At 67.5% G+C, this 111,827-nt stretch carries 109 protein-coding genes (2 of these 109 running past the window's edge); 43 read left to right on the forward strand and 66 right to left on the reverse strand.

Annotation, left to right across the window (positions count from 1 at the left end; genetic code table 11):
• Positions 1-344, forward strand: the end of a protein-coding gene (locus tag K6V06_RS06635) for an acyl-CoA dehydrogenase family protein (RefSeq protein WP_222241249.1). The gene continues 1,321 nt to the left of window position 1, outside the view; only the last 344 of its 1,665 coding nucleotides appear in the window; the start codon falls outside the window, past its left edge; it ends in the stop codon at positions 342-344.
• Positions 345-418: 74 nt separating this feature from the next.
• Here the strand turns inward: K6V06_RS06635 and K6V06_RS06640 are convergent, their stop codons facing one another.
• The gene (locus K6V06_RS06640) at positions 419-1,372 is read right to left on the reverse strand and encodes a Kdo hydroxylase family protein (RefSeq protein WP_222241251.1); all 954 of its coding nucleotides are present in this window, start codon (positions 1,370-1,372) and stop codon (positions 419-421) included.
• Between the two features lie 284 nt (positions 1,373-1,656).
• Between K6V06_RS06640 and K6V06_RS06645 the strand changes: the two genes are divergently transcribed.
• Both K6V06_RS06645 and K6V06_RS06650 read left to right on the forward strand, forming a co-directional pair.
• Positions 1,657-2,193, forward strand: coding sequence for an Hsp20/alpha crystallin family protein (locus K6V06_RS06645; protein WP_222241253.1), 537 nt, complete (start codon positions 1,657-1,659; stop codon positions 2,191-2,193).
• Positions 2,194-2,267: 74 nt separating this feature from the next.
• The gene (locus tag K6V06_RS06650) at positions 2,268-2,645 is read left to right on the forward strand and encodes an Hsp20/alpha crystallin family protein (protein WP_222241254.1); all 378 of its coding nucleotides are present in this window, start codon (positions 2,268-2,270) and stop codon (positions 2,643-2,645) included.
• A 110-nt stretch (positions 2,646-2,755) separates the two neighbouring features.
• On the opposite strand, the gene metK is transcribed toward K6V06_RS06650, so the two are convergent.
• Positions 2,756-3,919 (reverse strand): methionine adenosyltransferase, encoded by a 1,164-nt coding sequence (gene metK / locus K6V06_RS06655; RefSeq protein WP_222241257.1) that lies wholly within the window; start codon positions 3,917-3,919, stop codon positions 2,756-2,758.
• Positions 3,920-4,223: 304 nt separating this feature from the next.
• Between metK and K6V06_RS06660 the strand changes: the two genes are divergently transcribed.
• From K6V06_RS06660 to dapF, 3 genes are read left to right on the forward strand one after another with little or no spacing between them, the layout of a single operon-like run.
• On the forward strand, positions 4,224-5,120 hold the full coding sequence (locus K6V06_RS06660) for a lysophospholipid acyltransferase family protein (RefSeq protein ID WP_222241538.1): 897 nt from the start codon (positions 4,224-4,226) through the stop codon (positions 5,118-5,120).
• Positions 5,117-6,010, forward strand: coding sequence for a lipid A biosynthesis lauroyl acyltransferase (locus tag K6V06_RS06665; protein ID WP_222241259.1), 894 nt, complete (start codon positions 5,117-5,119; stop codon positions 6,008-6,010). Before K6V06_RS06660 ends, K6V06_RS06665 begins: the two co-directional genes overlap by 4 nt.
• 45 nt (positions 6,011-6,055) lie before the next feature.
• Entirely contained in the window at positions 6,056-6,925 is an 870-nt protein-coding gene (gene dapF / locus K6V06_RS06670; RefSeq protein WP_222241261.1) for a diaminopimelate epimerase, read from the forward strand.
• A 19-nt stretch (positions 6,926-6,944) separates the two neighbouring features.
• On the opposite strand, the gene pyrE is transcribed toward dapF, so the two are convergent.
• Positions 6,945-7,625 (reverse strand): orotate phosphoribosyltransferase, encoded by a 681-nt coding sequence (gene pyrE, locus K6V06_RS06675; protein ID WP_222241263.1) that lies wholly within the window; start codon positions 7,623-7,625, stop codon positions 6,945-6,947.
• A gap of 30 nt (positions 7,626-7,655) precedes the next feature.
• Here pyrE and K6V06_RS06680 point away from each other — a divergent pair, with 30 nt between their 5' ends.
• Positions 7,656-8,432, forward strand: coding sequence for an exodeoxyribonuclease III (locus tag K6V06_RS06680; protein WP_222241264.1), 777 nt, complete (start codon positions 7,656-7,658; stop codon positions 8,430-8,432).
• A 256-nt stretch (positions 8,433-8,688) separates the two neighbouring features.
• On the forward strand, positions 8,689-9,636 hold the full coding sequence (gene argC, locus K6V06_RS06685; protein WP_222241266.1) for an N-acetyl-gamma-glutamyl-phosphate reductase: 948 nt from the start codon (positions 8,689-8,691) through the stop codon (positions 9,634-9,636).
• Positions 9,637-9,868: 232 nt separating this feature from the next.
• On the opposite strand, the gene K6V06_RS06690 is transcribed toward argC, so the two are convergent.
• Entirely contained in the window at positions 9,869-10,879 is a 1,011-nt protein-coding gene (locus tag K6V06_RS06690; protein ID WP_222241268.1) for a M48 family metallopeptidase, read from the reverse strand.
• A gap of 167 nt (positions 10,880-11,046) precedes the next feature.
• Here K6V06_RS06690 and K6V06_RS06695 point away from each other — a divergent pair, with 167 nt between their 5' ends.
• Positions 11,047-12,303 (forward strand): muropeptide transporter, encoded by a 1,257-nt coding sequence (locus K6V06_RS06695; protein ID WP_222241270.1) that lies wholly within the window; start codon positions 11,047-11,049, stop codon positions 12,301-12,303.
• Between the two features lie 5 nt (positions 12,304-12,308).
• Here K6V06_RS06695 and K6V06_RS06700 read toward each other — a convergent pair whose 3' ends face one another.
• The 6 genes from K6V06_RS06700 to argB form a co-directional block, all read right to left on the reverse strand.
• On the reverse strand, positions 12,309-13,139 hold the full coding sequence (locus K6V06_RS06700; protein WP_222241272.1) for an acyl-CoA thioesterase II: 831 nt from the start codon (positions 13,137-13,139) through the stop codon (positions 12,309-12,311).
• A gap of 152 nt (positions 13,140-13,291) precedes the next feature.
• Positions 13,292-13,915: a methionine biosynthesis protein MetW gene (gene metW, locus K6V06_RS06705; RefSeq protein WP_222241274.1), complete on the reverse strand. Its 624-nt coding sequence runs from the start codon at positions 13,913-13,915 to the stop codon at positions 13,292-13,294.
• Positions 13,912-15,084: a homoserine O-acetyltransferase gene (locus K6V06_RS06710; RefSeq protein ID WP_222241276.1), complete on the reverse strand. Its 1,173-nt coding sequence runs from the start codon at positions 15,082-15,084 to the stop codon at positions 13,912-13,914. The genes metW and K6V06_RS06710 overlap by 4 nt, the downstream gene beginning before the upstream one ends.
• Positions 15,085-15,408: 324 nt before the next feature.
• Positions 15,409-16,149, reverse strand: a complete 741-nt coding sequence (gene slmA, locus K6V06_RS06715; protein WP_222241285.1) for a nucleoid occlusion factor SlmA — start codon at positions 16,147-16,149, stop codon at positions 15,409-15,411.
• On the reverse strand, positions 16,146-17,066 hold the full coding sequence (locus K6V06_RS06720; RefSeq protein WP_370637412.1) for a pyrimidine 5'-nucleotidase: 921 nt from the start codon (positions 17,064-17,066) through the stop codon (positions 16,146-16,148). The genes slmA and K6V06_RS06720 overlap by 4 nt, the downstream gene beginning before the upstream one ends.
• Positions 17,067-17,174: 108 nt before the next feature.
• Positions 17,175-18,092 (reverse strand): acetylglutamate kinase, encoded by a 918-nt coding sequence (argB, locus tag K6V06_RS06725; RefSeq protein WP_222241289.1) that lies wholly within the window; start codon positions 18,090-18,092, stop codon positions 17,175-17,177.
• A gap of 257 nt (positions 18,093-18,349) precedes the next feature.
• On the opposite strand from argB, the gene K6V06_RS20860 reads away from it, so the two are divergent.
• A complete protein-coding gene (locus tag K6V06_RS20860; protein ID WP_222241540.1) occupies positions 18,350-18,649 on the forward strand; it encodes a cysteine-rich CWC family protein in 300 nt (99 codons plus the stop codon).
• Between the two features lie 34 nt (positions 18,650-18,683).
• Entirely contained in the window at positions 18,684-19,643 is a 960-nt protein-coding gene (locus K6V06_RS06735; RefSeq protein WP_222241291.1) for a LysR family transcriptional regulator, read from the forward strand.
• Positions 19,644-19,661: 18 nt separating this feature from the next.
• Here the strand turns inward: K6V06_RS06735 and K6V06_RS06740 are convergent, their stop codons facing one another.
• The gene (locus K6V06_RS06740) at positions 19,662-20,126 is read right to left on the reverse strand and encodes a copper chaperone PCu(A)C (RefSeq protein ID WP_222241293.1); all 465 of its coding nucleotides are present in this window, start codon (positions 20,124-20,126) and stop codon (positions 19,662-19,664) included.
• A 166-nt stretch (positions 20,127-20,292) separates the two neighbouring features.
• On the opposite strand from K6V06_RS06740, the gene K6V06_RS06745 reads away from it, so the two are divergent.
• Both K6V06_RS06745 and K6V06_RS06750 read left to right on the forward strand, forming a co-directional pair.
• Entirely contained in the window at positions 20,293-21,636 is a 1,344-nt protein-coding gene (locus K6V06_RS06745; RefSeq protein ID WP_222241295.1) for a sensor histidine kinase KdpD, read from the forward strand.
• Positions 21,637-21,675: 39 nt separating this feature from the next.
• Positions 21,676-22,284, forward strand: coding sequence for a response regulator transcription factor (locus K6V06_RS06750; protein WP_222241297.1), 609 nt, complete (start codon positions 21,676-21,678; stop codon positions 22,282-22,284).
• A gap of 153 nt (positions 22,285-22,437) precedes the next feature.
• On the opposite strand, the gene K6V06_RS06755 is transcribed toward K6V06_RS06750, so the two are convergent.
• From K6V06_RS06755 to K6V06_RS06765, 3 genes are all read right to left on the reverse strand, one after another.
• A complete protein-coding gene (locus K6V06_RS06755) occupies positions 22,438-22,734 on the reverse strand; it encodes a hypothetical protein (RefSeq protein WP_222241299.1) in 297 nt (98 codons plus the stop codon).
• A gap of 164 nt (positions 22,735-22,898) precedes the next feature.
• Entirely contained in the window at positions 22,899-23,102 is a 204-nt protein-coding gene (locus K6V06_RS06760) for a CsbD family protein (protein WP_222241301.1), read from the reverse strand.
• Positions 23,103-23,180: 78 nt separating this feature from the next.
• The gene (locus K6V06_RS06765) at positions 23,181-23,765 is read right to left on the reverse strand and encodes a hypothetical protein (protein WP_222241303.1); all 585 of its coding nucleotides are present in this window, start codon (positions 23,763-23,765) and stop codon (positions 23,181-23,183) included.
• Between the two features lie 970 nt (positions 23,766-24,735).
• Here K6V06_RS06765 and K6V06_RS06770 point away from each other — a divergent pair.
• Together K6V06_RS06770 and K6V06_RS06775 are read left to right on the forward strand one after the other, a co-directional pair.
• Positions 24,736-26,448: a hypothetical protein gene (locus tag K6V06_RS06770; protein ID WP_222241305.1), complete on the forward strand. Its 1,713-nt coding sequence runs from the start codon at positions 24,736-24,738 to the stop codon at positions 26,446-26,448.
• Entirely contained in the window at positions 26,445-28,490 is a 2,046-nt protein-coding gene (locus K6V06_RS06775) for a hypothetical protein (protein ID WP_222241307.1), read from the forward strand. Before K6V06_RS06770 ends, K6V06_RS06775 begins: the two co-directional genes overlap by 4 nt.
• Before the next feature lie 437 nt (positions 28,491-28,927).
• On the opposite strand, the gene hslU is transcribed toward K6V06_RS06775, so the two are convergent.
• From hslU to K6V06_RS06790, 3 genes are all read right to left on the reverse strand, one after another.
• On the reverse strand, positions 28,928-30,259 hold the full coding sequence (gene hslU / locus K6V06_RS06780; protein WP_222241542.1) for an ATP-dependent protease ATPase subunit HslU: 1,332 nt from the start codon (positions 30,257-30,259) through the stop codon (positions 28,928-28,930).
• A 79-nt stretch (positions 30,260-30,338) separates the two neighbouring features.
• Complete coding sequence (hslV, locus tag K6V06_RS06785; RefSeq protein WP_222241309.1) at positions 30,339-30,875, reverse strand: ATP-dependent protease subunit HslV; 537 nt, start codon at positions 30,873-30,875, stop codon at positions 30,339-30,341.
• Positions 30,876-31,127: 252 nt separating this feature from the next.
• Positions 31,128-32,114, reverse strand: coding sequence for a tripartite tricarboxylate transporter substrate-binding protein (locus tag K6V06_RS06790; protein ID WP_222241311.1), 987 nt, complete (start codon positions 32,112-32,114; stop codon positions 31,128-31,130).
• Between the two features lie 272 nt (positions 32,115-32,386).
• Between K6V06_RS06790 and K6V06_RS06795 the strand changes: the two genes are divergently transcribed.
• The 7 genes from K6V06_RS06795 (at position 32,387) to K6V06_RS06825 (ending at position 41,177) form a co-directional block, all read left to right on the forward strand.
• Positions 32,387-32,902: a Fur family transcriptional regulator gene (locus K6V06_RS06795; protein WP_222241313.1), complete on the forward strand. Its 516-nt coding sequence runs from the start codon at positions 32,387-32,389 to the stop codon at positions 32,900-32,902.
• Positions 32,890-33,957 carry a GTP-binding protein gene (locus tag K6V06_RS06800; RefSeq protein ID WP_222241316.1) on the forward strand — a complete coding sequence of 356 codons (1,068 nt, stop codon included), beginning with the start codon at positions 32,890-32,892 and terminating at the stop codon, positions 33,955-33,957. The genes K6V06_RS06795 and K6V06_RS06800 overlap by 13 nt, the downstream gene beginning before the upstream one ends.
• Positions 33,958-34,373: 416 nt before the next feature.
• Positions 34,374-35,057 carry an RNA polymerase-binding protein DksA gene (dksA, locus tag K6V06_RS20660; RefSeq protein WP_255581645.1) on the forward strand — a complete coding sequence of 228 codons (684 nt, stop codon included), beginning with the start codon at positions 34,374-34,376 and terminating at the stop codon, positions 35,055-35,057.
• A 223-nt stretch (positions 35,058-35,280) separates the two neighbouring features.
• Complete coding sequence (gene zigA, locus K6V06_RS06810) at positions 35,281-36,609, forward strand: zinc metallochaperone GTPase ZigA (RefSeq protein ID WP_222241318.1); 1,329 nt, start codon at positions 35,281-35,283, stop codon at positions 36,607-36,609.
• 1 nt (position 36,610) lies between these two features.
• Entirely contained in the window at positions 36,611-37,039 is a 429-nt protein-coding gene (locus K6V06_RS06815) for a hypothetical protein (protein WP_255581646.1), read from the forward strand.
• Between the two features lie 248 nt (positions 37,040-37,287).
• On the forward strand, positions 37,288-39,402 hold the full coding sequence (locus K6V06_RS06820; RefSeq protein WP_255581647.1) for a TonB-dependent receptor: 2,115 nt from the start codon (positions 37,288-37,290) through the stop codon (positions 39,400-39,402).
• Positions 39,403-39,590: 188 nt separating this feature from the next.
• Entirely contained in the window at positions 39,591-41,177 is a 1,587-nt protein-coding gene (locus tag K6V06_RS06825) for an ABC transporter substrate-binding protein (protein WP_222241324.1), read from the forward strand.
• Here the strand turns inward: K6V06_RS06825 and K6V06_RS06830 are convergent.
• The 25 genes from K6V06_RS06830 to K6V06_RS06950 form a co-directional block, all read right to left on the reverse strand.
• On the reverse strand, positions 41,174-42,517 hold the full coding sequence (locus K6V06_RS06830; protein ID WP_222241326.1) for a hypothetical protein: 1,344 nt from the start codon (positions 42,515-42,517) through the stop codon (positions 41,174-41,176). The genes K6V06_RS06825 and K6V06_RS06830 overlap by 4 nt on opposite strands.
• A 102-nt stretch (positions 42,518-42,619) precedes the next feature.
• Entirely contained in the window at positions 42,620-43,189 is a 570-nt protein-coding gene (locus K6V06_RS06835; RefSeq protein WP_222241547.1) for a GNAT family N-acetyltransferase, read from the reverse strand.
• A 22-nt stretch (positions 43,190-43,211) separates the two neighbouring features.
• Entirely contained in the window at positions 43,212-44,177 is a 966-nt protein-coding gene (locus K6V06_RS06840) for an MBL fold metallo-hydrolase (RefSeq protein ID WP_370637405.1), read from the reverse strand.
• Between the two features lie 2 nt (positions 44,178-44,179).
• A complete protein-coding gene (locus K6V06_RS20865) occupies positions 44,180-44,305 on the reverse strand; it encodes a DUF1289 domain-containing protein (protein WP_370637406.1) in 126 nt (41 codons plus the stop codon).
• A gap of 265 nt (positions 44,306-44,570) precedes the next feature.
• On the reverse strand, positions 44,571-45,077 hold the full coding sequence (locus tag K6V06_RS06850; protein ID WP_222241328.1) for a YbaK/EbsC family protein: 507 nt from the start codon (positions 45,075-45,077) through the stop codon (positions 44,571-44,573).
• Positions 45,078-45,107: 30 nt separating this feature from the next.
• Positions 45,108-46,037: a hydroxymethylglutaryl-CoA lyase gene (locus K6V06_RS06855; protein ID WP_222241330.1), complete on the reverse strand. Its 930-nt coding sequence runs from the start codon at positions 46,035-46,037 to the stop codon at positions 45,108-45,110.
• Positions 46,038-46,108: 71 nt separating this feature from the next.
• Positions 46,109-47,050, reverse strand: coding sequence for a glyoxylate/hydroxypyruvate reductase A (locus tag K6V06_RS06860; protein ID WP_222241332.1), 942 nt, complete (start codon positions 47,048-47,050; stop codon positions 46,109-46,111).
• A 116-nt stretch (positions 47,051-47,166) separates the two neighbouring features.
• Positions 47,167-49,191 (reverse strand): acetyl/propionyl/methylcrotonyl-CoA carboxylase subunit alpha, encoded by a 2,025-nt coding sequence (locus tag K6V06_RS06865; RefSeq protein ID WP_222241334.1) that lies wholly within the window; start codon positions 49,189-49,191, stop codon positions 47,167-47,169.
• Positions 49,192-49,270: 79 nt separating this feature from the next.
• Positions 49,271-50,356: a biotin synthase BioB gene (gene bioB / locus K6V06_RS06870; RefSeq protein ID WP_222241336.1), complete on the reverse strand. Its 1,086-nt coding sequence runs from the start codon at positions 50,354-50,356 to the stop codon at positions 49,271-49,273.
• Entirely contained in the window at positions 50,353-51,156 is an 804-nt protein-coding gene (gene bioD, locus K6V06_RS06875) for a dethiobiotin synthase (RefSeq protein ID WP_222241338.1), read from the reverse strand. Before bioD ends, bioB begins: the two co-directional genes overlap by 4 nt.
• Entirely contained in the window at positions 51,153-52,409 is a 1,257-nt protein-coding gene (gene bioF, locus K6V06_RS06880) for an 8-amino-7-oxononanoate synthase (protein WP_222241340.1), read from the reverse strand. Before bioF ends, bioD begins: the two co-directional genes overlap by 4 nt.
• On the reverse strand, positions 52,399-53,835 hold the full coding sequence (gene bioA / locus K6V06_RS06885) for an adenosylmethionine--8-amino-7-oxononanoate transaminase (protein WP_255581648.1): 1,437 nt from the start codon (positions 53,833-53,835) through the stop codon (positions 52,399-52,401). Before bioA ends, bioF begins: the two co-directional genes overlap by 11 nt.
• Before the next feature lie 237 nt (positions 53,836-54,072).
• Complete coding sequence (locus K6V06_RS06890; RefSeq protein WP_222241345.1) at positions 54,073-54,861, reverse strand: enoyl-CoA hydratase/isomerase family protein; 789 nt, start codon at positions 54,859-54,861, stop codon at positions 54,073-54,075.
• A gap of 53 nt (positions 54,862-54,914) precedes the next feature.
• The gene (locus tag K6V06_RS06895; protein WP_222241347.1) at positions 54,915-55,904 is read right to left on the reverse strand and encodes a S9 family peptidase; all 990 of its coding nucleotides are present in this window, start codon (positions 55,902-55,904) and stop codon (positions 54,915-54,917) included.
• A 3-nt stretch (positions 55,905-55,907) separates the two neighbouring features.
• Entirely contained in the window at positions 55,908-57,515 is a 1,608-nt protein-coding gene (locus tag K6V06_RS06900) for a carboxyl transferase domain-containing protein (RefSeq protein ID WP_222241349.1), read from the reverse strand.
• A gap of 54 nt (positions 57,516-57,569) precedes the next feature.
• A complete protein-coding gene (locus K6V06_RS06905) occupies positions 57,570-58,262 on the reverse strand; it encodes a glutathione S-transferase family protein (RefSeq protein WP_222241351.1) in 693 nt (230 codons plus the stop codon).
• Positions 58,259-58,717, reverse strand: coding sequence for a YchJ family protein (locus K6V06_RS06910; protein WP_222241353.1), 459 nt, complete (start codon positions 58,715-58,717; stop codon positions 58,259-58,261). The genes K6V06_RS06905 and K6V06_RS06910 overlap by 4 nt, the downstream gene beginning before the upstream one ends.
• On the reverse strand, positions 58,714-59,436 hold the full coding sequence (locus K6V06_RS06915; RefSeq protein WP_222241355.1) for an HAD family phosphatase: 723 nt from the start codon (positions 59,434-59,436) through the stop codon (positions 58,714-58,716). The genes K6V06_RS06910 and K6V06_RS06915 overlap by 4 nt, the downstream gene beginning before the upstream one ends.
• Positions 59,437-59,479: 43 nt before the next feature.
• Positions 59,480-60,607, reverse strand: a complete 1,128-nt coding sequence (locus K6V06_RS06920; protein WP_222241357.1) for an acyl-CoA dehydrogenase family protein — start codon at positions 60,605-60,607, stop codon at positions 59,480-59,482.
• Positions 60,608-60,614: 7 nt separating this feature from the next.
• Positions 60,615-61,295, reverse strand: coding sequence for an SDR family oxidoreductase (locus K6V06_RS06925; protein WP_222241359.1), 681 nt, complete (start codon positions 61,293-61,295; stop codon positions 60,615-60,617).
• A 28-nt stretch (positions 61,296-61,323) separates the two neighbouring features.
• Complete coding sequence (locus K6V06_RS06930) at positions 61,324-62,505, reverse strand: acetyl-CoA C-acetyltransferase (RefSeq protein WP_222241361.1); 1,182 nt, start codon at positions 62,503-62,505, stop codon at positions 61,324-61,326.
• Between the two features lie 93 nt (positions 62,506-62,598).
• Positions 62,599-63,273, reverse strand: a complete 675-nt coding sequence (gene can / locus K6V06_RS06935) for a carbonate dehydratase (protein WP_222241363.1) — start codon at positions 63,271-63,273, stop codon at positions 62,599-62,601.
• The gene (gene aceK, locus K6V06_RS06940) at positions 63,270-65,084 is read right to left on the reverse strand and encodes a bifunctional isocitrate dehydrogenase kinase/phosphatase (RefSeq protein ID WP_222241365.1); all 1,815 of its coding nucleotides are present in this window, start codon (positions 65,082-65,084) and stop codon (positions 63,270-63,272) included. Before aceK ends, can begins: the two co-directional genes overlap by 4 nt.
• A gap of 151 nt (positions 65,085-65,235) precedes the next feature.
• Complete coding sequence (locus K6V06_RS06945) at positions 65,236-66,417, reverse strand: isovaleryl-CoA dehydrogenase (RefSeq protein WP_222241367.1); 1,182 nt, start codon at positions 66,415-66,417, stop codon at positions 65,236-65,238.
• Positions 66,418-66,597: 180 nt separating this feature from the next.
• A complete protein-coding gene (locus K6V06_RS06950) occupies positions 66,598-67,125 on the reverse strand; it encodes a MerR family DNA-binding transcriptional regulator (RefSeq protein WP_222241370.1) in 528 nt (175 codons plus the stop codon).
• Between the two features lie 230 nt (positions 67,126-67,355).
• Between K6V06_RS06950 and K6V06_RS06955 the strand changes: the two genes are divergently transcribed.
• Positions 67,356-68,432: an MBL fold metallo-hydrolase gene (locus K6V06_RS06955; protein ID WP_222241372.1), complete on the forward strand. Its 1,077-nt coding sequence runs from the start codon at positions 67,356-67,358 to the stop codon at positions 68,430-68,432.
• Positions 68,433-68,488: 56 nt separating this feature from the next.
• Positions 68,489-68,845: an antibiotic biosynthesis monooxygenase gene (locus K6V06_RS06960; RefSeq protein WP_222241374.1), complete on the forward strand. Its 357-nt coding sequence runs from the start codon at positions 68,489-68,491 to the stop codon at positions 68,843-68,845.
• Here K6V06_RS06960 and K6V06_RS06965 read toward each other — a convergent pair.
• The gene (locus tag K6V06_RS06965) at positions 68,824-69,735 is read right to left on the reverse strand and encodes a LysR family transcriptional regulator (RefSeq protein ID WP_222241376.1); all 912 of its coding nucleotides are present in this window, start codon (positions 69,733-69,735) and stop codon (positions 68,824-68,826) included. The two genes, K6V06_RS06960 and K6V06_RS06965, sit on opposite strands and share 22 nt — an antisense overlap.
• 102 nt (positions 69,736-69,837) lie before the next feature.
• Between K6V06_RS06965 and K6V06_RS06970 the strand changes: the two genes are divergently transcribed.
• The 3 genes from K6V06_RS06970 (at position 69,838) to K6V06_RS06980 (ending at position 73,395) form a co-directional block, all read left to right on the forward strand.
• The gene (locus K6V06_RS06970) at positions 69,838-70,755 is read left to right on the forward strand and encodes a dihydrodipicolinate synthase family protein (RefSeq protein WP_222241378.1); all 918 of its coding nucleotides are present in this window, start codon (positions 69,838-69,840) and stop codon (positions 70,753-70,755) included.
• Between the two features lie 98 nt (positions 70,756-70,853).
• Positions 70,854-71,813, forward strand: a complete 960-nt coding sequence (locus tag K6V06_RS06975; RefSeq protein ID WP_222241380.1) for a tripartite tricarboxylate transporter substrate binding protein — start codon at positions 70,854-70,856, stop codon at positions 71,811-71,813.
• Between the two features lie 151 nt (positions 71,814-71,964).
• Positions 71,965-73,395: an aldehyde dehydrogenase family protein gene (locus K6V06_RS06980; protein ID WP_222241553.1), complete on the forward strand. Its 1,431-nt coding sequence runs from the start codon at positions 71,965-71,967 to the stop codon at positions 73,393-73,395.
• 3 nt (positions 73,396-73,398) lie between these two features.
• Here the strand turns inward: K6V06_RS06980 and K6V06_RS06985 are convergent, their stop codons facing one another.
• The 4 genes from K6V06_RS06985 to argS all read right to left on the reverse strand — a co-directional run bounded on the left by K6V06_RS06985 (position 73,399) and on the right by argS (position 77,705).
• Positions 73,399-74,211, reverse strand: a complete 813-nt coding sequence (locus K6V06_RS06985; RefSeq protein WP_222241382.1) for an SDR family oxidoreductase — start codon at positions 74,209-74,211, stop codon at positions 73,399-73,401.
• An 81-nt stretch (positions 74,212-74,292) separates the two neighbouring features.
• Positions 74,293-74,928, reverse strand: a complete 636-nt coding sequence (locus K6V06_RS06990) for a thiol:disulfide interchange protein DsbA/DsbL (protein WP_222241383.1) — start codon at positions 74,926-74,928, stop codon at positions 74,293-74,295.
• 147 nt (positions 74,929-75,075) lie between these two features.
• A complete protein-coding gene (locus K6V06_RS06995; RefSeq protein WP_222241385.1) occupies positions 75,076-75,798 on the reverse strand; it encodes an SPOR domain-containing protein in 723 nt (240 codons plus the stop codon).
• 119 nt (positions 75,799-75,917) lie between these two features.
• Positions 75,918-77,705 (reverse strand): arginine--tRNA ligase, encoded by a 1,788-nt coding sequence (gene argS, locus K6V06_RS07000; protein ID WP_222241387.1) that lies wholly within the window; start codon positions 77,703-77,705, stop codon positions 75,918-75,920.
• 350 nt (positions 77,706-78,055) lie between these two features.
• On the opposite strand from argS, the gene K6V06_RS07005 reads away from it, so the two are divergent.
• Entirely contained in the window at positions 78,056-78,382 is a 327-nt protein-coding gene (locus tag K6V06_RS07005) for a DUF1840 domain-containing protein (RefSeq protein ID WP_222241389.1), read from the forward strand.
• A gap of 258 nt (positions 78,383-78,640) precedes the next feature.
• Here the strand turns inward: K6V06_RS07005 and K6V06_RS07010 are convergent, their stop codons facing one another.
• The 4 genes from K6V06_RS07010 to K6V06_RS07025 all read right to left on the reverse strand — a co-directional run bounded on the left by K6V06_RS07010 (position 78,641) and on the right by K6V06_RS07025 (position 80,270).
• Positions 78,641-79,201: a bacterioferritin gene (locus tag K6V06_RS07010; RefSeq protein WP_222241555.1), complete on the reverse strand. Its 561-nt coding sequence runs from the start codon at positions 79,199-79,201 to the stop codon at positions 78,641-78,643.
• Positions 79,202-79,307: 106 nt separating this feature from the next.
• The gene (locus K6V06_RS07015) at positions 79,308-79,754 is read right to left on the reverse strand and encodes a hypothetical protein (RefSeq protein ID WP_222241391.1); all 447 of its coding nucleotides are present in this window, start codon (positions 79,752-79,754) and stop codon (positions 79,308-79,310) included.
• 100 nt (positions 79,755-79,854) lie between these two features.
• Entirely contained in the window at positions 79,855-80,022 is a 168-nt protein-coding gene (locus K6V06_RS07020; RefSeq protein WP_006579618.1) for a DUF1328 domain-containing protein, read from the reverse strand.
• Between the two features lie 71 nt (positions 80,023-80,093).
• Positions 80,094-80,270 (reverse strand): DUF1328 family protein, encoded by a 177-nt coding sequence (locus tag K6V06_RS07025; RefSeq protein WP_222241393.1) that lies wholly within the window; start codon positions 80,268-80,270, stop codon positions 80,094-80,096.
• Positions 80,271-80,543: 273 nt separating this feature from the next.
• Here K6V06_RS07025 and K6V06_RS07030 point away from each other — a divergent pair, with 273 nt between their 5' ends.
• Complete coding sequence (locus tag K6V06_RS07030) at positions 80,544-82,040, forward strand: CHASE3 domain-containing protein (protein WP_222241395.1); 1,497 nt, start codon at positions 80,544-80,546, stop codon at positions 82,038-82,040.
• A gap of 110 nt (positions 82,041-82,150) precedes the next feature.
• Here the strand turns inward: K6V06_RS07030 and K6V06_RS07035 are convergent, their stop codons facing one another.
• The 4 genes from K6V06_RS07035 to K6V06_RS07050 all read right to left on the reverse strand — a co-directional run bounded on the left by K6V06_RS07035 (position 82,151) and on the right by K6V06_RS07050 (position 84,392).
• Positions 82,151-82,294, reverse strand: a complete 144-nt coding sequence (locus tag K6V06_RS07035; RefSeq protein ID WP_222241396.1) for an entericidin A/B family lipoprotein — start codon at positions 82,292-82,294, stop codon at positions 82,151-82,153.
• Between the two features lie 97 nt (positions 82,295-82,391).
• Positions 82,392-82,805 (reverse strand): response regulator, encoded by a 414-nt coding sequence (locus K6V06_RS07040; protein ID WP_222241398.1) that lies wholly within the window; start codon positions 82,803-82,805, stop codon positions 82,392-82,394.
• A gap of 109 nt (positions 82,806-82,914) precedes the next feature.
• Complete coding sequence (locus K6V06_RS07045) at positions 82,915-83,547, reverse strand: response regulator transcription factor (RefSeq protein ID WP_222241408.1); 633 nt, start codon at positions 83,545-83,547, stop codon at positions 82,915-82,917.
• Between the two features lie 20 nt (positions 83,548-83,567).
• Positions 83,568-84,392 (reverse strand): hypothetical protein, encoded by an 825-nt coding sequence (locus K6V06_RS07050; protein WP_222241410.1) that lies wholly within the window; start codon positions 84,390-84,392, stop codon positions 83,568-83,570.
• On the opposite strand from K6V06_RS07050, the gene K6V06_RS07055 reads away from it, so the two are divergent.
• Positions 84,354-86,351 carry a pentapeptide repeat-containing protein gene (locus K6V06_RS07055; protein WP_222241412.1) on the forward strand — a complete coding sequence of 666 codons (1,998 nt, stop codon included), beginning with the start codon at positions 84,354-84,356 and terminating at the stop codon, positions 86,349-86,351. The two genes, K6V06_RS07050 and K6V06_RS07055, sit on opposite strands and share 39 nt — an antisense overlap.
• A 37-nt stretch (positions 86,352-86,388) precedes the next feature.
• Here the strand turns inward: K6V06_RS07055 and metH are convergent, their stop codons facing one another.
• Positions 86,389-89,136 carry a methionine synthase gene (gene metH / locus K6V06_RS07060; protein ID WP_222241414.1) on the reverse strand — a complete coding sequence of 916 codons (2,748 nt, stop codon included), beginning with the start codon at positions 89,134-89,136 and terminating at the stop codon, positions 86,389-86,391.
• 90 nt (positions 89,137-89,226) lie between these two features.
• Positions 89,227-90,285 (reverse strand): homocysteine S-methyltransferase family protein, encoded by a 1,059-nt coding sequence (locus tag K6V06_RS07065; RefSeq protein WP_222241557.1) that lies wholly within the window; start codon positions 90,283-90,285, stop codon positions 89,227-89,229.
• 255 nt (positions 90,286-90,540) lie between these two features.
• Between K6V06_RS07065 and K6V06_RS07070 the strand changes: the two genes are divergently transcribed.
• Positions 90,541-90,933, forward strand: a complete 393-nt coding sequence (locus K6V06_RS07070) for a rhodanese-like domain-containing protein (protein WP_222241416.1) — start codon at positions 90,541-90,543, stop codon at positions 90,931-90,933.
• Between the two features lie 233 nt (positions 90,934-91,166).
• Here K6V06_RS07070 and K6V06_RS07075 read toward each other — a convergent pair whose 3' ends face one another.
• The 4 genes from K6V06_RS07075 to K6V06_RS07090 form a co-directional block, all read right to left on the reverse strand.
• Positions 91,167-91,424 carry a DUF3567 domain-containing protein gene (locus tag K6V06_RS07075; protein WP_222241418.1) on the reverse strand — a complete coding sequence of 86 codons (258 nt, stop codon included), beginning with the start codon at positions 91,422-91,424 and terminating at the stop codon, positions 91,167-91,169.
• Between the two features lie 220 nt (positions 91,425-91,644).
• Positions 91,645-92,460, reverse strand: coding sequence for a 3-oxoadipate enol-lactonase (gene pcaD, locus K6V06_RS07080; RefSeq protein WP_222241559.1), 816 nt, complete (start codon positions 92,458-92,460; stop codon positions 91,645-91,647).
• A gap of 188 nt (positions 92,461-92,648) precedes the next feature.
• Entirely contained in the window at positions 92,649-93,785 is a 1,137-nt protein-coding gene (locus tag K6V06_RS07085) for a DUF3108 domain-containing protein (RefSeq protein ID WP_255581653.1), read from the reverse strand.
• The gene (locus K6V06_RS07090) at positions 93,745-94,578 is read right to left on the reverse strand and encodes an IclR family transcriptional regulator (RefSeq protein WP_222241422.1); all 834 of its coding nucleotides are present in this window, start codon (positions 94,576-94,578) and stop codon (positions 93,745-93,747) included. The genes K6V06_RS07085 and K6V06_RS07090 overlap by 41 nt, the downstream gene beginning before the upstream one ends.
• A gap of 171 nt (positions 94,579-94,749) precedes the next feature.
• On the opposite strand from K6V06_RS07090, the gene K6V06_RS07095 reads away from it, so the two are divergent.
• From K6V06_RS07095 to rfaE2, 5 genes are all read left to right on the forward strand, one after another.
• Positions 94,750-95,733 (forward strand): fumarylacetoacetate hydrolase family protein, encoded by a 984-nt coding sequence (locus K6V06_RS07095; protein ID WP_222241424.1) that lies wholly within the window; start codon positions 94,750-94,752, stop codon positions 95,731-95,733.
• A 195-nt stretch (positions 95,734-95,928) separates the two neighbouring features.
• Complete coding sequence (locus tag K6V06_RS07100; protein ID WP_255581654.1) at positions 95,929-96,825, forward strand: enoyl-CoA hydratase/isomerase family protein; 897 nt, start codon at positions 95,929-95,931, stop codon at positions 96,823-96,825.
• A 48-nt stretch (positions 96,826-96,873) separates the two neighbouring features.
• Positions 96,874-98,001, forward strand: coding sequence for a PhaM family polyhydroxyalkanoate granule multifunctional regulatory protein (locus K6V06_RS20665; protein ID WP_255581655.1), 1,128 nt, complete (start codon positions 96,874-96,876; stop codon positions 97,999-98,001).
• Positions 98,002-98,321: 320 nt separating this feature from the next.
• Positions 98,322-99,185: a ferritin-like domain-containing protein gene (locus tag K6V06_RS07110; RefSeq protein ID WP_222241433.1), complete on the forward strand. Its 864-nt coding sequence runs from the start codon at positions 98,322-98,324 to the stop codon at positions 99,183-99,185.
• Positions 99,186-99,237: 52 nt separating this feature from the next.
• Positions 99,238-99,738 (forward strand): D-glycero-beta-D-manno-heptose 1-phosphate adenylyltransferase, encoded by a 501-nt coding sequence (gene rfaE2, locus K6V06_RS07115; RefSeq protein WP_222241435.1) that lies wholly within the window; start codon positions 99,238-99,240, stop codon positions 99,736-99,738.
• Positions 99,739-99,755: 17 nt separating this feature from the next.
• Here rfaE2 and K6V06_RS07120 read toward each other — a convergent pair whose 3' ends face one another.
• The gene (locus K6V06_RS07120; protein WP_222241437.1) at positions 99,756-100,649 is read right to left on the reverse strand and encodes a type III pantothenate kinase; all 894 of its coding nucleotides are present in this window, start codon (positions 100,647-100,649) and stop codon (positions 99,756-99,758) included.
• Positions 100,646-101,608 (reverse strand): biotin--[acetyl-CoA-carboxylase] ligase, encoded by a 963-nt coding sequence (locus tag K6V06_RS07125; RefSeq protein ID WP_222241439.1) that lies wholly within the window; start codon positions 101,606-101,608, stop codon positions 100,646-100,648. Before K6V06_RS07125 ends, K6V06_RS07120 begins: the two co-directional genes overlap by 4 nt.
• A gap of 197 nt (positions 101,609-101,805) precedes the next feature.
• On the opposite strand from K6V06_RS07125, the gene K6V06_RS07130 reads away from it, so the two are divergent.
• The 7 genes from K6V06_RS07130 (at position 101,806) to K6V06_RS07160 (ending at position 109,696) form a co-directional block, all read left to right on the forward strand.
• Positions 101,806-102,936: an ABC transporter permease gene (locus tag K6V06_RS07130; RefSeq protein WP_222241447.1), complete on the forward strand. Its 1,131-nt coding sequence runs from the start codon at positions 101,806-101,808 to the stop codon at positions 102,934-102,936.
• Positions 102,933-103,787, forward strand: a complete 855-nt coding sequence (locus K6V06_RS07135) for an ABC transporter ATP-binding protein (protein ID WP_222241449.1) — start codon at positions 102,933-102,935, stop codon at positions 103,785-103,787. Before K6V06_RS07130 ends, K6V06_RS07135 begins: the two co-directional genes overlap by 4 nt.
• Positions 103,784-104,740 carry an MlaD family protein gene (locus K6V06_RS07140; protein WP_255581657.1) on the forward strand — a complete coding sequence of 319 codons (957 nt, stop codon included), beginning with the start codon at positions 103,784-103,786 and terminating at the stop codon, positions 104,738-104,740. The genes K6V06_RS07135 and K6V06_RS07140 overlap by 4 nt, the downstream gene beginning before the upstream one ends.
• A gap of 90 nt (positions 104,741-104,830) precedes the next feature.
• Positions 104,831-105,574 carry an ABC-type transport auxiliary lipoprotein family protein gene (locus K6V06_RS07145; protein WP_222241451.1) on the forward strand — a complete coding sequence of 248 codons (744 nt, stop codon included), beginning with the start codon at positions 104,831-104,833 and terminating at the stop codon, positions 105,572-105,574.
• Positions 105,575-105,612: 38 nt separating this feature from the next.
• A complete protein-coding gene (locus tag K6V06_RS07150) occupies positions 105,613-106,869 on the forward strand; it encodes a VanZ family protein (RefSeq protein WP_222241566.1) in 1,257 nt (418 codons plus the stop codon).
• Positions 106,870-106,984: 115 nt separating this feature from the next.
• Positions 106,985-108,040: a tripartite tricarboxylate transporter substrate-binding protein gene (locus K6V06_RS07155; protein ID WP_222241453.1), complete on the forward strand. Its 1,056-nt coding sequence runs from the start codon at positions 106,985-106,987 to the stop codon at positions 108,038-108,040.
• A 9-nt stretch (positions 108,041-108,049) separates the two neighbouring features.
• A complete protein-coding gene (locus K6V06_RS07160) occupies positions 108,050-109,696 on the forward strand; it encodes an alkaline phosphatase family protein (RefSeq protein WP_222241455.1) in 1,647 nt (548 codons plus the stop codon).
• A 58-nt stretch (positions 109,697-109,754) separates the two neighbouring features.
• Here K6V06_RS07160 and K6V06_RS07165 read toward each other — a convergent pair whose 3' ends face one another.
• The 3 genes in view from K6V06_RS07165 to lipB are tightly spaced (at most 35 nt apart) and all read right to left on the reverse strand, a layout consistent with a single transcriptional unit that may run on beyond the window.
• Positions 109,755-110,345 (reverse strand): MarR family winged helix-turn-helix transcriptional regulator, encoded by a 591-nt coding sequence (locus K6V06_RS07165; RefSeq protein WP_222241457.1) that lies wholly within the window; start codon positions 110,343-110,345, stop codon positions 109,755-109,757.
• Entirely contained in the window at positions 110,308-111,315 is a 1,008-nt protein-coding gene (lipA, locus tag K6V06_RS07170; protein WP_222241459.1) for a lipoyl synthase, read from the reverse strand. Before lipA ends, K6V06_RS07165 begins: the two co-directional genes overlap by 38 nt.
• A gap of 35 nt (positions 111,316-111,350) precedes the next feature.
• Positions 111,351-111,827: the 3' portion of a lipoyl(octanoyl) transferase LipB gene (gene lipB, locus K6V06_RS07175; protein ID WP_222241460.1), read on the reverse strand. Its footprint extends 258 nt past the window's final position; the window shows 477 of its 735 coding nt (coding positions 259-735); its start codon lies beyond the right edge, outside the window; the stop codon is at positions 111,351-111,353.

The following is a 111,827-nucleotide window of genomic DNA, read 5'->3' on the forward strand; positions in this document are numbered from 1 at the left end:
TGGACGTGTTGCGGGCGATCCAGCGCCAGCCCGATGACGCCATGCGGCTGCTGGAGGATATCGACCGCCGCTCGGGCGGCCTTGCCCCGGTGCGGGCGCGGCTGGCCGCGCTGCGGCAGATGCTGGCCGGGACGCCCGACAGGCTCGAAGCGTCGGCACGCCGCTTCTCGCAGGAACTGGTGCTGTGCGCGCAGGCGGCGCTGATGCTCGCCCACGCCGACGAGGAAGCGGCGCAGCTCTTCGTCGCCAGCCGGCTCGCGAGCGACCACGGCCGGGTGTTCGGCACGCTGGACGCCGATCCGGTCCGGCTCGGCCGGCTGATCGAGCGGGCCTGGCCAACCTGATCGCCGTTTGCTCCCCTCGCCCGCCCCGCGGGAGAGGGGCCGGGGGAGAGGGCCAGCGAGCGCCGACCGCCGGCTCAGTTCTCCAGCATCGGCCGCCCGAGCATCCGCGCCAGCACCGCCTCCGGCGAATGCGTCTTGTCGGCAATCGCGCGCGGATCGAGGTAGTAGGTCTGCTCCATCATTGCGCGGCCGCGCATCGCCGCGTGCAGCACCTGGTCGCTGAAGACGATCCAGGTCGACCCCGGCGGGAAATGGAATTCCTGCTGCGGCACCTTCGTCTGGTAGTCCAGATCGGCCTTGGCCAGGTCGTGCAGCTGCAGCATGCGGTGGTCGTATTCCGAGCGCTTGCGCTTGGTGATGCGCAGCTGCTTCATCAGCCACGCCTGCCCCGGCCACATGCCGCGCGTCTGCGGCACGAAGCGGTTGGCGAAGTCGGCAAACGGTTCGCCGACCCGCCACACGCGCGGCGCCTGGGGGTCGATGTTGTGGAACACGCGCAGCAGCCGCTTGCCGAGCATCGGGTTGGACGGGAAGGAATCCACATGCAGCCGCGTATCGTCCTTGCGCCAGCTTACCGGGCGGCCGGCGATCTCGCTGGGCCGCAGCGAGGTGCCGGCGCGCTCCAGCCACGGGCCGTAGTCAGGGAACAACGACAACACGAGCTGCTCGCTGAGCTGCGCGTAGCGCCGCACCAGCGCGGTCAGGTCCGCCAGATCCTTGTCGCTGCCAACCGCGCCGCGCACCGTCGATTCGGTGGAACGCAGGTTGATGTTCTTGGACTTGCCGTCGGACCAGCGGCTGTCGAGAAAGCGCTCCTCGCCCGGTTCGAAGCGGAAATGCAGGTCCGGGAAGTACAGCACCGCGCCCTGCTCCAGGTCGCGGCGCAGGCCGGCCGCGGTTTCCGCACGCAACTGCGGTGCCCACACCGTGTAGGGCTGCGGCCGGATCAGATCCAGCCCGCCAGTTGCCGGGAACGGCTGCGCAGCGGCAGCCTGGCTTTCGGGACGCAGAGCGGTTTGAGCGGACATCGTCTTCCTCGGAATGCTGGGGCGTGGAACGCCGGCGGAGCCAGGGTCCGGCCATCGATGATGGGGACCGGCGACAGCCGCGATTCTACCGCTGTCCCACGGTGCATGCTCCCGGCACGCCCCGGCCCCGCATCCGGTGCGAATGCCCTCTTGAAGCCGCGCAAGACGGCACTACATTCGATGCCAGAGACGGCCGCATCGACGCCCCCCGCGGCGCTACGGCGGTCGCCGCGTCCCTTACGCAAGACAGTTTTGCAGTAGCCCCCTTTGCAAGGAGGAAAACCATGTACGGATCATTGCTCAGTGCTCCGGGCACGCTGTTCGCCGAATTTGACCGGCTGCAACGCGAACTGCAGCAGGCCTTCACCACCCCCAGCAGCATCCGCGCAGTGGCGCGCGGCAGCTTCCCCGCGGTCAACATCGGCACCACGCCCGCCAGCGTCGAAATCTACGCCTTCGCGCCCGGCATCGATCCGGCCTCGCTCGAAGTCAGCGTCGACCGCGGCCTGCTGACCATCGCCGGCCAGCGCCTGGCACAGGGCGCGGCCTCGGGCGGCGCCGACCCGGAAGCGAATGCCGCCGCCGACTACGGCGCGGGCAAGGAGGCCGAGGGCGCTGCCGCCCAATCGGCCCCGGCGAGCCAGGGCCGCGACGTCAACGTCTATGTGCGCGAGCGCTTCAACGGCAGCTTCCGCCGCGTCATCACGCTGCCCGAAGACGTCGATACCGCCCGCATCGAAGCGGTCTACCGCGATGGCGTGCTGCGCATCTCGGTCGCCCGTCGCGAAGCCGCGCAACCGCGCCGGATCACGGTCAGCTGATGGCCTGAGGGCGAGGAAACGAGATCGTCATGCCGCCGGCCCCGGCCGGCGCAATTCGTGACAGGAGAATCACCATGAATCAGCGTGCCATTGCCAACCACGAGGACAGCCAGCGCGAAGCGACGCCGCTGGTGCCCCGCGTCGATGTGTCCGAGGACGCCACCGGCATCACCGTGCTGGCCGACCTGCCCGGCGTCAGCCGCGACGGCCTGCATGTGCGCGTCGACAACGACAGCCTGACCATCGAGGGCGAGATCCAGCCGGATCTGCCCGAAGGGCTGGAGCCGGTCTACGCCGAAGTGCAGGTGGCGCGCTACAAGCGCGTCTTCACGCTGAGCCGCGAGCTCGACAGCGGCGCCATCTCGGCATCGCTGAAGGACGGCGTGCTGAACCTGCGCATTCCGAAGCAAGCCCATGCCCAGCCGCGCCGGATCGAGGTGAAGGTCGGCTGATGGGGCCGGCATCGTCCGGCCAATCGACGTAAAAAGGCCCCCGCCACATTGCCGTGGCGGGGGCCTTTCTTGTTTGCAGCAGGAAGGACCGGCCCTCCCGGCAGCCGGGCTTACAGGCCGGCGGCGGCGCGCAGCGCGGCGGCCTTGTCGGTCGCCTCCCACGAGAATTCCGGCTCCTCGCGGCCGAAGTGGCCGTAGGCAGCGGTCTTCTGATAGATCGGGCGCAGCAGATCCAGCATCTGCACGATGCCCTTCGGGCGCAGATCGAAGTGCTCCAGCACCAGGCGGGCGATCGCGTCGTCCGGAATGCGGCCGGTGCCTTCGGTGTAGACCGTCACGTTGATCGGCCGCGCCACGCCGATGGCATAGCTGACCTGCACCTGGCACTGTCGCGCGAGGCCGGCCGCGACAATGTTCTTGGCGACATAGCGCGCTGCGTACGCCGCCGAGCGGTCCACCTTGGACGGATCCTTGCCCGAGAAGGCGCCACCGCCGTGGGGCGCCGCGCCACCGTAGGTGTCGACGATGATCTTGCGGCCAGTCAGGCCGCAGTCGCCCTGCGGGCCACCGATCACGAAGCGCCCGGTCGGGTTGACCAGGTACTTGGTGTCCTTGAGCATCTCCGCCGGCAGCACCGGCTTGATGATCTCCTCGACCACCGCCTCCTGGATCTGCGTCTGGGTGATGTCCGGCGCGTGCTGGGTCGACAGCACCACCGTATCGACGCTATGCGGACGACCGTCCACATAGCGCACGGTCACCTGCGACTTCGCGTCGGGACGCAGCCAGGGCAGGCGGCCGTCGCGGCGCAGTTGCGACTGACGCTCTACCAGGCGATGCGAGTAGTAGATCGGGAACGGCATCAGCTCCGGCGTCTCGTCGCAGGCATAGCCGAACATCAGGCCCTGGTCACCGGCGCCCTGGTTCAGATAATCGTCCGAGGCGCGGTCGACGCCCTGGGCAATATCCGGCGATTGCTTGTCGTACGCGACCAACACCGCGCAGCCCTTGTAATCGATGCCGTACTCGGTGTTGTCGTAGCCGATGCGCTTGATGGTGTCGCGGGCGACCTGAATGTAATCGACGTTGGCCGACGTGGTAATTTCCCCGGCCAGCACCACCAGCCCGGTGTTGCACAGCGTCTCGGCGGCGACACGGGCGTATTTGTCCTGCGCCAGGATGGCATCGAGGACGGCGTCGGAAATCTGGTCGGCGACCTTGTCGGGATGGCCTTCGGAGACGGATTCCGAAGTAAACAGGAAGTCGTTTGCCACGAACTTTTCTCCAGGTTGGCTAATCAGCGGCTGCTAGCTTTTGTGCTTTTAGGGCTATTGCGCGCCAACCATGCTGAGCTCGGGCGGCGACGCTTTAGCGGTATTTGGGCGAACCTGTGCGGTCCGCATCGCCCCGCAAGTTGTCAGTTAACTCGGCGATGCGCGGTATTATACGCGCCTGCAAGCTGCGGCGCAGCCGCTCGCGCGAAGCGGACCCTTGAACAAAAACAACACTGAAGCGGCGACGTTCCGGCGCAACCGGACGCCCCGAACGCCCGCGCCGCCACGCAGTCGTATTGATTCGATGACTTTTCTGTTCTGGCTGATCTCCCGTCTGCCACTGCGCTGGCTTCAGGCAGCCGGCGGCGCCCTGGGCCTGTTCGCCGCCCGGCTTCCCGGCCGGTATCACGACCGTCTGCGCGCCAACTTCCTGCACGCCTTTCCCGACGCCACCCCGGCCATGATCGACGAGGCCGCACGCTCCGCTGGCCGGATGATCCTCGAGATGCCGTATTTCTGGAGCCGGCCGGTCATCAAAGCCCAGCTGTACGACTTCGACGAGATCGTCTGGCCCAGGGTGGAGCAACTGCTGGAAGAGGGCCGCGGACTGATTGTCCTTACGCCGCATCTAGGCTGTTTCGAAGTGCTGCCGCAGTCTTATGCCGTGCGCGGGCCGGTCACGGCCATGTTCAAGCCGCCGAGCCAGCCCTGGCTGCGCGAGTGGATCGCAAAGATGCGCAGCCGTCACAACATGGCGATGGCGCCCGCCAATCCTCGCGGGGTCCGCATGCTGGTCAAGGCGCTCAAGCGCGGCGAAGCCATTGGCATCCTGCCCGATCAGGTGCCGACCGGTGGCGAAGGCGCCTGGGCCCCGTTCTTCGGCCGCCCCGCCTACACCATGACGCTGGTACAGCGTCTGCAACAATGGAGCGGCGCCCCGCTGGCGATCGTTGCCGCCGTGCGCCTGCCACAGGGCGCCGGCTATCGGGCCCACATCCGCGTCATCGATGACATGCTGCCCGACGATCCCGCCGAGGCGGCCGCCGTGATCAACCGCACGGTCGAGGAGCTGATCGCCCTGGCCCCGACCCAGTACTTGTGGGGCTACAACCGCTACAAGCATCCCGCCGGGGCGGAGTTGCCCCCCGCGGTCGATGCCCGGGCGGCAATGCCGGCCCCGGAAACCACAGAAAACAGATGAGCCGTTTCATGACCACGCTGGGCATCGGTCTGCTGACCGTGCTCGGCAAGCTGCCCTACCCCCTGGTGGCCCGTTTCGGCGAGGCGCTGGGCAGCCTGCTGTACCGCATTCCGAGCAGCCGCCGGCGCGTGGTGCAGGCCAACCTGCGGCTGGCCTTCCCCGACAAGAGCGACGCCCAGATCGAAGAGCTGTCGCGGCAGTCGTTTCGTTCGGTCTTTCGCAGCTTCGCAGAGCGCGGCATTTTCTGGACCGGCAGCGAGGCGCAGATGCGCCGCTGGGTGCAGATCGACGACCAGGCAGACCTGGTGGCGCTGGACGGCACGCCTCACATCCTCGTCACGCTGCACCTGGCGGGGGTCGAAGCGGGCGCGATCCGGCTGACCATCCACCTGCGCGACCATGTCGGCCGCTCGGGTGCCTCGCTGTACACCAAACAGAAGAACGACCTGTTCGACGCCTTCCTGAAGAAGGCGCGCGGCCGCTTCGGGGCGCAGATGATCGCGCGCAACGACAGCGCCCGCAACGTGCTGCGCTGCCTGAAGCAGGGCCAGGCCATGCAGCTGATCGCCGACATGGACTTCGGCGAGCGCGATTCGGAATTCGTGCCGTTCTTCGGCGTACAGGCCCTGACCCTGACCTCGGTGTCGCGGCTGGCGCGAGTCACCGGCGCCAAGGTGGTGCCGATCTATACCGAACAGTTGCCGGACTACCAGGGCTATGTGCTGCACATCCTGCCGGCCTGGGACAACTATCCTGGCGAGAGCGTGACCGAAGATACCCGCCGGATGAACGCCTTCTTCGAGGACTGCATCCGGCCCCGGATCGCCGAGTACTACTGGGTCCACAAGCGCTTCAAGCACCGCCCGCCCGGCGAACCCGATATATATTGACGTTTCGGACCAGCCCCACCCCCGACCTGCATTCCCTGAACCGCCATGAAGCTGCAATTCACCAAGATGCACGGCGCCGGCAACGACTTCGTCGTGCTGGACGGCATTCACCAGACCCTGAACCTGACGCCCGAGCAGTGGCGGGCGCTCGCCAGCCGCCATTTCGGCGTCGGTGCGGACCAGATTCTGGTGGTGGAAAAGCCCAGCCGTGACGACGTCGATTTCCGCTATCGCATCTTCAACGCGGACGGCGGCGAGGTCGAACACTGCGGCAATGGCGCGCGCTGCTTCGTGCGCTTCGTCTCGGACCATGGCCTGACCGACAAGCGCTCGATCCGGGTCGAGGTGATGAACGGCGTCATCACGCTGACGCTGCAGGACGACGGCCAGGTGACGGTGGACATGGGCGCGCCCGAGTTCGAGCCGTCCCGCATCCCCTTCGATCCGGCGCAGTCGCCGCAGCGCACCGAAGGCGACGACACGCTGTACGGGCTGGAAGTGAACGGTCGCACCGCGTGGATCTCGGCGGTGTCGATGGGCAACCCGCACGCGGTGCAGGTGGTGGACGACACCGAGCTGTTCCCGGTGCGCGAGGACGGGCCCGTGATCGAGCAGCACGCGACCTTTCCGCGCCGCGTCAACGCCGGCTTCATGCAGGTCGTCGATCGCCACTCGATCCGGCTGCGCGTCTACGAGCGCGGGGCCGGGGAGACGCTGGCCTGCGGCACTGGCGCCTGCGCGGCGGTGGTCGCGGGCATCCGGCGTGGCCTGCTGGACTCGCCGGTGCGGGTGCAGACCCATGGCGGCGAGCTGACCATCGCCTGGGAGGGAGCGGGAACCCCGGTGCGGATGACCGGGCCCGCCACCACGGTGTTCGAGGGCACCGTGGATATCGACGCGCTGATGGCCCGTTGACTCGGGCCGGCCCTCGGCGTCAGACGCCGTAGCGCTGTCGGTACGCGGCCACCGCATCGCGGTGCGCCGCCAGCGACGAATCCTGGCCGGCGTCGAGATAGGCCAGCAGATCGGCCAGCGACGCGATCGCGATCACCGGCACGCCAAACTCGCGCTGCACGTCCTGCACCGCCGAATGCGTGCCGATCTGCTCGGCCGTGCCACTCTTTTCCATCCGGTCCAGCGCGATCAGCACCGCCGCCGGCTCCGCCCCCGCGGCGCGGATCATCTGCATCGACTCGCGCACCGAGGTGCCGGCCGAAATCACGTCGTCGACGATCACCACCTTGCCGCGCAGCTTGGCACCGACCAGCGTGCCGCCTTCGCCGTGGTCCTTGGCTTCCTTGCGGTTGTAGGCGAAGCCGACGTTGCGCCCCATCCCCGCCAGCGCCACTGCGGTGGCCGATGCCAGCGTGATTCCCTTGTAGGCCGGGCCGAACAGCATGTCGAACTCGACGCCCGAGCCGAGCAGGGTTTTCGCATAGAATTGCGCCACCTGGCCGAGGGTCGCGCCCTCGTTGAACAGGCCCGCGTTGAAGAAATACGGCGACTTGCGGCCCGCCTTGGTGATGAATTCGCCAAACGACAGCACGCCCGCATCCAGCGCGAAGCGAATGAAGGTCTGGCTGAGCGCGTCGGTCTGCGTGGTCTGCTGCGTCATCTTTTCTCTCTGAATCAAAAATTTCCCGCGATGTTACGGATTATCAGTGCCAACCTCAACGGCATTCGCTCCGCCGCCAAGAAGGGCTTCTTCGAGTGGATGGCGAAGCAGGACGCCGACATGGTCTGCGTGCAGGAACTCAAGGCGCAGGAAGCGGACATGACCGAGGCCTTCCTCAGGCCGCACGGATATCACGGCTACTTCCACTATGCGCAGAAGAAGGGCTACAGCGGCGTCGGCCTGTACACCCGCCATCAGCCCGAGCGGGTCGTCTGCGGCTTCGGCAACGAGGAATTCGATAGCGAGGGGCGCTATGTCGAGGTCCAGTACCCGCATCTGGCGGTGATCTCCGTCTATGTGCCGTCCGGCTCCAGCGGCGAAGAGCGGCAGCTGGCCAAGTACCGCTTCATGGAGGCCTTCCTGCCGCACCTGCTGCAACTGAAGGCGAGCGGGCGCGAAATCGTGCTGTGCGGAGATGTCAACATCGCGCACAAGGAAATCGACATCAAGAACTGGAAGGGCAACCTGAAGAACTCGGGCTTCCTGCCCGAGGAGCGCGCCTGGATCGGCGAACTGTTCGACGTGCACGGCTATGTCGACGTGTTCCGCAAGCTCGACCCGCGCCCCGACCAGTACACGTGGTGGAGCAACCGCGGCCAGGCCTACGCCAAGAACGTCGGCTGGCGCATTGACTACCACCTCGCCACCCCGAAGATCGCCGACACGGCAAAGCTGTGCTCGATCTACAAGGACGAGAAGTTCAGCGACCACGCGCCGTTGTCGATCGATTACGACTTCGCGCTGTAGGCGGCTCAAGGTTTGCTCCCCTCGCCCGCTTGCGGGAGAAGGGCCGGGGGAGAGGGCCATCCGAGCCGCGCCGCTTGCCGCCGCAGTTCTTCTCCCCTCGCCCGCTTGCGGGAGAGGGGCCGGGGGAGAGGGTAACAGCCCGCAATCCCGACACCCGCCCCACATCCCGCTACAATGACTCTTCGCCCGGCCGTCTACCAATTCACGGCCGACTCTTCACCATTCGCTATCCAGCGTTACACCTAGCGAGTCCCCCATGGCATTCAAAGTGTTCGTCGACGGTCAGGAAGGCACCACCGGCCTGCGCCTGCTCGATTATCTGTCCGGTCGTCCCGATGTCGAACTGCTGCGTATCGCGGAAGACAAGCGCAAGGACTCGGCCGAGCGAGCACGCTTCCTGAACGCCGCGGACGTGGCCTTCCTGTGCCTGCCGGACGTTGCCTCGCGCGAGGCCGTGTCGCTGGTGACCAATCCGGATACCTGCGTCATCGACGCCAGCACGGCCTTCCGCACCGCCGACAACTGGGCCTACGGCCTGCCCGAGCTGGTGCGCGGCCAGCGCGAGAAGATCCGCGCCAGCAAGCGCATCGCCGTGCCCGGCTGCCACGCCAGCGCCTTCGTGCTGGCCGTGCGTCCGCTGGTCGACGCCGGCGTGATGCAGCCCGACTACCCGGTCACCGCGTTCTCGCTGACCGGCTACAGCGGCGGCGGCAAGAAGATGATTGCGGACTTCGAGGCCGGCGGCAATCCGAAGCTGGACAGCCCGCGCGCCTACGCCCTCGGCCTGGAGCACAAGCACCTGCCGGAAATGCGCGTGCAGACGGGCCTGGCCCAGGCGCCGATCTTCAGCCCGATCGTCGGCAAGTTCTACAAGGGTCTGGCCGTCACCGTGCCGGTGTTCCCCGACCGCCTGGCGCGCAAGGTCTCGCCCGAGCAGATCGTCGACATCTATCGCCGCCACTACGAGGGCGAGCAGTTCGTGCGCGTGATGAATGCCGCCAGTGACGAGAACCTGGACAACGGCTTCTTCGATGTGCAGGCCAACAACGACACCAACCGGGTCGACTTGTTCGTGTTCGGCTCGGCCGAGCGCATCGTGCTGATGGCCCGCCTGGACAACCTGGGCAAGGGCGCGGCCGGCGCGGCCGTGCAATGCATGAACGTGCATATCGGCGCGGACGAGGCGACCGGGTTGGCCGCCTGAGGCTTCGCGCACGGCGCCGAGAGCCCTCTCCCCCGGCCCCTCTCCCGCAGTGCGGGAGAGGGGAGAACACCGAAGGGCAGCTTGCGGCTGAGGGTTCGCTCCCCTCGCCCGCAGTGCGGGAGAGGGGAGAACACCGAAGGGCGCTTGCGGCTGAGGGTTCGCTCCCCTCGCCCGCTTGCGGGAGAGGGGCCGGGGGAGAGGGTAGCCGAGGCATCCGCCCCCTCCAGCCTCCCTACTTCGTCAGCGGCTTCTGCCGATCCTCATCCCCGCGATCCACCGGCGCGCTGCCCAGCCCAGCCATATTGGCCCGGTACGGCGGCAGCCTGTCCACGGTCGTATTGATCGCCTTCGCGTATAGCGGCAGCACCTCGGGCAGATGCCGCTCCAGGTCCGCGATGCGCGTCCGCCCGGATGGGTGCGTCGACAGGAAGTCCACGCTCGCGCCGGCCGCGGAGGACTGCGACACCTTGCCCATCTTCTGCCACAGCGTCACCGCCGCACGCGGGTCGTAACCGGCCCGGGCCGCGATATCCATGCCAACCAGGTCGGCCTCGGTCTCGTCCGAGCGCGAAAACTTCAGCGCCAGCAGCTGCGCGCCCGTGCCCAGCGCCAGATTGCCCAGATTGCCGAAGCCGAACAGCTGGGAAATCACGTTGGCGCCGAGATTGGTGATCTCCGCCTTGGCCGCGCGCTCGCGGGCATGTTCCTGCAAGGCATGGGCGATCTCGTGCCCGATCACCATCGCCAGCTCGTCGTCCGTGGCCTTCAGCTGATCGATCAGGCCCGAATAGACCGCGATCTTGCCGCCCGGCATGCAGAACGCATTGACCTGCTTCGAGGCGATCAGATTCACTTCCCACTTCCAGCTCTGCGCCCGGTCGTTCCAGCGCGCCGCATACGGCAGGATGCGCTGCGCGATCGCGCGGGCCCGCTTCAGCTGCGGGTCGCTCGCGGGCGCCAGCGCGCCCTTCTCGCGCGCCTCGCGCTTGATCTGCTCGTACTCCTGCAAGGCCTGCTGCTCGATCGCTTCGGCCGGCACCAGTTGCCGCACCGCCGCGCCGCCAGGCTGCACGCGCACCCCTTCGTTCTGGGCCTGCACTGGCGCGCCCGCCAGAAGCAGGGCACCGGCCGCCAGCGCCGTCAGGCCACGGCGTGCGCAGAAGCGGGCCGGGACGCAAGCGGCAGCAGCGCCGCGCACAAGGCGGGAAGGAGTGGAAAGCAAGCGCGTGTGGATAGGACGCATCGATCGAACGGAATTCGACAGGAGTCATCGGGGCTGGTGCAATAATACACGGCGCTTGTGGGTCCCCTGCGGCACTCCGGGCACCTCCGGCACAACCACCGCTTCCAATCCGTCCACGCGCATCCGGGCCAAGCCAGCCCGCCTCCTTGCAACCCGGCTCCGTCTTCATGACCTTCCAGGACTATCTCGATATTTTCCGCAACCGCCGCATTGGCGCGATGCTGACGCTGGGCTTCGCCTCGGGGCTGCCGCTGGCGCTGACCTCCGGCACCCTGCAGGCCTGGATGACGGTCGAAGGGCTCGACATCCGCACCATCGGCTTCTTCTCGCTGGTCGGCCAGGCCTATATCTTCAAGTTCCTGTGGGCGCCGCTGATGGACCGCTACACAACGCCGCTGCTGGACCGGCGGCGCGGCTGGCTGCTGTTGACCCAGCTCGGACTGGTACTGGGCATCGCCGGCATGGCCTTCTGCCCGCCACGAGAGGCGCTGTGGCTGCTGGCCGGGCTGGCGGCGCTGGTCGCCTTCCTGTCGGCCTCGCAGGACATCGTGTTCGATGCCTACAGCACCGACGTGCTGCGCCCCGCCGAGCGCGGTGCCGGCGCGGCGGTCAAGGTGCTGGGCTACCGGCTGGCCATGCTGGTTTCCGGCGGGCTGGCGCTGTGGCTGGCCGACCGGGTGCTGGGCTGGCAGCAGATGTACCTGCTGATGGCCGGCCTGATGCTGGTGGGCCTGCTGACGCTGCCATGGGCACCCTCGGCGGAAGCCCCCGCCAAGGCGCCGCGTTCCCTCGAGGAAGCCGTGCTCGGACCGCTGCGCGACTTCTTCTCGCGCAGCGGCGCATGGTGGGTGCTGGCGCTGATCGTGCTGTACAAGCTGGGCGACGCCTTCGCCGGCAGCCTGTCCACCACCTTCCTGATCCGCGGGGTCGGTTTCTCCGCGGGCGAGGTCGGGCTGGTCAACAAGACGCTGGGCCTGGCCGCCACCATCGTCGGTGCGCTGTTCGGCGGCACGCTGATGGTCCGGCTCGGGCTGTACCGTTCGCTGATGGTGTTCGGCATCCTGCAGGCGGTGTCCAACTTCGGCTACTGGCTGCTGGCCGTCACCCCGCCGCACCTGTGGTCGATGGGCGCCACCATCGCGGTCGAGAACCTGTGCGGGGGCATGGGCACGGCCGCCTTCGTCGCGCTGCTGATGGCGCTGTGCAACCGCTCGTTCTCGGCCACCCAGTACGCACTGCTCTCGGCGCTCGCCTCGGTCGGCCGGGTCTATGTCGGCCCGAGCTCCGGCTATCTGGTCGAATCGTTCGGCTGGGCGCCGTTCTACCTGGGCACCGTGCTGGTGGCCCTGCCCGGCCTGCTGCTGCTGCACGCCATGCGCGGCACCGTGCTGCGCTACGAGGAGCAGGCCAGGAACGGCAACTGACGGCCCTACTGCTTGTAGTAGACGATCTGGTGCGAGCTGGCGACCAGCTCGCCGCCGGGGCTCCACAGTTGCGCCGTCTGGTCGAAAAAGCCCTGCCGGAACACCTGCGCGCGCGCGCTGCCCAGCACGAAGCCGTCGCCAAGCGTGGCCAGCGTGGCGGCGTCGGCGTGGTAGTAGACGGTCATCGACACCGTGCCTGCCGGCACGAAGCCCGGCCGCTTCAGGAAGATGCGGGGGTAGAAGCTGTCGCACCAGGCCGTCACCGAACAGTAGTCGGGCGCCCTGGGCGGCTGATCGCGCAGCCAGAATTGCGTCAGGCTGTCCGGATTCTCGCCCTGCGCATCGGCGGGCGGCTTGGCCCCGCGCACCGGGCGCATCTCGTACGACTTGAACCAGTTGACCGGTGCAAAGCCGGCGGGCAGCGGATCGGACGCCTCGGGCGGCGGGGCGTCCGGCATCGTCGCTTCGCCACTGCCCCAGGTGTCGCGCCGGGTCGCGAACACGGCCGTTGCGGTCGTCGTGATGTCCCCGTTCTGCAACAGCGCCAGCGTCCAGTGCTGGGTGGACCGGTTGGTCCGTGCCGGCCGCGCTTCGACCTCGAACGGACCCTCCGCGATCGGACCGGCGAAATTGACGGTCAGCGAGACAGGGTCGCCGAGCCGGTCGGGATGGTCGAGCACGGCGCGCAGCATCGCCGCGGCGGTGATCCCGCCGAACGGGCCGATCATGTTCCAGTAGGCGGCGCTGGTGCGGCCGCCGAAGCGATCGTCGCCGATGCGCTCCAGCTTCAGGGCATCGTCAAAGGGATGGACGGACTGCGAGGGCGCTGCGGACATGACGGGTCTCCTGGCGAACGCGAGCCGGCACGGTGGGATGCGTCGGACTGGACGGCAGCCGAACGACCGTTCGCTTTTTTACGCTACGGTAGCGGTCGCCATCGTTGCCGTCAACCGGATGCAGCCGCCCCCGCGCCTCCATTCGGCCGGACTCAGGCCCCGCAAACCCGGTAGACCGCCAGACTGCCGCGCCAGTTGACGCCCCAGTTGACCGTCACGCCCTCGTGCATCACCACCCGGTCGATCACCCGCAGCCCGACCTTGGGTGCCAGCTCCTCGAAGTCGCCGATGGTCAGCACGCGCACGTTCGGAGTGTCGTACCACTGGTACGGCAGCGATTCCGACACCGGCATGCGCCCGCGGAAGATCGACAGCCGGTGCGGCCAGTAGCCGAAATTGGGGAACGAGACGATGCACTCGCGCCCGACCCGCAGCGTCTCGCGCAGGACCTGGGCCGTGTTGTGGATGGTCTGCAGCGTCTGCGACAGGATCACCGTGTCGAAGCTCTTGTCCTCGAACAGCGCCAGCCCGCCCTCCAGGTCCTGCTGGATGACATGCACGCCGTTGCCCACGCAGGCCAGCACCCCCTCGTCGCGGATCTCGATGCCATACGCCTGCACATCGAGCTCGTCCTGCAGCACGCGCAACAGGCTGCCATCGCCACAACCCAGGTCGAGCACCGTCGCGTTCGGTTCGATCCAGCGGGCAATCGCGCGAAAGTCCGGCCGGCGCGCCAGCACCCCGCTGGCCGCCGCGGAAATGGCCTTGGCGTTCATGCTCCGACCTCCGTGGCAATGCGTTCGTAATAGGCGCGCATCACGTTGTGATAGCGCGGATCGTCGAGCAGGAAGGCATCGTGGCCATGCGGGGCGTCGATCTCCGCGTAGGTGACGGGGCGCTTGTTGTCCAGCAGCGCCTTGACCAGTTCCCGGCTGCGGCTGGGGGCGAAGCGCCAATCGGTGGTAAAGCTGGCCACCAGGAAGCTCGCCTGCGTCTGCGATACCGCGCGCGTCAGATCGCCGCCGAAGGACAGGGCGGGGTCGAAGTAATCCAGCGCGCGGGTAATCAGCAGGTAGGTATTGGCGTCGAAATACTCGGCGAACTTGTCGCCCTGATAGCGCAGATAGCTCTCGACCTGGAACTCGACATCGAACGAGTAGCGGATATCCTCGGCCTTCAGCTCGCGGCCAAACTTCTCCGCCATGTCCTCGTCGGACAGATAGGTGATATGGCCGATCATCCGCGCCACGCGCAGCCCGCGCTTTGGCTTCACGCCGTGCGCGTAGTAGTTGCCGCCGTGGAAATCCGGGTCCGACAGGATCGCGCTGCGCGCGACCTCGTTGAAGGCGATGTTCTGCGCGGACAGCTTCGGTGTCGAAGCCACCACGATGCAGTGGCGCAGCCGGTCCGGATACAGCAGGCTCCAGGCCAGCGCCTGCATGCCGCCAAGGCTGCCGCCCATCACCGCGGCAAACTGGCGGATGCCGAAGGCGTCGGCCACGCGGGCCTGCGCGTTGACCCAGTCTTCCACCGTCACCACCGGAAACGTGGCGCCGAAGGGCGCGCCGGTCGCCGGGTTGATACTCATCGGCCCCGTCGAGCCGAAGCAGGACCCCAGGTTGTTGACGCCAATGACGAAAAAGCGGTTGGTATCCAGCGGCTTGCCTGGTCCCACCATGTTGTCCCACCAGCCCACATCGCGTGGGTCGTCGGCATAGAGGCCGGCGACATGGTGGGAGGCGTTCAGCGCGTGGCAGACCAGCACCGCGTTGGTCCGCTCGGGATTGAGCGTACCGTAGGTCTCCACCATCAGATCGTAGCCGGCCAGGGAGGAGCCGTTGCGCAGCGGCAGCGGCTCGGCGAAGTGCATCCGCTGCGGAGTCACGAAGCCGACCGAATCGGCCGGCGGGGCCAGCGAGGCTGGCGGCGAGGCAAGGTCAGTCATGGATAGCGCCCGTCAAGGCGGGCGTCGGCAAAGCGCGCATAAAAAAACCCGACCGGTCTTGCGTGATGTCACGCAGCCAAATCGGGTTTCTCGCGCCGCATCCGTTGCCGTCCGCTGCGCCGGCCGCCTGCAAGGGCAGGACGCCGACCAACCTCTTTAGCCGCATTTATAGTGGCAGACCGTGCCGATCCAATTCCTGGGATCCCGGTTGCCTCGCGCCCGCAAGCCAGTCATCAAATCGGCGCGATTCGGCGATTATAGAGCAAAAGCCGCGTTCATGGCCGCGAACCGGCCCGGCATGCGCGGTCCGGCAAGCCTCGGCCTTCAGGCCAGCAGGATGCGCAGTTGCCCGTCGATCTGGGCGACCGGCAGCTTGCGAAAGCCGCTCTTCACATAGCGGTGCCAGTGTCCCTGCACCGTGGCGACGATCAGCCCCGCCCGCAGCGCCACGTCGGCATCCGCGGGGAAGGCGCCCTGCGTCGCGGCGATCTTCAGGCACTGCCGCACCGACGCCTCGATCCGGTCCACCAGCTGGTTGATCCGCTCCTGCAGGCGCTCATGCTCGCCGACCAGCGCCTCTCCCGTCAGCACGCGCGTCATGCCCGGGTTCTTCTCGGCAAACGTCAGCAGCATCCGCACGATCGCGTGCAACTGCCGCAGCCCGTGCTCTTCCTGCGCGGTGATCTGGTTGATCAGCCCGAACACCGTGTGTTCGATGAAGGCGATCAGTCCTTCGTACATCTGGGCCTTGCTGGCGAAGTGCCGGTACAGCGCGGCCTCCGACACGCCCAGCCGGGCCGCCAGCGCCGCGGTCGTAATGCGCTCGGAACGGGGATGCTCGAGCATCGACGCGAGCGCCTGCAGGATCTGGACGCGGCGCTCGCCAGGCGGCGGGCGCTTCCGTGCCGTGGGTTCGGTGCTTTGTGCCGCCGCGGCAGCAGGGACCGAGGCCGCAACCGGAGCCGCCACCGGAGCCGCCACCCGCGCCGCCGCGTTAACCGTGCTCGCTACCGTCCGGCCCAATGCCTCATCTGGCTCGTTCTGACCCACATTGCTCTGCGTCATGACCCGATTCCCCGCATTCGTCGATGGAGTTGATTCGATGATTGTACTTTTATGTGCACATAGCGGGGGCGATGGGCCGGATTTGCCCGCTTCAGGCGGCGTGGCTGCGGCGCCTGGGTTTCCGCGGCGACGAGCGCAACGGCGTGTTCCTGCGCCGCGTGCGCGGCCTCGCCTGCGGCGTGGCGATGCCGCTCGCGCTCGGCATCCAGCACCGCCTGCGTGGCGGCATCGCGCGTCTCGCCGGCCGGCGCGGCATGGGGACGAGAGGGGGTCAGCGTGCGCAGATAGCCGGTGATCCAGGCCGTGCGAATGCCCAGGCCCTGGTAGCGCTTCAGATGCGAGACGGTGTCCTCGACCAGCACCGCACGCGACGGATCGACCCCGATCCGCGCCAGCCAGTGCCGCAGCATGCGCCGGTCCGGCTTGGGCCGCAGCTCGCCGTGCACCCACATCTGCTCGATCGCCACCACCCGCTCGAACATCCGCTCGATCCCGGCCACGCGCAGTACCGCGCGCGCGTACTCCTGCGGCGCGTTGGTCAGCAGCACCTTGCGGCCCGGCAGGCGCCGCAGCATGCGGGCAAGCCCCCGCTGCACGCGCACCATCGACGCCAGCTCGGGAAAATCATGGGCAGCGTGCAGGAACTCGGCGGGGTCCACGCCGTGATGCCGGATCATGCCCAGCAGTGTCGCCCCGTAGCGCTGCCAATAGTCGACGCGCACGCGGCTTGCCGTCGCCTCGTCGCAGCCCAGCACGCGCGCCACATAAGCGGTCATCTGCGCGTTGATGGCCGGAAAGATCGCATAGGAAGCGTCATGCAGCGTGTTGTCCAGGTCGAACAGCCACACCACGGGTCCGGCCTGGTTGCCGGCGGGCCGGCGCAGCAGGCGGTTCGGGGATCGGCGCGGACGCCGCAGCGGAAGAGGAGTCGGGGAGGAACGTTGTGGCACGGGAGGCGGCGACCCGCGCTCCAGGCGCGGTCGCCATCCGGCGCTTCCCGCGTGAAGCGCGGCCGCCCGTTGGTATCAGTGCGACCGGATCATGGTGCCGAACGCCTGTTCGGTCAGGATTTCCAGCAGCAGCGAATGTTCGATACGACCGTCGATGATGTGGACCGAATTCACGCCGCTCTTGGCCGCATCCAGCGCCGAAGAAATCTTCGGCAGCATGCCGCCGGAGATGGTGCCGTCCGCGAACAGCTCCTCGATTTCGCGTGCGGACAGGTCGGTCAGCAGGTTACCCTTCTTGTCCATCACACCGGGGATATTGGTCATCATCACCAGCTTCTCGGCCTTCAGGATCTCGGCCATCTTGCCGGCGACCACGTCGGCGTTGATGTTGTACGCCTGCCCGTCATCGGAGAAACCGATTGGCGAAATCACCGGAATGAAGGCGTCGTCCTGCAGCGCCTTGACCACCGCCGGATTGATCGCCTCGATGTCGCCCACGAAACCGATATCGATGAACGCGCCCGGATTCTCGCGATCCGGCATCTTCAGCCGCTTCGCGCGGATCAGGCCGCCGTCCTTGCCGGTCAGGCCAACCGCCTGGCCACCGTACTGGTTGATCAGCATCACGATGTCCTGCTGGACCTCGCCGCCCAGCACCCACTCGACCACTTCCATGGTCTCTTCATCGGTGACGCGCATGCCCTGGATGAAGGTGCCGACCTTGCCCACCTTCTTCAGCGCCTCATCGATCTGCGGGCCGCCGCCGTGCACCACGACGGGGTTCATGCCGACCAGCTTCAGCAGGATCACGTCGCGCGCGAAGCCGTGCTTGAGCTTCTCCTCGGTCATCGCGTTGCCGCCGTACTTGACCACGATCGTCTTGCCATGGAACTTGCGGATATAGGGCAGCGCCTCGGCGAGAATTTCGGCCTTGAGGGCGGGGGCGATGGCAGCCACTGCAGTTGCGGTGGGCCCGGAGGATTCGGAGTTCATGGCAATCCGTTAGGAATCAACGAGTATCATGGCGACGCCGCGACAGCGTCGTGCGGTCGATCGCCGCGGCCCTGCATTGCGCGCTTTTCATCACGCAGGAGCCGGGGGGCCCCGCGGCAGGCGCCGATTTTACAAGAAACGGAACCTGGCGCGCGGCGCCTGTCACACTGGGCCCCGCACAGGCTTTCCCAACCGCAAAAGATACCGTTCCCTGGGGCGCGAGCGTCCGTTTCGCACAACAGCCCTTGCTTTTCGTCATGGCTTCGCAACATCCGCGCCAGTCGCCAACCACCTTGCCGCCAGCTGCTGGCGATACCGCTGTCCGCGCAAAAGCCAAGGAGGCGAGCCCCGCTTTCGCCACCGTGCTGACCGGACAATTGCGCCCGGTCGAGCGCTGCGCGAATTGCTGGGGCGGCTTCGTCTGCGGTTATGCGGCCGGACTTGGGCATTGCTGGTGTACCGCGCAGCCCTTGCCAGCGGCTCGGCTGATCGTGCCGACCCGACATTGCCTCTGCCCAGCCTGCCTGGCCCGACGCCAGGGGGCGGCGGACAAATAGTTCGCACAACCACCAAGCGGTTATCATTCTTCCCATGAATAGCCTGCGCAACGTCGACCTGAACCTGCTGGTCGTGCTCGAAGCCCTGCTGGCCGAGCGCCATATCTCCCGTGCCGCACTGCGCCTGCAACTGAGCCAGCCTGCCGTGAGCCACGCGCTGGCCCGGCTGCGCCAGCTGCTTGACGACCCGCTGCTGGTGCGCGGCCAGGGTGGGCTCGTGCTGACGCCCCGCGCCCACGCGCTCGCCGAACCGCTTGCGCAAGCGCTGGCGCAGGTGCGCATCCTGCTGGGCCCGGCCGGCTTCCAGCCCGCCACTGCCCGGCGTACCTTCAGCGTGGCGATGACCGACCATGCCGCGCTGGCGGTATTGCCCGCGCTGCTGCGCACCGTGCGCAAGGCCGCACCGGGGATCGAACTGGTCGTCATGCAGGCCAGCACGGAAGCGATGACCGCCGAGGTTGCCGAAGGACGTGCCGAGCTGGCCATCGGCGATTTCGCCTTCATTCCGGACGATATCCGTTCGGTGCGGTTGTTCGAGGAAGACTATGCCTGCGCGGTGGATGCGACCACCGTCCGGGGACAAGGGCGTCTTGACGCCGTGGCCTATCTGGCGCGCTCTCACGTGCTGGTCAGCAGCCGGCCCGCGGCCCATGCCGATCCGCTGTCGAGCCATGCCGATCCGATCGACGCCGCCATAGCCCGGCACAACGGCCGGCGCAAGATCGCCTGCGTGGTGCCCCATGCCGGCCTCGCGCCGGCCCTGATCGCTGGGACCAACCTGGTGCTGACGGCACCGCGCCGCGCGCTCGCCGCACTGGCGGACGATCCGGCTTTCGCCGTCTTCGATCCGCCCCTGCCGCTGCCCGCGTTCACCGTCAGCGCCATCTGGCCCGCTCGCCTCGACGCGGACCCCGCCCACCTGTGGTTGCGCGAGCGCGTCGCCGCCGCCTGCGAAAGCGCGCCGCGCGAACAGACCATCAGCCTGCGCGGCTGACGCTCCGGCGCGTCCCGCTCAGTGCTGGTGCCCCTTGGCGCCGTGCGCCGCGGCGGGCGCGGTGAGCGCGCGCACCTCCGCGTTGACGGTCTTCTCGGTTACCTTGCCGCCCTGCTCGATCTTCAGCGTCAACGGTACCGACTCCCCGGCCTGCAGCGGCTTCTTCAGCCCCAGCAGCATCACGTGATAGCCATTCGGCTTCAGCTCGACATCGGTCATCGCAGGCAGCGGCAGCGCGTCGACCGCCCGCATCCGCATCACGTTGTCTTCCATCTTCATCTCGTGGACTTCCGCCGTGGTCGCCGCAGGCGTACTGACGCCCAGCAGGCGAGCCGGCGTGTGCGCGTGCAGGGTCATGAAGACGCCGGTTGCCGTCTGCGCCGGCACCGTTCCGCGCGCCCAGGCATTGCTGACATCGACCTGCGCGAACGTCGCAGTGGAAAACAGGGCCGCGCAAAGAGCGGTACACAGCTTGGCTTGCATGGAATGACCTCGGTGACAAAGCGGTAATTAGAACACGGACACCGCCCATGCCTTGCCGGACACGCGCGTGACGTCACCCGCAGTCTCGCACCCGGCGCGGCTACGCCCAATGCGGCACGGTGTCGCATTCCCACGCCGGCGCACCCGGCATTGCTACACTGCCGCCATGCTCCGCCTCGCCTCCTACGCACCCGACCCCGGACGACACGGCCTGCTGCGCCTGCGGCGCCTGTACCGGCTGCGCTGGGGCGTATTGGCGGGACAGATCGCCCTGCTGCTGATGGCCAACGGGCTGGCCGGGCTCTCGCTGCCGCTGCGGCCCCTGCTGCTGATCTTCCTGCTGCAGGCGCTGTTCAACGCGTTGACCGCGTTCCGGCTACGCCAGCACGGCCAGCGCGACACGGTCCCGACCGACACCGAACTGATGGGCCAGCTGCTGGTCGACCTGACCGCGCTGTCGGCCATCCTGTTCTTCACTGGCGGCGCAACCAATCCCTTCGTCTCGTTCTACCTGCCGGCCCTCGCGCTCGCCGGCGCCATCCTGCCGTGGAAGCAGGCCGCGGCGCTGGCGATCTACGCATTGGCCGGCTACACGCTGATGTTGTTCGAGTACGTGCCGCTGCATCTGCACAACCCGAACGACGCGATTCACTACCACCTTGCCGGCATGTGGCTGAACTTCGTGGCCGGCGCCATCATGATCGCCGTCTTCGTCGCAAGGCTCGCCGGCGGCCTGCGCGAGCGCGACGACGAGCTCAACCGGGCCCGCGAACGGCTGCTGAACGAGGCCCGCGTCGAAGCCCTCAATGCGCAGGCGGCCACCGTCGCCCACGAGATCGGCACCCCGCTCGCCACCCTGGCCGTCATCGCCGGCGAACTGCGTGCCGATGCCGCCGATCCGCGCCGGGGCAACACGCCTGTGCGCGACTACCTGCCCGATCTGCGCGTCATCGAGCAGCAGCTCGCGCTGTGCCGGACCATTCTTGCGCGGCTGCGCGAAGACGAGCAAAGCACCGCGCAACTGCCAGCCGGCGACTGGCTGCCGCGCTTCACCGCAGGCTGGCGGCTGCGCCACCCGCAGGCTGCGCTGGACGAACGGATCGCGCCGGACGCCGCGGCGCTCCCGGTAGACCCTGCGCGGACCGCACAGATGCTCACCATCCTTCTGGACAACGCCGCGCGCAGTCACCATGCCGCGGGGCAGGAGGACACGCCGATCGCACTGACCATCAACGTCCAGCGCGACAATGGGCGAGTCCACCTGATTTTCCGCGTCAGCGACCGCGGCACCGGCATCCCCGCCGCGTTGCGGGCAAGGCTGGGCGAAGCGCCGGTCGCAAGCTCGCATGGCGGCCATGGCATCGGCGCCTACCTCGCGCAAAGCGCTGCCCAGCAAATGGGCGGTCGCGTCCAGTGGCAGGACCGGGAAGGCGGCGGCACCGTCGCCGAACTGCGTCTGCCGCCCCAGGGCACCCATGCCCCTGCAGGGCGGCCACGGCGGGCGGCATGACCGCCGACCGCCCGCGCCGCCGTTGGTCGTAAACGAACCATGAACAGTCCCGCAAGCCCCTTCACCCGAGACATGTCCGGCCACGGCAGCTTCCTGGTCGTCGACGACGACCCTATCTTCGCCGGCACACTCGCGCGTGCGCTGACGCGCCGCGGCTTCTCGGTACAGGTCGCGCACAGCCGTCAGCAGGCGCTCGCCTTCGCCACCCAGTACCGCTTCGATTTCATCACGCTGGACCTGCACCTTGCCGCGGCCCCGGATGCCGGTTCGACCGCCGCAGCCGATTCCGGTCTGCACCTGGTCGCCCCTCTGCGCACGATGATGCCCAACGCCAGGATCCTCGTGCTCACCGGCTACGCCAGCATCGCCACCGCCGTTGCAGCGGTCAAGCAAGGGGCGGACGAATACCTGGCCAAGCCGGCCAACGTCGACTCCATCCTCGCCGCGCTCACCAGTGGCGTTTCGCAGCAGGTCGCGGAAGCCGCGCTGGAGGACCCGCTACCGCTGTCCGTGCCGCGCCTCGAGTGGGAACACATCCAGCGCGTACTCGCCGAGCACAACGGCAACATCTCCGCCACCGCCCGTGCGCTGAACATGCATCGGCGCACCCTGCAGCGCAAACTGTCCAAGCGGCCGGTATCGCGCTGAACGCGGCCCGCTTCACCGGGTCCGTTCCAAAAGCAAACGGGCCTGCCGAAAAGGCAGGCCCGTCTTTCATTCTTTCCCGGGGCAGCGCCAGAGGTGACCGCGCTTGCCCAACGTCCTGGACGAAGACTCGACGCCATTGCGCTCCTTGCCGGCTCAAAGCCGCAACTGCACGTATTGCCAACCCATATCCTCGCCGCCCAGTTCTTCGGCGACTTGCAGCGCATCGAAAGCGTGCCGCTGCGAGCGGGGGCCAAATGGAACGGACTCACCCGCGAACACGGCATGGCTCAATACCACGCCCTCGTCCCGACTCTGCGCTACTGCTGCCTGCATCGGCACGACCGGTGCGGCTTCCTCCGCGACGCCCGTTCCCGTGCCCACACAGAGAAACGCGGTAGCGGCGGTGATCACGCTCAGGACTCCCGCCGCCGTCAAACCGATATGTTTCATTTTTTACCCCTCCCTGTTTGCCGCCGTGTCCGCTGGCAAAGCCTGCCGTGCCGCGCGGCCGTATCGTTCTCCAGTGCAGCTGCCCCTGGGGCAATCCCCGAAGGAGCGGTACTTTGGCACCCGAGAACAGGCCGCGCCAGCACGCTTACGGACGCTTACGCGGCTTACCAGCGCGTGTCACGTTCCCATGCGCTCAGTTCATCTTCCACGCGCTCCTTGCTATAGCCGTAGCGCTCCTGGATGCGACCCGCAAGCTGATCGCGCTTGCCATTGATCATCGTCAGGTCGTCGTCGGTCAGGTCGCCCCACTTCTCCTTGATGCGGCCCTTCACTTGTTCCCATTTCCCTTCCATCTGGTCCCAGTTCATGATCCACTCCTCTGATGATTGCGGCTTGCAAACCCGCGGCGCCGCAGCGCCGCGGAACCCTTCCGGCCTGGCTCTGCTTTAGCGGCCGTACTTCGCCTTGACGTCGGCCTCGCACTTGTCCTGCGCATCGCCCGACATCGCGTCGCACTTCTCCTTGTCAGCCTTGTAGGCAGCGTCCATCGTGTCCTTGCGCGCATCGCGGCGCGTTTCCGCCACGTCGCCCGCAGTGCCGCCAGTCGCCGCTTCGCGGCGCACCTTGGCGTCGCCCAGCGCCTTCTCGTGCGCGGCCTTCGCCTCCTTCATGCAGACGTCCTTCTGATTGCCCTTGCGGTCGTCGCAGCGCTCCTTCGCGACCTCATAGTCCGCGTCCGCCTTCGTCTTCGCGGCCTTGGCGCGGGCAGCATCGGTGCCATCGCGGCGGGCCTCGGCCTGCGCGCGGGCCACATCGCGATCCCGCTTCGCTTCGGCTTCGCAGATGTCCTCCGCGTTGTCCTTCAACGAATCGCATCGAGCGATCGCTGCCTTGTAATCGGAGTCCGCACGGGAAACCGCTGCGTCATAGTCGGCGCGATTGCCTTGCGTCGCGCCTTGCGCAAACGCATAGCCCGCCGGAGCGGCAACCATCATCGAGCACACAGCGGCAGAGAGCCATTTCTTCATCATCTCGTTCTCCTTTTTGTCATCGTTCCGGCGGCACGTCCCGGCCCGGCGGAGGGCCTGAAAGCGGGCGCGCCGCCCTTGATACGAATGGTATGAAACACCCTGGCAGGGCCGCAGACGGGGGGTTCCGAAAGGGGAGTAAGACGATTCCCACATGTGCGCTGAAATGCACGCACCAGGGAAACCGCCACGGCCGTGCCCGAGTTGCTTGCCGTGAGCGGCAAGTCCTGCCGGCGTACAAAAGCGCAAGTCTTCGCCGCTCGTGGCGGGACTGGCCCGGGGCGCGGCATTAGATTGGGCAGCCGTCATCGCCACCGGTCGTTGCGCTTTCCCGACGACGGCAATCCCTTCGGGAATCCTCCTTCTTCTCACGAACCTCACACCGCCATGCCCACGACATCGCACGTGCCCTCGACACGCGATCGCATTCCGCCCCCTCGTCCCCGACTGCGCCCGGATGCGCACCCCGTCATGATTGGCCAGGCCGCTCGTCTAGAACTCCCCGCCCGGCATATCGACGTGGCGACAGCGCCGATCGACGTGTTGCTCGACATCGAAGAGACACTTTCCCGGGAGCAACCATGCTGAGAACCATTGCGAACCTGATCCGGAAATCCGCCATGCGGGCACGCGCCAGCAAACGGGCGCGCGAAAGAAAGCGATGCCAGGAACAAGTGTGCGTCGCTCGCCCCGGTCATGGCCATCGGCCGGGCGCCGCCCCCCAACTCGGCAAGACGCCATCCACATCTGACAAGTAGCTGCCCGGCAAGGAAACGTGGCCGCCTGCTCGCCAGCCATCGGCAGGCGGCGCTGCACTGCAAGAAGGAAGGCCAAAAACATAAATCGGTGAAGTTTCGGCACAGGAGTGCCAAATGTCCGCGCAGTAGATTGGCAGTCAGCACTGACATACACGCTCGTCGGCAACACAGCGACGAAGCAGATCAGTGTCAACACAGCCGCGGAGGGACAACAAGTGAGCAGAGTCGGAGCCGGTGCCATCGCACAGCAGGCCGGGGGGCCTGCCGAAGCCAGTTCGACAGCCCCATCCGGCCGCTTTCGACACTTCAAGGTCCAGCTTCCCATCGATGCCAATACGTGGGCCCGTGTCATCTTCTACGGCACCTGGTGTATCGACGCGGCCACCCGTGCTGCCGGTCTGCTCGGCCCCAGCCTCGCGGTTGCCGTCCCCGCGCTCTCCGTCGCGCTGCATGCCGCCAAGCTATTGGGTTACGCCCTCTCCTCTGCGGAGGGCCCCGTCGCCTTGTTCGACATGATCACGGCGAAGGTGAGACTCGTGAATGCCGGGAAAGAGATGTCGCGGCACTTCGCCGCACACCAACGCGTGCTGGACAACCTGAAATTGCGGAGTGCCAGACTGCAGCAGAAAAAGGACCGCAAGGCAGAAGCAAGAGCGCTGCGCGAGCAGGCGAACCTGCTTGGGGGATCTGCGGCAGAAGCATCGGCTGCCGCCTGTGGGGCCGAAGAACAGGGTGCAGCCGAGCAGTACGAACGGGAAGCAGCGGACCTGGCTGCCATGGCACTCGAAACCACGCTCGAGAAAGTGCCCTTCCCCGAGAAGCAAGATTGCGATGGGCACCTTGCCTATCAAATCGCAGAAGCGTGCTCGCAGCGAACCCGCTCCTACACGTCGTCAAAGATCGCTTGCTTGCGGGACCTTGTGATTCAAGGGATCAAGGTGGCGTTCGAGCTAACCATCGCAACCGCACTGGAACTCGGCAAGTTCACGGCGGGCGCCATTGCTTCCGGTCTCGGTGTCGTCATGGGCATCGCCCACACCGTTCAGGGCTACTTCGACTACAGGACCGCGATCGGTGAGAAGACCTCGATCCAGGCCGCAAGGGCGCATATCCAGGAATGCAAGGCGAAGGTGATCGCCGCCGGAAAACAGGAACGCCTCAAGCGCGAGAACGTCGAGGGCATCAGGAAGATGATGAAGGCGAGCCTGGGCCGCAAGCTCAATGAGGCCAACGTGAACTCGTGGTGGGCGCGCATTCGGATGGCCTATGGAGGGCTGTCCATCGCGAACGGCGCCATAGCGGCAGGGCTGGCAATCGCGCTAGCGGTTGGCGTGACCACAGGCTGGGTGGTTGCAGCGCTTGCTGTCGTAACGGCGGTCATCGCCGTTGCTGGCGCCTTATGGCTGCTGTTTGCGGTTTGCAAGCTTCTGGCACGCTGGTGGATGAACGCGCCCGACCGCAGGGAGATCAGGGAACTGGAGAAGCACGTTACTGAACGACCGGATTTGCCCAGCGGCGAGCTCGACCATATGGGACTGGAAGACTTGCGGAAGCTGAAGCCAAAGCTCTTCTCATCCGATGACAGGAATCTCCGGTTCGGCGCAGCGCTCCTTGTTGCGCATCTGCAAGACAACGGAGCGAAAGGATCCAAGGCGAGAGAGGACCGGCTTGCTGCATCGTCCATGCTGGAAGCTTGTGGCGTCCCCAAGGAGACAAGGTCACTGCTCAAGCGGGCCTCCTTCGCGACTGCCCGGAAGTTCGTGTACGAGCACCTCGCCGGAAACCTCACCCAAGCGATCACGCCTGAAGCTGACACAGCTTCCCGGGATATGAATTCTCCCGCTTCCGGCTCCCAGATCTACGCTACCGGCGAAGCTGCACCCGCGCCGACTACCGACGCCGGCGCTTATGCCGGCGCCTCCTCTTGAACACTGAAGCGGAAATCACCATGCCCATACACGCATTGAGTGCTGCCATCGATACGAGATACATCGAGCAACCGATATCGCGCGACAATCGTCGTCCTTTCTTTGGCGCAGGCGAGGGCGACAGTGGCTCGTTGCCTGCGCCTCGTCGCATGGCTGGCGCCCCGCCGCAATGCACCCTCACTCTGGGAAAGCTGCCCTGCTCGGTGCTTGTCCGCTTCGCTGACAGATACCTGACTGCAAGAGAACGGGAAGCGCTAAGCCTCACGAGCCACGGCTTTCGCCGAGCATTGAACGGGCTGGTGGCCCGCGACCACATAGGAGCCAGATTGCCCTTTGCGGTTACGTTCTCCGGCTTCAAGCGTCTTTTGCACACGGTGGCAGCTGTCACGCCAGCCGAGCGGCTCAAGCTCCTTCTGGTTCTCGCGCACACCCTCAAGCAACTGCCTGGACCGCATATGAAGCGTGCTGCCCAGGCACTGCTTGCCACCGAAGACGGAAGAGAGACCTCCAAACGGGCAGCATTGATATGCGAGATGGCTTCGTCCCTCGAGAGAATCTACGGAATCCCGTCGCTCTCGCGTCATGAAACACTGCGTCTCGAGAAGTTTCTATGGGACGAGGCCCAGGATCTTTCTCCGAGGGAGCGAGGGCGCGTTCTCGGTTGCTTACTGCAGCAAGGCGCGGACAATCTGCTCAAGCCTGCGGATCTATCCGCGTGGCTGGACGCGCTCTATGAGTCGCCACCGTTAGGGCGGTCGTCCTTGCTTAGCGGTCTGGCGGGGTCATGTCAGGCGATCAGAGGTTATCGGGCCTTTTTTCGCTCGGACGAAAGCGGAACGAAAGTATGGAAGGACTTGCTCGAGCTTGCTCTGAAGCTCCCTCCCGGTCTCAGCGAGGCTCCTCTGGAGGCGCTGGCGAACGCAGCTCAGGCGATCACCCGATGGGATCCCGGCTTATGGGATCTGCTACTGCGTGTTGCCGCTCGCCGCCCGGAAGCGGACCGTGCCGCCATCTACGGCGGAATGACGTCGATCCTTGCGCCAGACCCTGACGCCCCCAAACGCTGCCACTTCGATCTGCTGTTGGACCGCATGATGGCGCTCCCAAGCAAGTACTGGCCTCGGATGTTTGACAAGATGGCTTATGCGCTCGCGGCACAAAGGTCGCAATCGCACCGGGCCAAGGACCTTGTCGATGTTTGCCTCGAGCAGCTTCCTCCCGACACGAGGATCGAGCCGATTCTCAGGTACTTCAGGGCCGGCAAAGAATGGCACGACTACGACAACTATCTGGTCGGGCACGTGTTGAACAGACTGGACGGTCTTGGTGCACTGGAGCAGGCGAAGATCTTGCACGAGTGCGGAAGGCACATAACCACCCACGACACCCTGTCCCTGGCCCTCAAGAGAACAGCATCCCTGTCGCCGGAGCTTCGCCATTGGTTCGCGGCCGGGCTGCTGCGCAACAGGATGATGCTGACGAGCGCGAGCGGCCGCCAGGCTATCGACGCTGCAATCATGCCCATATTGGAGCAGACGCCGCCGGAGGATCGTGCCGCCTCGCTGCTCCATCTCCTGCTCTTCACCATAGATGTCGATGATGAAGAGGAGGATGCAACTGTCATGAATCTCGAACTATCCGAGCGCACGTGGAGGTCGGTCAACGAGTACATCGATGCCCTGTCCATACCGAGCCAGGCATCCCTGCTCTACCAGTTCATCACCCAGCTATCCTACGCTGAGACTCCGGCCTGGAACTGGGCGCTCGCGAGAGCGACGGCACTTCCCAGGGCCTACCAGCCCAAGCTGATCCATGCGCTGGCTTCCGTATCCGAGATGAAGGAGCGGGTCAAGGCCTCGACGGTACAAACCCTGACCAAATCGATCATGGCTCTCCCCGCTGGCTACCGGGCCTTGCCGGTTCACGCGATAGACAAGGCTGTCGGCGGCATCAACGGCTGGTTCAGCGTCAGCGGCTACTTGAGTGCGATCTATAACTTGTGCAGACTGCGGTTCTCGCTGCCCCCGGAAGATGGCCTTTGATTGCGGGAGAGCCCTTGGCGGGTGTATCCGTCAAGCGAGAAGAACATTTCGGCGTGGAAAGTAAAGCGCAGAGGCAGCGCGGTTTCCTATAAGAGCGCCCGGAAAGCAATAGCGAAGGTCGATGCGTGGCCTAACATCAGCAGGACGACGACGCGGGTTTCAATCTGTGCCGATCGAACGCCGTTCTTCCTACACAGAATCGCATGCATTGAGCGTCGGCATAAAGCACAACGGGGATCGAGTAAGGGAGTGAGCCTGGGTAGGCGCCGAGGGGTCAGCGGAGGATTGCTGGTCCCGACGGCGCCTTTTTTTGTAGTGCGCCCAGCCATCATCCGGCCCTTGCAGTGCCTGCGAAGGTGCCATGAAAAAAGGCGACGGACACGGGCGGAGCCGTGGTCCGTCGCCCTTGCTGACATCAAGGCACGACAGGGTAACGATCAGAGAACGTAGCGCGACAGATCTTCGTTCGCGGACAGGTCGCCGAGACGTTCATCGACGTATGCGGCGTTGACCGTTACGGTCTCGCCGCTCACGCGGCTCGCGTTGAAGGACAGGTCCTCCAGAAGCCGTTCCATGACGGTGTACAGGCGGCGGGCGCCGATATTCTCGACCTTCTCGTTGACCGCGTGGGCGATCTCGGCGAGGCGCCGGATGCCATCGTCGGCGAATACGAGGTTGACGTCTTCGGTCTCAAGCAGGGCCTGGTATTGCTTGGTCAGGCTGGCGTCCGTCTGCGTCAGGATCGCTTCGAAATCGGCAACCGACAGGGATTCCAGTTCGACGCGGATCGGGAAGCGCCCCTGCAGCTCGGGGATCAGGTCGCTCGGCTTGGACAGGTGGAAGGCGCCGGATGCGATGAACAGGATATGGTCGGTCTTGACCATCCCATACTTGGTATTCACCGTAGTCCCTTCAACCAGCGGAAGCAGGTCGCGCTGGACGCCCTGACGCGACACTTCCGCGCCGCCGACATCGCTGCGGCTGGCGATCTTGTCGATCTCGTCGAGGAAGACGATGCCGTTCTGCTCGACGTTGGTCAGCGCCTTGTGCTTGAGATCCTCGTCGTTGACGAGCTTGGCCGCTTCTTCGTCGATCAGCAGCTTGAACGCTTCCTTGACCTTCATCTTGCGGCGCAGCTTCTTGCCCTGGCCCAGGCCAGCGAACATGCCGCGCAACTGCTCGGTCATGTCTTCCATTCCCGGCGGCCCCATGATGTCGAGGCTGGGGATGGCGGCAGCGACCTCCAGCTCGATTTCCTTGTCATCAAGCTGGCCTTCGCGCAGCTTCTTGCGGAAGACCTGGCGCGTGTTGTTGTCCTTCTCTTCCGGCTGGGCAAAGCCAATGTCGCGCGGCGGAGGCAGCAGCACATCGAGCAACCGGTCCTCGGCGGCATCTTCGGCGCGAGCACGGACCTTCTTCATTTCGGATTCGCGCGTTTGCTTGATGGCCATCTCGACGAGGTCGCGCACGATGGTATCGACGTCGCGACCGACATAGCCGACTTCAGTGAACTTGGTTGCCTCGATCTTGATAAAGGGGGCATCGGCCAGCTTGGCCAGGCGACGGGCAATCTCGGTCTTGCCGACGCCGGTAGGCCCGATCATCAGGATGTTCTTGGGGGTGATTTCTTGGCGCAGGGGCTCGGCCACCTGCTGACGGCGCCAGCGATTGCGCAGTGCGACGGCGACGGCCTTCTTCGCCTTGTTCTGGCCGATGATGTGTTTGTCGAGTTCGGAAACGATTTCCGAAGGCGTCATGGTATGTGGCATGGATGTTCTTTCGGTGATGGCTGTAGCCCGGAGGCCCTGCGCCACCCAGGCGGGTCGCAGGGCAGGACGCCGATGTCGCTTACTCGAGCGACTCGATCACGAAGTTGGTATTGGTGTAGATGCAGAGTTCGCCGGCGATGCCCAGCGATTTTTCGACCACATCCCGCGGGGACAGGTCGGTGTTCTCCACCAGGGCCTTTGCGGCCGATTGCGCGTAGGCGCCGCCGGACCCGATTGCGGCAATGCCGCCCTCCGGATCGAGCACGTCGCCGTTGCCAGTGATCACCAGGGTGGTGTCGCGATCAGCCGTGATCAGCATGGCCTCGAGGCGTCGCAGCGCGCGGTCCGAGCGCCAGTCCTTGGCGAGGTCCACGGCGGCCCGGGTGAGATTGCCCTGGTACTTCTCCAGCTTGGCTTCGAAACGGTCAAGCAGCGAGAACGCGTCTGCGGTACTGCCGGCAAACCCGACCAGGACCTTGCCGTTGTAGATGCGACGGACCTTGCGGGCGGTGCCCTTCATCACGATATTGCCCAAGGTGACTTGTCCGTCACCGCCAAGCGCCACCTGGTTTCCGCGCCGGACGCTGACAATCGTTGTGCCGTGATACTGTTCCATGGTCGTTCAGTGATTGGTTCAGTCAGCTACTTGGCGACGCCCGGACCGAATTCAAGTGTGAGGACGGGGGAGGATGCGCGCAGGCATTCCTGCCACTATATAGCGGGTGCGGGGCCGGCTTTGTCGTCCTGTGCCGCGACCAATAAAAAAGGCCATGCTTGCGCATGGCCTTTTTGCCGCCTGGCGGGGCGACTGTAACGCTTCTGCCACCTTGCCCCTGCAACGTCACACTGCAGGGGCCAGCGACAGCGATCAGTCCGCGTAGACGCCCGCCTTCTGGATCACCGGGGTCCACTTGTTGATTTCGCTGGCGAGGAAGGTACGCAGCGAATCCGGAGTGGCGCGCTGCGCGGGCACGGCCTCGGCGCCGAGTTCGGCCATCTTGGCGCGGAAGCCCGGGTCGGTCACGGCTTTCTGCAGGGCGGCGGACAGCTTGTCGATGACCGGCTTGGGTGTGCCCTTCGGTGCATACATCGCGTGCCAGATCTTGACTTCGATATTCGGCAGGCCTTGCTCCGCAGCGGTCGGGATGTCCTTGAAGGCCTCGACGCGGCGCGACTGCATGGTGGCGTACGGCTTCAGGGAGCCCGCCTTCAGCTGGCCCGCCAGGTTGGTGGTCTGGTCGCACATCAGGTTGACTTGGCCGCCCATCAGGTCGGTCAGTGCCGGGGCGGTCCCCTTGTACGGCACCGTGGTCATTTCAGTCTGGATCCCGCTCATGAAAAGCAGGCCGCACAGGTGCGAGGCCGAGCCGATACCGGCGTTGGCCAGCGACATCTTGCTGGCATTGGCCTTGATGTACGGAAGCAGGTCGCGGAAGGTGTTCGGCGGCAGGTTCTTGTTGCCGACCAGCACCATGGGCACGTCGGCGATTTCGCCAATGTATTCGAAGTCCTTGAGCGGATCGAAGCCAAGGTTGCGGTACAGGGCCGGAGCGGTGGACATGCCGATATGGTGGATCAGCACCGTGTGGCCGTCGTTCTTCGACTGGAAGACCTTCTTGGCGCCGATGGTGCCGCCGGCTCCGCCCAGGTTTTCGATGACCATGGTGGCGCCCAGATGCTTGGACATGACCATGGCCAGCTCGCGGGCGACCTTGTCGGTCGGGCCGCCGGCAGCGAAGGGGACTACCGCCGATACCGGGCGGCTGCCCGGGAATTCCTGCGCCTGCGCAACACCTTGTGCGCCCAGTGCTACAAAGGCGAGAGCCGCCGCTACCGATTTCGCTACTTGTTTCATTATTTCTCCTGATTACCCTGCCCCGTCCGGTTGCAACGTCCGCCCGGCATTGAATCGCCCTGGCGAACCCGAATTCCGGCGTCTCCGCCCCCCATTCCGGGGGGATCCCGGGCGTATTTCCCGAGTCTCGGATAGGAGCGCATGCTAGCAACCGGATATGGCACCAAATATCAGGAAATACCCGCCCTGTTCCATCGGGCCTGCACCGCCGGGCTGAACCGCCCTGTCGCAACTGAATTGCAACACGGGGGCTGCTATGGTTAAATCGCCCCATGCCAATGACCGATACGAGCCAGTCGCCTGCGTTCCAGGCCGCCGAGGAGCGTTTGCGTGCCCTCGGTGCCCGGGTGACGCAGCCGCGACTCTCCATCCTGGCGTGTCTGATCGATACGGGAGTCCCCTTGACGCACCAGGCCGTCATCGACCGGCTGCCCGCCGATGGCGCCATCGATCGGGTGACGGTGTATCGGGTACTCGACTGGCTGGTGGAACAGGGGATGGCGCAAAAGCGGGCCGGCAACGACCGGGTCTTCCGCTTCTCCCTGATCGAGCACGAGGCCGCGCGCGCCGAAGTCCATCGGCAGCACAACCACTTCCACTGCAGCCGCTGCGACAGGACCTTCTGCCTGGAAGGCCAGAGCGCGCCTGCGCCTCAGGCCGCTCCGGACCTGCCGAGCGGCTTCGCCATCGAGCATATTGAACTGACCGTCAACGGCGTTTGCGCCGAGTGCGGGACGCGTACTGCGTCCGCGCCCCCCTCCTCCGGAGAAACAACATGTCAAAACTGATCCCGGTCACGATCCTGACGGGCTTCCTGGGCAGTGGCAAGACGACCTTGCTCAAGCGGATTCTCAATGAACAGCACGGCATGAAGATCGCCGTGATCGAGAACGAATTCGGCGAAGAGAACATCGACAACGAAATCCTCGTCCAGGACGGCCGGGAGCAGATCGTGCAGATGAGCAACGGCTGCATCTGCTGCACCATCCGTGGCGATCTGGTGCAGGCGCTGTCGGATCTGATCAGCCGCCAGGACGCCGGGGAGATCCAGTTCGACCGGGTAGTGATCGAGACCACTGGCGTGGCGAACCCCGGTCCGGTGGCGCAGACCTTTTTCATGGATGACGAGATTGCGTCCCGCTATCTGCTGGATGCGGTGGTGACCCTCGTCGATGCCAAGCATGCGGACCAGCAGCTGGACAAGCAGGAGGAAGCGCAGCGCCAGGTCGGTTTTGCCGACGCCATTTTCATTACCAAGGCGGATCTGGTGTCGGACGCAGAGATTGATGCGCTGCGTCATCGCCTGTTGCATATGAATCCGCGCGCGCCGATCGGCACGGCGCATTTTGGCGAAGCGCCGATCGAGTCGATTTTCGACCTGCGCGGTTTCAACCTGAACGCCAAGCTGGAGATCGATCCGGATTTCCTGAAGGCGGAGGAACACGACCACGAGCATGAGCATGACGAGCACTGCGGCGACGACTGCGGTCACGATCACGGTCATGCCCACGGCAGCGCCCACGATCACCACCACCATCACCACCATACCGACCGCATCGGCTCCTTCGTATTTCGCAGTGACAAGCCCTTCCATTACGAGCGGCTGGAGCAGTTCCTGTCCGGCATCCTCAGTGTGTATGGCGAGCGCCTGCTGCGGTACAAGGGCGTTCTCTATATGGAGAACGTGGATCGCAAGGTCGTTTTCCAGGGGGTGCACCAGCTGATGGGCAGCGACATCGGTGGCAAATGGGAAGACGAAACGCCGGGCACCAAAATGGTGTTCATCGGCGTGGATCTGCCCAAGGATGCCATCCTGAAGGGGCTGGCGAACTGCCTGGCCTAGGGTCGCACCGGAACCTCGGCGTACCAACAGGGCAGCCGCCGGCCACGGGTCGGCGGCTGTGTCGCTTTTGTGAAAACTGTCGGAGATGGTCTGCGGAAGCGCTGCCCATTCTTGCAAAAGGCGGTTTCGGCACCGCGGGTGGGTGAAATACCTAACCATCTGTCCGGTTTTCTCTGGTATCTCCCGGAAATTTGTTCAAGTACAATAGGCCGGCTCGATTGGGGGCGGTCGCCAGATCCGGCCCGGATCGCAGTCGGACGGCAGTACGTCGTCGGCATGAGACGGGCCGTCCCTGGTGCGGCTGCTGGTCCATGCGGGGGGCAATCTGTACGCGCGCGGACCTCCGAGGCCGCATCGACGGAGCGTTGCCGAAGTGCGCAACGGTAGCGATGTCGATTGATGCCGGAGAAGGTCCCATGGTAGCCGCAGCAAAAACGAAAGATGGCCGCAGCACGACCGCTCGGGTTGCGGCCGATACGTCCGAGGCGCAGGCGGAGAAATCTGCGCCCACTTCCCGCAGCGGTTCGGTGCAGACCACGGCCGGGGAGAAAAAGGGGGGCACGCGTAGCAGCAAGACTGCAGCCAGCCAGAGTGAAACTGTCGCGACGCAACAGCGGACCGACACTGCATCCGAGCGGAAATCGCCGCCGGTCGCATCAACAAGAGAATCAGCAGCAACCATGAGCAGCAATAAACTTCTGACTGAAGCTGAAATCCTGAAGATGGGCGACAAGGATTATATGAACGAGGCTCAACTGGCCTTTTTCAAGAATCGCCTTGAACAGCTGCGCGATGAAATTCTGAAGAACGCTGACCAGACGACCGAGCACCTGCGCGAAACGGTGATCGTGCCGGATCCGGCGGACCGCGCCACCATCGAGGAAGAGCACGCGCTGGAGCTGCGTACGCGGGATCGCGAGCGCAAGCTGCTGAAGAAGGTTGAGCAATCGCTGGCGCGCATCGAGTCCGGCGACTACGGCTGGTGCGAGGAAACCGGTGAACCGATCGGCGTACCGCGCCTGCTGGCTCGCCCGACCGCGACGCTGTCGCTGGAAGCGCAGCAGCGGCGCGAACTGCGTCAGAAGCTGTTCGGCGACTGATTCTCGCTAGGCGCGCCCCTGTTGCAAAACGGCCCGGTCATCCGGGCCGTTTTTCTTGTAGGGCCAGAAAAACCGCTGGGTATCGGCCGGACACGTTTTCCGAGGTGCAGGCAAGCTATGCTGTCTTTGCCGCCTGCAGCGGCTTTCTGCTACAGTTGCAACCTTGTTGCAAAAACAGCTGCCAGATCTCCGCCTGCGCGGAGGTCACAACACTTGATTCGTCATGGCCGATCGCCTCCCCGTCACCGTCCTGTCCGGCTTTCTTGGCGCCGGCAAGACGACGCTTCTGCAGCACGTCCTGGCAAACCGCGCGGGCAAGCGCGTGGCAGTGATCGTCAACGACCTGGCGGAGATCAATATCGATGCCCGGCTGCTTGACGATGCCGCGCTCAGCCAGACCGGAGAACGGCCGGTGCAGCTGTCCAACGGCTGCATCTGCTGCACGCTGCGGGAGGACCTGCTGCAACAGGTCGCGGCCCTGGCGGCGGCGGGCCATTTCGAGTATCTGCTGATCGAATCGACTGGCGTAGCCGAGCCGCTGCCGATCGCCGAGACCTTTACCTTCGAGGACGAGAGCGGCAAGACGCTGGCCGAGGTGGCGCGGCTGGACACCATGGTGACGGTCGTGGACGCGGCACATTTCCTCGCCGATTTCGAACAGGCGGACTTCCTCGAAGAGCGCGGCCAGGCGCGCGATGAGGACGACGACCGCACGGTGGTGGACCTGCTGATCGAACAGGTCGAATTCTGTGACGTCATCGTGCTCAACAAGCTCGATCTGGTGGACGAGGCGACGCGGCAACGGCTCGCTGCGCTGCTTCATGCGCTGAACCCGCGCGCCGAGATCGTACCGGCGCGGTTCGGCGAGGTGCCTCTCGACAAGATCCTGAATACCGGCCGCTTCGATTTCGAGGCCGCGGCGGCGGCGCCCGGCTGGCTTGCCGAGCTGCGCGGCGAGCACGTACCGGAGAGCGAGGCGTACGGCATCGGCAGTTTCGTCTATCGGCGCCATCGCCCCTTTCATCCCCAGCGCTTTGCCGACCTGATCGAGACGGACTGGATGCGCGAGCACGGCAAGGTACTGCGCTCCAAGGGCTTCTTCTGGCTGGCCACCCGCATGGATACGGCAGGAAGCTGGAGCCAGGCCGGCGGCGTCTGCCGCCATGGCGGCGCCGGTTTCTGGTGGGCCGCTCTGGACCCCGAGGAATGGCCACAGGACGAAGAGGGCCGGGCGGCAATTCAGGCCGACTCGGAAGTCGATGGCGTGCCCTCCCCCTTCGGAGACCGGCGTCAGGAACTGGTACTGATCGGCCAGGCGCTGGATCGCACGGCGCTCGAAGCGAAACTGGACGCCTGCCTGCTGTCGGATGCGGAGATGGCGGCCGGGCCGGATCAATGGGCAAGCCTTGCCGATCCGTTCCCGTCATGGCAGGACGAGGATCCGCATGCCGATCAAGGGGCGGGTAGCGCCGATCATGATCATGCGCACACGCACGAGCACGGTGCCTGCGACTGCCACGAGCCTCACCGCCACGGCGGTCATGCGCACTGAAATGCCGTCCCGGTTGAGGCGGCGACTGCACGCACTGGCGATCTGGCTGGTGCTGTCGCTGCTGGCCGCGCAATGCGCAGGCCTGATTCACCGGGTACGGCATGCCGGCGGGGAAGCGGCCGCGCAGCAGCCCTTGGTCCTCAAGGCCGGGGCAGGGGCTGCCGTTGGCACAAGCCATGCCGTTGCGGGCCGGCCCCTCATCCGCGCCGATGACGGGACCGGGCACGCGGCCCTGCAGCATGCCGGCCATTCCTGCGTCCTCTTCGATGCCGCTGCGATGGCCGATGCCCATTGCACGCTGCCCTCGCCGCTCGCGTTGTCGCACGAGCGGCCCCGGCTGCCGCTGGCCCTGGACTGGCGCTGGCCGCATCTCCCTCCTGCCCGCCCCTTCCTGACGCGGGCGCCTCCTGCCGCTGGGCTCGCTGCCTGAGCTTGCAATCGAGTCCCCACTTGCGCCGTCATCGGCCGCCGCCAGCCTGATGCTCGCGCATGGTGGCAATGGCTGACGACCCGGCTCGCAAGCAAGGCTCGTCCTTCCCATCCCCGCTGCCCGCCGCCGGCGCCCCTGCCAATCCCCTGGGGGCCGGACGACGGCCGATATCGGCCTGGCCGCGGGGCGAGACCGCCCGTTCGCTCCTTGCCAAAATGACTCTCCACGTCCGTTTCCCACGGCTGCGCATGACCCCGCTTGCCGCCGCCGTCTTTCTGCTGTCGATTTGCCCCGCCGCCCTGGCGCAATCCGCCGCCCAGCTCGGCGCTGCCACCTCCCCCGCCTCCGCGCCCGCTTCGGAACAGGTATTGAAGGAAGTGGTGGTGACCGCCAACCCGCTGGGCAGCGAACTGAACGAACTGGTGCCGCCGGTCTCCGTACTCCAGGGTGACGCCCTGACGCTGCGCCAGCAGAGCACCCTTGGCGAAACGCTGAACCAGTTGCCCGGCGTCAGCTCCACCTACTTCGGCCCGAACTCGAGCCGGCCGGTGATCCGCGGCCTGGACGGCGACCGCATCAAGGTGCTGGAAAACGGCGGCTCCAGCCTGGACGCCGCCACACTGTCGTACGACCATGCCGTTCCGCTCGATCCGCTGGTGGCCGAGCAGATCGAAGTGGTGCGGGGGCCGGCCGCGCTGTTGTATGGCGGCAATGCGATTGGCGGGGTCGTGAACGTGATCGACAACCGGATCCCGCAGGCGCCGCTGGAAGGGGTCAGCGGAAGGACCGATATCGGTGCGACGGCGGGAGGCGACGCCGGGCGCAACGCCAGCGGACTGATCGAGGCCGGCAATGGCCGCTTCGCCGTCCATGCCGACGCCTTTGCGCGTCGTACCAGCGACCTGCGCATCCCTGGCTTTGCCCGCAGCGACCGGCTGCGCCGGGAGCAGCCGCTGGAGGACGGCGAGGCGGAGGCACGCCACCGGCTGCCCAATACCAATGCGAGCCAGGAGGGCGGCGCGCTGGGCGGCTCCTATACCTGGGCGGACGGCTTCGTCGGCGCCAGCTACAGCGCCTACCGCAACGAGTACGGCACGCCCGCCGAGGATGCGGTGCGGCTCGACATGAAGCAGGACAAGTTCGCGCTGGAGGGCGAGGCGCGCAACCTGGCCGGCGGCACTGGCGGGCTGCTGGAGTCGATCAAGGCCCGGGTTGGCTACACCGACTACGAACACAAGGAGATCGAAGGCGGCGAGACCGGCACGGTGTTCCGCAATCACGGCTGGGATGCCCGGGTGGAGGCCCGGCACGGCCGTATCGGCATGATGACCGGGGTGATCGGTGCCCAGTTCGGCGCGAGCCGCTTTTCCGCCCTTGGCGAAGAGGCGTTCGTACCCGGCAGCGACACCGACAACGCCGCGCTCTTTGTCTTCGAAGAGCTTCCGCTCGACGCGGCGGGCGACGTGCGCCTCAACCTGGGCGGTCGCATGGACCATACCGCGGTCAAGGCGCGCGCGGGAGACAACGCACGCTTTGCCGACAGCGATCGGCGTTTCAATGCGGGCAGTGCCTCGGCAGGTCTGCTGGTCAAGCTGGCGCCGGCATGGTCCCTGACCTCCAATCTCGCCTATACCGAGCGTGCCCCAACCTTCTACGAGCTTTACGCCAACGGCCCGCACGTCGCCACTGGCGCGTGGGAACAGGGCGATCCCAATGCCAGCAAGGAGAAGGCAACGTCGTTCGATCTCGGCCTGCGCTTCCGTCAGGGGCCGCACAGCGCGTCGGTCAGCGGCTTCTATAGCCGCTTCTCCAACTATCTGGCGCTCTCGGCCACCGGCGCCGCGCGCGACGAGGAAGGGGAACTGGTCGCCCCCGGCAGCGCGGGGGCGCTGCCGGAGTATCGGTACCTGGGCATTCCGGCCACGCTCTACGGCATCGAAGCGCAGGGCAAGACCCGGCTCGGGCAGAAGCTGTTCACCGGCACGGACACGCTGGACCTGGAGACCCGCGCCGATTATGTCCGTGGCGAGAACCGGGATACCGGCGAGCCGCTGCCCCGGCTGGCCCCGCTGCGGCTGGGCGCGGCGCTCGCCTATGGCGCGGGGGCGTTCGGCGCGCGGCTCGAGGTGAACTGGTCCGCGCGGCAGTCACGCGTGCCCACCGCCGACACGCCGACCGACGCGTACACCATGCTTGGCGTGGCGCTGACCTACAAGCTCCGCGCCGGGCGCACGCAGACGCTGGTGTATCTGCGCGGCGACAACCTGACCAACGAAGAGGCGCGCAACGCCACGTCGATCCTGCGGGATGTCGCGCCGTTGCCCGGCCGCAGTGTCAAGGTCGGCTTGCGGACCACCTTCTGACTGCCGCGCGGCTGCACGACGATGGCGCAGGAAGCCAGTTCGCCGGGTTTCCTGCCGCCGCGCTGCACTGACCGCGTGCGACTGGCTTCACCGCGGTGCAGGATCGCGGGGGTGGGTTGGCCCGCCTTGACACTGGGGAGGACAGGTTCGGACAATCGGCCCACCATCGACACCCCGGGGACTCCTGCATGCCTTCGCTCCGTCGTACCCTGCAATCCCTCGTCATCGGCGCCAGCCTGTGCTGCGCCGCCGCAGCGGTGCCCGCCCAGGCCGCGCCACTGGTGATTGGCCTGTCCGGCGACATTACCTCGCTGGACCCGCACTATCACAACGTCACGCCCAACGCGAACGTCGCCGAGCACATGTTCGAGACGCTGATCGCCAAGGACGAAAAGATGCGCTTCAAGCCGGCCCTGGCGGTTAGCTGGAAAGCCATCGACGACAGCAACTGGGAAGTGAAGCTGCGGCCGGGCGTACGCTTTCATGACGGCTCGGAATTCACCGCCGATGACGTGGTGTTCTCGCTGGCCCGGCCTGCCACGGTCAAGAACAGCCCGTCGCCCTACACCATCTACACCAAGGCGTTTCGCAAGGTGGTGGCGGTGGACAAGCTGACGGTGCGCATCACGACGGACGGGCCGTATCCGCTGGTGCCGAACGACCTGTCGACCATCTACATGGTGTCGAAGAAGGCTGCGGGCAACGCCAGTTCCGACGACTTCAACAGCGGCAAGGCGATGGTCGGCACGGGCCCGTACAAGTTCGCGGCCTTTCGCAAGGGAGACCGTGTCGAGCTGGCGCGCAACGACGCGTACTGGGGCAGCAAGCCGGAATGGGAAACGGTGTCGCTGCGCATCCTGACCAACGATGCGCCGCGCGTGGCCGCGCTGCTGGCGGGCGACGTGCAGGTGATCGAGAACGTGCCGACGTCGGATATCCGCAAGCTCAGCGCCGACCCGAACGTATCCGTCTACAAGGTGCCCACGTTCCGGATGATGTACCTGCATATGGATACCCACCGCGACGTCTCGCCCTTCGTCGCGGACAAGGCCGGACGCCCCCTGCAGAAGAACCCCCTCAAGGACGCGCGGGTGCGGCAAGCGATCTCCAGGGCCATCTCGCGCCAGGCGATCGTCGATCGCGTGATGGAGGGCGCCGCGGAACCGACCGGGCAGCTGGTCAACAGCTCGCTGTTCGGTCATGTGCCGGGCCTGAAGCCGGATGCGGCCGACGCGGCCGCGGCGAAGAAACTGCTGGCGGAAGCGGGCTACCCCGATGGCTTTCAGCTGACGCTGCATTCGCCCAACAACCGCTATGTCAACGACGAACAGGTGGCGCAGGTCATCGCCTCGATGCTGACGCGCATCGGCATCCAGACGCGTGTCGAAGCCATGCCGTCCGCGACCTTCTTCACGCGCGCCAACAAGCTGGACTTCTCGTTCCTGCTGGCCGGCTGGGGCGCGGACACAGGCGAAGCGGGCTCGTCGCTGAAGTCGTTGCTGGCGACCTATGATACCGAGAAGGGCTGGGGCGCATCGAACCGCGGCCGCTACAGCAACCCGGCGCTCGATGCCAAGCTGTCGGCGGCGTTGACCACCATCGACGACGGGGCTCGCGAGAAGCTGCTGCAGGAGGCCACCGAGATCGGCATCAAGGATTACGGGGTCATCCCGCTGTACTACCAGATCAACGTCTGGGCAGCAAAGAAGGGCTATGTGGTGACGCCCCGTCAGGACGAACGGACGTACGCCTTCGGGATCGTGCGAGGGCGCTAGCGCGCGCTTGCCACCCTCGGCAGCGGATCGGTCCAGAGCCGCTTCAGCGCTTGCAGCGCCTCGTGCGCATGGTCCTTGCCCTCACGCGGCAGGGACCGCTCCAGCAGATCGAACCCGGCGGGCAGATTCAGGTTGGCAAGCAAGGGCGATTTTGTGGAGGCCATACGGGTCAACCGGTCCGTCAATGCTTGGGCGATCGTGGCGCGCAGGTCGAGCGGCAGATCCGCCTGCCGTGACTCGAGCAGATGCATCAGCATGTGGATCCGGCCCGGCAGTTCCTTCTCGCGCAAGGGATCAAGCAAGCCGCCGGCGAGCCAGGCACGCATCCAGGCAGCACGGGCGTCCGGATGCTGGGCAAGCATCAGTTCGATGCCTTCGGCCACCGTGCCGTTGGTCATCTGCGCTCCCAGCCCCAGCAGCCCCTTTAATTCGCCAGAATTCGCCAGATCGATGGCCGCGCCTCCGAGCAGCTCGCGCGTTGTCGGGTCCTTGCGCAGGTTGTCCGCACCGAGCAGAAGCGCCAGTAGCACAATGAGATCAGCGCGCGACGATGCCGGCTCGTCCCCATCGCTTCGGCAAAAGAGCAGCACCCGGTCCAGCGCTTGCTGCCTGGCCTCTCCCGTGAGCGGGGCGATTCGCTGGGCGGTTTCCACCATGTGCGCGTGCGGGTGGTCGCGCAGCTGCGCCAGTTCCGCGCCGCAAGCAGAAGGCCACTGCTCGCCGCGCTTGGCCGCCCTGCCCAGGGCCAGCACGATCGGAAACCGGTACTTCGCCGGCGTGCGTGCCGCCGCCTGAAACAGCCTGACCCACAGCACATCGGCATGCTGTCGGGTCTCGTCCGACCAGTTCTGGCACCATCGTTGCCCGCAATCGATTGCCGCGACGACCCACGCGGCGGCGGTCTGTGGACGCTCAGCCACACATTCTTCGATCCGGGCGACAAGGCCTCGGAACGCTTCGACGTAGGCTAGCCCGCCCTCGTTGGCTGCCTTCTCCAATTGCGCGCCCAGCGCCGCCGTGTCGAGCCCGATCGTGACGGAGACGCCAGCGGAGCGCTGTCCCTCCAGGGTACGGATTATCTGGCGGTCCTCTGCGTTCAGGCTCCAGCATGCGCTGCCCTCCAGGCGGAACCAGCTGCGGGCATGGAAGATGAGCCAGGCCACGATGGAAGGAAAATCCTTGAGGCCACAGGTATCAAGACGCCGCGCGGTGGCGCAGCGCCTTTCGCTATCCCACGTGATGGAAACCCGGATGCTTTGGCGATACAGGAAGACATTGCAGGCGGCACTGGAGGTACCGTGGTCCGCCAGCGAAAAGCGCGGAGCCGACTCGACGTTCATGAGGGCAGGTAGAGGACGTGGCAGCAACAAGTTCTGAAGCTTGTACGAGCCGCAGCGCCCTGGCTATCCCGTCTGGCCGAATTGTTCGCTTTTGCGCCGCGCCTACCCCTGCACGCCGCGCTCGCTGTCAGGGTGGAACGACTCTGGCACGAGAGAGTAGATCGCGGCAGGTCGAGGAACACCATTGAGCACCAGCCGGTTGCGCGCGATGCACTCGAGCATGGCGCCCGTCTTTTCGGCGACCCGCCGGCTGGCGACATTGTCCCGGTCGGCGACGATCTCGATCCGGGTCAGTCGAAGGCGGTGGAAGCCAAAGCAGGCCATCATCACGGCGGCTCTGGTGGCGAGCCCCTTGCCCTGCCGTCCCTGCCGGATCCAATAGCCCAGGTTCGCCATATTGCATTCGGGCATCAGCTGGTTCAGCGCGACGCCGCCGTACAGTTGCCGTCCGTCCTCGGAGAACACGCCGATATCATAGGCAAGACCGCTGGCCATGTTCTCCGTGCACAGCTCGAACCACAGCTGGGCGTCGCGCACGCTGTAGCGCGGGCTGGCCCATGGCATCCAGCGTCCCAGCGTGGACATCGACTCGCGCACCGCGGTGGCGAACTGCTCGGCGTCGGCCTGCCGGAATGGCCGAAGAGAGAACCCGTCGCCGCGCATGATCGGCATCGAAGCCACCGCCTTGCTCCTTTCAGTCCTGGTTCAGCAACAGATCCTGCTCCAGGCGGGCGGCACCCGCGCGTACCAGTGCCGCCATGACATCGTCCAGCAGCGCCGGGCGCGAAATCCCGCCGAGCGCGCCGGTGCGGACCGTCTCGATCAACGTGGCCGATTCCATCCACGCCAGCATGGCGTCGCGGCGCATCTGCCGCTGTTCCAGCAACTTGAACTTCAGCAGCACCCGCATGGCGTGCAGGGCGTTGCGTTTCGGGTCCGCGCGCAGGTAGGCCAGACGACCGGCAGCCCGCTCCAGCGCCTCGGCCACATCGGTGAAGACGGCGCCGTGCCCTGGGATGACGAGGCGCACGTCGAGCGTAGCGATCCGCTCCAGCACCGCCTGCTGTTCCGCAAACCCGCTCTCGCCCTCCAGCTCCGGAAAGATCACGCCGAACCCGTTCTGCCAGAGGGCATCGCCCGATATCAGGGTGCCGGCTTCGGGGGCGTACAGCATGACCGCATGGGGATCGTGCCCGGGAGCGGCGATGACCTGCCAGTCGAGTCCGCCAAGCCGCAGCGCCTGTCCGTCATGCAGCAGCGCATCGCTGGTGAAGCGCTCGCACTGTTGACCGGTGGGGCCGTAGGTCAGCGCATCGGTATCCCAGCGAACGACGGCGTCCGCGTCGCCCGCGGGTATCCATGTTTGCGGCTGCCAGCGCCGCTGCAGCGCGGCGTTGCCGCCGCAATGGTCGGAGTGCAGGTGGGTATTGATCAGGCGCCGCAGCGGCCGGCCCTGCAGCGCGGACTCGACCAGCGCGACCGTCTGCGCGGCATGCGACAGGTAGCCCGAGTCGATCAGCACGGTATCGTCGCCGTCCACGAGCAGCACGTTGTTGGCCGATAGCCATCCGCGTTCGAATACCCGCATGCCGCGCGGCAGCGCGCCGCTGGCGCCGTTGGCCGGCGCGGCTTGCGGATTGCCGCTCGTCCTTGTCTGCATGATCATGCCGCCGCCCGTTGCGCCACCGCTCGCCAGATGGCCCGCTTGTCGGCCTCGCTGTAGCCGGACCAGCCGGCAATCTCTTCGATGGTCCGCAAGCAGCCCTCGCAGTAGCCATCGTCAGACATGCGGCAGACATTCCGGCAGGGCGAAGCGACGGGGCTGGCATATTGCGCCGCAATCGAGCGGCGGCGCAGATCGGCGGCTAGTCTGGATTCGCTCGGCATGACGGGAAGCAGGGTGAGGACAGTCAAGTGTAGCGCCAATAAAGGCACCTCACTGACCGGGACCGCCAGCAGCAGGGGCTCCGGCGTCAGACGCGGCTGGGGGCCGAGGCTCCCTGTGTTGGCAAGGACGGCATTTGCCAGAACCGCTGCAACTCGATGATTCCGGCTACACGTGCGATGCCTGTGCGACGTCGGCCACTTCCGCCCCGGTCATCTGCTGCAACTGCTGCGGGGTGAGATTGAACACCGCGTGCGGATGCCCGGCAGCCGCCCACAGGCTGTCGAAGCCGAACAGGTCGCGGTCCAGCAGCATGACCGGCGTGACCGCGTGGCCGATCGGGCAGACGCCGCCAATGGCGTAGCCGGTCTTCTCCCGGACAAAACGGGCGTCGGCCTTGCCCAGTGCACCGACCCGCGCCGCCACCTTGGTTTCGTCGACCCGATTGCCGCCGCTGGCGATCACCAGCACCGGCGCATCGTCTTCCAGGCGGCGGAAGATGATCGACTTGGCGATCTGCGCCACCGAGCAGCCGAGCCCGGCCGCGGCCTCGGCCGAGGTCTTGCCCGACGCCGGCAACATCACGATCGGCTTGTCATGGCCGAGTTCGGCCAGCAGCCGTGCCACGCGCTGCGCGGACTCCGGCAAGGTTGCGCGCGTCTGGTCCTGATCCATCCCTCGTGTCTCCCGTCGCTTGAACAACGATCAGGCGCAGGCCGGCATGCCGTCGTTCGCCCAGCGCGTCAGCAGGGCGCGTCCTACGCGCGACTGATTGGGGCGATCGATGGCCTGCGAGATGAACTCGCCGGCGCGCACCACCTTCTCCAGATCGATTCCCGTTCGCACGCCCATGCCGTGCAGCATGTACAGCACGTCCTCGGTCGCCACGTTGCCGGTTGCGCCCTTGGCATAGGGACAGCCGCCCAGGCCCGCAACCGATGCATGGAAGATCTGGATGCCGACGTCGAGGCTGGCGAGGATGTTGGACAGTGCCTGGCCATAGGTATCGTGAAAATGGCCGGAAAGCCGGTCCAGCGGAAACTCCGCTGCGGCGGCGCGCATGACGTCCTGCACCTTGCCCGGCGTGCCCACGCCAATGGTGTCGGCGATATCGATCTCGTCGCAGCCCAGTTCGCGCATGCGCACCACCACGTCGGCCACCGCGGACGCCGGCACGTCGCCCTGGTACGGGCATCCGAGCGAGCAGGAGATGCTGCCGCGCAGCCGGATACCCTTCTCCTTCGCCGCGGCCGCGACCGGCTCGAAGCGCTGGATCGACTCGGCGATGGAACAGTTGATGTTCTTCTGCGAGAAGGCTTCGCTAGCGGCGCCGAAGATCACCACTTCATCGGCGCCGGCCGCCACTGCGCCCTCGAAGCCCTTCATGTTGGGCGTCAGCACGGAGTACAGCGTGCCGGGGCGGCGCTGGATGCGGCCCATCACCTCGGCGCCGTCCGCCATCTGCGGCACCCACTTGGGCGATACGAAGGATGCTGCTTCGATATTGGTGAAGCCGGCATCGGTCAGGCGATCGATCAGCGCGACCTTGACATCGGCCGGCACCATCGACTTCTCGTTCTGCAGGCCGTCGCGAGGGCCGACCTCGACGATCTTCACGTAGTTTGCCTGGTTCATCGCTGCTCCTCGAATGGTGGAGCCGCCGCCATCGTGCGGCGGCGGCGGTCAGGGGCGTCGAACTCTGCGGTTCAATAGCCCCGCTGCAGGTCGACCACGCCCGCGATGGGGCGGCCGGCCTGCAAGGCGCGGATCTTGTCGGCGATCTGCGCAATGCTGTCTTCGCGCAACGTCAGCGCGGCAATATGCGGCGTGATGGTGATGCGCGGTTCCTGCCAGAACGGGTGGTCGGCGGGCAGCGGTTCCTTGCGAAACACGTCCAGCGTCGCGCCCGCGATCTGGCCCTGCTGCACGGCGGCGAGCAGGTCCTCGTCGACCACGTGCGGGCCGCGCGCCACGTTGATCAGGTAGGCACCCTTGGCAAGCCGCGCGAGCAGGCCGCCATCGATGATGTTCTCGGTTTCCGGCGTCAGCGGCAACACATTGACCAGCACCCGCAGCCCATCCAGGAATGCCGCCTGCCCTTGCTCGCCGGCATGGCACTCGACGCCTTCCACGCTGCGTGCCGAGCGGCTCCAGCCGCGCACGGGGAAACCGAAGCTGGCCAGGGCCCGGGCAATCTGCGCGCCCAGCGTGCCGATGCCCATCACACCGATGGTGAAGTCGGCACGGCGATTGGGCTTGAGGAACTTCCAGGTGCCGGCACGCTGCTGTGCCGCGAACTCGTCCATGCGGCGGAAATAGCGCAGCACTGCATGGGTCACGTACTCGACCATCTGGGCGCCCATGCCGGCGTCGTCCAGACGCACGATCGGCACGCTGGCGGGCAGCGCCTCGGGATCGGCATCGCGCAGCTGCAGGATGCCGTCAACGCCGGCACCGAGGTTGAAGACCGCTTTCAGATCGGTCCTTCCGCGCAGCATCTCGACCGGGGGGCGCCAGACCACCGCATAGTCGACCGGCTGGCCCTGGCTCTGCTCCCAGGTCACGCATTCCGCCTCGGGCAGGGCCTCGGCGAATCCCTCGATCCACGGATCATATCGGCCATCGGGGACGTACAGCTGCACCTTCATCGCTTCTCCACGTTATCGCTGTTGTGTCGGGATATTGTCGCAGAGTCGGCGGAACTGCTGTGGCCTGGCCGGGCAGGCCCTGCCTCCGACTCCGCCGGCCAGCCGCCTCGGCAACCTCAACCCGCTGCCGCGTCGAAGCCCAGCAGCTGCTCTCCTTCGCCGACCTGGTCTCCGACCGCGTATAGCACCTCGCCCACCACGCCGTCGGCCGGCGCGCTGATGGTGTGCTCCATCTTCATCGCCTCCATCACCAGCAGCGGCGTGCCCCGGGTGACGCGCGCGCCGGCCTCGACCATCACGGCGATGACCTTGCCCGGCATCGGCGCGGTCAGCTTGCCGCCTTCGCCCTCCGCCTCGCCGGCATGGGCGAGCGGGTCGAGCCACTGCAGCACGGCGTGACGGCCCGCGGCGAAGACATGGAACACCTCGCCGTCATGGTGGACCTTGCCGTGGGTACGCCGGGTGCCAAGGTCGACGTGGATATCGTCGTGGATGCACTGGGCGCGGAAGGGTGCGGCCTGATCGGCATAGACCAGCGTGCTGCCCCTGGCGTCGGCATGCAGCGTCGCCTCCAGGGTCTGTTCGCCAGCGGTGAAGCGCAATACGCGTTGCGCGCCGCCGTTCATCCGCCAGGGGCCGGCGTGAGTCCATGGCGATTGCGGATCGGCTGCGTCGATGCGGCGCTCGCGCGTCTCCATGTCCAGCAGCGACGCGACGGCCAGCGCGACGATCTCGATGCCGATGGGCGCCGGCGCCGGGAACAGCCCCGCCTCATGCCGAGCGATCAGGCCGGTGTCCAGATCGGCCTCGGTGAAGGGGCGCGAGGCGACCAGCCGCTGCAGGAAAGCAATGTTGGTACTCAGACCCGTGACGTGGTAGTTGGCCAGCGCCTGCCGCATGCGCGCAAGCGCTTCATCGCGGTCCTTGCCCCAGACGATCAGCTTGGCGATCATCGGGTCGTAGTACGGACTGATGGCGTCGCCCTCGCGCACGCCGGCATCGATGCGCACGCCGGCCGGCCCGTGGATATCGCCACCGCGCATGAACTGCACCGCGGGCGGCGTGCGCAGGTAGCGCAGCGTGCCGGTCGAAGGCAGGAATCCCTTGTCCGGATTCTCGGCGTAGACGCGCGCCTCGAGCGCATGGCCGTCGATGCGCAGCTGCTGCTGCGACAGCGGCAGCGGCTCGCCGGCCGCCACGCGCAGCTGCCATTCCACCAGGTCCTGGCCGGTGATCATCTCCGTCACCGGATGCTCGACCTGCAGCCGCGTGTTCATCTCCATGAAGTAGAACGAGCCGTCCTGGTTGGCGATGAATTCCACCGTGCCGGCGCCCACGTAGCCCACGGCACGGGCAGCGGCGACGGCGGCCTCGCCCATCGCGCGGCGCCGCTCCTCGGTCATGCCCGGCGCCGGGGCTTCCTCCAGCACCTTCTGGTGGCGTCGCTGCACCGAGCAATCGCGCTCGAACAGGTAGACGCAATTACCCTGCGTGTCCGCGAACACCTGGATTTCGATATGGCGGGGGCGGGTCAGGTATTTCTCGACCAGCACCTTGTCGTCGCCGAAGCTGGCGCTGGCCTCGCGCTTGACCGATGCCAGCGCGGCCTCGAAGCTCTCGCCATCCTCGACCACGCGCATCCCCTTGCCGCCGCCGCCGGCGCTCGCCTTGAGCAGCACCGGATAGCCGATGCGGTCGGCCTCGCGGCGCAGCAGCGCCGGGCTTTGGTCCTCGCCGTGATAGCCGGGCACCAGCGGCACGTTCGCGCGCTCCATCAATTGCTTGGCGGCGCTCTTGCTGCCCATGGCGCGAATGGCCGAGGCGGGCGGGCCGATGAAGACGAGCCCCGCCGCGGCGCAGGCCTCGGCGAAGGCATCGTTCTCGGACAGGAAGCCGTAGCCGGGATGAATCGCCTGCGCGCCGGTGGCCCGGGCCATCTCGATGATGTGGTCGCCGCGCAGATAGCTGTCGCGGGCGGCTGCCCCGCCAATATGCACCGCCTCGTCGCAATACGAGACATGCCGCGCGTTGGCGTCGGCATCCGAATAGACAGCGACGGTACGGATGCCCAGGCGCCGGCAGGTCGCGGCCACACGGCAGGCGATCTCGCCGCGGTTGGCAATCAGGATCTTGGTGAACATGTCTCCTCCTCGTTGGATTGGGGGAACGGCGACCGCTCGCTGTCCGTGTCCGCCGCACGCTGTGCAGCGGACACCGTCGTCATCCGGCGTAGCCTTCTGCGCGGATGCCTAGCCGGCCCAGCAGGGCGCGATCACGCTCGGCCTGCGGGTTGCCGGTGGTCAGCAGCTTGTCACCGTAGAAAATGGAATTGGCGCCGGCCAGGAAGCACAGCGCCTGCAACGCTTCGTCCATGGCCTCGCGCCCCGCGGACAGCCGCACCATCGCGCGCGGCATGGTGATGCGGGCGACGGCAATGGTGCGAACGAACTCGAACGGGTCCAGCTCGGGGGTGCCGGCCAGCGGCGTGCCCTCGACCTGCACCAGGTTGTTGATGGGCACCGACTCGGGGTACGGGTCCAGATTGGCCAGTTGCGCGATCAGCCCGGCGCGGGCGACGCGCGTCTCCCCCATGCCGACGATGCCGCCGCAGCAGACGTTGATGCCGGCCTCGCGCACGTGGCCGATGGTGTCGAGCCGATCCTGGTAGGTGCGGGTGCTGATGATCTTGCCGTAGAACTCGGGCGACGTATCGAGGTTGTGGTTGTAGTAGTCCAGGCCGGCGTCCTTCAGCCGTTGCGCCTGCTCGGCCTCCAGCATGCCGAGCGTGACGCAGGTTTCCAGCCCCATGGCCTTGACCTCGCGGATCATGTCGATCACGGGCTCCAGGTGACGCTCCTTGGGGCTGCGCCACGCCGCGCCCATGCAGAAGCGCGTGGCGCCGTTCTCGCGTGCGGCGCGCGCGGCTTCCAGCACCTCGTCCAGCGCCATCAGCTTCTCGGCCTTGACGCCGGCATCGTGGTGCGCGCTCTGCGGGCAGTAGCCGCAATCCTCCTCGCACCCGCCGGTCTTGATCGACAACAGCGTGGACAGCTGGACCGTGTTGGCGTCGAAGTTCTCGCGATGCACCTGCTGCGCACGGAACAGCAGGTCGTTGAAGGGCAATTCGAACAGGGCCGCCACGTCGGCGACGGTCCAGGCGCCGGGCTTGCCGGCGGGGGCATCGACGTGCGCGGTGGAGCCGTTGGCCACGCGAGCGGCATGGCGCAGCGCGTCGAGGGATACCTTGGCGGTGGCGGCGGCGGTGACGGTGGTGCCTTCGACGGCGGAGACGTTGTGATTGCTCATGATGCGATGTCTTGTTCGGTGACGAGCCGGGACGCGGCCCGGGTCTCGGTAATGTTGCTGTCGGCGGCGCAGGCAGCGGCGATCGGTCCGAAGTCGATGCCCGTGGCCGCCTCGGCGGCGGGCAGCCCCCACGGAAGCACGCCCAGCAGCGGGATCTGCTGCGGCCCGAGGGCCGCCTTCAGCGTGTCGATATTGGCGTCGGCAAGCGCCATGCCGGGGTCGATGCGATTGGCGATCCAGCCGGCCAGCCGCAGTCCACGGGCGCGGATCGCCTCGACGGTCAGCATGGCGTGGTTCAGGCAGCCCAGCCGGATGCCGACCACCAGCACGACGGGAAGCGCCAGCCGCACGGCGAGGTCGGCCGTGTCCCAGCCGTCCGGCCCGCTGGCCAGCGGCACGCGGAAACCGCCCACGCCCTCGACCACCACGGCGTCTGCACGCGAGCGCAATTCCCGCAGCGCCCGCTCGATGGGCGACGGTTCGATGCGCACGCCCTCGGCCTGTGCGGCCAGATGCGGCGAACAGGGGGTGCGCAGCAGCCAGGGACAGGTCAGTTGCCGGGGAACCGGCACCGTGCCGGCCATCCGCAGCTGCTCGACGTCCTCGTTGCGCCATTCGCCCCGGCCGGCCGCCTCTTCGACCCACTCGCAGCCGCTTGCAATGGGTTTCATGCCGGCACAGCGCCATCCGGCCTGGGCGAAGGCGTGCAGCAGCGCCGCGCTGGCGTGCGTCTTGCCGACGCCGGTATCCGTTCCGGCGATGAAGCAGGCGATACGATCGATACGATTGGGCTGGCTCATGGCGCGGCCCTCCCCGCAGCGGCTTTCCGCAGCGCGGCGACCAGCTGCCGCACATCGTCCTGGCCATGCTCGGCCGACAGGGTGATGCGCAGCCGCGCGGTGCCCTCCGGCACGGTTGGCGGACGGATGGCGCCGACACGAATGCCGGCCTGCTCTTCCAGTTGACGCGACAGGGCCAGTGCCACCGCGTTGTCGCCAACGATCAGCGGCTGGATGGCGGTGATGCTGTCGGCCAGCTGCCATGCCTGCCGGCCGTCTGCCACCTGCCGCGCAAGCAATGGCACAAGCCCGGCGCGCAGTTCGCCAACGCGCTGCTGCAGCGCATGCCGCCGTTGCTGGCCTTCGCTGCCTTCGATCAGCTCGAGGCTGGCCAGCAGCGCATTCGCGGCGGCCGGCGGCGACGCGGTGGTGAAAATGTAGGTGCGCGCGGTGTTGATCAGATGCTCGACGATGGTCTCGTGCGCGGCAACGAAGGCGCCGGACACGCCGGCCGCCTTGCCCAGCGTGCCGATATGGATCAGCCGTCGGGAGGCAAGGCCGAGGTGTTCGGGCACGCCGCGTCCCTGCCTGCCGAGCACGCCGAAGCCGTGGGCATCGTCGACGATCAGCCAGGCGTCGTGGCGCTCCGCCAGTTCCAGCAGCTCGCCCAACGGCGCAATCGCGCCATCCATGCTGAACACCGCATCGGTGACGATCAGCTTCAGGGGGCTGTTGCATGCCGCCAGCGCCGCGTCGAGTGCCGCGACATCACGGTGCGGATAGCGCTGCACCGCGGCACGTGCCAGGCGTGCGCCATCGATCAGCGAGGCATGGTTCAGCGTCTCGCAAAACAGCGTCGCATCGGCACTGCCCAGCGCCGTCAGCACGCCCACGTTGGCCATGTAGCCGCTGCAGAACAGCAGCGCGCGTGCCCGCGGGATGTAGGGCCGGTACCAGTCGGCCAGCCGCTGTTCCAGCTGGCGATGCGGCAAGGCGTGGCCGCTGACCAGATGGGAGGCGCCGCTGCCCGCGCCCCAGCGCATCGCCCCTTCGGCAAAGGCGGCGACGATCCCCGGGTGATTGGCCAGGCCAAGGTAGTCGTTGCTGCTGAAGGACAGCAGCGGCTGCGGATGGCAAGCCCCCCCCGGCGTGGCCGACGATACGGGCGCCACCGCCTGCCGCACCGAACAAGGGGAATGCGCCAGCCGTCGGCTGCGCACCAGCGCCTGGCGCTCCCGCTCGGCGGCGGCACGGTCAAGCAGGTCAAGCAACATGGGCTGCCTCCCTGTCCGGTGCGCTGCGCTTGCAGCCATCCACTGGCGCCTGTGCCAGCGTCGCGTCCAGCGCCGCCCGCATCCGCTCGCCCAGCCAGCGCGCCTGCGCCGCGTCGAAGACGTACGGCGGCAGCAGGTAGAGCGTTGGACCGATCGGGCGCACCAGCAACTCGTGCTCCAGCGCGGTACGGTGGAAGGCTTGCGCGAAACCGTCGAAGCGGTATTCCGGCCGCAGGTCCGCCGCCCAGATCAGGCCCCGCTGTCGCACGTGGCACAGCCGCGCATCCGACGCGAGCGGCGCCATGCCGTCGGCGAGCCAGGCGGCGCGCTCGCGATTGCGCGCGATTACCTCGTCCTGCTCGAACAGGTCCAGCGTCGCGAGCGCCGCGCGGCAGGCCAGCGCATTGCCGGTGTAGGAGTGCGAGTGCAGGAAGCCGCGGCGAGGATCGTCGTCGACGAATGCCTGCTGGATGACGTCGCGCGAGAGCACCAGCGAAAGCGGCAGATAGCCGCCGCTGATGCCCTTGGACAGGCACAGGAAGTCGGGCCAACGATGCGCGGCCAGCGGCTCGCCGGAGTGCGACTGCTCCCAGGCGAAGAAGGTGCCGGTGCGCCCGCATCCGACCGCGATCTCGTCGGCGATCAGGTGAACCCGGTAGCGGTCGCACAGTGCGCGCGCGCCGTCGAGGTACAGCGGGTCGTACATCGCCATCCCTGCCGCCCCCTGCACCAGCGGCTCGACGATCAGCGCGGCGATGTGGCCGGCACGGGCCTGCAACAGCGTCTCCAGCTCGGCGAGCGCGCGCCGCGCCACCATCGCGGCGGTCTCCTCCGCGCCAGCCTGGCGGGCATCGGGAGACATCACCACATGCGCGCGGTGCAGCAAGGGGGCGTAGGCATCGCGGAATACCGCAACGTCGGTCACCGCCAGCGCGCCGACGGTTTCGCCGTGATAGCCGTGGCGCAGGCAGACGAACTCGCGCTTGGCCGGCAGCCCGGTATTGCGCCAGTAATGGAAACTCATCTTCAGCGCGATCTCGACCGCCGACGCGCCGTCGGAGGCAAAGAAGGCATTGCCGAGCGCGCCGCCGGTCAGCGCGGACAGCCGCTCGGCCAGTTCGACCGCCGGGGCGTGCGTGCAGCCCGCGAGCATCACGTGGGAAATCGCGTCGAGCTGCTCGCGCAGCGCGGCATTGATGCGAGGATTGGCGTGACCGAACAGGTTGACCCACCAGGAACTGGTGGCGTCGAACAGGCGGCGCCCGCGGTCATCGAACAGCCAGGGGCCGTCGCCGCGCTGGATGGCCAGCGGACCGTCGGATTCTCGGGGGCGCAACGGCGTGCACGGATGCCAGATCGCACGGCGGCTGCGCGCTGACAGCGTGCCGCCATGCCCAGGGTCCGCTTGCAAGGACAGGGAATTCAAGGGTGTCCTCCATGGGTTGTCGTCCACCCGCGCGCGCGCCGGCACGGCGGCCGGGCTGCGCGAGCGGATTGGAACGGGAGAACGCATGGTAGGAAGCCCTGGTGACGGTGGCAAACCAGGCAATGGCAGCGGCAAATCGGCGGGATGCGAGCAAGATACCGACAGAAGCGGTGGGCTTGCGCAACGATCGACGCCGGCCGTGCGGACCATCTGGCTATCTTCCGCCAACTGCCCGTATCAGGCGGGACGCCAGGACGGCGCGCGCTTCTCGAGGAACGAGCGCACGCCTTCGCGCCCTTCGTCGGAAGCACGGATGGCGGCGATGCGCTCGGCCGTATCGACCAGCAGCGCATCGTCGATGCCCCTGCCCGCCACCTCCCGCACCAGGCGCTTGCTCTCGCGTACCGCGTTCGGGCTGTTGGCCACCAGCGTGGCGGCCACTGCGGCCACCCGTTCCTGCAGCTGCGCCGCCGGCACCGCCTCGTGGATGAAGCCGATGCGCAGCGCTTCGGCGGCATCGAAGCGCTCCGCGGTGATGAAGTACCGCCGGGCCGCCTGCTCGCCCATCGCGCGAATCACGTAGGGGCTGATGGTGGCAGGCAGCAGGCCCAGCTTCGCCTCCGACAGGCAGAAGTGCGCGCTGTCCGCGGCAATGGCAATGTCGCATGCCGCGACCAGCCCGACGCCGCCGGCATAGGCGTCGCCGTGCACCTGGGCGATCACCGGTTTCGGGCAGGCCCAGATCGTGTGCAGCATCTGGGCAAGGGTCAGTGCATCGGCGCGGTTCTCTTCGTTCGAGTAGCCGGCCATCTTCTTCATCCAGTTCAGGTCGGCGCCGGCGCAGAAGGCCGGACCGTTGCCCGCGAGCACGATGACGCGCACTTCGGCGGTATCGCCCAGCGCGCGGAAGGCGCCGCTCAATTCACCGATGACGGTTTCGTTGAACGCGTTGCGAACATCCGGACGGTTCAGCGTCACGGTGGCGACATGGCCTGCGACGTCGATGCTCAATGTGGTGAAATCCATTCCGTTCTCCTCCAATCCGTTTGCATTCGTCCTGCCAGGGCCGCCAATGCCCGTCAGGGTGTTGACTGCACGCTGGCGGGCGCATCGCCCGGCAGCAATTCCGCCTGGCGCAACGCCGCCTCCACCAGCGGCGACCACGCGGCCAGTCCGCGCGAGAAGTACTGGTGGCCGTCCGCGCCGAAGGCCGGCATCAGGTGGTAATGCCCGAGGCCGCCCGCACTGCGGTAAGCGTCGAACCATTCGGCCGGGTACGGACCCATGAAGCGGTCGTTGGTGGTGTAGATCCAGTGCGTGGCCACCCGGGCCATGCGGCCGTAGTCCGCGAACAGCCGCGATTGCTGCTCGGGATCGCACGGCTCGCCCGGATGCCGTTCCGGATCGCCCCCGCCACCGCCGGCGAAGTTGATCACCACCCGCACGCCCTGCGGATTGCGAGCGGCCAGCGCAATCGATACCGCGCCGCCGAACGACTGGCCGATCACCGCAATCCGTTGCCCATCGACCTCCGGCCGCGCCCGCGCCGCCTCGATGACCTGATGCACCTGCTCCGCCCCGGCCTCGAAGCCGGGCCGATAGCGCTTGCGATGGCAGGGGCCGGTGTTCTCGACATCGGGGCCGCCGCTGACGCCGTAGCCCATCCGCGTCGGTACCACCACCAGGAAACCGAGCGAGGCGAAATAGCGGGCCTGTGGTGCCATCCGCACGCGCCCCATGCGCAAGCGCGCGTCCGGGTCCGGCGGGCGGCCATGATTGAGCAGCAGCAGCGGATAGCGGTCGCGGCCCGCTTCACGCAGCGCCGTCGCCACGATGCGCTGTGTCACCTGCGCTCCCTTGCTGTCGATCACCTCCACCGGCACCGACCAGGTTTCCTCGATCATCGCGTGGATGCCGTCGCCCTCGGCCGGCGTTGGCCAGCTGCCGGCGTCGGCGTCCGGGCCCTCCATGGCCACCGGGATGGCGAACGCGGCGGTACTTGCCGCCGCCAGCAGCCATTGCGCCGCAACCTTCGCCGCTGGCGCGGCCCAGCCCTGCCCCACGCTCATCGATTACATCCGGAACACGCCAAACTTCATGTCGCCGATCGGCGCATTCAGGCTCGCCGACAAGCCGAGCGCCAGCACCGTGCGCGTCTGCGCGGGATCGATCACGCCGTCGTCCCACAGCCGGGCGCTGGCGTAGTACGGGTGGCCCTGGTGCTCGTATTGCTCGCGGATGGGCCGCTTGAAGGCCTCCTCCTCGTCAGCGCCCCAACTGCCGCCGCGCGCCTCGATGCCATCGCGCCGCACCGTGGCGAGCACGCTCGCCGCCTGTTCGCCGCCCATCACCGAGATCCGCGCGTTCGGCCACATCCACAGGAAGCGCGGCGAGTAGGCGCGGCCGCACATGCCGTAATTGCCCGCGCCGAAGGAGCCGCCGATGATCACGGTGAACTTCGGCACCTGCGCGGTGGCAACAGCGGTCACCATCTTGGCGCCGTTGCGGGCGATGCCCTCGTTCTCGTACTTGCGCCCGACCATGAAGCCGGTGATGTTCTGCAGGAACACCAGCGGGATCTTGCGCTGGCAGCACAGCTCGATGAAGTGCGCGCCCTTGAGCGCGGACTCCGAGAACAGGATGCCGTTGTTGGCGATGATGCCGACCGGGTAGCCCCAGATCCGGGCGAAACCGCAGACCAGCGTGGTGCCGTAGCGCGCCTTGAACTCGTCGAAATCCGAATCGTCGACGATGCGGGCGATCACCTCGCGCACGTCATAGGGCTTGCGCGTGTCCGTGGGGATCACGCCGTACAGTTCCTCGACCGGGTAGCGCGGCTCCATCGGCTCGTGCAACCGGATCTGGTCGGGCTTGCGGCGGTTCAGGTGCTGCACGATATTGCGTGCCAGCGACAGGGCGTGCAGGTCGTTCTGCGCGAAGTAATCCGCGACGCCCGACAGGCGGGTGTGCACGTCGGCGCCGCCCAGGTCCTCCGCGCTGACCTCCTCGCCGGTGGCCGCCTTCACCAGCGGCGGCCCGCCAAGGAAGATGGTGCCCTGGTTCTTGACGATGATCGACTCGTCGCTCATTGCCGGCACATAGGCCCCGCCCGCGGTGCACGACCCCATCACCACCGCGATCTGCGGAATGCCCTGCTTCGACAGGTTGGCCTGGTTGTAGAAGATGCGGCCGAAATGGTCGCGATCCGGAAACACGTCGTCCTGGTTCGGCAGGTTCGCGCCACCGGAGTCGACCAGATAGATGCAGGGCAGGTTGTTCTGCTCGGCGATCTCCTGCGCGCGCAGATGCTTCTTGACGGTCATCGGATAGTAGGTGCCGCCCTTGACCGTGGCGTCGTTGCAGACGATCACGCATTCCTGTCCCGCCACGCGGCCGATGCCGGTGATGATGCCCGCGCCGGGCGCGGCATTGTCATACATCTCCCAGGCGGCCAGCTGCGACAGCTCCAGGAATGGCGTGCCGGGATCGAGCAGCTGCTGCACGCGGTCGCGCGGCAGCAGCTTGCCGCGCGCCAGATGCTTGTTGCGGGCCTCCTCGCCGCCGCCCTGCGCGACCTCGGCAATCCGCGCCTTCAGGTCGGCGACCAGCGCCTGCATGGCGTCGGCGTTGGCCTTGAACGATTCCGAGCGGGCATTCAGTTTCGATTCGAGCGTGGGCATCGGGTCTGTCTCTTCCTGTTTCGTTATGGGTCGGATCGTTTGCGGCGCGCTGCGTCAGCCGTCGCCGGCAGGCAGCGGGTGCCCCGGCATCAGCGTGTACGGATGCTGCCAGCCTGGCAGTTCCCGGATGCGCTGCATCCAGGCATGGATGTGCGGATAGTCGGCCTGCCAGTCCACACCGATCTCGTCCTCGTAGAACACGTAGCCCGCCAGCGAGAAGTCGGCGATGGTGCAGCGGTCGCCGGCGGCGAAGCGGTGCGATTGCAGATGCGCGTCGAGCACGCGCCATGCCGCCTCGCAGCGTCCGCGCAGGTACTGCACGATGACCGGATCCGGCTCGCGCGCGAAGTTGCGCAGGAAACGGTAGGTCGCCATGTACGAGGTGAACTTGTGGTTGTCGAACAGCAGCCAGCGCAGGATCTCGGCTCGCTCGGCGTCGTCGCGCGGGCCATGGGCGTCCAGCCGCCGCGCCAGCAGGTCGAGGATCGCGCCGGACTGGGACAGCCGCTGGCCGTCGAACTCGAGCACCGGCACCTCCCCCATCACGTTGATCGTCCGGTAGGCGGGAGTGCGCGTCTCGCCGTTGAAGAAGTCGACGAAGCGCGGCTCCCACAGCCGCGCACCGCGCTGCACGCCCAGCGTCTCGAGCATCAGCGCGACCTTGTAGGCGTTGCCGGACTGGGCAAAGCAATAGAGGCGATACGGCGGCGCGCCGGCTTCCGGGTTCCGCTCCTGCTGCAGGCTCATCGTTGTTCTCCCAACATTTGTCCATCGAGATACAGCCACCGGGGCGCCTCGCCGGGCGCTGCCGGTTCACGCACGAAGCGGCTGCGCTCGTGCATGCGCGTGGCCTTGCCGTTCACCTTGTAGCGCGCGACGAACTCGACCTCGGCATGGTCCTCGTCCTGCTGGGCCTTGCCGCGGACGGTCAGGCCAAGCCATTGCACGCGCGGCGCGCCCGGCGCCGACTCGTTCGCGATGTCCTGCTCCAGCCCGTCGGGGCACGTGGACGGGTGCCAGGTGCGCCGCAGCCAGCTGCCGTCCCCGAGCACGTAGGCGCTGTAGCGCGAGCGCATCAGCTGCTCCGCGCTCGCGGGCCACCCTTCGCCGCGGTGGAACGGCCCGCAGCAGCTGTCATAGCTGCCTGCGCCGCACGGGCACGGGTTGCCGGCGCCGGCGCCGGCGGGGGACGGCTTGCTCATCCCACCAGCTCCGGCAAGGCGCGCATGTCGGTGAAGGTGGTGTGGGCGCCGGCTTCGCGCAGCATCGCCGCATCGTTGCGCGCGGCATAGCCGAACACGGTCATGCCGGCGGCCACGCCGGCGGTGATGCCCGCCGGGCTGTCCTCGATCACCGCGCAGCGCGCCGGGTCGACGCCCATGGTCCGCGCCGCGAGCAGGTAGACGTCCGGAGCCGGCTTGCTGCGCTCCACCTCGGTCGCGGAGAAAATGTGCTCGCGGTCGTCGCGCTGGAACAGCTCGACCAGGCCGGTGCGCGTCAGCTGCAGCTTTACCTTGACGCGATCGGCACCCGAGGCCACGCACAGCGGCATGCCGGTGGCGGCGATGGCCTGCACCGCTTCGCGCACGTGCGGGATCGCTTCGACCTCGGCTTCCAGCGTCGCGTTGCGCCGCGCCAGCCATTCCGACAGCCAGTTCTCGGGCAACGGCGCGCCGCGCATGCGTTCGATGGTGCCCAATTCCTCGCGCACCGCGCGGCCAAGGAACATCGCGGTGGATTCCTCCAGCGAGATGTCGATGCCCAGTTCGTTCAGCATGCGGTTGAGCAGGCGGTTGACGATGGGCTCGCTGTCGACCAGCACCCCGTCACAATCGAAAATCACGCAATCGAAGCGGCCGGGGCGGACGCTGCCCTGCGAAGCGGTTGCTGCGGAAGAACTGGGGGTGCTGCTGGAAGTCATGCGGTGGTAAATCCGGTTGGTTGGTTCGTTGGCAGGGATCGCGCTACAGCGCGCGGGCGATCAGGATCTTCTGGATGTCGCTGGTGCCCTCATAGATCTGGCACACGCGCACGTCGCGATAGATCCGCTCGACGGGGAAGTCGCTGACGTAGCCGTAGCCGCCGAACACCTGGATCGCGTCGGAGCAAACCCGCTCGGCCATTTCGCTGGCGGTCAGCTTGGCCATCGCGGCCTCCTTCAGGCACGGCCTGCCCGCGTCCTTCAGCGCGGCGGCGTGCCAGATCATCTGGCGTGCCACCTCGATGCGGGTCGCCATCTCGGCCAGGCGGAACTGCACCGCCTGATGCTCGAACAGCGGCTTGCCGAAGCTCTCGCGCTCCCTCGCGTACGCCAGAGCCGCGTCGAACGCCGCGCGGGCCATGCCGACGCTTTGCGCGGCGATGCCGATGCGGCCGCCCTCCAGGCCGGACAGCGCCATCCGGTAACCGGCGCCCTCCTCGCCCAGCAGGTTCGCAACCGGCACGCGGCAGTCTTCGAAGACGATCTGCGCGGTGTCCGACGAGTGCTGCCCGAGCTTGTCCTCCAGCCGGGCGACGACATAGCCCGGCGTGTCGGTCGGTACCAGGAAGGCGCTGATGCCGCGCTTGCCCGCCGACTTGTCGGTCACGGCCATCACGATCGCCACGTCGGCGTGCTTGCCGCTGGTGATGAACTGCTTGACGCCGTTCAGCACGTAGTGATCGCCGTCGAGGCGGGCCGTGGTGCGCAACGCCGACGCATCGGAACCGACGTGCGGCTCCGTCAGGCAGAACGCGCCGAGCATCTCGCCGCGCGCGAGCGGCACCAGCCACTGCTGTTTCTGCGCCTCGCTGGCATACGCCATCAGCATGCTGCACACCGGGCAGTTGTTGACGCTGATGACCGTCGAGGTGCCGCCGTCGCCAGCCGCGATCTCTTCGAGAATCAGCGCGAGCGACAGGTAGTCCAGTCCCGCGCCGCCGTACTCCTCCGGCACGGCCACGCCATAGGTGCCCAGCGCGGCGAGCTGGCGGTGCACCTCGGCCGGAAAGGTCTTGTCGCGATCCCAGGCGGCGGCCTGCGGTGCGATGACGTTCTGCGCGAACTCGCGCACCGCATCGCGGATCATCTCCTGCTCGGGTGTCAGCAGCATGGCGTCCTCACCAGGGCAATACCGCGCCGTCGTAACTGCGGAAGGTGCCGTTGTCGTCCCGCTTCGCGTCGGCCAGCACGCGCCGCATGCCGGCCACGCTTTGCTGCGCAGTCAGGTCCGCCTCGGAGCCGCCCATGTCGGTGCGTACCCACCCTGGGTGCAACGCCAGGCAGGTGGCGCGCCGCGCGTCGAGCGACACCGCCTTGAGCGCCGCATTCACGGCCGCCTTGCTGACCCGGTACATCCAGCTGCGGTTGCTCTCCATCGCGCCGATGCTGCCCATGCGCGAGGACAATACCGCCAGCACGCCGCCCTTGCCGCCGCGCCCGCTCTCCACGAACGGCAGCACCAGCGGCAGCGCCATCATCGGGCCGTAGACGTTGGCATGCATCACGGCGTCGAAGTCGTCCACCGATACCGGCTGCGCGCCCTCGGTACGCGGGCCGATCACGCCGGCGTTGTAGATCGCCACGTCGAAGGTTTCGCCGTCGATGGACCAGCCGAGGCCGGCGACCTCGCCGGCTTCGCTCAGGTCCACCCGGTGGGTCTCCGCGCCCAGCGCGTGCAGCGCCGCCAGGCCCTGATCGCTGCGGGCGGTGGCGACCACCCGCCAGCCATCGGCGCGGTACTGCCGGACAAACTCCAGGCCGATGCCGCGCGAGGCACCGAGAATGAGTGCGGTAGGCATGCTGTGCTCCTGTGGTCGTGAACGCGCGTCAGACCAGTTCGATGCCGACTGCCGTGCCTTCGCCGCCGCCGATGCACAGGCTCGCCACGCCGCGCTTGCCGCCGGTCGCGCGCAGTGCGCCGATCAGCGTGGTCATGATGCGCGCGCCGGAGGCGCCGATCGGATGGCCCAGCGCGCAGGCGCCGCCGTGGATGTTGACCTTCTCGCGCGGAATCTTCAGCTCGTGCATCGCGGCCATCGGCACCACCGCGAACGCCTCGTTGATCTCGAACAGGTCGACGCTGTCACTGGTCCAGTCCAGCTTGCGATAGAGCTTCGCGATCGCCTCGACCGGCGCGGTGGTGAACCAGCCCGGTGCCTGCGCGTGGGAGGTGTGGCCCAGCATGCGCGCGAGCGGCTGCAGACCCAGCTTGTTGGCGGTGGATTCGCGCATCATCACCAGCGCCGCCGCGCCGTCGTTGATCGACGACGACGAGGCCGCGGTGATCGTGCCGTCCTTGGCGAACGCGGGCTTGAGCGAGGGAATTTTCTCCACCTTGATGCGGCGCGGCCCTTCGTCGGTGTCGATGACGGTGTCGCCGCCCTTGCCCGACACGGTGACCGGCGCGATCTCCCAGCGGAAGTGGCCGTTCTCGTTGGCCTGCTGCGCGCGCCGCACGCTCTCGATGGCAAACGCGTCCTGCGCCTCGCGGGTGAAGCCGTACTTGGCGGCGCACTCCTCGCCAAAGGTACCCATGGCGCGGCCCTTGTCGTAGGCGTCCTCCAGGCCGTCGAGCATCATGTGGTCGTAGATCATCGCGTGGCCGATACGGTAGCCGCCGCGTCCCTTGGGAATCAGGTAGGGGGCATTGGTCATGCTCTCCATGCCGCCTGCCACCGCAATCTCGAAGGAGCCGGCGATCAGGCCGTCGTAGACCGTCATGGCCGCACGCATGCCGGAACCGCACATCTTGTTGACCGTGGTGGCGGCAACGGACAGCGGCAGCCCGGCGCCAAGGGCGGCCTGCCGCGCGGGCGCCTGCCCCTGACCGGCCGACAGCACGTTGCCGAACACCACTTCCTCGATCTGCCCGGGCTGCAGGCCCGCGCGCTCGACCGCCGCGCGGATGGCGGCCGCGCCCAGCTGGGGAGCGGTGAGGCTGGCGAACTCGCCCTGGAAGGCGGCCATCGGGGTGCGGGCCGCGGATACGATGACGATGGGGTCTTGCATTTCGGTCTCCTTGCTGCGGACGTGCAGTCGCGCCAGTGGTTCATTTCCCTCTCCCCAGGCCCCTCTCCCGCGGGGCAGGAGAGGGGAGGAAAGTCAGGGCTTGCGGTTCGCCGTATGGGTTTCGCCGTACTGCCGATACGCCGCCTCCAGCTGCGCGTGCAGTTCGTCGTTGTTGCTCGCCGCCATGCCCAGGTCGCGCAGCAGGCCGTCCGAGACGCCGTAGATCCAGCCGTGCACGGTCACTTCCTGGCCGCGAGCCCACGCGTCCTGCAGCACCGTGGTCTGGCACACGTTGTTGACCTGCTCGATCACGTTCAGCTCGCACAGCCGTGCGTGCGCGTCTTCCTCGCGCAGGACCGTGCCCAGGTAGGTGTCATGCTTGTCGGCCACGTCGCGCACATGGCGCAGCCAGTTGTCGACCAGGCCAATGCGCTCGCGCTTGAGCGCGACCTTGACGCCGCCGCAGCCGTAGTGGCCGACCACGGTGATATGGCGGACCTTCAGCACCTCGACGGCAAACTGGATCACCGACAGCGCATTCAGGTCGCTGTGCGCGATCACGTTGGCGACGTTGCGGTGGACGAACACCTCGCCCGGCGCGAGACCGAGAATCTGGTTGGCCGGCACGCGCGAATCGGAGCAGCCGATCCACAGGTATTCGGGCGCCTGCTGGTTGGCCAGTCCGGTGAAGAAAGTCGGGTCCTCGGCGTTGACGCGATCGACCCACTCCCGATTGTTGCGGAACAGCTGTGCAATGGCGTCAGTCATGCCGCCCTCCTTGCTGGGGATTGGACCGGGTTGCGGCCGTAACGGTGGATGAATCGTTCTGAAGCATCGTAAGCATAGAAATCGTGGACATGCCCCGCCTGCAGCCGGGCCTTGTGGCCCTGCCACATGGCGGGATCGAAGATGTCAGCGTGGTGCCGCAGGAATGCGGCGCGCACGCGCGGGTCTCCCAGCAGGAAGGTGCGGTACGTCTCGGGGAAGATGTCGTGCTTGCCCACGCTGTACCAGACCTCGCCCGCCATTTCCTCCTCCTCGTTGCGCGCCTCGGGCACGCGGCGGATATTGCAATCGGTCAGATATTCGATTTCGTCGTAGTCGTAGAACACCACCCGTCCATGCCGGGTGACGCCGAAGTTCTTGTAGAGCATGTCGCCGGGGAAGATGTTCGCGGCGATCAGCTCCTTGATGGCATTGCCGTATTCGACGATGCCGTGCTCGACCTGCTCGTCGCTGCCTTCCTGCAGCCAGATGTTCAGCGGCGTCATGCGGCGCTCGATGTAGACGTGGCGCACCACGATTTCCTCGGTGCCGTCGCGCGCGCGCTGGTATTCGATCATCGACGGCGCATGCTGATGCAACTCGCGCACCAGCGCATCGTCGAAGCGCGACAGCGGGAACGCGACATCCGAATACTCGAGCGTATCGGCCATCCGCCCGACCCGGTCATGCTGCTTGACCAGCTGGTACTTGCCCTTGATCTGCTGCCGCGTGGTCTCCTTGGGTGCCGGATAGAAGTCCTTGATCACCTTGAAGACGTAGGGGTACGAGGGAAGCGTGAACACCAGCATCACGAGGCCCCGAATGCCGGGGGCGACGATGAACTTGTCCGACGAATGCTGCAGGTGATGCAGGAAATCGCGGTAGAACAGGTTCTTGCCCTGCTTTTGCAACCCGAGCGAGGTATAGATCTCCGCGCGCGGCTTGCGCGGCATGATGTCGCGCAGGAACGTCACGTACGCCGACGGAATCTCCATGTCGACCATGAAGTAGGCGTGCGCGAACGAGAACAGGATCAGCAGCTGCTCCTTGCGCAGCAGCACGGTATCGAGCATCAGCTTGCCGGACGGCGCGTGCACGATCGGAATCGCCACCGGATACGTGCGCTCGCCGTTCAGCATGCGGCCGATGATGAAGGCCGTCTTGTTGCGAAAGAACAGCGACGACAGCACGTGGATCTGGAAATTCGGCGCGATCGGGAATTCGCCCAGCTCCTCGCCGATCGCGCGCACCACGTAGTCGATGTCCCTGCCCAGGTCTTCGAAGGGACGTTCCAGCTGGAAGTTGTGGACGATGCGTTCGAAGCAATGCGCCAGGCCTTGCCGGCTGCCGGGATAGTAGGCGCGGAAGGTCGGCTTGATGGGGGACTCCTCGTTCTCGATGTACTCGGTCGAGATCGCGGGACGCAGGAAGATGAAGTCGTTGTTGAAGTACGAGCGGTGCAGGATGCGGGTGCAGACCGAATTGAAGAAGGTCTCCGCCAGCTCGGGCTGATGATGATTGGTCAGCAGCCCGATGTAGTGCAGCTTGACCTGCTGCCAGATGCCGTCGTCGATGTTCTCGGCGTCGTATTCGTCCTGCAGGATCTCGGTGGCTTCGCGCACCCGCTCGTTGTAGAAGTCGATGCGGTCGCGCTGCATCCGTTGCAGCGCGTGCCAGTCGCCCGCCTCGAAGCGGAGCTTGGCCTGCTGCCCTACCTCGCGGAACAGCCGGTAGTGCTTGTCGAACCCGTCCAGCATGGTACGCGCCACGTCGTAAGCGATCTGCGAGGACAGCAGTTTCGGGAAGTGCGACATGGTTCGGCGTGGCGATGAGGTGAAGGCTCTGCTTGCGGGGGCGGGGACGGCCGGACGTGCAAGCAGCCCGGCCGCTCCTGGGCAATTGTAAGCGTTTCCGCCCGAGGGCCGCTGGCGGCGGACCCGCCACGCGCCCCTTTCGGCCGGTCGTTTACATGGTCTCGGCGAACAGCTCCCGGCCAATCAGCATGCGGCGGATTTCCGACGTGCCGGCGCCGATTTCGTACAGCTTGGCGTCGCGCCACAGCCGGCCCACCGGATACTCGTTGATGTAGCCATTGCCGCCCAGGATCTGCACCGCCTCGCCTGCCATCCAGGTCGCCTTCTCGGCGGTGTAGAGGATCACGGCCGCGCAGTCCTTGCGGACCTGGCGCACATGCTCGCTGCCCAGCGAATCGAGGTTCTTGCCGACCGTGTACAGATAGCTGCGCGCTGCCTGCAGCGTGGTGTACATGTCCGCCACCTTGCCCTGGATCAGCTGGAATTCGCCGATGCTCTGGCCGAACTGCTTGCGGTCATGGATATAGGGCGTGACGACGTCCATGCACGCCTGCATGATGCCGACCGGGCCGCCCGAGAGCACCGCGCGCTCGTAGTCCAGACCGCTCATCAGCACCCTGGCGCCGCCATTTTCCGCGCCCAGCACGTTCTCGGCCGGCACTTCGACGTCCTGGAACACCAGCTCGCCGGTATGCGAGCCGCGCATCCCGAGCTTGTCCAGCTTCTGCGCGACCGAGAAGCCCTTCATGCCCTTCTCGACGATAAAGGCCGTCATGCCGCGCGCGCCCAGCTCCGGTTCGGTCTTGGCGTAGACCACCAGCACGTCGCAATCCGGCCCGTTGGTGATCCACATCTTGGTGCCGTTGAGCACGTAGCGGTCGCCGCGGCGCTCGGCGCGCAGCTTCATGCTGACGACATCCGACCCCGCATTCGGCTCGCTCATCGCCAGCGCGCCGATCCACTCGCCGGACACCAGTTTGGGCAGATACCGTGCCTTCTGCTCCGGGGTGCCGTTGCGGTGGATCTGGTTGACGCACAGGTTGGAGTGCGCGCCGTAGGACAGGCCGACCGAGGCCGAGGCCCGGCTGATCTCCTCCATCGCCACCATATGGGCGAGGTAGCCCATGTTGGCGCCGCCGTATTCCTCGGCCACGGTAATGCCGAGCACGCCGAGATCGCCCATCTTCTTCCAGGCGTCCATCGGGAACTGGTCGGTGCGGTCGATCTCGGCGGCACGCGGCGCCAGTTCCGCCTGCGCCCAGGCCTGAACCGACTCCCGCAGCATGTCGATGTCGTCGCCAAGGTCGAATTTCAGGCCAGGCAATGCAGTCATGGTGGTCTCCTCTGCAGTGGATTGCGCCAGCGGCCGCGCCGTTGCCCCGCTTTGCCGCAGCAACGCGGGCCGGCGTCAGGGCGGGCTTCGTTGGGCTATTTTATTGACGTTTACGTAAACGTCAACACGTGGTTCGATGGGAAGCGGCGCGTCAGGCACTGGGGCCGCGCTTTCCGTGGGTCAGCGCACGCGCCGCACCGCAGACTGGCTTTCGGTACCCGATGCATCGGTGCGGGCGTGCTCCTCCAGCAGCGCCCGGCATTGCCGCTCGTGCTGCTCGATTTCCGCCAGCTGCGCCTGCAGGTCTTCCATCTGGCGCTCCAGCACGCGCCGGTGCTGGGCCAGCGAGGCAAGGAAGCGTTCCAGCTGCGGCGCCGTATCGCGCGGCGACTCGTACAGGTCAAGAATCTCCCGGATCTCGTTCAGCGTCAGCCCGAGCCGCTTGCCGCGCAGCGTCAGGCGCAGGCGGGTGCGCTGCCTCCCGTTATAGACGCGCTGCCGGCCGCCCGATCCCACCCGGGCGGGGGACAGCAGGCCCTGGTCCTCGTAGAAGCGGATCGCGCGTGGCGTGATATCGAACTCACGGGCCAGTTCCGCGATGGTGTAGGTGGCGCCGCCCTGCCCGGCCGCGCCGCCGCTCTCCGCGGGGGTGGAGTCCGGCTGGCCGGGGGTGTCCGGCGTCGCGCAGGTCGCTGGGGATACGGTCATGAGGCAGGGCAAAAAAGGAACGGACGTTCGATACGCCGCGGGATTTGGCTTAAGATGGCGGAAAGCCCGCCGAATTGACGTTTACGTTAGCGTCAACTTCGCCAACAGGCAATCCCGAGGAGGCGATTCCCGGCCACGCCTTGCAAAGAGGCGGGCCGGCCCGCCTAGCCGCAACCCGTACGAGAAGGTCCGCAGCCGCGCTGCCCAGACCTCGCCAGGAGAGACACCCCATGAACGCCCTCGAACACCAGCTCCAGTATCCCTACGGCGAGCAGATGCCCGCGCCCGGCACCCGCCAGGAAGTGGCGCCCGGCGTCTGGTGGCTGCGCATGCCGCTGCCGTTCGCCCTGGACCATATCAACCTGTGGCTGGTGCGCGACCGCATAGAGGGCCGGGACGGCTGGACGGTGATCGACTGCGGCATTACTGACGACACCATCAAGACGCATTGGGAGACGATCTTCGCCAACGGGCTGGACGGCTTGCCGGTGCTGCGCGTGCTGGTCACCCACTGCCATCCCGATCACGTCGGCCTCGCGCACTGGTTGTGCGAGCGCTGGGGCGTGCGGCTGTGGATGAGCCTGGGCGACTACATGAGCGCGCGGGTGATGGGTGGGGGCAACGGCGTGGGATCGAACGCCGGCGGCGACTTCGCCGCCAGCCACTTCGCCCGCCACGGCCTGAACGATCCGGACAGCCTGGAGAAGCTGCGCGCGCGCCGCAGCTACTATTCGACGCTGGTGCCGGCGCTGCCGACGCAATACCGGCGGCTGATGGAGGGCGACATCGTCGTCATGGGCGACGATCCGGCGGCGTCCCGCTGGCGGGTCATCACCGGCTTCGGCCATGCGCCGGAACACGTCGCGCTGTTCAACGCCGAGCGCCAGGTACTGATCTCCGGCGACATGGTGCTGCCGCGGATCTCGACCAACGTCAGCGTGTTCGACATGGAGCCGGAGGCGAACCCGCTGGCGCTGTACCTGAGCTCGCTGCGCCGCTACGAGGAACTGCCGGAGGCCACGCTGGTGCTGCCGTCGCACGGCCGCCCCTTCCGCAACCTGCATACGCGGCTGCGGCAGCTGCATGAGCACCATGCCGAGCGACTGGCGGAAACCCTGGAAGCCTGCGCGGGGAAACCGTGCAGCGCCCACGACATCGTCGGCGTGATGTTCCGCCGCCAGTTCGACATCCACCAGATGACCTTCGCCATGGGCGAGGCGTTGGCGCACCTGCATCTGCTGTGGCACGATGGCCGGCTGCAGCGGCAGACCGATGACGACGGCGTGATCCGCTTCCGCGCGGCCTGACCGCCCCTTCCTCTGTCGCCTTCTCGCTCGCTTTCTCGCTCGCTTCGGGATCCGCCATGGCGTCCGACACTGTCTTTGCGCAAACCCCTGCCCCACCGTACTACGCGGTGATCTTCACCTCCACCCGCACGCCCGCCACGGCCGATGACGGCTATGGCGCGGCGGCGCAGCGCATGGTCGAACTGGCCAGCGGCATGCCGGGATTCCTCGGCGTGGAATCGGTGCGCGACGGCAGCGCGCCGGGGGCGCCCGGCATCACCGTCTCCTACTGGCAAAGCCTGGACGCGATTGCCGCCTGGCGTGCGCATGCCGAGCATGTCCAGGCACGCAACCGGGGGCGCGAACGCTGGTACGACGGTTTCCAGCTGCGCATCTGCAAGGTGGAGCGCGCCTACGGGTTCTCGCGCGACTGAACCACCGGAAAGGCGCCGAGCAGGTGGTCGCGCACGGTCTGCGCGACCTGGTTCGACGTACCGCGCCGCCAGACCAGGTGCAATTCCACGTCCAGCCCCGGCTGGTCGTCGAACGCCCGAAATCCCACGCCCGCATAGCCGAGCCGCCAGGCCGACTGCGGCACCAGCGCCAGGCCCATGCCGGCGTCCACCAGCGACAGGATCGAATGCGTGTGGCTGAGCGTCTGCACCGTGTCGGGCGCCACCCCTTCCGCGCGCAGCCGGCCGGCGACGATCTCGTACAGATAGCGCGATTCCGAGGGGCAGAACTCGATGAAGGGCTGCCCTTCCAGCGCGCGCAATGGCAGCCGCTCACCCTGCAGCAGCGGGTGGCCCAGGGGCGCGGCCAGCACGAAGGGTTCGCGCAGCAATGGCGCCGACTCCGCGAAACTGCGCGGCGCGAACGGGCGCACCACGCCAAGCTCGATCCGGTCGGCGGCGATCGCTTCGAGCTGCGCGTCGGTCTGCATCTCGCGCAGCGCGATGTCCACCTCCGGCAGGCCCGCATGAATGGCCGCCAGCATCCGCGGCAGCAGCGTGAAGCTGGCGGCGGGGATGAACCCCATGTTGACGCTGCCGGCATCGGGACGCATCGCCCGCCGGGCGGCCAGCTTCGCCGCCTGGCTGCGGCGCAGGATGTCCTCCGCGTCGCGCAGGAAGGTTGCGCCGGCCGGCGTCAGCCGGACCGCGCCGCCCGAGCGCTCCAGCAACTGCACCCCCAGTTCATGCTCCAGCAGCTGGATATGCCGCGTCAGCGGGGGCTGCGTCATGTTCAGCAGCGCGGCGGCCCGGCCGAAATGCAGCTCGGTGGCGACGGCGACGAAGCTGCGCAGATGGGATAGCTGGAACACGATTCAAAGTTTGAATTGGGGAATCGCCAGTTTGAATTGGACGCCACGGGCACGTCGTTCCTAAAGTAGGGACCTTTCTTGCCCCGTCCGACAGGAGATCAAGTGGCGACTTTCGAAGGTTCCGCGCTGCGAGAGGCGCTCAATGGCATTTCCGGCATCCTGGTCACGCCATTCGACGCGAATGATACCGTTTCGCCAGCCCCGCTCGCGCCGGTGGTGGACCGTGCGGTCAACGCCGGCGTGCAGGTGCTGGTCGCCAACGGCAATACCAGCGAGTTCTATGGCCTGCGCGAAGCCGAGGCCGTGCGCATGATCCATGTGGCCGCGGAGTACGTCGCGGGCCGGGTGCCGCTGGTCGGCGGCGTCGGCCGCAGCGTGCACGAAGCCTGCGCGCTGGCGCGGGCCTCGCGCGACGCCGGCGCCGATGCGCTGATGGTGCACCAGCCGCCCGACCCCTTCGTCGCGCCGCGCGGCGTGGTCGCCTACGTGCAGCGCATCGCCGAGGCCGCCCAGGGGCTGCCGCTGGTGCTGTACCTGCGCAACGACAACATCGGTCTGGCCGCGATCGAACAGCTGTGCCGCATCCCGCAGGTGATCGGCGTCAAATGGGCCGCGCCGACCCCGCTGGTGCTGGCCGAGGCGATCCGCCGCACTGCCGACCGCGGCCTCGCGTGGATCGGCGGGCTGGCCGAAGTCTGGGCGCCGCCCTTTTATGCGGTCGGCGCGCGCGGCTTCACCTCCGGGCTGATCAACGTGATGCCCGAGCGCTCGGTGGCGATCCATCGCGCGCTGGAAGACGGCGACCATGCCACGGCGATGCGCCTGATCGGCGAGATGCTGCCCTTCGAGGAGCTGCGCGCGCAGGAGAACAACGGCACCAACGTCACCGTGGTCAAGGCCGCATTGCAACTGATGGGCAACGACTGTGGCGCCGCCCGCCCGCCCTCGGCGTGGCCGCTGCAGGACCCGCAGCTGGGCCGCTTGCGCGAGCTGATGTCCGGCTGGGGCCTCGCCCGCTGATTTCCCTGTGGTTTGCCTCGGTGCCCCGCCTTGCGCAGGGGCACGGGGCGCGCTCGCGCCCGCCCCCCCCAGAACAACAACCCGACTGGAGACTGACCATGCAACTTCGCCGTACCCTGCTCGCCTTCTGCGCGCTCGCTTCCTTCGCTGGCGCGACCGCCGCGCAAACCTATCCGACCCGCCCGATCACCATCGTGGTCGGGTCCAGCCCGGGTAGCGCCACCGACGGCCTGGCGCGCGCGGTGGGCAACGAGGTGACCCGCCTGACCGGACAAGCCGTGGTGGTCGAGAACCGCGCTGGCGCGATGGGCGGCATCGCCGCGCAGACCGTCGCCCGCGCCAAGCCGGACGGCTACACGCTGTTCATGACGACCAACACGACGCAGGCAGCCAACCCGCATCTGATGAAGACGCTGCCCTACGACCCGATCAAGGACTTCACGCCGATCACGTTGCTGACCAAGGGTTACCAGCTGCTGGTGGTCAACCCGAAGGTCAAGGCCAACAACGTGGCCGAGCTGGTCGCGCTGGCGAAGAAGGAGCCGGGCAAGCTCGCCTACGGCTCGGGCAGTTCGTCGGCGCGGGTCGCGGCCGAGCTGTTCCAGCAGATGACGGGCACCGAGATGAACCACGTCCCCTACAAGGCGAACCCGCCTGCGGTCGTGGATCTGGTGGCCGGCCAGACCGACCTGATGATCGTCGACCTGCCCGCCAGCCTGCCGCACGTGCGCTCGGGCAAGCTGCGCGCGCTCGGCATCAGCGGTCCGAAGCCGTCGCCGCTGTTCCCCAACGTGCCGCCGATCGCCGCCAGCTTGCCGGGCTACGAGGCCGGCTACTGGAACGCGCTGTACGCGCCCGCCAACACGCCGCAACCGGTGGTGCAGCGGATCGGCCAGATCGTGCACCAGGCGCTGGCCGCGCAGTCGGTGCGCCAGGTGGTCGAGCAGAGCGGCCAGGAGATCGCGCTGTCCAGCGCCGAGGAACTGGGCCGCTTCCAGCTGGCCGAGCTGGACCGCTGGGGCAAGATCATCCGCACCGCTGGCATCGAGCAGGAATAAGCCCGGCAGAGCCAGGCCCGCACCGCCGCAGTTTCTTTGCCGCCGGCGATCCGCGCGCTTCTCCCCCCGGCGAGGCGCCCGGAAAGCCGGCGGCTTTCTTTTGACCGTTTTCGTCCTGACGCCACTGCAGCCCGAGGAAGCCATGTCGCAGATCCAACCCCACTACATCGCCGGCGAATGGGTCGCCGGCACCGCCAGCCATCCCAACGTCAACCCATCCGACCTGGCGGACGTGATCGGCCACTACGCGCAGGGCGACGCCGGCTGCGTGGACCAGGCCGTCGATGCCGCCCGCCGGGCCTTCGGCAAGTGGTCGCTGTCCACGCCGCAGCAGCGCTTCGATGTGCTGGACTTCGTCGGCAACGAACTGCTGCAGCGCCGCGCCGAGTTGGGCGATCTGCTGGCCCGCGAGGAGGGCAAGACGCTGCCGGAGGCCACCGGCGAAGTCATGCGCGCCGCGCAGATCTTCAAGTTCTTCGCCGGCGAGGCGCTGCGCAGCGCGGGCGAGTTGCTGCCGTCGGTGCGTCCGGGCATCGGCGTCGAGGTCACGCGCGAGCCGGTCGGTGTGGTGGCGTTGATCGCCCCGTGGAACTTCCCCATCGCGATCCCGGCGTGGAAGATCGCGCCCGCACTGGCCTGGGGCAACTGCGTCGTGTTCAAGCCGGCCGAACTGGTGCCGGGGTCGAGCTGGGCGCTGGCCGAGATCCTCAGCCGCGCCGGCCTTCCCGCCGGGGTCTTCAACCTGGTGATGGGCCGCGGCCGCGAGGTCGGCCAGCGCCTGGTGGAACATCGGCAGGTCGATGCGATCAGCTTCACCGGATCGGTGGCGACCGGGCGCGCCATCGCCGCGCAGGCGTGCCAGCGCATGGCGAAGTTTCAGCTGGAGATGGGCGGCAAGAACCCGCTGGTGGTCACCGACGACGCCGACCTGGAACAGGCGGTGGAGGTGGCCCTGCAAGGGTCGTTCTTCTCCACCGGCCAGCGCTGCACCGCGTCCAGCCGCATCATCGTCACGCGCGGCATCCATGACGCCTTCGTCGCCCGCCTTGCCGAGCGTACCCGCGCGCTGGTGGTGGGCGACGCGCGCGATCCGCGCACGCAGATCGGCCCGGTGGTGGACGCACGCCAGCTGGAGCAGGACGAGCGCTATATCGCCATCGGCAAGGAGGAAGGCGCGCGGCTGCTGTGCGGCGGCGAGCGGCTGTCGCTGGAAAAGGACGGCTTCTACCTGAGCCCGGCGCTGTTCGTCGACTGCGACAACACCATGCGGATTGCGCGCGAGGAGATCTTCGGCCCGGTCGCGGCGGTCATCGCGGCGCGGGACTATGACGAAGCGCTGGCGCTTGCCAACGATACCGAGTTCGGGCTGTCCGCCGGCATCTGCACCACCTCGCTGAAGCTGGCGACCCACTTCAAGCGCCATGCGCAGGCCGGCATGGTGATGGTCAACGCGCCGACGGCCGGCGTCGATTTCCATGTGCCGTTCGGCGGGCGCAAGGGGTCGAGCTACGGCCCGCGCGAGCAGGGCCGCCATGCACAGGAGTTCTATACGACGGTGAAGACCGCCTATACCGCGGCCTGACGCCTACGGCGTGCCGGCGGCGTCCTCATCGGTCTTGCGCGGCTTGCGCGGCGCGCGCATGAACAGCGCGTCGTAGAGCGCGCGCGGCAGGACGTGCAGCACCGCCGCCACCAGCCCCATCGGCCAGGGAATCACCTTCCACCGGCGCCCGGCCGCGATGGCGGCGGCAGCCTTGCGGGCGAAGGCATCCGCATCCATCAGGAACGGCATCGGATAGGGGTTGTGCGCCGTCATCGGCGTGCGGATATAGCCCGGCGCGATGGTGACGACGCGGATGCCGTGCGGCCGCTGCTCCAGCCGCAGGCTCTCCAGCAGCCGGATCGCCGCCGCCTTGGAGGCGCTGTAGGCGCCGGCCCCGGGCAGGCCCCGCACGCCGGCCACGCTGGCAATGCCCACCAGCGTGCCGCGCCAGCGGCCCGTAACCGGCTCGCGGGCCTGCATCGGACCGATGAAGGGCTGGAAGGTCGTCAGCATGCCGAACCAGTTGGTATCCATCACCTGGCGGAACGCGTCCAGATCCTCACGGGCGCTGGCGACCGTGCCGACCGACACGCCGGCATTGGCAATGACGATATCCGGGCAGCCGTGATGCGCGATGAAATCCTGCGCGGCCTGCAGCATCGCCGCGGCGTCGCGCACGTCCGCCGTGTAAAGGCGGGCGGCATGCGGATTGGGAAGCGAGGCAGCCAGCGCTTGCAGGGCGTCCTCGCGCCGGCCGACGAGGCCCAGGATGGCGCCCTGGCGAGCGTACTCGCGGGCGAGTGCCTCGCCGATGCCGCTCGACGCGCCGGTCAGGAACACCTTCAGGGGTCGCATCGGCGGGGGCGTGGGAGGGAAGTTGCGGCCGGCCCGCGGGCTGCAGGACCGGCCGGGTGGGACGACGCGGTCGCCAGCGTCTTACAGCTTCCTGGCGCGGATCTGGTCGACCAGGTAGTCCATGGTCTGCACCGCGCCGCCCTTGGAGCCGGCGATCGACGGCGAGGTGACGTACTTGCCCTGGATCACGATGGTCGGCACGCCGTCGATCTTGTACGCGTCGGCGATCTTGTTGGCGCGCGTGGTGCTGGTCGACACCGAGAACGAGTTGTACGCATCGAGGAAGGCCTTGCGGTCGACGCCGTTCTTCGCCATCAGGTCGGCGATCTCGTTCGGGTCGAGCAGGCGCTTGCGCTCCGAATGGATGGCGTTGAAGACCTTGGTGTGCATCGCGTCGAGCTTGCCCATGGACTCCAGCGCGTAATAGATGCGGGTGTGCGGCAGCAGGTCGTCACGGAAGGCGACCGGCACGCGCTTGAACACCACGTCCTTGCCCTGCTTGCGGACCCACGCCTCCAGGTCCGGCTCGAAATCGTAGCAGTGCGGGCAGCCGTACCAGAAGAACTCGGTCACCTCGATCTTGCCCGGCGTCACCGGCTGCGGGGCACGCAGGACCTGGTACTCCTTGCCCTCGGTGGGCGCGGCATGCGCCGGCGCGGACATCAGGAAGCCGGCCACGGTGGCGAGGGCGGCGAACAGGGCGGCGAAGGTCTTCATGGCGGATTTGCGGATTGAAAGCAGGTTGCGGAGGGCGGACTGCCCGTTAGGTGCATGAAGCCGGCTCCGTTCTCGACGGACGGCCGGCCACGCTAAGACTCGCCGCGGCGTTCCGGGTTCACTGGAGCGCCATGACGGCCCATGCCTTTACTGCCGGGTGAAGCGGATCACCGAGGCTTCGAAGCCGGCGGACTGCAGCCGGTCGCGCGCCTGGTTCATCTCCTCGATGCGGTTGTACGGACCCAGCCGGACCCGATACAGCTTGACGCCGTTGACGTCGCGATCGGTGACCTTGGCCTCGAACCCCTGCATCGCCAGGTTGGCCTTCTGCCGGTTGGCATCGTCCTGCGAACGGAAGGCGCCGACCTGCAGCAGATAGCCGACCTTGCTGGCATCGGCGCGGGCGATCTCGGCGATCGGGTCGGTCACCGGCCGTTCGGCCGGCGACTGTGCCGGAGCCTGCGGCGCAGGCTGCGCCGGCTTTTGCGCGGTGCGGTCCGCCGGGCGTTCGGCCGGCTGCTCCGTCGGGCGCTCGGCGCGGCTGGGCTCGGCCGGCTGCGCAGCGCGGTTCGGCGGCGGCTCGGCCGGGGCCACCGGCTTGGCCGGCGTCTTGCCCCACAGCGGCCGGTTCGGATCGGACGGCGGCTGCTGTGCCTGCTGGCCTTGCTGCGGCAGCCCGCCCGCCGTGCCCTGCTCGGCGGGCTTCGGGCTGCCCTTGCGGAAGGGGACGGGCGCCTTGGTGATGTAGAGCGCGACCACCACGGCGATGGCCAGGCCGACGATCAGGCCGAGCACCAATCCCAGTAACGTGCCTCCGCGCTGGCTGGCGCGGCTCTGCCCGCGCGGGGCACGCTTGCGTTGCTGTTGCATGGAGTCCTCTTGGGTATAGCGGGGAGATTATAGAGCCGTTGCGCACGTTCCCGGACGATCCTCGGCCGCTTTCGTGGCGAAGCGAGGGATAGCGGCCAGGCCGCGCGCGCGGTTCTCCCTCACATCCGTTGCGGGGCGCTGACGCCGATAACCGCCAGGCCGTTGCGCAGCACCTGGCGGGTCGCCGCCAACAGCGCCAGCCGGGCCAGGCGGACGGGCTCGTCGTCGACCAGCACGCGATCGGCATTGTAGAAGGCGTGGAAGTCGCCAGCGAGATCGCGCAGATAGAACGCCACGGCGTGCGGCGCCAGTTCCGCAGCGGCCTGCGCCAGCATGTCGGGGAAGGCGGCCAGCCGCTGACCCAGCGCCAACGCCTGCGGGCTGGCCCCGGCGCCGGTCACCGCCGACAGATCGGCGCGGGCCAGGGCTTCCAGGCGCCCGGCCCAGTCCGCGCCGGCCCAGCTCTCGAAGATCGAGCAGATGCGGGCATGCGCGTACTGGACGTAGTACACCGGGTTCTCGTCGTTCTGCTTCAGCGCCAGGTCCACATCGAACACGAACTCGGTATCCGCCTTGCGCGACAGCAGGAAGAACCGCACCGCATCGCGGCCACGGGCGAACCGCTGCGGCCAGTCGGCGACGCCCGCCTCCAGGCAGCCGCGGATGGTCTCGTCGCCGCCGTTGCTCCATTCGATCAGGTCCCGCACCGTGACGTACGAACCGGCGCGCTTGGAGATCTTCACCTCCTCGCCGTTCTTCATCACCGTGACCATCTTGTGCAGGACATAGTCGGGATAACCGACCGGGATGCCGATGTCCAGTCCCTGCAGGCCGGCCCGCACGCGCGCGATGGTGCCGTGGTGGTCGCTGCCCTGCACGTTGATTACCTTGTGGAAGCCGCGTTCCCACTTGGTGGTGTGATAGGCGACGTCGGGCACGAAGTAGGTATAGGTGCCGTCGGTCTTGCGCATGACGCGGTCCTTGTCGTCACCGTCGTCGGTGGTGCGCAGCCACAGCGCGCCCTCGTTCTCGTAGGTCTTGCCGCGCGCCACCAGCGCCTGCACCGCCGCCTCGACCTTGCCGTCGGTATAGAGCGACGATTCGAGGTAGTACCGGTCGAAGCGCACGCCGAAGGCCTGCAGGTCGATGTCCTGCTCGTTGCGCAGGTAAGTCACGGCGAAGCGGCGGATCGAATCGATGTCGTCCACCTGGCCCGAGGCGGTGACCGGCTCGCCGTCGGAGGCGCTGACCGTCTTGCCGGCAAGGAAATCGGCCGCGATGTCGGCGATATAGTCGCCGTTGTAGGCCGACTCCGGCCAGCCTGCATCACCGGGTTTCAGGCCACGGGCGCGCGCCTGCACCGAAATCGCCAGCGTCTGGATCTGCACGCCGGCGTCGTTGTAGTAGAACTCGCGATGGACGTCGAACCCCTGCCAGCCGAGCAGGTTGGCCAGCGCATCGCCCAGCGCCGCCTGCCGGCCGTGGCCCACGTGCAGCGGCCCGGTCGGGTTGGCGGAGACGAATTCGACCAGCACCTTGCCGCGCGCACCCTGCTGCTGCGCGCCGAAGCGATCGCCCTCTTCCAGCACGGCGCGCAGCGCCTGCGCCTTGGCATTGCCCGACAGGCGCAGGTTGATGAAGCCCGGCCCGGCAATCTCCATGGACGCGATCAGCGCCGCGGCGCGCTCGTCCGCCTGTACGGCATCGACGATCTGCTGCGCCAGTTCGCGCGGATTGCGCTTGAGCAAGCGCGCGACCTGCATGGCGATATTGCAGGCCAGGTCGCCATGCGCCGCCACCTTGGGGCGCTCGAAGGCAACGGCGGGAAGGACGGCATCGGCCGGCGCGACTGCCCGGACGGCGTCCGAGAAGGCGGCGGCGAGTTGAGTGGTCTGAGCAGGCAGCATGAAATAGTGTGGGCCCGCGAACCGGCAAGAAGGCGGCTGCGCCGGGGCGGCATCGACAGCGGGGAAGCGGGATGCTGCCCCTGCGTGTGGCGGGCGATGGATAGCAGAACGCGGATTTTATCAGGTGCTATGCTGACAGCACCCGTTAAAACGCGCGCCGGCTGCCAGGGCACGAGGTCGGCCCGCAGACCGTGCATCGGCGGGCAGGAGGCAAGCGCCGGACCGGCGCTCCCACCGATGCGGTCGAGTGAACCCCCGGCCACACTTTCCGGTCAGTATTCAGTGTAGGCGCTGGTGCTCGGGTTACCGGCCTACCGGGCTACCCTTTCCATGCCAATAACGAGGACACCATGCTGATCACCTTCAAAAGTCGTGCGAGCCAGGATCTGACCATGATGAACGACCTCGCGGTGACACTGCTGGGCATCGTGGGCAAGACGCTCGGAGAACGCGGCGTCATCACCCACGCCGAGCTTCCCCGCGCCATCCATCGCCTCGAGGCGGCGGTCGCCGATGCGAGCCAGGCTCAGAAAGTCGCCGACCGCACCGATTCGGCCGACCAGGCGCAACAGGAGGACGAGGAGGAACCGCTGCACCTCGGGCAGCGCGCCTATCCGTTCCTTGACATGCTGCGCGCCTCCCTGCGCGAAGGGGCCGACGTGCTGTGGGGCGTCTGATCCGGCGACCCGGGGCGTGACGGCACGCCCCTGACATCGAAAGGGCAAAAAAACGCCCGGCCATGGGGGCCGGGCCGCCGGATCAGGGGGGATCCGAAGGGGGGTACCGCGATATCGCGGCGTCGGGGGAGGCGCCGCAATTCCGTCGTGCCGCCGGAGATGACCGGCAAGCCTGTTCTGTGCCGCCACCGGCGTGGCTCTGCCGGCGGCGGAGCATGCGCCCTGGCCGATTGCGCAGGGCACATGGTGCTGCAGTCGTTACTCCTGGCTCAGCATGTCCGCCAGTTCGTCGGCATGCTCCTCTTCCACGGCGAGGATCTCCTCCAGCATCCGTCGCGTCGTCGGGTCCCGCTCGCCGAGATACTGCACCATCTCGCGGTAACTCTCGATGGCGATGCGCTCGGCAATCAGGTTTTCCTTGATCATCTCGGTCAGGCCGTCGGCCTCGACATACTGGGAGTGGCTGCGTGCAGCCAGTCCTTCCGGCGAGAAATCCGGCTCGCCGCCCAGTTGCACGATGCGTGCGGCGATGCGGTCGGCGTGCTGCTGTTCCTCGTCCGCATGGACCTTGAATTCGGCGGCGATCGGCTCGGCGTGAATGCCCTTGGCCATGAAGTGGTGGCGCCGGTACCGCAGCACGCACACCAGTTCGGTCGCCAGCGCCTCGTTGAGCAGCTTGAGCACCGTGGCACGGTCCGCGTCGTAGTTCTGCGTCACCGCGCCGTCCTCGATGTGCTTGCGCGCACGGGCGCGAATGGTTTCGATGTCGCTCAGAAAGCCCTGGCTGGGGCCGCCCTGCTGCGCAGCGCCAGCGCCCATGCCGTCCTTGGTCGGGGTATCCATCTATCCGGTTCTCCTGTGGGGATTCGTTTTATAGGGCGGCGGTCCTCCCCGGTACCTGGACCGGCCGCCCTGGTGCCAGCCGTTATTCCTGGCCGTTGCGGCGCACTGCCGTCGCGGTGCCGCCGATCAGCAGCATCGCCGCAAGGGCGCCAACGGCGGCGGCGATCATCACCGCCTTCATCGGCGACTCGACCACGCGATGCTCGACATCCTCGACCGCGTGGTTGACCCGGGTGCGGGCGCGAACCGCGCCTTCCATCGTCATGTCGCGCGCCCGGTCCTTCAGCATGCGGGCACGCTCCTGCAGTCGCCGGCTCGCGTGCGCAGCTTCCGAGCTGCCGTCGCGCGACAACGTGGAGACCGTGGTTTGCAGTTGCGACAGCAGGCTGCGCACCTCGTCGAGCACCGGCATCGCGGCTTCGCGTGCCGAGCCGGCGGTGTGGCGGCCGGCCCGGCGCAGTTCGTCGACCGTGTCGTTCGCGCTATCGGCCAGCTCGTGGGCTTCCTTGTCCATCTTGCGACTCAGCATCTCGCTCTCCTTTCGACGTCTGGGACGGGCCCGGGGGCGTCACGGCAGCGACCGATGCGCAGCCCCGGGACCTCAGGTGGATCTCATCACTGGCGACAGGTCATCGACCCTTCCTGACCAGGCTCATCACGAAGGTGACCAGCGCAACCACCAGGAAGATGAAGAACAGGATCTTGGCGATCTCCACGGCGCCAGCGGCGATCCCGCCGAAGCCGAAGACCGCTGCGACCAGCGCGATGATGAAAAAGACCAGTGCGTAATAGAGCATGGCGAAACTCCCCTTGTGAATTCGCGACTGCCGCGACGCCGCGCGACCGATTCAGGTTGAAAGACCGGCCGCTACTTGACCACCTTCTTGAAGACGGTAACGCCGAGCACCAGGAACAGCACGAACAAGATCAGGAACAGGAAGAACAGGACCTTGGCGATGCCCGCCGCACCGGCCGCGATGCCGGAAAAGCCGAGCACCCCGGCAACGATGGAAATGATGGCGAAGATCAAGGCCCACTTCAGCATGCGGTTCTCCCTGTTTGCCGGTCTGCGCAACAGTGCGCGTGACCATGGAAGCATGGTAGGAATCGCCACTTTAAGGAGACACCATCGGTGCACCGATTCCCCTGTCAGCCGTTTCCTACGAGTAGGAAGACGGCACGCGTGCGCTGGCAAGAGTGGCTGTGGCGTGCGGGGGGCGGGCACCATCGGGCCGGTTGACCCGAGGCTGGCGTTGTGATTCCATCGGCGCAGTCACGCGCTTGCAACCACGGACAAGCGCGGCATCGGAAACCCATCATGTTGAAGCTGTCATCGTTGCGCTCCACCCTGCTGCTGGCCGGCGGCATCCTGTTGACGGTGGTCGTGCTGATTGCGTCCGAAGCCGGCAATATCCGGCTGCGCGAGGGCTATTCCCAGGTCATCCGTTCGCAGAACGTGCAAAGCGACATCAGCGCGCTGCTGGCCGAACTGGTCAATGCGGAAGCCGGCCAGCGCGGTTACCTGCTGACCGGACGCGAAAGCTACCTGGAGCCCTACCATCGCGCCATTCCGCGCATTCACGCGCTGATGAGCGATATCCGCATGCGGTATGCGGACGATCCCGAAGCGCTCAAGCAGTTCAGCGAAGCGTCGCTGATGATCAGCCGCAAGCTGACCGAAATGGAACTGACGCTGATCTATGGCAAGCGCGACGTGGAGGTGGCGCTCGATCTGATCCGCACCGATTTCGGCAAGCAGACCATGGAGAAGGCGCGGCTGGGACTGGAGGCGCTGCGGGCGCGCTCCGCGGCCTCGGTAGCGCGCAACCTCGAGCACGCGGACCGGGATATCAACCTGTCGCGCTACGGCATCGGCCTGCTGACCGCGATCAATATCGTGCTGCTGGTGATCGTGGGCTTCCAGCATTCGCGGCGGCTGGCGGTATCCGAAGCCGCGCGCAGCGAACTGAAGGAAGAGAGCGCGCGCCTGGACCGGATGGTGCGCGCCCGCACGCGCCAGCTCTCGGCGCTGGCGTCGCACCTGCAGCGCGTCACCGAAGACGAGAAGACCCGGCTCGCGCGCGAGCTGCACGACGAGCTCGGTGCGATCCTGACCGCCACCAAACTGGACATGCACTGGGTGCGCCGGCGCCTGAAGGACAGTCATCCGGATGTGCAGGAAAAGCTCACGCGGGTGATGCTGCACGTGGACCAGGGCATCCAGATCAAGCGCCGCCTGATCGAGGATCTGCGGCCGACGGTACTGCTCAACCTCGGGCTGAAGGAAGCGGTGGCGCAGCTGATCGAGGAAGTCGCGGCGCGCAACCACTGGGAGACCGAAGTGCAGCTGGACGAGGCCGTGCCGCCGCTGCGCGACGCGGCCGCCATCGCGCTGTACCGGATCGTGCAGGAGTCGCTGACCAACGCCAGCAAGTACGCGGACGCCACGCGCATCGTCGTGCTGCTGCTGCGCCGCGACGATACGCTGCTGCTCGAGGTGCGGGACAACGGCCGCGGCCTGCCGCCCGATATCGAATCGCGGCGCACCTCGGGCCATCACGGCATGCTGGGCATGGAGCAGCGCGTGATCGCACTGGGCGGCACGCTGACCATCGATTCCGCGCCGCAGGGCGGTGTCAGCGTCCGCGTCGCGGTACCGCTGGACGACACGGTGGTGGCACCGCCGCCCCCGCCCGAGGAGGACCTGCCTCCGGTGGAGGACGCGGCGGCGCCCGCGGCAGCACCGGCTGTGCCCGGTAGCGCGGGCGGCCCCGAGAATCCGCATCCCGGCGGCGCCACCAGCGGCGCGGCCTGAATGACGACAAGGCCGGCCCAACGGGCCGGCCCAGGCCGACCGGCAAAAGAAAAGGGAGCCCGCGGGCTCCCTTTTGCTTGTCTGTCCTTGCCTGCCTTGCGCTACCTTGCTTACATCTTCTGACGGGTCTGCTCGGCGCCGCTCTGCACCTTCTCGCCGCCCCTTTCGATATCCTTGCCGGCGCCCTTGATGGTGTTGCAGCCGGTTACCAGGGTGATGCCAGCCAGGGCGAACAGCGCGATCAGCTTCTTCATGACGATCTCCTTCTTTCTAGCGTGGATGCGGCAATGCCGCAGCGGGAAAATCGGCGGCCCGGGTCGGCGTGTGGCGCCCGGGCGGCACTCGCGATGCCTACGTCTGGGAAGGCACCTGCGCGTATTCTTCGATCACGCGGAACACCTGCTCCAGTTCCAGCGACTTGTCAAAAAAGTAATCCGCTCCTGCCTCGGCGCACTGGCGGCGATATGTCGGCATATGGGCATGGTTCGTATAGACGATGCGGATGCCCGGCGCCTTGGCCTTCTGGATCGCGCGCAGCACGTTGATGCCGTTCCCCTGGCGCAGCTGCAGGTCGACGATGACGACCTCGTAGCTGCCGCTTTCGAACTGGCGGATGGCTGTGCTCTCGGTATCCGCCCAATCCACAGACTCGACGAAGGAGAATGCGTCCAGGTACTCCAGCAACATGCTCCGAAGGACCGCCGAGTCCTCGATCAGCAGGACCCGCAGCGTACGGTAGGAGGATGCCGCGGCTTGATCCAACATGGCTCGATGTTAGCAATGGGTCCCGCACCCGAATATCCGGGTCCGTCCTACAGCAGGCGCGCGAGTTCCCTCGCGCTCGCGCCGGGCAGGCGTGGCGATGCCCATGCGGTTACTCCACCAGTCCGTTCTTGATCGCGTAATAGGTCAGATCGGCGTTGGTCTTCATGCCCATCTTCTCCAGGATGCGCGAGCGGTAGGTGCTCACCGTCTTCACGCTGAGAAACAGCTCGTCGGCGATGACCGAAACCGATTGCCCGCGCGAGAGTTTGCAGAAGATCTGGAACTCGCGCTTGGACAGCGTCTGGTGCAGCGGCTGGTCGGTGGGCTTTTCCAGTCCGCCGATCAGCAGCTCGGCGACCGTCGCACTGACGTAGCGGCGTCCCTGCGCGACAGTGCGGATCGCCTTGACCAGATCGTCCGGCGCGCTCTCCTTGGTCAGGTAGCCGGAGGCACCGGCGCGGATCAGGTTGATCGCATACTGGTCCTCAGGATAGGTGGAGAGGATCAGCACAGGCAAATCGGGGTGCCGCTGGCGAATCAGCTTGAGCACGTCGATGCCGTTGCGGTCAGGCATTGAGATGTCGAGCACGACGACGTCGAACTCGCTCTCGCGCAGCCGCGTCATCACTTCGTCGCCGCTGGCGGCTTCGCCTTCCACACGGATATCCGGCTCGTCCGAGATGAACTGGCGCAGACCGGCACGCACGATCTGATGATCGTCGGCGATCAGGACGCGAATCATGGAATTCCCCCTGCCTCGTTTTAGGCCCGTTTTTCACTGTTCAGGCCGGGTTTTTTGCCTGATGCATTGTAGTCATTACAAAGACGGCGGAATGTCGGTGTCAGGCTGACACCTCCGGTACAAACGGTGGGCGACCTGCGCACAACACAAAATGCGGCGGCGGTTTCGACAGCAAACCGGAACATTGCACGGAAGAATCGGGCGCTTCGAGCGAGTGCCGCTTCTTTACCGTTGCCGAGTTCCGACCAGCCATGATGCCCGTTTTTCCCCTCCCTCTCGTCGAATCCCTCCGGACCCTGCTCGACCGAACCCCGACCCTGAGCGAAGTCGAAGACATCGGCCGGTTGCGGTGGGCCGACCTGCGCCGGATCGGCAAGCACGGCCGCCTGAGAGTATGCGGCCAGGAATTCCGCGTCGACGTCATGGCGACGGGAGAGTACGAGGTTCGGCGCTTGTTCCGTATGCCGGACGGCGCACCAGGGCAGCGCGGCGTGGTCGACGAGCCCGGGCCGACTGCCATCCGCGTCGCGCAGGCGCTGGCTGGACGCGCCGCCGAGCTGTGCCTGCACGTCCCTGCCAACAACGTTGCGGACTTCGACCGCGCCTGCACCGGCTTTGCGATCAGTCCCGACCTTCATGCACCCGCGTTCCGACGATTCCTGGAAGCCTGCCTGACGCCAGAGGGAGGGCAGCTGCGATTGAGGGGCGTCGAGTACCGGGTGCGCGTCGGCGAGCCGCATCGAGCGGGGCAAGCGCCCCGCATACAGGTGAGGCCGGTCGCTCGCAAGGCGCGTTTCCTTTGCCTGTTGAACGCATTGCTGCACGTGTTCCGGCTGCACCGGCATGTCGTGTCCGCCCGCGAAGTCAGGGAACGGCTGAAGGACGCGCTGACGACCGCCTACGATCGCCGCGCCCACCCTTCGGCCGGCCTGACGCGTATCAGCGACGCGGTGAGGGCGGCCGCGCAGTCGGGACTGCGCGTAGATCTCGCGGGAGCCGATCTTTCCGGAACCGTGCTCGGCAACGTCGGGCTCGGCAACGCGATCCTGGACGGCGCCTCGCTGCGGGGCGCGCGCTGGACCGGCGTGAGTCTGCGCGAGGCGTCGCTGGAGGGCTCCGATCTGACCGGCGTCCAGTTCAAGGATGCGAGATTCGACGCCACGTCGCTAAAGCAATGCCAAGGCCATGGCGCCGTCTTCCAGAACTGCGAATTCCGCTTCGTGTCGTTCGATGAGGCGTCGCTGCAGGCGCCCGAGTTCGACCGCTGTCAATTGTGGAGCACGACGCTGCGAAGCGCGCAGCTGCGCAACCCGTGCTTCCGCAACCTCGTCACGGACGGCGCCTGGTTCGCCTCTGCCGACTTCGTCGACGGCGGGCGGCTCACCTTCGGGCCTTCGCCAGCGCCGCGGGCAATGCAGTGGCTCAGGCCAGAGCCTGTCGGTGAGGAGGTGGCGCGATACTGGTGCACGTTGCTCGGCCGGCTGCACTCGGCGGCGGCGCCGCTGCTCGAGGCGGCGGCGGTCCCCCTCATTGAAGCCGTGCTGTCTGCAGCCGCTTCAATGCCGGACGATTCCCGTCATTCCGCCACGCTGCTGAAGGCAGAGGTTTATTTATTCCTGCACGCGTATCCGGACTACCGCGAGCACGGACCCCGCAACTTTCAGCACGCGATCGATCAGCAGCTGCAGAGAACGCTGGACGGGGCAGGCGCGCGCCTGCTCGACTGGCCCGATACTGCGCACCAGTTGGCCTCGGTGGCACAGATGGCAGTGGAGAGGCTGATGAACAGCCATGCACCGCTGCACGCGGCCGCGGCACTAAGCCCGGCGATCATGCAGCTGGTTCTCCTGGGCCGCCGGCCTGACGCTCCCAAGCGGGCCGCCACGGTGACCGAGGCGCTCGAGGCGATCTACCGCGATTGCCTTCCGGCGGATATGAATCGGGCCATCGACGCAATCGAGGCGCGCGATAACGAACGGATGTTCCCGCTGCTCTCCCCTGACCTCAGCCGCGTCCTGCTGATCTCGCCCCAGTACTACGAGCAGCGGGTGCGACTGATGCCGGCGGCGGAGGGCGAGCACCGGATCCCATGGACCAATCTCTATCGGCTGACGTGCACGCCGGACGCAAACGGCAGCGCCGCTGGGTACCAGGAAGGCGCGGCTTCGGTGCCGGACGATCTGAGCTTCTGCCCCTTGCTGGCGGCCGTCTACCGGAATCAGATGTCAGCGGGCCTGCATTTCGAGATGCTGGAGCTGTTCCCGCTGGGCAGCCGCTTCAATGCCATCTTCCTGGCCATTTCGAGCAATGTGGCGACCGAGAGGTTGGTTTCGGAGGAGCACCAAACGGCGCTGCACCGGATCTTCGATCCGATGTCGATGTCCTCCGATGCAGCAGCAGGGCTGCCGATGCTCGTTCCGAGCCACGAGGATGCGCTGCTGCGGCTGGCGTCGCCACAGGACGGCTCGATCTCTGCCGCCTGGCTATTGCTGTGCCTGTCCGTCATGTGGACGCGGCTGTCGTCGGAGGAATTCCTGGGCCAGACCAATGACTCTCCCGTGGCGATCCGACGGTATGCGCTCGCGTTGCTCAATAGCGCGATTGCAAGGGACTCCACCCTGCTGACGACAGATACTTGGGGAAACTGGCAGCGGCGGCTTTGCGGCACCATCGACGACCACCACACCTGCACGCGAATACTGGCCGCCAACATGCTGGCGCTGTTGCGTCGCGCTGCCCGCGAGACGCCCGAAGTGAAACGGGCATTGGACCGCGTCTGGCCGCCGGCGTGGCGAGAGCAATAGATGGGCTAGCAAGGTGGGCCGGCGCAGCCGGCCCGCTTCACAGATTGGGCGCCAGCGCCCGCTCCACGCTGGCGCGGTCTTCGCCGCGCCGTGCCGCCATATCCTCCACCTGATCCTGGCCGATCTTGCCGACCGAGAAGTAGGTCGCGTCAGGGTGCGACAGATAGAAGCCGCTGACCGAGGCGGCCGGGGTCATTGCCAGCGCCTCCGTCAGTTGCATGCCGATCTCCGGTGCGTCGAGGACATCGAACATGGCGCGCTTGACGGTGTGCTCGGGGCAAGCCGGGTACCCGGGAGCAGGACGGATCCCGCGGTAGGCTTCCGCGATCAGCTGTTCGTTGTCCAGCGCCTCGTCGGCAGCGTATCCCCACAGGTCGGTCCGCACGCGCTGATGCAGGCATTCGGCGAAGGCCTCGGCCAGACGGTCGGCCAGCGCCTTCAGCATGATGGCGCTGTAGTCGTCGTGGTCCGCTTCGAACTGCGCCTCCTTCTTTTCCACGCCCAGGCCGGCGGTCACCGCGAACATCCCGATGTAGTCGGCCACTCCGCTGTCCTTTGGCGCGATGAAATCGGCCAGGCAACGGTTTGGACGCGGCACGCCATCGATCACCGGGCGCTCGGATTGCTGGCGCACGTTGTGCCAGGTCAGCGCGACCTTGCTGCGGGTCTCGTCCGTATAGATCTCGATGTCATCGTCATTGACCGTATTGGCCGGCAGCAGCGCGATGACGCCGTTGGCGCTGAGCCAGCGACCCTGGATCAGGCGCGACAGCATGGCCTTGCCATCGGAGAAAACGCGGCGCGCGGACTCGCCGACGATCTCGTCATTGAGAATGGCGGGGAATTTGCCGGCGAGGTCCCAGGTCTGGAAGAACGGGCCCCAGTCGATGTAGTTGGCCAGTTCGGCAAGATCGTAGTTGCGGAACACGCGGCGGCCGATGAACTTGGGTTTCGGCGGCACGTAGCCCGCCCAGTCAATCGGCGTCTTGTTCGCGCGTGCCTGCGCCAGCGTCACCAGCGGCGTGGCCTTCTTGCTCGCGTGCTGGGTGCGGATGCGATCGTAGTCGGCGCGCAGTTCATCGAGATAGCGTGCGGCCCCTTCGTCGGACAGCAGGCTGGTGGCGACGCTGACCGAGCGCGAGGCGTCGGGCACGTACACCACTGGCCCTTCGTAGTTCGGAGCGATCTTCACCGCGGTGTGCACGCGCGAGGTGGTGGCGCCGCCGATCAGCAGCGGAATCTTCCTGACGCGGAAATAGTCGTCGCGCTGCATCTCGCTGGCGACATAGGCCATCTCCTCCAGCGACGGCGTGATCAGCCCGGACAGGCCGATGATGTCCGCACCCTCGACCTTGGCCTTGGCCAGGATCTCGTTGCACGGGACCATCACGCCCATGTTCACCACCTCGAAGTTGTTGCACTGGAGGACCACCGAGACGATGTTCTTGCCGATGTCGTGCACGTCGCCCTTGACGGTGGCGATGACGATCTTGCCGCGCGAGCGCACGTCGCCGCCGGCTTCGGCGACCAGCCGCTTCTCTTCCTCGATGAAGGGCAGCAGATGGGCAACGGCCTGTTTCATCACGCGCGCGCTCTTGACCACCTGGGGCAGGAACATCTTGCCGGCGCCGAACAGGTCGCCGACGATATTCATGCCGTCCATCAGCGGGCCTTCGATGACCTCGATGGGCCGGCCGCCTCGGGCGGCGATCTGCTGGCGCGCTTCCTCCGTGTCCTCGACGATGAAGGTCGTGATGCCGTGCACCAGCGCATGGGCCAGGCGCTCGGCCACCGGCACCGGGCTCTCCGGCGTGCCGCGCCACTGCAGGTTCTCCTCCTTCTTCGCACCGCCGCCCTTGAAGCGGTCGGCGATCTCCAGCAGCCGGTCGGTGGCGTCGGCCCGCCGGTTCAGCACCACGTCCTCGACGCGTTCGCGCAGTTCGGCATCGAGCTGATCGTAGACGCCGAGCTGACCAGCGTTGACGATGCCCATGTCCATCCCCGCCGCGATCGCGTGGTAGAGGAACACGGTGTGGATCGCCTCGCGCACGACATCGTTGCCGCGGAAGGAGAACGAGACGTTGGACACGCCGCCGCTGACCTTCGCATACGGCAGGTTCTGCTTGATCCAGCGGGTGGCTTCGATGAAGTCCACCGCATAGTTGTTGTGTTCCTCGATGCCGGTTGCGACCGCGAAGATGTTGGGATCGAAGATGATGTCTTCGGGCGGGAAGCCGACCTCGTTGACGAGGATGTCGTAGCTGCGCTTGCAGATCTCGGTCTTGCGCTCGAAGGTGTCGGCCTGGCCCTTCTCGTCGAAGGCCATCACGACCGCCGCCGCGCCGTAGCGGCGGATCAGTCCGGCATGGTGGCGGAACTGCTCCTCGCCTTCCTTCAGCGAAATCGAATTGACCACGGGCTTGCCCTGCACGCATTGCAGACCGGCCTCGATCACTTCCCATTTGGAAGAGTCGATCATGATCGGCACGCGTGCGATATCGGGCTCGGAGGCAATCAGATTCAGGAAGCGCACCATCGCCGCCTTCGAATCCAGCATCGCCTCGTCCATATTGATGTCGATGATCTGGGCACCGTTCTCGACCTGCTGGCGCGCCACCGCGAGCGCCTCGTCGAACTGGCCGTTCAGGATCATGCGGGCGAACGCCTTCGAGCCCGTCACGTTGGTGCGCTCGCCGACGTTTACAAAGAGCGTGCCTTCGTCGAGGGTGAAGGGCTCGAGGCCGGACAGGCGCATCGGGCGGGCAGGGCGATTGGATTCGGACATGACGTGTGGAAAGGCAAAAGGCGCGGGGTGAGCGGGCGGGATACCGGTGCCGGCTCCGTTGTTATCTGGCGACGTGGTGGCGGGGCAGCATCAAGCTGCCGCCGCCTCCCCGGCCGCGGTGCCGTATTGCTGCGGCCAGCGCCGCGGCGTCCGGGTGGCGACCTTCCTGGCGATCTCCGCAATATGCTCGGGCGTGGTACCGCAGCAGCCGCCCACCAGGTTGACCAGGCCCGCCTCGGCGAACTCGTCGACCAGGGCAGAAGTCACGTTGGGCGTCTCGTCGAAGCCGGTGTCGCTCATCGGATTCGGCAGGCCGGCGTTCGGATAACAGGACACGGCCACGTCGCAGATCTTGGCCAGCTCGGCGACATAGGGGCGCATCAGCGCGGCGCCCAGCGCGCAGTTCAGGCCGAAGGTCACGGGCCGGGCGTGACGCAGGCTGTTCCAGAACGCTTCGACGGTCTGGCCGGAAAGGATGCGGCCGGAAGCGTCGGTCACCGTGCCGGAGATCATCACCGGCACGCGCTCGCCGGTGTCCTCGAACAGCTGGTCGATGGCGAACAGGGCCGCCTTGGCATTGAGGGTGTCGAAGATCGTCTCGACCAGGAACACATCCGCGCCGCCTTCGAGCAAGGCCTTGCCCTGCTCGTAATAGGACTGGCGCAGTTCCTCGAAGGTGACGTTGCGCGCGCCGGGATCGTTGACGTCGGGCGAGATGCTGGCGGTCTTGGGGGTCGGACCGAACGCGCCGGCGACGAAGCGCGGCTTGTCGGCGCTGTTGTAGCGGTCGCACGCTTCGCGGGCCAGGCGGGCCGCCACGACATTCATTTCGTAGGCCAGGTCCGCCATCCGGTAATCCTCCTGCGCGACGCGCGTCGCACCGAAGGTATTCGTCTCGATGATGTCAGCCCCAGCCGCGAGATACTGTTCATGTATCTCACGAATGACATCCGGCCGTGTCAGCAACAGCAGTTCGTTGTTGCCCTTGACGTCGATGGGATGGTCCACGAAGCGCTCGCCGCGGTAATCCGCTTCGCCCAGCTTGTAGCGCTGGATCATGGTTCCCATCGCGCCGTCCAGGATCAGGATGCGCTCGCGCAGCAGGCGCGGCAGCTGCGCCGCACGGGTGTAGGGGCGCGTGGCTGGAATGGCGTTGGAGAACTGCTGCTCTGGCGATGGGGAAGACACTGCGCTCATGGCGTGGGGAACCTCTTCGGTGCTGGCGACGGGCCGATGGGGACGCGATCGGGAACGCGATCACGCACCTGGCTGGCGCCGGCGGACGGCGAATGCCGCGGGAAACCTTGAATTTTAGCAGTTGCGGCCTCGCGCCGCGGGCCGGGCGGTTGCACGCCCCAGCCCGCCAGGCCTACACTCGATGCCACCTGGCAACCGCATGTCTTCATGGAACATCTGCCCCCGCGCGACGCGCAGGCGCTTCTGGCCGAAGCGCCCGACGCTCTCTTCATCGATTGCCGCAGCGAAATGGAGTATCTGTTCGTCGGCCACCCGACTGGCGCTCACAACGTGCCGTGGAACGACGGCCCGGACTGGGAAGTCAATCCGCACTTCGTGCAGGCGGTGCGCAAGCTGGCCGGGCAGGCCTCGGCGCGTCCAGTCCTGCTGATCTGTCGCAGCGGCAACCGCTCGGCCGCCGCCGCGCGCGCCCTCGAGGGCGCCGGCTTTACCCGGGTCTACAACGTGCTGCACGGCTTCGAGGGCGATCTCGATCCGCAGCGGCACCGCAATACCGTCAATGGCTGGCGCTTCGAGGGCCTGCCCTGGGAGCAATACTAGGCGGTAAGGACACTGGACAGAAGCGCGGGCTGACGAGCAAGCGGCCGCGCGGACGCCGATGAGGGCGCCGATGAGGGCGCCGTGCCAAGAAAAAACCCACGCTGCCGCTGGGGCTCGCGTGGGCTCGCTGGCAGGTGGCGCAGTCGGCTGCGCCGTCACCGGAACGATTACCCGGCTTCCCGCCCGCGCCGGACTGCTGCCCGGTCCCGGCGCAAAGGGCGGAGGGCGCCGGCTCAGTGCATCACGACCGCATGCGTCATGATGGTGTCGAACTTGCCAAGGAACTCGTCGACTTCCTCGACGGACGGCTCGCTTTCGATCAGACGTTTGACATCGGCGCGGAAGGACTCGGCCAGTTCGCCGCCGAGGAAGATCTCGCGCTTCAGGTTCTTGTCAACGATCTCGTAGCCGCCGGACGCGAGCGGGGCATGCTCGACATCGGCACCGAACTCGACAATGCAGTAGTTGTCACTGTTGTAAATCATTTGCATGGCGCACCTCCGGGCTGTCATGGACTGCGGGACACGCATTCCTGGGGCCCCTTTGGCAGTGGGCAGCGAGGTCCCGTCCCGCGGTTTTCTCTGAAGTGAGGTCTTGCTTGCCTTTTTCAAGCACCCCTTGAGCGCATGGTGCCGCTGATACGCTCTGTAACAGATTGGAGCCACCGCAGCCGCGGCAAGTTCGGGAGCGCCGAGCGAAAGAGTGTTTGTCCTACGGCGTTTCACACTGGGACCCACAAGCGGCCCGGCACAGAAAGGCATCGAGGATCGCATGGAAGCGTTCGGGCTGTTCGATGGGGCCGATATGTGCCGCATCCTGCAGAATTTCGAACTGTGCGCCAGGAATCGCTTCCGCGATGGCGCGGGCCTGGTCCACCGGGCAGCCCGGGTCCTGGTCGCCGACCAGCACCAGCGTCGGGCAGTGGATGCGGGAAAGCGCATCGGCCTGGTCGAAGCCGAGGATCGCCAGGCTGGCGCCGACATAGCCACGGACCGGGGTGGCCAGAACCATCGCGCGGATCTTTTCCACCACCTCGGGGTGCGCGGCCCGGAACGGTTCGGTAAGCCAGCGGTTCAAGGTGGGGTCCACCACACCCGCCATGCCGTGCGCCTCCACCGAGCCGATGCGCTCGTGCCACATCGGATGCGCTTCCAGCGGGGTGTGCGAGCTGGTGTCGGCCAGCGTCAACGAATGAAAGCGCTCGGGGTAGCGCACACCCAGGACCTGACCGACCATGCCCCCAATCGACAGGCCGACGTAGTGCGCCTGCGGGACATCGAGGCCATCCATCAGCGCGACGATGTCATCGGCCATCTGGATCATGGTGTAAGGCCCGACCGGCGCGTCGCTCTTGCCGTGGCCGCGCAGGTCCACGCGCAGCACGCGATAGCGGCCGGCAAGATGGGCGGCGGTCGCTTCCCAGATGGTATGGTCGGCGCCCAGGGGATGGACGAGCAGTACCCACGGTCCTTCAGTCCCGTCGATACGCGCCTGCAACGTCGCGTCGCCGACGACGACGCGATGCATGTCGCCGCCGCCGAGCGGCGTGGCGCCGCTGGAATTCAACACATTGGTGCCGCCACCGGCCGTGCTGGCGGACACGTCGTCGGTGCGTTGCGGCTGCTTGTCAGTCATGGTCGGGCTCCGGTGATGAGAACTTGCATGGCGATTGCAAAAAGCACGAGGGTGCGGGCGGGCCACCGCGCGGACCGGGGCTATTGCGCGGTGCCGCGCAGCACGAGCTCGATGCGGGTGCCGTCGGGCTCGGTCTGCTGCAGCCGGACCGGCATCCAGCCCACCTCGGGCGCCAGCCAGACTTCGACCCTGCGCCGGTCGTCCGCGTGGCGGGGCAGGCGCACGAAGTGGCGGGCCCGTACCGCGCCGGCCGCTGTCTGGACTTCCTCCTCGCCGACATAACGGACCTGCATCGGCTCGAGCTCGTCCGTGTCCGCGACCTGGAAGGTTTCGGTGACCCCCGGCTCGGCATACCCTGCCGGATTCGCACGAACCATGCCGACCAGCTGCAGAAAGACGCTGAAGCGGTCCTGGGCGGCCGGTGGCAGCGGCACCTCGCCACCGCGTGTTTCAAATACCAGCTTGCCCGCCTGCCGGTCGAAACGGACGGCGGCGCTGCGCTTGCGCCGTTCCTCGACATAGCGCTGCGGCAACAGGCCGGTGGGACCGATTTCCCCTTCGCTGCGAAACGCGAAGCGGAACCACAGCACGCGCGTCTCGACGAACAGCCGATACTGGCCGCCCTCCTGCTGCCAGTGAATGCGGCCGTCCGGATTCTGTACACCGTTGACGAAGCTGGCGTAGTGCAGGGTGACCGATGGCGGGGCGGCATAGGCGGGGTCGCCGTTGCCGGACGCTGAGGGCGCCGGACTGGCCGCGCCGGGCCCATTGGCCGTTGCCGGCCCAGGCGATGCCGCGGTAGGTGGGGCAGCGTCAGGGGGCGGCGTGGATGTCACGGCGTCGGCCGGCGCGGGATCGCCCTGCGTCGGTCGCGGTGAGGGGCTTGCGTCTGGGGAGGGCCGGGTCGGCCGTGCGCTGGGCGGTGCCGCCGCCGGCCCCGGCTGCCGGTCCACCGACGGCGCGGCAGGGGGCGGCGGAGGCGGAGGTGGAGGCGGCAGCAGGATTGCCTCGACCGGCTCATGGAGCGGATGCTCGGGCACGGCCGGTCCCGGCACGCGTACCAGGCCGAACAGCGCCAATGCGTGCGCGATCAGCACGACCGCGAGCGCCGCGGCCCAGCGCAGGCGCTGCGCGCGCGCGCCGGGGGGCGGAGGCGGTCCTGCTGGACCGGTGTCGTCAGGCGGGGCCGGCGGCTGCCGCCGGGGCTGCGTCGCCAAGGTATCCAAGCTCCATGGAGATCTGCCGGGCGATTTCCCGCACGCGGCGCTCGATCGCACCACCCCATTCTGCATCGAATACGGTCTGCGCGCCGAGCACGATCAGCGCCATGGCGATATGCCCGCTGGCGTCGAATACCGGCATCGAGATGGCGTTGATGCCGGGCAGCACCCCGCCCTTGATGCGCGCCGCGCCGTGCTGGCGTACTTCGGCGCAGACGCGGTCGTAGTCCGCCATCGAGCGCGGCAGGTCGGGCACGTCGTCGGCGCCGCGCTCGGCCAGCTCGCGCTCGATCAACGGCCCGCTCTGCCGGCGCGGCAGATAGGCACCGAACAGGCGCCCGGTGGCGGAGTTCAGCATCGGCATGACGTCGCCCAGGCGCAGGCTGACGCTGACCGGGTGGCTCGACTCTTCCCAATGCACGATGGTCGGCCCATGATTGCCCCAGACGGCGATGCCGACGGTCTGGTCGATCTCGTCGCGCAGCCGGGACAGGATCGGCCGCGCCTTCTTCACCGGGTCGAGCCGGTTCAGCCCGGCCAGCCCCAGCTGCAGCGCGAAGGGGCCCAGGTCGTAGCGGCCGCTGTCGGGGTCCTGCGCCACCATGCCCAGGCGCTGGAAGCTGACCAGGTAGCGATGCGCCTTGGCCGGGTTCATCTGCGCGGCCGCGGCCAGATCGCGCAGCATCTGCGCGCGTGGCGCGGCGGCCAGCGCCTTGAGCAGCTGGAAACCCACCTCGATGGATTGAATACCGGTGCGCAGCTTGGCGTCGTCGTCTTCGGGTTCGCCCATGTTGTCGTGAATAGTGATGGCGGCTGACCGCAATTTACTATAGCGAAACCGATTTACCAGTTTTTAATCCGTGGCTAGACTTTCGCTGCCCAGGGACGATCGCCCTCTTCTTTCGATCGCCCCCCTCTTTCGCCGGCCTGCGTGCCGGCCCGTACCGGAACGACACTGACGATGAAACTCGCCACCCTCAAGGACGGCTCGCGCGACGGGCAACTGGTCGTAGTCTCGCGCGACCTGAAGACGGCGCACTACGCCGCGGACATCGCCGGCAAGCTGCAGGCAGTGCTGGACGACTGGCAATTCCTCGCGCCGCAGCTGCAGGACCTGTACGACGCGCTGAACGCGGGCCGCGCCCGCCATCCGTTCCCGTTCGATCCGCGCCAGTGCATGGCGCCGCTGCCGCGCGCCTACCAGTGGGCCGACGGCTCGGCGTATGTCAACCATGTGGAGCTGGTGCGCAAGGCGCGCGGCGCCGAGATGCCGACAGAGTTCTGGACCGATCCGCTGATGTACCAGGGCGGCTCGGACGATCTGCTCGGGCCCTGCGACGACATCGTCTGCGCCAGCGAAGCGTTCGGCATCGATTTCGAGGCGGAGGTGGCGGTGATCACCGGCGACGTGCGCATGGGTGCGACGCCCGAGCAGGCGGCCGAGGGCATCCGCCTGGTGGTGCTGGCCAACGACGTGTCGCTGCGCAACCTGATCCCGGCCGAGCTGGCCAAGGGCTTCGGCTTCTTCCAGAGCAAGCCCGCCACCGCCTTCTCGCCGGTTGCCGTCACCCCCGACGAGCTGGGCGCGGCATGGCGCGAACGCAAGGTGCATCTGCCGCTGAACGTCTGGTGGAACAGCAAGAAGGTGGGGTCGCCCGATTGCGGCACCGACATGGTGTTCGACTTCGGCCAGCTGATCGCCCATATCTGCAAGACCCGCAATGTCCGCGCCGGCAGCATCGTCGGCTCGGGCACGATTTCCAATGTGGACCGCAGCAAGGGGTACTGCTGCATCGCCGAGAAACGCACGCTCGAAACCATCGAGCAGGGCAAGCCGGTCACGGAGTTCATGCGCTACGGGGACGCCGTGCGCATCGAGATGCTGGACGAACAGGGCAGGTCGATCTTCGGCGCGATCGATCAGGTCGTGACGGCGCCGGCCTGAGGCGCCACGGCGGCGATCGGCCGCTATAATTGACCGACCGATCGGTTGGCAAATTTTGCGGCGCATTTCGGCGAGTCCGCGCCGGCGAGCCCGCGCCCACGATCGGCTGCCGGCAGTGCCGGCGGCCGCTGCGCCGCCGCTGCCGACTCCCGCCAATGCGCTTCTCGACCTGAACCGGCTCGCGCCGGCGCCGCCATGACCGTCACCTCCGCTTCCGGCAGCACCGCTTCCGCCCCTTCCAACGCCGGCTCCCCGCCCCTGTCCGAGCGCTACGCGCGCTACCGCGCCCTCACGCTGCGGCGCCACGGCCCGATCCTGGAGATCGTGATGGGCGCGGCGCAGTCGGCCAACCGCAAGCTGGCCACCGCGGATGCCAGCATGCACCGCGAACTGGCGGAGATCTGGCGCGACGTATCCGCCGATCCCGATATCCGGGTCGCGCTGATCCGCGGCGAAGGCAAGGGATTTTCCGCGGGCGGCGACCTGGCGCTGGTGGAGGAGATGGCGCAGGACTTCGCCACCCGCACGCGGGTCTGGCACGAAGCGCGCGATCTCGTCTACAACATCATCAATTGCGACAAGCCGGTGGTGTCCGCCATGCACGGACCGGCGGTCGGCGCGGGGCTGGTGGCCGGGCTGCTGGCCGATATCTCGATCGCCGCGCGCACCGCGCGGATCGTCGATGGGCATACGCGGCTGGGCGTCGCGGCGGGAGACCACGCAGCGATCGTCTGGCCCCTGCTGTGCGGCATGGCCAAGGCCAAGTACTATCTGATGCTGTGCGAGCCGGTCAGCGGCGAGGAAGCCGAGCGCATCGGACTGGTGTCGCTGGCGGTCGACGAGGACCAGTTGGTCGACAAGGCGTTCGAGGTGGCGCAGCGCCTGGCCGAGGGCTCGCAAAGCGCGATCCGCTGGACCAAGTACGCGCTGAACAACTGGCTGCGGATGGCGGGGCCGTCCTTCGATACCTCGCTGGCGCTGGAATTCATGGGCTTTGCCGGTCCCGACGTGCGCGAGGGCGTGGCCAGCCTGCGGGAAAAACGGCCGCCGCGCTTCGATGACCCAGCCGGCGCGACGCCTGCCGCGGACTGACGCGAACGCCGCGCCTCACCCGATACCGGCCCAAACGGAGGCGATGCCATGTTCGGACAGATTCCCGATTTCAACGACGGCCTGGAGTTCATGCGGCGCCTGTGGGGCAACGCCGCCGGCATGCCGGGCGGCATGGGCATGATGCCGGGGCTGCAGGCGATGACGCCACCGATGACGCTGGAGGAAGTGGACAAGCGCATCCACGACCTGAAGGCCGTGCAAAGCTGGCTCGAGCTGAACACCAACCTGCTGCGCACGACGATCCACGGGCTGGAAGTGCAGCGGGCCACGCTGGTCGCACTGCAGACGTTCGGCCAGGCGCTCTCCCCCGATGCCATGCGCGAGGCGATGGAAAACGTCGCGCGGGCGGCCAACGCCCCGAGCGCCGCGTCGCGGCGGGAAGCCGGCACGGGCGAGAGCCCGCCGGCGCAGCCCGGCGCAGGCGCCGGAAACCCGACCAGTGGAATGGGTGGGATGGGTGCAATGGGCGGCTTCGGCGGGTTCTCGCCGTTCGCCGGCATGGGCGGCACGGCGCAGGCGGCGCCAGGAGCGGAAGGCGTCGAGCCGGAAGCGTTGCTGGACGACGAGGACGAGGGGGGTGGCCCAGGCAGCGACGAGCCGCCGCCCGACTCTGCCCAGCAAGGCAGTGGGGCGGCGCAGCCGGGCGCTGGCGCCCAGGCCGCCATGGCGCCGCAGGCGGCATTGTGGTGGGACATGCTGCAGCGCCAGTTCGGCCAGATCGCCAGCAGCGCCGCCGCGGCAAGCCTCGCCTCGTTAAATAATCTGAACGCCTTCGGGCAGGCACCGTCAAACCCCGCTGGCAATGGCGACGCATCGTCCCAGGCGGATGGCGGCGGTACGGCGACCAGTACCGGCTCCGAGGCAGCCAGCGCCGGCGGGCGAGGCGAGCCGGACGAACGGGACCGCGCCTCCGCTTCGGCAGACCAGCCGCCTCCCGCCGCATCGGGTACCACCGCCGGCGGACGTCCGGGCGCTCGGGCGAAGGCGGGCGCGGGCAGCAGCGCCGGCGGTGCGAGCACTGGCACGCAGGCGTCTGGCGCCAACGCGCCGCGCAAGGCTGCCAGCCGCAAGAGCCCGGCCGCGCCGCAGGGCGAGGCAGGCAGCGGCAACGCCGCCCGCCCGGCCAGCCGCCGCAAGGGGCCGGCTAGCCGCTAGTCGCGGATAGCCGCCAGGCCCGGGTAGCCGCCGGGCCCCGATACCCGCTCGGACGCGGGGCCCGTCCGCGTGAGCGGGCGGGCCTGGCGACCGCCTTTGCCCGCCGCCCGACCGGCTTGCCGCCAACGTCCTCGAAAGCGTCATGCAGGCTCGCGATACTGCCTGCTACCGGCGTTCGCGCGGTGGTAGCCGGTCATGGGCATGAAACTCGCATTGCGCTGCAGGCTGATGCGCAGGGAAGGCTTGCTTTCCTTGCTGCAAAAGGTCTATAGGAATCATTCCCATCTGGTAGAATCCGCCCGTAATTTCAAAGGCTTACCATGCTCTACCCCGAACTGTTCAAATCGCTCGAAGCGGTCCGCTGGCATATGGACAAGGACATCCCCTGGGATTCCTTCGACGCAAGCCTGCTGACCGACGATCAGGCGCAAACCATCCGCATGAACGCGATCACCGAATGGTCGGCGCTGCCGGCCACCGAGATGTTCCTGCGCGACAACCGCCACGATTCCGACTTTTCGGCGTTCATGAGCGTGTGGTTCTTCGAGGAGCAGAAGCACTCGCTGGTCCTGATGGAGTACCTGCGCCGCTTCCGTCCGGAGCTCGTGCCAACCGAGGAAGAGCTGCACGCGGTGCGCTTCGAGTTCGATCCGGCGCCGCCGCTCGAGACCCTGATGCTGCACTTCTGCGGGGAAATCCGGCTGAACCACTGGTATCGCCGTGCCGCGGAGTGGCACACCGAACCGGTGATCAAGCATATCTACCGCACCCTGTCGCAGGACGAGGCGCGTCATGGCGGCGCGTACCTGCGCTACATGAAGAAGTACCTGAACCAGTTCGGCGACAGCGCGCGCTCGGCCTTCGCCAAGATCGGCGTGCTGATGGCCTCGGCCCGCCGCACCGAGAAGCCGCTGCACCCGACCAACCTGCACGTGAACAAGGCGCTGTTCCCCAACGACACCGTGCAGTCGCGCCTGCCCGATCCGGACTGGCTGGAGCACTGGCTGGACAGCCAGATCCGCTTCGACGAAGGCTGGGAAAAGAAGGTCGTCGACCGTATCCTGCACAACCTGTCGCTGCTGATGGAGCGCACCTTCGAGACGGTTCAGGACCTGAACCGCTATCGCAAGGAGCTGAACGCGCGCCTGCAGGCCGCTGGCGAGAACGAACCCGCCAAGGCCTGACGGCCGCCACCATGCCGCGCCGCCTGCTGGCGGCCGGCATGGGTTCGCCTCCATGAATCTTTCCCCTCCCGCCTTCGAAGCCAAGCTGGCAGACGCGGACGACGCTGCCGCGCTGGAGCGCCGGCTTGCGGCACTGCCGCGGCCGATGGTGTTCACCAACGGCGTCTTCGACATCCTGCATCGCGGCCATGCGACCTATCTGGCGCAGGCTCGCGCGCTCGGCGCCTCGCTGGTGGTCGGCGTCAACAGCGACGCCTCGGTGCGCCTGCTCGGCAAGGGCGACGACCGTCCGCTGAATGCACAAGCCGACCGCATGGCACTGCTGGCGGCACTCGAAGCGGTCGATCTGGTGCTGATGTTCACCGAGCAGACGCCGGTCGAGCTGCTGCGCCGCGTGCGGCCCGACATCTACGTCAAGGGCGGCGACTACGATATCGACACGCTCGAGGAAACCCGGCTGGTGCGCGGCTGGGGCGGCCAGGCGTACGCGATCCCCTTCCTGCACGACCGCTCCACCACCAAGCTGCTGCACAAGGTGCGGCAGACCGGCTGAATTTTTCCTGCGCCGGCTCAGCGTGGCGGCGCGTCCTGCGCTGGCACGAAGGCGCCGGCCAGTACCGCCAGCCCCAGCAGCACCAGGTTCTCGTGCAGCTCGAAGGGCACCGGCATGGCGGCGCCCAGCACCTCGCGTGCGCCGCCGGACAGCAGGCAGCGCGCCGGCCCCCGCGCCGAGACTTCCCGCCAGATCCGCTCCACCGCACCGACCTGCGCCGACAGGCAGCCAGCGGCGATCGCGTCGCGCGTGTTGTCCGCCCAGGCCGCGGGCTTCCGGCTCTGCGTGCCGCCACGGTCGGCGGAACCGGCCAGCCGCGCGATTTCGGCCATCTCCAGCTCCGGCAGCTGCGCGGTATTGCGGGCGAGCGAGCCCATCATCAGCGCCAGGCCCGGCAGGATCAGTCCGCCCTCGAAGCGCGAACGGCCATGCGTGAGGCGCGGCGCGCTGACGATGTCGATGGTGGTGGCGGTGCCCGCGGTGACGATCATCAGGTCGCCCTGCGGATGCAGGGCCCGCGCGCCGATGCTGCCGATCCAGCGATCCACGCCGAGCCGCGCCGGCTCGCGATAGCCGTTGTCCAGCAGATCGTGGGCAGGTTCGCTGCGCGCCCAGTGCACGACGGGCGCGGCGCCCGACGGCAGGGCGAACGCGCTGGCCAGCACCTCGTCCAGCCGGGCCGCGACTCCCGGCCCGGCCACGTTGCTGGCCCAGGTTTCCGGCATCGCGGCGATCCTGCCGCCGGCCGCTTCGACAAGCCGTTGCGGCAACTCGCCGATCCGGTCGTGCGGCAAGGCACCGGCGGCGGTCCATGGCGCGGCCGGCCCGCCCCCGCTGCCATCCCCCGGGCACCAGGCCCACTTCAGCCGGGTGTTGCCGATATCGATCAGCAATCGTGGCGCCGCGGTCATCGAGCCGGACCTCCCGGTTCAGTCGTCGCGGCGGGGAAACCTGCGGCGGGCCGCAGCGACAGTTCGCCGGAGGCGATCCGCTGCAATCCCTCGGGCGTCTCCAGCAGCAGATGACCGTCGCTATCCACCCCGCGAGCCATGCCCTCCGCCAGCACGGCGCCCTCATGCAGCAGCCGCACCGGCTGCTCGCGATAGGCGTCGCGCGCGCTCCAGCGCCGGGCCAGCGGACCGAAGCCGTGTCCGATGAAATCGGTACGCATCTGCGCAAGGCGGTTCAGGATCGCGGCAAACAGCCGCGTCGGCCCCTGCGCGGCATCGAAGCCGGGCCAGCATTCGGTCACGCCGGCCAGCTCCCGGCCAAGCGCCGCTTCCATGGCGGGATCGCGAACCAGATTCAGCCCGATGCCAACGACCGCCCACAAGGCCGGCGTGGCGCCCGCGGCCTTGCCGGCGGCGACCGTCTCGATCAGGATGCCGGCCAGCTTGCGCCCGTCGATCTGCAGGTCGTTGGGCCACTTGAGGCGGACCGCCCGCGCGGTGCCGGCGTCGCAGTCCTCGATGGCCTGCGCCAGCGCCAGTCCCACCGCCAGGCTCAGCCCGGCCAGGCGCGCGGGGGCCAGGGGCAGCGGCAGCGCCACCGAGAAGGTCATGCCGGCCTGGCCTTGCCAGGGGCGTCCCTGCCGTCCCCGCCCCGCGGTCTGCCGGTAGGCGAGCCGCGCGACCACGGCGGCATCGTCCGCGCTCCAGCCGGACTCGCGGCAATGGCCCAGCAGATCGGCGTTGGTGGAGCCGGTTTCCTCGACCAGGTCGATTCGCCAGCGGCGCGCGGGCGCCTGCAGCAGGCCGGTCAACGCGGCCGGGTCGATGCGCCAGCCTGGCAACTGACCTGACGGCGCTGACTGGCCCGCAGGATCGGTGGGAATCGAGGTCGGGAACAAAGGGCTTTGCGCAGGGCTCATTGATGAATGGCGGGAAATGCGCCTTCCGCTCTCGGCGGGGACGTCACGATGGCGGCATTGTAGCCGCCGCGGCAAGGTGCCTTCGCCTCCTCCGGTGGCTTAGAATCGCCACTTGCACCTGGCCCTTCGGCGCAAGCCGCACCGGCCAGGCGTTTTGCTTGCTCTCAACCCGACTTCGCCCGCCCGCCTCCCTCGCCTTGGAACGCTACGCCACGCCGGACCTCGATGTCGCGCCACTGCAGGACAGCACCACCGTGCGGCTGCACGGCGACTGGACCGCGCTCGCCTTCGCCCAGGCCGGTTGCGCCTTCTCGCTGCGCCGCCGCCTGCAGGCGATCACGGCCGGTCCGGGCGGGCTCGACTGGGACCTCGGTGGCATTGTCCGGCTGGACCACCTGGGCGCGCAGCTGCTGTGGCAGGTATGGAACGGCCAGTTTCCCGCAAGGCTGCATGCCAGCGACGACCAGCGGCGGGTGCTGGAACGGGTCGCGGCGGTGCAGCGGCAGGGCTGGAAGAAGCGGATGGTGGAGCCGTTCAACCCGGTGACCCTGCTGGGCGGCTCGATGCTGTCGATGTTCGGCCAGATCGGCAACGGCATCGCCATGCTGGGGCAACTGGTGTTCGATCTGCTGCGCTTTGCCGCCGCGCCGCGGCGCGGACCGTGGCGCGAGATCTCCGCCAATATCTATAGCATCGGCTACAAGGCACTGGGCATTACCGCGCTGGTGGGCTTCCTGATCGGCGTGGTGCTGGCCTATCTGCTGGCCAGCCAGCTGCGCACCTACGGCGCCAGCGTCTTCATCGTCAATATCCTCGGGCTGTCGGTGATCCGCGAACTCGGCCCGGTGCTCGCGGCGATCCTGGTGGCGGGCCGCTCGGGTTCCTCGATCACCGCGCAGATCGGCGTGATGCGCGTGACCGAGGAGCTGGACGCGATGCGCGTGATGGGCATCTCGCATGGCTTTCGCCTCATCATGCCGCGCGTGATCGCACTGGCGGTGGCGATGCCGCTGCTGGTGGCGTGGACCGACCTGATGGCGCTGGCCGGCGGCATGCTGGCGTCGAATGTGCAGCTGGGCCTGAGTCCCACCTTCTTCCTGATGGAGCTGCCCAACGTGGTGCCGGTGGCCAACCTGTGGCTGGGGCTGGGCAAGGGCGTGGCCTTCGGCATGCTGATCGCGCTGACCGCCTGCCACTTCGGCCTGCGCATCCAGCCGAACACGCAGAGCCTGGGCGAAGGGACCACGGCGTCGGTGGTCACCGCGATCACGGTGGTGATCGTCGCGGACGCGGTCTTCGCCATCCTGTTCAAGGACGTCGGCATATGAGCGGCGTCGCGCCGGCTGCCGGCCGCACGGCCATCATCGAGGTGCGCGGACTGGTCAAACGCTTTGGCCAGCATACCGTGCACGAGGGCCTGGACCTGGACGTCTACCGGGACGAGGTGCTGTCCATCGTGGGCGGCTCGGGCACCGGCAAGACCGTGCTGCTGCGCCAGATCATCGGGCTGGAGCGGCCCAGCGCCGGCACCATCCGGCTGTTCGGCCAGGAGATGTCGCGGCTGGACGCCGCGCAGCTGCAGCTGCTGCGCAATCGCTGGGGCATGCAGTTCCAGCGCGGCGCGCTGTTCTCCTCGCTGTCGGTGCTGGACAATATCGCGCTGCCGCTGCGCGAACTGCGCTGCCTGCCGGACAATCTGATCTGCGAGGCGGCGCTGCTGAAGCTGGAACTGGTGGGGCTGTCCGCGCGCGACGCCGACAAGATGCCGGCCGACCTGTCCGGCGGCATGACCAAGCGGGTCGCACTGGCCCGGGCGCTGTCGCTCGAGCCCGAACTGGTGTTTCTCGACGAGCCGACGGCAGGGTTGGACCCGATGGCCTCGGACGACTACGTCGCGCTGATCCGCACGCTGCGCCGGGAACTGAAGCTGACCGTGGTGATGGTCACGCACGATCTGGATTCGCTGGTGGCGCTGTCGGACCGGGTAGCGGTGCTGGCGGACCGCAAGGTGCTCGCCGCGCTTCCCATCCCGCAATTGCTGCAGGTCGACCATCCCTTCATCCGCGAGTATTTTCTTGGCGAGCGCGGGCGCCGGGCGCTGGCCGCCATGCCGGAGGCGGCGGCCGTGGCCGCCAGCCTGACCGATGGCAGGGCCGTCGCGCTCACCGGAGATTCATGATGGAAAACAAGTCCAACGCCTTCCTCGCCGGCGTGTTCACCATTGGTCTGGCAGTCCTGGTGCTGTTCGCACTGTTCTGGTTCGGCACCGACCATACCGAGCGCGAGCCCTACGACCTCGTCACCCGCTCCACCGTGACCGGGCTGGGGCCGCAGGCCGACGTCAAGTATCGCGGGCTGACGGTCGGGCGGGTGGAGACCATCCGCTTCGATCCGACGCTGCCGGGCCAGATCATCGTGCGGATCATGGTGGACAAGGACGCGCCCATCACCCGCACCACCTACGCCACGCTGGGTTTCCAGGGCGTGACCGGCATCGCCTATATCCAGCTGGACGATACCGCGGCCCAGGATGGCAGCAATGCCGCCTCGCCGCCGCTGGAAACCTCGCCCAAGGCCGTGGCGAGGATTGCGATGCGGCCCGGCTTCTTCGAGGAGCTGGAGCGCCGCGGCGATTCGCTGCTGTCGCAGGTCGAGTCGCTGATGGTGTCGCTGAACGAAACCTTCCAGGGCGACAACCGGCGCGAACTGATCGCCACCGTGCGCGCCATGCACGAGGCGCTGGACGCCTATACCCGCGTCGCCGAGGGCATCGAGCCGGCCGCGCGGCAGCTGCCGCAGATCACCGCGAACCTGAACAAGACGCTCGCCTCGGTCGAACGGTTGACGCACGAGCTGGCACGCCCGAACGGCGCGCTGCTTGGCACCGTCGACGAGGTGGGGGCGCAGTTGCGCGACACTGCCGTCTCGCTGCGCCAGACCACGGAGCGGTTGAACAACGAGACGCTGCCGCAGATCGACGGGTTGACCCGCGACGCGCGCCAGACGGTGCGCAGCTTCGACCGCGCGGCCGGCCAGTTCAGCGACAACCCGCGCAGCGTGCTGTTCGGCGGCTCCGCCACGCCGCCCGGGCCGGGCGAGGCCGGCTTCGCGGCGCCCGCCCCGGCGCGCTGAGGGCCGCCGCTGACGTCGCCAAGCCAACGCCGCCCAGCGCCACCCATCGTCGCCCTTCGCCATCCGTTGCCCCGTACCGAGTACCAAGCCATGCCGACAGCCCCTTCCGCATTGCCTGACTTGTCCAAGCCGAGTGCCACTGCCGTCAGCCGTACGGATCGCCGCGCGCCGGCCTGGCCCGGGCGCAGGACCGCGGCGCTCGCCGCGCTCGCGGTGACCGCTGCCCTGCTGGCCGGCTGCTCGGTGCTGCCGGAAGCGCCGCAGGTCATCACCTACGATCTCGGCCCCGCCGCCGCGGCGCAACCGAGTGCGGCCACCACCGCGGCCGCACCGGCGGCGGCCCAGCCGCTGCGTTTGCGCGTGCTGCCCACCGATGGGCCCGCCCGCCTGGAAGGCAACGCGATCTTCTACCGGCTCGGCTACGCCCAGCCGCAACGCCTGCAACCCTATGCGACCCAGCGCTGGATCGAATCGCCGGTCCGGCTGGTCGACGAGCGTCTGCGCGACGCGGTGTCGCGCCAGGGCGCCCTGCTCGGCCGCGCAGGCGGCGCCGAGGCGACGCTGCGCGTCGAGCTGCTGGATTTCGAACAGATCTTCGTGGCGCCGGCAGCCAGCCGAGGCCTGGTGCGCGTGCGCGCCACGCTGATCCGCAACGGCCAGGCCGAGCAACGCGTCTTTGCCGCAGAACGCCCCGCACCCACGCCCGATGCGGCCGGCGGCGTGCAGGCCCTGGCCGAGGGCAGCGACGAAGTGATCGCACAGATGCTGCAATGGGCAGGCGGCGCGGCGCTGGGCGCGGCCGCCAGCCGCAGTGGCATGCAGGGCACGCCGTGAAGCACTCGCCGACCGACGAACCGGGGATGGGCGGGCCAATGCCGCCACCGGCACCGCAGCCCGAACCGGCACGGCAGGCGCCAGCGGTCGCCGCGCCGGGCCCGCGGCACTCGCCGCTGGCGCGGGTCGGCCTGCTCTGCCTGACGCTGCTGATGGTCTATGCCAGCCTCTTCCCGATCGCCGGCTGGACCGACAACGGCATCTCGCCCTGGGCCTTCTTCACGGCCCCCAAGCCGCGCTACATCACCGATTTCGACCTGCTGACCAACGTGCTGGGCTACTGTCCGTTCGGCGCGCTGGTGGTGCTGTCGCTGCATCCGCGGGTAGCCGGGCCGCGCGCGGCGCTGCTGGCGCTGGTCGCGGGCGTGCTGCTGTCAGGGACGCTGGAAGCCTTGCAGACCTGGCTGCCCAACCGCATTCCGTCCAATATCGACCTGATGACCAACGCGCTCGGTGCGCTGCTGGGCGCCGTGCTGATCGCCCCGTTCTCGGCGGCGATGATCGACCGCGGCATGCTGCGGCAGCTGCGCATCAGCTGGTTCGAGGCGCATGCCAGCTTCGCCATCATCCTGTTGCTGCTGTGGCCGTTCGCGCAGATCTTCCCGCAGGAACACCTGTTCGGCATGGGCGGACTGGTGCGGCAGTGGCTGACCGACCCCGAATCCTGGCCGATGCAGCTGCTGCAGGGCGTCTATCCCGACCTGCTGCGGCTGCAGGAGGACATCGGGCTGCGCCCCAGCGACATGCAGAGCCAGCAGCTGCTCGAATCGCTGGTGACCGCCTGCTCGTGGATCGGCACCGGGCTGTTCGCGTCCGTCGCGATGCGGCGACAGGCACCGGTGCTGCGCATCCTTGGCACCCTGCTGCTGGCGGCGCTGCTGATCAAGGCGCTGGCGGCCAAGCTGCAGTTCCCCGCCGACAACGCCTTCAACTGGCTCTCGGAAGGCGGCCAGTTCGCGCTGCTCACCGGCACGCTGGCGCTGGTGGTGCTGACCCGCCTGCCGCGCTGGATGCGGGGACTCATTGCCATGACGGCCCTGCTGACGCTGGTGGTGCTGACCAACGTGCTGCCGCCGAACCCGTATGCCTGGGTCTCGGAGGAAAGCTGGCGCCTTGGCCGCTTCGTCCACTTCAACGGACTGGCGCAATGGCTGGGCTGGCTGTGGCCGTTCCTCGCCTTCTGCTACCTCGCCTGGCGAACCGAGCAGTTCGCGCTGGAGCGGCGCCGCCAGCGCCGGGCACGCCGGCGCGCCCGGCTCGAATCGGGCCGGCAGGACACAACGCAAACCCACTAGGGGAAATCCATCACCCCGCCGCCGCGATGGTTGATTTGATCAATCGTCGGGCGCGCACGTAAATTGGGTCGGCATCCAACCCCATAACAACGATCCGACTGCAAGAGGAGACCCCATGACCGCTGCCACATCGACCGCGCGCGCGGCCGTACCACGACCGTTGCGCCAGTTCGGCCGGCTGCTCGGCCACGCGCTTGCCACCGCCGCCGTCGCTGGCGCCGCCCTGTTCGGTACCGGCGCGGCGCAGGCGCAGGCCCAGGCCCAGGCGTCCGGCAAGCTGGCGCTGGACGGCCCCTTGCGGGTAGTGGTCGGCTACGCCCCCGGCGGCGCCTCGGACCGCGCGGCCCGCATCGTCGGCCAGGCGCTGCAGGAGAAGTACGGCGTCACGGTGGTGGTGGAGAACAAGGCCGGCGCCGGCGGACGGCTCGCCGCCCAGCAGGTCAAGCTCGCTGGCGCCACCGACAATGTGCTGATGCTGGGTAACCCCGCGGTGATGACCGTCGCCCCGCTGGTGTTCCGCGACACCAGCTATGACCCCGACAAGGATTTCGTGCCGGTGTCGCAGGTCAGCTCCTACGACTTCGCCGTGATCGTCGGCACGCGGGTGCCGGTGCGCGAGATGACCCATCTGGTGGCCTGGCTGAAGGCCAACCCGAACCAGGCCTTTTTCGGCGTGCCGGCCACCGGCAGCCTGCCGCACTTCTTCGCGCTGATGCTGGGCGACCAGGCCGGGCTGAAGGCCGACGTGGTTGGCTACAAGGGCTCGGCGCCGCTGGCCACCGACGTGCTGGGCGGACAGGTGCCGGTGGGCATCGATACGCTGGATGCCGTGCTGAGCCTGCATCAGGGCGGCAAGCTGAAGATCCTGGCGGTATCGGGCAAGTCGCGCTCCTCGTTCGCCAGGGACATCCCGACGCTGAAGGAATCCGGCATCGATCTGGCCGCGGACGGCTGGAACGCCTTCTTCGCGCCGAAGTCGATGCCGGCCGACAAGGTCAAGGCACTGGCCAGCGCGATCCAGGCCGTGATGGCCGACCCGGCGGTACGCTCCCGTTTCGTCGCCGCCAACATGCAGCCAGTGTCGAGCAGCCAGCAGCAGACCGCGGCAATGATCCAGTCCTACAACGCGCAATGGCAGCCGGTGGTCAAGCGCAGCGGCTTCCAGCAGTAAGGCTCGGCCATGGCTCGCAATATTCTCTTCATCATGTGCGACCAGCTGCGCTGGGACTATCTGGCCTGCACCGGGCACCCTACCATTCGCACCCCGAATATCGATGCGCTGGCAAAGCGCGGCGTTATTTTCTCCCGTGCATACGCGCAGTCCACCATCTGCGGCTCCTCGCGGATGAGCTTCTACACCGGGCGCTATGTCGATTCACACGGCGCCGCCTGGAACAACTTCCCGCTGAAGGTTGGCGAGATGACCCTGGGCGACTACCTGCGCCCGCTGGGGCGGCAGACGGTACTGGTCGGCAAGACGCACATGGCCGCCGATACCGAGGGCATGGCGCGGCTGGGCATCGACCCCGCGTCGGTGATCGGCACCCGCGTGGCCGAATGCGGCTTCGACCCGTACGAGCGCGACGACGGCCTGCACGGCAGCGGCCCGGCCGGCCGCTACGACCCGCGCCCGGTCCGCTACAACGAATACCTGCGCGAGCAGGGCTACGACGGCGACGATGGCTGGGACGACTGGGCCAATGCGGGCGAGGACGAGCACGGCAACCTGCTGTCGGGCTGGCTGCTGCGCAACTGCACGCGGCCGGCGCGCGTGGCCGAGGAGCACTCGGAAACGCCGTACATGACGCGCCGGGCGATGGCTTTCATCGACGAGGCCGGCGATGCGCCCTGGTGCCTGCACCTGTCGTACATCAAGCCGCACTGGCCGTGCATCGCCCCCGCGCCCTATCACGCGATGTACAGCGCGGCGGACGTGCCGGCGCCGGTGCGCAGCGAGGAAGAACGCGCCGATCCGCATCCGCTGTTCCAGTCATTCCTGAACTCGCGCGTGAGCCGCACCTTCTCCCGCGACGAGGTGCGCGAGGCCGTGATTCCGGCCTACATGGGCCTGATCACGCAGATCGACGACCAGATCGGCGTGCTGATGCGGCATCTGGAAGCGAAGGGCCTGCTGGACGAGACCATGATCGTGTTCACCTCGGATCATGGCGACTATCTGGGCGACCACTGGATGGGCGAGAAGGACCTGTTCCATGAGCCGTCGGTGCGCGTGCCGCTGATCGTGGTCGATCCGTCGCCCGCCGCGGACGCGACACGCGGGCAGGTCTGCGATGCGCTGGTCGAGACCATCGACCTGCTGCCGACCTTCGTCGCGGCCTGCGAGGGGCCGCCGCAGCCGCACCGGCTCGAAGGCCGGGCGCTGCAGCCGTGGCTGCACGGCCAGTCCCCGGCCAACTGGCGCGAATTCGTGGTCAGCGAGTACGACTACTCGGTGACGCCGGCCGCCGTCGCGCTGAAGGTGCCACCGCTGCAGGCGCGCATGTTCATGATCGCGGACAAGCGCTGGAAGTACATTCACGCACCAGGTTTCCGCCCGATGCTGTTCGACCTGGAGCAGGATCCGCACGAGCTGCGCGATCTGGGCGCCGACCCGGCCCATGCCGGACAGTGCGAGCGGATGGCGCGGGCGCTGGGCGAATGGGGCCTGCGCCAGTCGCAGCGCACCGCCATCAGCGACGAGCGCATCCAGTCGATGCGCGGCGCCTCGGTACGCAAGGGCATCCTGCTCGGGTTCTGGGACGAGAGCGAGCTGCCGGACGAGCTGCTGCACGAGAAGTGGCGCGGGGCGCGCGAGGCGCTGCGCTGACGGTTTCCGCCGGTGGCTGTGCCGGTGGCTGTGCCGGAGGCCGGCGCTGGCGGCCGGGTCAGACCTTGGCTTCCGGCGCGACCCACTGCCGGCGGCCGGCGCCGCCCGCCCAGCGGTTGGTTCGCACCGAGGTGGCGACCTCACCCCGGACGCGGTCGGCCTGCTCGGTCAGCCGGGTCAGCAAGGTATCGAGCGACGCCAGCTCGGCATCGGACAGCGTCTCGACCAGGCGCCGATTGATCGCCGCGACCTCGCCGAACAGCTGCCGGTACAGCGCATGGCCGGCGTCGGTCAGCGCGACGCTGGCGCGCCGGCGGTCGCCATCGAGCGTCTGTCGCCGCACCAGACCCTTGGCGGTCAGCCGGGTGATCGCCCGCGAGACGCGGGTGCGGTCCAGATGGCACTGGTCGGCGATTGCCGATGGCGCCTGCGCGCCGCGCAGCGCCAGCAGCCCGAGCAGCGCCCACTCCCGGCGGGAGACGCCGTACTGGCCCTCGCAAAGCCGGATCACCGCCGCGCCGCTGGCACCGACCAGCGCGGCGAGACGGAAATTGAGCAGCTCGGTGATATCGCGCGGGTCGCGCAGATGGCCCGGCTGCTCGGCTGCCGGATCAGGCGAAACCGGCCTGGTGTGCCTGCTGGTCGGCATGGTAGGAACTGCGCACCATCGCGCCGACGGCCGCGTGGGTGAAGCCCATCTTGTACGCCTCTTCCTCGAACATCTTGAAGGTGTCCGGATGCACGTAGCGCAGCACCGGCAGGTGGTGGTTCGACGGCGCGAGGTACTGGCCGATGGTCAGCATGTCGATATCGTGGGCGCGCATGTCGCGCATCACCTCGAGGATTTCCTCGTCGGTCTCGCCCAGACCCACCATCAGGCCGGACTTGGTCGGCACGTTGGGGTTGCGGCGCTTGAACTCCTGCAGCAGCTTCAGCGAGTGCGCATAGTCGGCACCGGGGCGGGCCTGCTTGTACAGGCGCGGCACCGTTTCCAGGTTGTGGTTCATCACGTCCGGCGGGCAGGCCTGCAGGATGTCCAGCGCCTTGTCGAGGCGGCCGCGGAAGTCGGGGACCAGCACCTCGATGCGGGTGACTGGCGACAGCTCGCGCGTCTTGCCGATGCAATCGACGTAGTGCTGGGCGCCGCCGTCGCGCAGGTCGTCGCGGTCGACGCTGGTGATCACCACATAGTTCAGGCGCAGCTGGGCGATCGTGCGGGCCAGGTTCAGCGGCTCGTTGACATCGAGCGGGTCCGGGCGGCCGTGGCCGACGTCGCAGAACGGGCAGCGGCGCGTGCACTTGTCGCCCATGATCATGAACGTCGCCGTGCCCTTGCCGAAGCACTCGCCGATGTTCGGGCAGCTCGCTTCCTCGCACACCGTGACCAGGTTGTTGGCGCGCAGGATGTCCTTGATCTCGTAGAAGCGCGAGTTGCCGGTGGCCGCCTTGACGCGGATCCAGTCCGGCTTCTTCAGCTTCTCGGCGGGGACGATCTTGATGGGGATGCGCGCGGTCTTGTCCGCGGACTTCTGCTTGCGGGTCGGATCGTAGGCCGGCGCGGCAGCCTGGGCGTCGGCGCTGGCGGTATCGGTCGAGGTGGCGATCAGAGCGTCGCTCATGGTGTTCTCCGCGCGCTCGTGGCGCGCATGGTCGGCTAGGCCGTGGTCAGGTTTCCAGTGGCGGCGGCGGGCTCCTGGCCGGCCGCCATCGCACGCTCGCGCGCGGCTGCCAGGACATCGCGCAACGCTTGCGCGAGGCAGGCGGCAATCGCCGGCTGATGCTGCAGTCCGACCGGCTCGGCCGCGCCGGACGGCGCCGTGGCGGTCGCACCCGCGCTCGCCATGTCGATCGTTTCCAGGCCGGCATAGCCGCACGGATTGATGCGCCGGAACGGCGCCAGGTCCATCTGCACGTTCAGGCTGACGCCGTGATAGCTGCAGCCGTTGCGAATCTTGAGCCCGAGCGCGGCGATCTTGGCGCCGCGGTGCGCGCCCGCGGACAGATAGATGCCGGGTGCGCCGGGCTTGCGCTCAGCCGCGAGATTATACGCGGCCAGGGTATCCAGGACCGCCTGCTCGATCGCATGGACCAGCTCGCGCACCATCAGCTTGCGCCGGCGCAGGTCCAGCAG

The organism is Cupriavidus sp. AU9028 (assembly GCF_019795295.1).
Classification (GTDB): domain Bacteria; phylum Pseudomonadota; class Gammaproteobacteria; order Burkholderiales; family Burkholderiaceae; genus Cupriavidus.

Bases quoted from the DNA above. Each gene is read 5' to 3' on its own strand.
- K6V06_RS06690 (WP_222241268.1), bottom strand. From the start codon at position 10,879: ATGCGTCCTATCCACACGCGCTTGCTTTCCACTCCTTCCCGCCTTGTG.
- K6V06_RS06790 (WP_222241311.1), bottom strand. From the start codon at position 32,114: ATGAAACAAGTAGCGAAATCGGTAGCGGCGGCTCTCGCCTTTGTAGCA.
- K6V06_RS06855 (WP_222241330.1), bottom strand. From the start codon at position 46,037: ATGAACCAGGCAAACTACGTGAAGATCGTCGAGGTCGGCCCTCGCGAC.
- K6V06_RS06650 (WP_222241254.1), top strand. From the start codon at position 2,268: ATGAATCAGCGTGCCATTGCCAACCACGAGGACAGCCAGCGCGAAGCG.
- K6V06_RS06960 (WP_222241374.1), top strand. From the start codon at position 68,489: ATGGCGTCCGACACTGTCTTTGCGCAAACCCCTGCCCCACCGTACTAC.
- K6V06_RS06700 (WP_222241272.1), bottom strand. From the start codon at position 13,139: ATGTCCGCAGCGCCCTCGCAGTCCGTCCATCCCTTTGACGATGCCCTG.
- K6V06_RS07120 (WP_222241437.1), bottom strand. From the start codon at position 100,649: ATGACCGCGGCGCCACGATTGCTGATCGATATCGGCAACACCCGGCTG.
- K6V06_RS07030 (WP_222241395.1), top strand. From the start codon at position 80,544: ATGTTGAAGCTGTCATCGTTGCGCTCCACCCTGCTGCTGGCCGGCGGC.
- K6V06_RS06680 (WP_222241264.1), top strand. From the start codon at position 7,656: ATGTTACGGATTATCAGTGCCAACCTCAACGGCATTCGCTCCGCCGCC.
- hslV (WP_222241309.1), bottom strand. From the start codon at position 30,875: ATGGAACAGTATCACGGCACAACGATTGTCAGCGTCCGGCGCGGAAAC.
- K6V06_RS06975 (WP_222241380.1), top strand. From the start codon at position 70,854: ATGCAACTTCGCCGTACCCTGCTCGCCTTCTGCGCGCTCGCTTCCTTC.
- K6V06_RS06930 (WP_222241361.1), bottom strand. From the start codon at position 62,505: ATGCAAGACCCCATCGTCATCGTATCCGCGGCCCGCACCCCGATGGCC.
- K6V06_RS06835 (WP_222241547.1), bottom strand. From the start codon at position 43,189: ATGCCGATCATGCGCGGCGACGGGTTCTCTCTTCGGCCATTCCGGCAG.
- K6V06_RS07145 (WP_222241451.1), top strand. From the start codon at position 104,831: ATGCCGACAGCCCCTTCCGCATTGCCTGACTTGTCCAAGCCGAGTGCC.
- can (WP_222241363.1), bottom strand. From the start codon at position 63,273: ATGACTGACGCCATTGCACAGCTGTTCCGCAACAATCGGGAGTGGGTC.
- K6V06_RS06750 (WP_222241297.1), top strand. From the start codon at position 21,676: ATGAACAGTCCCGCAAGCCCCTTCACCCGAGACATGTCCGGCCACGGC.
- K6V06_RS07110 (WP_222241433.1), top strand. From the start codon at position 98,322: ATGCTCTACCCCGAACTGTTCAAATCGCTCGAAGCGGTCCGCTGGCAT.
- K6V06_RS06990 (WP_222241383.1), bottom strand. From the start codon at position 74,928: ATGAAGACCTTCGCCGCCCTGTTCGCCGCCCTCGCCACCGTGGCCGGC.
- bioB (WP_222241336.1), bottom strand. From the start codon at position 50,356: ATGAGCAATCACAACGTCTCCGCCGTCGAAGGCACCACCGTCACCGCC.
- K6V06_RS06660 (WP_222241538.1), top strand. From the start codon at position 4,224: ATGACTTTTCTGTTCTGGCTGATCTCCCGTCTGCCACTGCGCTGGCTT.
- K6V06_RS06710 (WP_222241276.1), bottom strand. From the start codon at position 15,084: ATGACTGACCTTGCCTCGCCGCCAGCCTCGCTGGCCCCGCCGGCCGAT.
- K6V06_RS07100 (WP_255581654.1), top strand. From the start codon at position 95,929: ATGACCGTCACCTCCGCTTCCGGCAGCACCGCTTCCGCCCCTTCCAAC.
- K6V06_RS06985 (WP_222241382.1), bottom strand. From the start codon at position 74,211: ATGCGACCCCTGAAGGTGTTCCTGACCGGCGCGTCGAGCGGCATCGGC.
- K6V06_RS07045 (WP_222241408.1), bottom strand. From the start codon at position 83,547: ATGATTCGCGTCCTGATCGCCGACGATCATCAGATCGTGCGTGCCGGT.
- hslU (WP_222241542.1), bottom strand. From the start codon at position 30,259: ATGCCACATACCATGACGCCTTCGGAAATCGTTTCCGAACTCGACAAA.
- K6V06_RS06640 (WP_222241251.1), bottom strand. From the start codon at position 1,372: ATGTCCGCTCAAACCGCTCTGCGTCCCGAAAGCCAGGCTGCCGCTGCG.
- K6V06_RS07020 (WP_006579618.1), bottom strand. From the start codon at position 80,022: ATGCTCTATTACGCACTGGTCTTTTTCATCATCGCGCTGGTCGCAGCG.
- K6V06_RS06905 (WP_222241351.1), bottom strand. From the start codon at position 58,262: ATGAGCCTGCAGCAGGAGCGGAACCCGGAAGCCGGCGCGCCGCCGTAT.
- K6V06_RS06865 (WP_222241334.1), bottom strand. From the start codon at position 49,191: ATGTTCACCAAGATCCTGATTGCCAACCGCGGCGAGATCGCCTGCCGT.
- K6V06_RS07025 (WP_222241393.1), bottom strand. From the start codon at position 80,270: ATGCTGAAGTGGGCCTTGATCTTCGCCATCATTTCCATCGTTGCCGGG.
- metW (WP_222241274.1), bottom strand. From the start codon at position 13,915: ATGAACGCCAAGGCCATTTCCGCGGCGGCCAGCGGGGTGCTGGCGCGC.
- K6V06_RS06995 (WP_222241385.1), bottom strand. From the start codon at position 75,798: ATGCAACAGCAACGCAAGCGTGCCCCGCGCGGGCAGAGCCGCGCCAGC.
- bioF (WP_222241340.1), bottom strand. From the start codon at position 52,409: ATGTTGCTTGACCTGCTTGACCGTGCCGCCGCCGAGCGGGAGCGCCAG.
- rfaE2 (WP_222241435.1), top strand. From the start codon at position 99,238: ATGAATCTTTCCCCTCCCGCCTTCGAAGCCAAGCTGGCAGACGCGGAC.
- K6V06_RS06645 (WP_222241253.1), top strand. From the start codon at position 1,657: ATGTACGGATCATTGCTCAGTGCTCCGGGCACGCTGTTCGCCGAATTT.
- K6V06_RS07155 (WP_222241453.1), top strand. From the start codon at position 106,985: ATGACCGCTGCCACATCGACCGCGCGCGCGGCCGTACCACGACCGTTG.
- K6V06_RS07150 (WP_222241566.1), top strand. From the start codon at position 105,613: ATGCCGCCACCGGCACCGCAGCCCGAACCGGCACGGCAGGCGCCAGCG.
- K6V06_RS07165 (WP_222241457.1), bottom strand. From the start codon at position 110,345: ATGCCGACCAGCAGGCACACCAGGCCGGTTTCGCCTGATCCGGCAGCC.
- K6V06_RS06740 (WP_222241293.1), bottom strand. From the start codon at position 20,126: ATGCAAGCCAAGCTGTGTACCGCTCTTTGCGCGGCCCTGTTTTCCACT.
- K6V06_RS06760 (WP_222241301.1), bottom strand. From the start codon at position 23,102: ATGAACTGGGACCAGATGGAAGGGAAATGGGAACAAGTGAAGGGCCGC.
- K6V06_RS20665 (WP_255581655.1), top strand. From the start codon at position 96,874: ATGTTCGGACAGATTCCCGATTTCAACGACGGCCTGGAGTTCATGCGG.
- K6V06_RS07075 (WP_222241418.1), bottom strand. From the start codon at position 91,424: ATGCAAATGATTTACAACAGTGACAACTACTGCATTGTCGAGTTCGGT.
- K6V06_RS06795 (WP_222241313.1), top strand. From the start codon at position 32,387: ATGCCAATGACCGATACGAGCCAGTCGCCTGCGTTCCAGGCCGCCGAG.
- K6V06_RS07070 (WP_222241416.1), top strand. From the start codon at position 90,541: ATGGAACATCTGCCCCCGCGCGACGCGCAGGCGCTTCTGGCCGAAGCG.
- K6V06_RS06695 (WP_222241270.1), top strand. From the start codon at position 11,047: ATGACCTTCCAGGACTATCTCGATATTTTCCGCAACCGCCGCATTGGC.
- K6V06_RS06765 (WP_222241303.1), bottom strand. From the start codon at position 23,765: ATGATGAAGAAATGGCTCTCTGCCGCTGTGTGCTCGATGATGGTTGCC.
- K6V06_RS06800 (WP_222241316.1), top strand. From the start codon at position 32,890: ATGTCAAAACTGATCCCGGTCACGATCCTGACGGGCTTCCTGGGCAGT.
- K6V06_RS06830 (WP_222241326.1), bottom strand. From the start codon at position 42,517: ATGAACGTCGAGTCGGCTCCGCGCTTTTCGCTGGCGGACCACGGTACC.
- K6V06_RS07140 (WP_255581657.1), top strand. From the start codon at position 103,784: ATGATGGAAAACAAGTCCAACGCCTTCCTCGCCGGCGTGTTCACCATT.
- dksA (WP_255581645.1), top strand. From the start codon at position 34,374: ATGGTAGCCGCAGCAAAAACGAAAGATGGCCGCAGCACGACCGCTCGG.
- K6V06_RS07040 (WP_222241398.1), bottom strand. From the start codon at position 82,805: ATGTTGGATCAAGCCGCGGCATCCTCCTACCGTACGCTGCGGGTCCTG.
- K6V06_RS20860 (WP_222241540.1), top strand. From the start codon at position 18,350: ATGGCTTCGCAACATCCGCGCCAGTCGCCAACCACCTTGCCGCCAGCT.
- K6V06_RS06910 (WP_222241353.1), bottom strand. From the start codon at position 58,717: ATGAGCAAGCCGTCCCCCGCCGGCGCCGGCGCCGGCAACCCGTGCCCG.
- K6V06_RS07090 (WP_222241422.1), bottom strand. From the start codon at position 94,578: ATGGGCGAACCCGAAGACGACGACGCCAAGCTGCGCACCGGTATTCAA.
- K6V06_RS06915 (WP_222241355.1), bottom strand. From the start codon at position 59,436: ATGACTTCCAGCAGCACCCCCAGTTCTTCCGCAGCAACCGCTTCGCAG.
- K6V06_RS06955 (WP_222241372.1), top strand. From the start codon at position 67,356: ATGAACGCCCTCGAACACCAGCTCCAGTATCCCTACGGCGAGCAGATG.
- K6V06_RS07005 (WP_222241389.1), top strand. From the start codon at position 78,056: ATGCTGATCACCTTCAAAAGTCGTGCGAGCCAGGATCTGACCATGATG.
- K6V06_RS06815 (WP_255581646.1), top strand. From the start codon at position 36,611: ATGCCGTCCCGGTTGAGGCGGCGACTGCACGCACTGGCGATCTGGCTG.
- metH (WP_222241414.1), bottom strand. From the start codon at position 89,136: ATGTCCGAATCCAATCGCCCTGCCCGCCCGATGCGCCTGTCCGGCCTC.
- K6V06_RS06895 (WP_222241347.1), bottom strand. From the start codon at position 55,904: ATGAGCGTGGGGCAGGGCTGGGCCGCGCCAGCGGCGAAGGTTGCGGCG.
- K6V06_RS06900 (WP_222241349.1), bottom strand. From the start codon at position 57,515: ATGCCCACGCTCGAATCGAAACTGAATGCCCGCTCGGAATCGTTCAAG.
- K6V06_RS06735 (WP_222241291.1), top strand. From the start codon at position 18,684: ATGAATAGCCTGCGCAACGTCGACCTGAACCTGCTGGTCGTGCTCGAA.
- K6V06_RS06665 (WP_222241259.1), top strand. From the start codon at position 5,117: ATGAGCCGTTTCATGACCACGCTGGGCATCGGTCTGCTGACCGTGCTC.
- K6V06_RS07160 (WP_222241455.1), top strand. From the start codon at position 108,050: ATGGCTCGCAATATTCTCTTCATCATGTGCGACCAGCTGCGCTGGGAC.
- argB (WP_222241289.1), bottom strand. From the start codon at position 18,092: ATGAACTCCGAATCCTCCGGGCCCACCGCAACTGCAGTGGCTGCCATC.
- lipA (WP_222241459.1), bottom strand. From the start codon at position 111,315: ATGAGCGACGCTCTGATCGCCACCTCGACCGATACCGCCAGCGCCGAC.
- K6V06_RS06925 (WP_222241359.1), bottom strand. From the start codon at position 61,295: ATGCCTACCGCACTCATTCTCGGTGCCTCGCGCGGCATCGGCCTGGAG.
- aceK (WP_222241365.1), bottom strand. From the start codon at position 65,084: ATGTCGCACTTCCCGAAACTGCTGTCCTCGCAGATCGCTTACGACGTG.
- K6V06_RS06945 (WP_222241367.1), bottom strand. From the start codon at position 66,417: ATGACTGCATTGCCTGGCCTGAAATTCGACCTTGGCGACGACATCGAC.
- K6V06_RS06745 (WP_222241295.1), top strand. From the start codon at position 20,293: ATGCTCCGCCTCGCCTCCTACGCACCCGACCCCGGACGACACGGCCTG.
- K6V06_RS06840 (WP_370637405.1), bottom strand. From the start codon at position 44,177: ATGCAGACAAGGACGAGCGGCAATCCGCAAGCCGCGCCGGCCAACGGC.
- K6V06_RS06825 (WP_222241324.1), top strand. From the start codon at position 39,591: ATGCCTTCGCTCCGTCGTACCCTGCAATCCCTCGTCATCGGCGCCAGC.
- K6V06_RS06820 (WP_255581647.1), top strand. From the start codon at position 37,288: ATGACCCCGCTTGCCGCCGCCGTCTTTCTGCTGTCGATTTGCCCCGCC.
- K6V06_RS07035 (WP_222241396.1), bottom strand. From the start codon at position 82,294: ATGAAGAAGCTGATCGCGCTGTTCGCCCTGGCTGGCATCACCCTGGTA.
- K6V06_RS06755 (WP_222241299.1), bottom strand. From the start codon at position 22,734: ATGAAACATATCGGTTTGACGGCGGCGGGAGTCCTGAGCGTGATCACC.
- K6V06_RS06890 (WP_222241345.1), bottom strand. From the start codon at position 54,861: ATGGATTTCACCACATTGAGCATCGACGTCGCAGGCCATGTCGCCACC.
- K6V06_RS07135 (WP_222241449.1), top strand. From the start codon at position 102,933: ATGAGCGGCGTCGCGCCGGCTGCCGGCCGCACGGCCATCATCGAGGTG.
- bioD (WP_222241338.1), bottom strand. From the start codon at position 51,156: ATGAGCCAGCCCAATCGTATCGATCGTATCGCCTGCTTCATCGCCGGA.
- pyrE (WP_222241263.1), bottom strand. From the start codon at position 7,625: ATGACGCAGCAGACCACGCAGACCGACGCGCTCAGCCAGACCTTCATT.
- zigA (WP_222241318.1), top strand. From the start codon at position 35,281: ATGGCCGATCGCCTCCCCGTCACCGTCCTGTCCGGCTTTCTTGGCGCC.
- slmA (WP_222241285.1), bottom strand. From the start codon at position 16,149: ATGACGCAGAGCAATGTGGGTCAGAACGAGCCAGATGAGGCATTGGGC.
- argS (WP_222241387.1), bottom strand. From the start codon at position 77,705: ATGCTGCCTGCTCAGACCACTCAACTCGCCGCCGCCTTCTCGGACGCC.
- pcaD (WP_222241559.1), bottom strand. From the start codon at position 92,460: ATGCATCGCGTCGTCGTCGGCGACGCGACGTTGCAGGCGCGTATCGAC.
- K6V06_RS06850 (WP_222241328.1), bottom strand. From the start codon at position 45,077: ATGGATCAGGACCAGACGCGCGCAACCTTGCCGGAGTCCGCGCAGCGC.
- dapF (WP_222241261.1), top strand. From the start codon at position 6,056: ATGAAGCTGCAATTCACCAAGATGCACGGCGCCGGCAACGACTTCGTC.
- K6V06_RS07125 (WP_222241439.1), bottom strand. From the start codon at position 101,608: ATGAGCCCTGCGCAAAGCCCTTTGTTCCCGACCTCGATTCCCACCGAT.
- K6V06_RS06860 (WP_222241332.1), bottom strand. From the start codon at position 47,050: ATGAAGGTGCAGCTGTACGTCCCCGATGGCCGATATGATCCGTGGATC.
- K6V06_RS06950 (WP_222241370.1), bottom strand. From the start codon at position 67,125: ATGACCGTATCCCCAGCGACCTGCGCGACGCCGGACACCCCCGGCCAG.
- K6V06_RS07050 (WP_222241410.1), bottom strand. From the start codon at position 84,392: ATGCCGGTGCAGCCGGAACACGTGCAGCAATGCGTTCAACAGGCAAAG.
- K6V06_RS06920 (WP_222241357.1), bottom strand. From the start codon at position 60,607: ATGCTGCTGACACCCGAGCAGGAGATGATCCGCGATGCGGTGCGCGAG.
- K6V06_RS07015 (WP_222241391.1), bottom strand. From the start codon at position 79,754: ATGCTGAGTCGCAAGATGGACAAGGAAGCCCACGAGCTGGCCGATAGC.
- K6V06_RS07010 (WP_222241555.1), bottom strand. From the start codon at position 79,201: ATGGGCGCTGGCGCTGCGCAGCAGGGCGGCCCCAGCCAGGGCTTTCTG.
- argC (WP_222241266.1), top strand. From the start codon at position 8,689: ATGGCATTCAAAGTGTTCGTCGACGGTCAGGAAGGCACCACCGGCCTG.
- K6V06_RS07095 (WP_222241424.1), top strand. From the start codon at position 94,750: ATGAAACTCGCCACCCTCAAGGACGGCTCGCGCGACGGGCAACTGGTC.
- K6V06_RS20865 (WP_370637406.1), bottom strand. From the start codon at position 44,305: ATGTCTGACGATGGCTACTGCGAGGGCTGCTTGCGGACCATCGAAGAG.